This window comes from Streptomyces sp. NPDC028289 (assembly GCF_055565975.1).
On record NZ_JBVHTI010000003.1, the window covers coordinates 1,178,069 to 1,283,808 of the forward strand.

The following is a 105,740-nucleotide window of genomic DNA, read 5'->3' on the forward strand; positions in this document are numbered from 1 at the left end:
GCGCTCCGCAGCGAACGATTCTGCGTCGTTGCGCACCTGCTGGGCCGCCGACTCGGCGAGCTCGCGGTGCTGCTCGGCCGCGCGCCGGGCCTCCTCGCGCAGGTCCTTCGCCTCCTCCTCGGCGAGGCGGAGGATCTTCTCGACACGCGCGCCGAGGCCGGCGTACGACGGCTCCGCGTCGGTTACCTGAGCCTGGGCGTTCTGCGTCTCGAGGTGGAGCTCCTCGATGCGCTTTTCCAGAGCGGTGATGCGGGCGAGAGCGCTGTCACGGTCGGAGACGAGCTTGGAGATCCGTTCGTCCACCTGAGCGCGGTCGTACCCACGCCGCACTAGCTCGAAGCCGTAGGGGGAAGTGTCGCTCATGGGGTTCCTGTCGAAAGAGACCGGTGAGGTGATAGGGGGAATCCTAGGGGCCGAAGCGGTGTGTCATCGAGCGGATACGTGTTTGATCTGGAGAATGACACCCCTTTTGAGTGGCTAGCTGTGAGATCGCTTGCCAAAGCCTCTGCCGCAGATTTAATCAAAAGCCCCAGAACACTACAGAACCGGCCCCGGTCTCTAGCCTTCTGACGACTTGCCACCCGATCGTGGCGCGCCCACCGTACTGCCCGCCTTGACCCCGCCGTCCTTGCCGGCCGACGGAGCCTCGAAGGATTCCAACGCCTCCAGGACGTCCTGGACACGGGAGATCTCGCCGTTGATGTTCTCCCGCCGGCGCTCCAGGATCTCCAGTTCGCGCTTGCCCTCCTCGACCGTGCGGCGGGCCTCGCGGATCGCCTCGGCCTTGAGCTCCTCGGCCTCCCGGACCAGCGTGGCCTTCTTCTGCTCGGCCTCCTTGAGCAGCCCCTCGGCCTTCTTGACGGCGGCGATCCGGACCTTGCCCGCCTCCGAGTTGGCCTCCGAGACCAGGTCCTTGGCCTTGGCCTGGGCCTTGGCGAGCTGCTCCTCGGCGGCCTTGATGAGCGCGTCGCAGCGGTCGCCGGTGGACTTCATGGTCTCGGCGGCCTCGCGGCGGGCCCGCTCGTGCAGCTCCTCGATCTCGGCGGTGATGCGCTCGCGCAGCTCCTCCGCCCGCTCCCTTATGGCGGTGGCGTCCCGGCGGGCGCCGACGAGCAGCTCGTCCGCGTCGGTACGGGCCTTCTCCACCCGCGTGTTGCCCTCGACCGTGGCCTCGGACACCAGCCGGTCGGCCTCCTTGCGGGCCGCGCCCACCATGGTGTCGGCCTGCGACTCGGCGTCCGCGGTGGTCTTCATCGCCTGCTGCTGCGCCTCGGTGAGCAGCTTGTCGGCCTCGGCGGTCGTCTCGTTGATGAGCGTGTCGACCTGCTCGGCCACGTCCTGACGGCGCCTGTTGGCGTCCTTGCGGGCCTCGTCGAGGGTGCGGTCGGCCTCCTCGCGGGCCGCGTTCAGCATGCGCTCGGCCTCGGCCTCCGCGTCCGCCTTGAGCCGCTCGGCGTCGGCACGGGTCCGGTCGGCGTGCAGCTGGGCGGAGCCGACCGTCTCCGCAGCGTCGGCCCGCAGCCGCTCCGCGTCGCCGGTGGCGTCCGAGATCAGCTTCTCCGCCTTGGCGATGGCGTCGGCGCGGACCCGGTCGGCCTCGGTGATGGTCTCGCTCTGGAGCCGCTCGGCCTCGTTGCGCGCCTCGGTGATGAGGGTGTCGGCCTGGGTCGCCGCGTCCGAACGCATCCGGTTGGCGTCCTCGCGCGCCTCGGCACGCGTGCGCGTGGCGTCCTGGTCCGCCTGGGCGATGGTGTCGGAAGCCTCGGTGCGCACCCGCTGGGCGTGCGCCGACGCCTCGGCCCGCACCCGCTCCGACTCGGTCATCGCTTCGGCGACGGTCCGCTCGGCGAGCGCCTTCGCCGCCTCGGACGCCTCGTTGGCCTCGCGCCGGATCCGGGTCGCGTCCTCGCTGGCCCGCTCCCGCTCGGCGTAGGCGTCGGCGCGGACCCGGTCGGACTCCTCCTCGGCCTCCCGCCGGGTTCGGTCCGCGGCGTGCTCGGCGGCCGAGCGCAGCCCGGTGATCTCCTCCTGCGCCTGCTCGTGCAGCCCGGAGACCGAGTCCCGCACCTGCTGGGCGTGGAGTTCGGCGGCCGACACCATCTCGGTGGCCCGGCGGTCCGCCTCCTCGACCAGTCGTACGGCCTCGGCCTGCGCCTCCTCGACCCGGTTGCGCGCCTGAGCCAGCAGGTCCTCGCTCTGCTCGCGGGCCCGCTCGCGCTCCTGGTCGGCCTCCTGACGCGCGGAACCGAGGAGTTCTTCGGCCTCGCGACGCCGTCGAGCGGCCTCCTCCTGGGCGGCGGCCAGCGTCTCGGACGCCTCGGTGGACAGCCGCTCGGCGGCCGCCTGCGCCTCGGCACGGACCCGGTCGGCGGTGTCCTGGGCCTCCTGCTTGAGCCGCTCCGCCTCGGCGGCCGCCTCGGACCGCAGCCGTACGGCGACGGTCTCACCCTCCGCACGAGACGCCGACGCGTCGGCGGCGGCCTCGTCGCGCAGCCGCTCCGCCTCGGTCTCGGCCTGCTGCTGGAGCGCCCGGATCCGCTCGGCGGCCTCGCCGCGCAGCCGGTCGGTCTCCTCGGCGGCCTCCCGGCGGATCCGGCCGGCCTCCTCGCGCGCCTCGGTCAGCGCCTGGTCGGCGCCCGTGAGCCGGTCCTCGGCCTCGGTGTGCAGGCGGGTCAGCTCGGCGGCCGCCTCCGCGCGCCGGGCCTCGACGCCCCGCTCGGTCTCCTCGCGCAGCTCGCGCGCGGCCCGCTCGGCGTCCGCCTGCATCGCCTCGGCCTGCTCCTGGGCCTCCGCGCGGAGCCGTTCGGCCTCCTGGCGGGTGCGCTCCAGGGTCTCCTCGGCCTGCCGGCGCAGCGTGGTGGCGCGCTCGATGGCCTCGGTGCGGACCTTCTCGCTGTCCGTGGTCGCGGTCTGCCGCAGTTCGTCGGCGTCCGCCTTGGCCTTGGCGAGCAGTTCCTCGGCGGACTTGGCCGCCTCCTCGATCTGCTGCACGGCCTCGCGCCGGGCCTCGGCGCGGATCGACTCGCCCTCGGCGACCGCGTCGGACCGCAGCTGCTCGGCCTCGCCGCGCAGACGGCGGGCCTCCTCCTGCAGCTCGACGGTCTTGGCGCGGTACTCCTTGGTGTCGTCCTTCGCCGTGCCCTTGAGCTGTTCGGCGATGTCGTGCGCCTCGGCGCGCAGCCGGTCCGCCTCGGTCTCCGCCTCGGTGCGGATCCGCTCGGCCTCCTCGGCGGCGGCCTTCGTGGTCTGCTTGGCCTCCTCGGACGCCTTGTTCAGGACGTCCTCGGCGGTCTTGGCGGCCTTCGCCAGCTGGGAGGCGCTCTCCTCGGCGGTGAGGCTGCGGGCCTTCTCGGAGGCCTCCGCGATGATCTTCTCGGCCTCGGCGCGGGCGTCGGCGACGACCTGCTCGGCGCTCGCCTTGGTGGCCTCGGCCTCCTTGGTGGCCTCGCTGACCAGCCGGGCGACCTGCTCCTTGGCGGTGCGGGTGCGCTGCTCGTTGGTGGCCTCGGCACTGGAGAGCGCCTTCGTGGCGTTCGCCTCGGCCTCGCTGACCAGCTTCTCGGCCTCGGACTGCGCCTTGCGCAGCGCCTCCTCGGCCTCTGCCATCCGCTGCTCGGCGGCCCGGCTCAGCTCACCTGCCTGCCGGCGGGCGGTGTCCGACTCCGTCGCGGTGGAGCTGCGGAGCTGCTCCGCGTGGTCGGTGGCCTCCTGGGCCTGCGTGGACGCGGCGTTCAGCAGCCGCTCGGCGTCCCGGCGGGCACGCAGCAGGATCTGCTCGGCCTCGGTACGCGCCGCCTCGGCGTCGCTGGTCAGCCGCTGCCGGGCCTCGTCGGTCAGCCGCTGGGCCTCGGCCCGGGCGGCGGTCATGGCCTGCTCGGCCTCGGCCCGCGACTCGTCGAGCAGCCGCCGGGCCTGCGACTCGGTGCGGGCGCGCAGCTGCTCGGCCCACGACACGTTCTCGTTGACGTGCGACTCGACGGTCTGCCGGCGCTCGGCCAGCTCCTGGTCCAGCTGCTGGCGGCGGGTCACCGCCTCCTGGTGCAGCTCGGCCTGGAGCCGCGCGGCCTGCTCGGCGTGCTCCTGGAGGATGCGCTGGGTCTGCGCCCTGGCCTCCGCGGCCACCCGTTCCGCCTCCTGGCGGATCTGGTCGGCCTGCACCTGGGCGTTCCGCAGCAGCTGCTCGGCGTGGTAGCCGATGTCACCGCCGTCGAACGCGGGCCGGGACATGATGGTGCGCCGCGCCTCGTGCAGCTTGGCGCGCAGCACCTCGACCTGGTAGCCGAGGTCCTCGGCATGCTGGATCGCCTTTTCCCGCTCGGTCTTCAGCCGTTTCATCTCGGCCTCGAACCGAGAGAGGTGGTCGACGTCAGCCGCCGGCTCTCGCTCCTGGCTCTCGTAGCCCCGCACTGCGCGGTCCCATCCGTCCCCTGGTCGCAACCTTCTCCGAACGAGCTCCGTCCATCCGCCGAACGGGGCCCCCGGGGAATGGTGTCAGATCAACGGCGGAGCACGGGCTGCTGCCCCGACGCTCGTCCCCCGAAACCCGGACCCCGGCATGCGGCCGCCCCGGCCCTGCGAACGTGCGAAGGGACGACCGCCCCCAACCCTACCGGCCCATATGTACGAGGGTCAGTGCTCAGGTGACTCAACAGCCGCCGAAGTGACCAGTTCTGTCAGTACGCCGTGGCAGTCCTTCGGGTGCAGGAAGGTGATCCGCGACCCCATGGAGCCGATCCGTGGCTCGTCGTACAGAACGCGTACGCCCTTGGACCGGATGTCGGCCGCGTCCCCGTCCACATCCGCCGTACCGAAGGCGATGTGGTGGACCCCCTCGCCGTTCTTCGCGAGCCACTTGCCGACCGCCGAGTCCTCCCGGGTCGGTTCGAGAAGCTGCAGGTAGGAGGCACCGCCGTCGGACGTCTCGTTGATCTTGAGCATGGCCTCGCGCACGCCCTGTTCCTCGTTGACCTCGGTGTGGAACACCTCGAAGCCGTACGTGGCCCGGTAGAACTCGACGGTCGCGTCGAGGTCGTGGCAGGCGATCCCGATGTGGTCGATTCGCGTCAGCATGGATTCAGTGCAGCGCCACGGCGGTGGTTACGCAACGTGCCAGCGATCACACTGACGGCCCGATGACGGCACGGAGTGCCACGCAATACATTCGAAGTAAACCCTCGTTCACTCCTCGGCAGTGCAGCCGGTAAGGGGATCGCAGCTCATGTCTTCTGGAACCGCTGGAACCACCTCAGTGATCGTCGCGGGTGCGCGCACGCCCATGGGACGACTGCTGGGCTCGCTCAAGTCCTTCTCCGGAGCCGACCTCGGCGGCTTCGCGATCAAGGCCGCCCTCGACCGTGCGGGGATCGGTGGCGACCAGGTGCAGTACGTGATCATGGGGCAGGTGCTCCAGGCCGGCGCCGGGCAGATCGCGGCCCGCCAGGCCGCCGTGAAGGCCGGCATCCCGATGAGCGTCCCGGCGCTCGCGATCAACAAGGTCTGCCTCTCCGGCCTCGACGCCATCGCGCTCGCCGACCAGCTGATCCGCGCCGGCGAGTTCGACATCGTGGTCGCGGGCGGCCAGGAGTCCATGACCAACGCCCCGCACGCGCTCCCGAAGTCCCGCGAGGGCTTCAAGTACGGCGCCATCGAGATGCTCGACACGATGGCGTACGACGGCCTGACCGACCCCTGGGAGAACATCCCGATGGGCGAGTCGACCGAGAAGCACAACACCCGCCTCGGCCTCGGCCGCCAGGAGCAGGACGAGATCGCCGCCCTGTCCCACCAGCGGGCCGCCGCCGCCCAGAAGAACGGTCTCTTCGAGGCCGAGATCACCCCGGTCGAGATCCCGCAGCGCAAGGGTGAGCCGGTCGTCTTCAGCAAGGACGAGGGCATCCGCAGCGACACCACGGCGGAGTCGCTGGGCAAGCTCCGCCCGGCGTTCACGAAGGACGGCACGATCACCGCCGGCAGCGCCTCGCAGATCTCCGACGGCGCGGCGGCCGTGGTCGTGATGAGCAAGGCCAAGGCCGAGGAGCTGGGCCTGGAGTGGCTCGCCGAGATCGGCGCCCACGGCAACGTGGCCGGACCGGACAACTCCCTCCAGTCCCAGCCGTCGAACGCCATCAACCACGCCCTCGGGAAGGAGGGCCTGGAGGTCGGGGACCTGGACCTCATCGAGATCAACGAGGCCTTCGCGGCCGTCGCCATCCAGTCAATGAAGGACCTCGGGGTGTCCACCGAAAAGGTGAACGTGAACGGCGGGGCCATCGCCCTCGGTCACCCCATCGGCATGTCCGGCGCCCGGCTCGTCCTGCACCTGGCCCTGGAGCTCAAGCGCCGGGGTGGCGGGGTCGGCGCGGCCGCGCTGTGCGGTGGCGGCGGCCAGGGTGACGCGCTGATCGTGCGGGTACCGAAGGCCTGAGTACGTTTCGCTGAGCGAACGTAAGCGAACGGAGCGAACGGAGCTGTGATGCAGGACGTCTCCTCACTGGTGGCCCAGGCCAGGGAGGGCCGACCGCGTGCGGTGGCCCGCCTGATCTCCCTGGTGGAGGGGGCGTCCCCGCAGCTCAGGGAGGTTATGGCGGCACTCGCGCCGCTGACGGGCAATGCCTACGTCGTGGGTCTGACCGGCTCTCCGGGAGTCGGCAAGTCGACATCGACGTCGGCACTCGTGACCGCCTATCGCAAACAGGGCAAACGGGTCGGCGTGCTGGCCGTCGACCCGTCGTCCCCCTTCTCCGGGGGCGCCCTGCTCGGCGACCGCGTCCGCATGTCCGACCACGCGTCCGACCCCGGCGTCTACATCCGCTCGATGGCGACGCGGGGTCACCTGGGCGGCCTCGCCTGGGCGGCACCCCAGGCCATCCGCGTCCTGGACGCGGCGGGCTGCGAGGTGATCCTGGTGGAGACGGTCGGCGTCGGCCAGTCGGAGGTCGAGATCGCTTCCCAGGCGGACACCAGCGTGGTGCTGCTGGCCCCCGGCATGGGCGACGGCATCCAGGCCGCCAAGGCCGGGATCCTGGAGATCGGCGACGTGTACGTCGTCAACAAGGCGGACCGGGACGGCGCGGACGCCACGGCCCGCGAACTGAACCACATGCTGGGCCTCGGCGAGTCCCGCGGCCCGGGCGACTGGCGGCCCCCGATCGTCAAGACGGTCGCCGCGCGGGCGGAGGGCATCGACGAACTGGTGGAAGCCCTGGAGAAACACCGCGCCTGGATGGAGGAGCGGGGCGTCCTGGCGGAACGCCGCGTGGCCCGCGCCGCCCGCGAGGTCGAGACGATCGCGGTGACGGCCCTGCGCGCACGCATCGGCGACCTCCACGGCGACCGCCACATCGACGCCCTCGCGGACCGCATCGTGGCCGGTGAGCTCGATCCCTACCGGGCGGCGGACGAGCTCGTGGCGGGCCTGACGGAGGGCTGACGCGGGTCGGGCCGACGTCGCGCGGTGCGGGCCGTCCTCCCGCTGCGGGCCGGTGGGGGCTGGTCGCGCAGTTCCCCGCGCCTCTTTGGGGCGCTGCCGTACCGCTCTGGATTTCGGCGGCCTCGCTTGGCTGCGGGCCGGTGGGGGCTGGTCGCGCAGTTCCTCCCCCAGCCTTCGGCCGGGGGTACCCCCAGCGCCCCTGAAGGGGCGCTTCGCCCACCGCCCCTTCCCAGCCGCGGGCAGTCGTGCCGCTGGGGCGGCACGGGTGGGCGCGGGCGGTGCCCTGGAGGCGCCGGTAAGCGTCCACCGTCCACATACGGCGACCGGTGCTGCTACCTTGACCGGCATGTTCCTCTCCTTGGCGTAGAGCGCACCCGGCGCCGCCGCTGGCACGTGAGTACGCCGTGCCGTGGCGCGCACAGGTGTCCCCTCTTCCGCCTCTGACCGAGGAACTCACTCATGTCCGCGTTGACTTCGTCGCGCCCTTCGTCTGCCCGGCGGCCGTCGTACGCCGCCGTCCTGCGCCTTCCACACGCCCGCCGCACCTTCTTCGCCGCCCTGGCGGCCCGTCTCTCCTACGGCACGGTCTCGCTGTCCGTCCTGCTGTCGGTCACCCGGGCGACCGGCTCGTACGCCGTGTCCGGGGTGGTGATGGCCCTGTTCGGCGGTGCCACGGTCGTCCTGCTGCCGGTCCGGGCGACCTTGGTGGACCGCTTCGGTCCGCGGCGTGCCCTGCCGCCCATGGCGGCGGTCTACAGCGGCCTGCTCTGCGCCCTGGCCGCCCTGGCCTGGCGTCCCGGCACTCCTGCGGCGGCGCTCGCCGCGGCCGCCGCGCTCACGGGCTGCTGCGCCCCGCCCCTGGGCCCGACCATGCGGGCGGTGTGGGGCCGCATGGCCGACGACCCGGCGCTGCTGCGGCGGGCGTACAGCCTGGACGGGGTCGCCGAGGAACTGCTGTTCGTGTCAGGTCCTGTGCTGGTGGGTCTGCTGCTCCGGTTCGGGCCGCCGCCGGCGGGGGTGCTGCTGAGTGCGGTGCTGATGCTCGGCGGCACCTGGGTGTTCGTGGCATCGCCCGCGGTGCGGGGTGTGGTGTCGCCGAAGCGGGAGCCGGGTCGGCGGCCCGGCCGTTTCCCGGCGGCCCCGGTGATCGCGGCCGTGGGCCTCGGCCTTGCACTGAGCGCGGCCGACCTGCTGGTGATGGCGTTCGCCGTGCGACGGTCCTCCGGTGAGGCGGCGGTCCCCTGGGTACTGGCCGCGCTCTCGGCGGGCAGTGCGGTGGGCGGCCTGCTGAACGGTGCGGTGGACTGGCGCCGCCCGGCCGGGGAGCGGCTGGCGTGGCTGGCGGTGGGGCTGGGCGCGGTCCTGGCCGCGGCGGGTCTGGCACCAGGCGTCTGGACGCTGGCGGCGGCCATGGCGGTGACGGGGCTGTTCGTGGCACCGACGCTGACGACGGCTTATCTGCTGGCCGACGAGACGGCGGCGGAGGGGGAGCGGACGCGGGTCGGGGCGTGGGTGAACGCGGCCGTCAACGCGGGCAGCTCGGGAGGTTCGGTCGTGGCAGGGCTGTTGGTCGGAGGGCTGCCGGTGGCGGTCTGCTTTGCTCTGGCGGGAGGTGTCGCGGTCGTGTCCGCCGTGGGCGTGCGGGCCGTCGTCGGGCCGCGGGCGGGTGGGGGCTGGTCGCGCCCACGCGGCGGTAGCCGCACATCTGATACAGCCCCGCGCCTCTGACGGGGCGCTCCCGTCATGCAGCGAGCGGCGGACGGGACCTGAACCCCCGTCCGCCGCTTTCAGGTGCTGTCTGTCGTCACGGGCGCCCGCGCTGCCCCCGCAGGTGCTCGGCGATCGGCTTCAGGCCCTTGTCCAGCTCCATGAGTGCCTCCGGCGACAGCAGGTCGATGAAGTGCCGTCGCACGGAGGCGACATGATGTGGCGCCACCTTCTTCATCGTCTCCATGCCGTGCTCGGTGAGGACGGCGAACAGCCCGCGGCGGTCGGACTCGCAGTTCTCGCGGCGGACCAGGTTCGCGTTCTCCATACGGGTGATCTGGTGGGACAGCCGGCTCTTGGACTGGAGGGTGGCGGAGGCGAGGTCGCTCATCCGCATCCGGTAGTCCTCCGACTCGGACAGGTTCACCAGGATCTCGTAGTCGTTCATTGTCAGGCCGAACGGCTGCAGATCCTTTTCGAGCTGGTACGTCAACAGCCTGTTGACCTCCAGGTGGGTGCGCCAGGCGCACTGCTCCGCATCGGTCAGCCAGCGCGTGGCCGTCTCGGTCTCCATGAATGAAGTCTACCTAAAATGTTGAAAGGCGAACTAGTGAGGGTGGTGTGACTGTGCGCACGCGTTCGATGTCACACTCCGCAGACTACCGCTCACAGCCCGAAGCGACGCTGGAGGTCCCCCAGCTGTCCGGGAAGGCGCGGTGCGCCCGGTTGTTGTGAATGACCTGTGGAGGGGGCGCCTCCGCCGGGCACTCCGGGCTCGTGCGGAACCGCTCCCGTGGACTGCTCGGCCATCAGGGTCTCGGTGGACTGGAGCAGGACCGTGCCGGCCCCTACGAACTCGAACTGGTGCTCCTCTCCAGAGGCCCCGCCGAGGCCCGTCAGTGCACGTAGACCGCCCATTACGCCGGTCATGTACCCATGGTCGTAGTGATGGCACGGGGAGGGGCAGTCAGCCCATCCCACCAGTGCCTGCGGATCCACCCGGATGGGGGGTTCCATGAACACCACCGGACCGTTGGACGCGGCCACAAACTTTCCGGTTCCGATAAGGGTCAGAAAACCGGGAACGATTGATTGCTTCAGCGCGAGACTTGGCTGAAAAGCGAGCAGGTTGCCGGAGCGAATGGTCAGGTTGCCGTCGTCCAGGTCGTACGAGTTCACGTCGAACGCCCGGTCGGCGAGGAGCATCTTGCCCGAGCCCTCCGCCACCACCCAGTCGCTCGCGTGCAGAGGCGAATGGAAAGACGTACGGACAAGCCGGTCCAAACGGCCGTGCCCGATGCCGTTGAAGTCGATCGAGCCGTAGTAGGCGATCATCTTCCCCTTCTGCAGGAACCACTGGCCGCTCTTGAGCTCCACGCAGAAGGTGTACTTGTTGACGTTGTCGTCGACGGGGAGGGTCATCGGGTCGTACACGACAGGTCCGGCCGGCCCGGCTGCTCCGTATGAGCTCACAGCTTCTCCTCCGACGCCTGCACGTACACCATGCCGTTGCCGCTGAGCTCCAGCTGGAACGCCTCGCCGGAGCCGCGGCCCACCATCTCCCGCCAGCCGAGCGCGGACGACAGCTTGTTGCGTACGTCGCCGTGGTGGGCGACGTAGGCCTGCGGGTCGACGTGGACCGGGCGCTGCGGGGTGACCGGGATCTCGAAGACCCCGCCGTGGGCCATCACGGCGACCGCGCCGTGGCCCTTGAGGGTGGTGGTGAACAGGCCCTGGCCGGTGACCTGGCCGCGCACCATGCCCATCACGCCGCCCTGGGAGCCCATGAACATCGTCCCCTGCTGCAGCGTGCCCTCGAAGGCGAGCAGCCGGTCCGCCTCGACGTAGAGGGTGTCACCGGTGAGGGTGATGACGTGGACGTGGTGGCCGCCGTGCCCGAAGAAGACCGTGCCGCTGCCCTCGACGGTCATGAGGGGGGTCGCCTCACCGGCGACCCGGCGGCCGAGCATCGACATCAGCCCGCCCTGGCCGCCCTGGATGTTGGGCGTGAAGGACACCTCGCCCTTGTAGGCGAGCATCGCACCGCGCTGGCTGAACAGCCGCTGCCCGGGTACGACGGTCGCCTCGACCATCTTGGAGTTCACCTCGCGCAGGGCCATCTCAGACGTCCCCCGCGATCGTGTTGCGCTCGCTCGGCTGTACGTACACCAGGCCGTCCCCCTCGAACCGGATCTGGAAGGCCTCCCCGCCGCCCTCTCCGAAGAACGTGCGGAAGGTCACACCGGACTGGAAGGACTGGCGGAGGCTGCCCTGGTGGGCGATGTAGGCGCCCGGGTCGACGGTCAGCGGGTACTGCGGGCTGACTCTGAGCACCACCGCCGGGCCGTCCGACATGATCGCCGCCTGGCCGTGGCCCTCGACCGTGGTGGTGAACAGGCCGTTGCCCTGGGAGGCGCCGCGCAGGCCGGTGAACGTCGTGCCGGTGCGCAGGCCGGCGTCGGTCGCCAGCAGGTTGCTGGACTCGACGTACAGCTTGTCGCCCTGGAGGCCGACCAGGTTGATCTCGGACGCCCGGTCCGCGAACCAGCACGTCCCGTGCCCCCTCACCTCCATCACCGTCATCTGCTCGCCGGTGAGCCGCCGGGTCACCATCCCGCGCAGCCCCTCGCCGCCGCCGCTCAGCTTCTTGAACGCCATCTGCCCGTCGTACGCGACCATCGAGCCGTTCTTCGCCTTCACGGCGTCCCCGGTCATCTCGACGGCGAGCACCTTGCTGCCCTGGAGTCGGAACATCGCCACGCTGTGAAGGTAGCCGCAGGCAGACGGCGACGACAGGTCCCGTGGGTGGACATCACCCCGGATCCGTCCCCTAGGGGTGCGGCCGGCAGGGGTGTGCGGCCGTCACGGGTGCCGCCGCTCCCCGGGGAGGCGTATCACCGCCGTACCGGCCGTCAGGTCGACCGTGGACCTCGGCGGCGCGCCGTCCTCCTCGTCGTCGCGCAGCACCAGCGCGCTCTGCCGCTCCTTGAGCTCGTTCTGCTTGCCGGGGGAGACAGCCGCGTGCAGCTGCTCGAAGCCGGTCGCGGAGATCTGGCCCTGCCGGCCGGCGTTCCGCCACGGCAGCGCCCCCGCCCGCCCGGCCCGCAGCAGCAGCTGGTCCACGAAGGCCAGCACCGTGAGCAGCACCACCAGCCCCGGCAGGGTCAGGAAGAACACGAACCGCACACCCGCGCCCCCTTCGCCGCGCGGTCCAGCCTGCCACCCCCGCGCCGGGTCCGCGCCGTCCCTTTGCCACAATGGCTGAACGTTTGTGCTCGCGTTCACAAAGAGTGGACGTCTCTCCCACCGAAGGTGACTCGTGGACATCAAGACCGCCACCGCCATCCGCCGCCTGCGCCTGGTCTCCGCCCCGGAGGCCGTTTCCTTCCTGATCCTCCTCGTCTGCTCGGTGCTCAAGCGGACCACGGACTTCAACGCGGTGCCCGTGATGGGCGCGATCCACGGTGTCCTGTTCATCCTCTACGTGATCTTCTGGGCCGACGCCTGGAACCGCACCAAGTGGTCCCTGAGGACCGGCCTCTTCTACTTCGTCCTCTCCGTCCTGCCGACCGGCGGCTTCTTCGCCGAGCGCAGGCTCAAGCGCGCCGCCGAGGACGAGGTCATCGCCGCCCGCGCCCGCAAGGAAGGGGTCGTGAACGCATGATCGTCGCCTTCTCCGTGACGCCGCTGGGCGTCGGCGAGGACGTCGGGGAGTACGTCGCCGACGCCGTCCGGGTGGTCCGCGAGTCCGGGCTGCCCCACCGCACCGACGCCATGTTCACCTCGATCGAGGGCGAGTCGTGGGACGAGGTCATGGACGTCGTCAAGCGGGCCGTCGCCGCCGTGGAGAGGCGCGCCCCGCGCGTCTCCCTGGTCCTCAAGGCGGACATCCGGCCGGGTGTCACCGACGGACTCACCAGCAAGGTGGCGACGGTCGAGCGACACCTCGCCCAGTAGCCGACAGTGCACAAGGAGACCCCGGCCGCTCGCGGCCGGGGTTTTCTTCCGTCCGGTGATTGAGCGAACGCTCAAAACTCGGTACCGTCATCACCGGAGGGTTTGAGCGGTCGCTCAAAAGGACCTCCGAAGACCAGGTGACGGGGGTACAACACCGATGGGGCTCTACATAGAGGCGCACATCCGCGCCGACCTCGACGAACTGTGGGCCCGGACCCAGGACCCGGCCCGGCACCAGCGCTGGGACCTGAGGTTCACCGAGATCGATTACCTCCCGCGCACGGCGGACGAGCCGCAGCGCTTCCGCTACGCCACGCGCGTGCTCCCGTTCCTGACCATCGCCGGCACCGGCGTCTCGGCGGGGGAGAAGGAGCGCCCCGACGGCACCCGCACCTCGGCCCTGCGCTTCGGCTCCCCGCACCCGCTCTCGCTGCTCGCCGAGGGCAGCGGCTACTGGCGGTACATCCCGGTCGGCGACGGCGTCCGCTTCCTCACCGGGTACGACTACCGGCCCCGCTGGGGCGCCTTCGGCGCGCTCGCCGACCGGCTGGTCCTCCGCCCGCTCATGGGCTGGGCGACCGCCTGGTCCTTCGACCGGCTGCGGCTGTGGCTGGAGCACGGGATCACCCCGGAACGGGCCCGGCGGAACTGGCTGGCCGAGCTGACGGTCCGCGCGCTGACGATCGCCGGCTGCGCCGCCGGCCTGGGCCGGGGCCCGTTCCTCGGCGCGCTCTCGCCCACCGTCGCCTTCCTGGTGCCGCTCCTCCTCGTGGTCGCCCTCTCGCTGGCCCTTTTCGCGGCCCCGCTCGCGACCACCCCCGCCGCCCGCCGCTGCCTGCGCACCCCGCCGGCCAAGGCCACCGCCCCCCGCGTCCTGCACACCCTGGAGAAGCAGTCGTGACCTCGATGTTCCGCACGGTCATGGGTCCGGACTTCGACCGGCTGCACCCGCAGCTCCAACGGCGCTTCTCGGTCGGCCTGGCGAGCGGTGAGGCCTGCACCGGCCGGGGCGTGATGGAGCACATCTGGCACGGGCCGGCGTTCGTGAAGCCGTTCCTGGCGCTGGGCGCCACCCGCAACATCCTGGTCCCGGAGGCCGCCCGGAACGTGCCCTTCAAGATCGAGAATGTGCCCTACGCGGACACCTACGGCCGTGAGACGGTGACCTTCGTGCGCACCTTCGACCTGCCCGGCCGCTCCCGCCGCTTCGACGCCCAGATGGTGCTCAGCCCCAAGGGCGACCGCATCCTCGACTACCTCGGCACCCACCAGCACCTCGCCAGCGAGCTGCACCTCAGCGCCGAGGCCGACGGCTCCCTGCTGATCCGCTCCGGCGAACACCGGTTCCGGGAGGGCCCGGTGGACGTCCGCGTCCCCGAACTCGTCGGCGCCACCGCGGAGGTGCGCGAGTCCTTCGACGACCGCGCCGGCCGCTTCCGGGTCCGGGTGCGGGTCGTGAACCGGTACTTCGGGCCGCTCTTCGGCTACCAGGGTTCCTTCGAGGCGTCGTACACCGATGTCCGCCGCCGCGGGGTACGGCCGGGGCTGCGGCCGGTCCGTGAGGAGTCGCGCGCGTGAGCCCGGAGACCGCCAAGTCCCTGGAGACCAAGAACAAGCTGCTGGAGGGCGCGCTGCGGACCCTCACCGAGCAGGGGATCGCCAAGACCTCGGCCCGCACCGTGGCGGCGGCGGCCGGGGTCAACCAGGCGCTGGTCTTCTACCACTTCGGATCCGTGGACGAACTCCTCTCCGCCGCCTGCCGGTACGGAGCCGAGCAGGCCGTCGCCCGCTTCCGTCCCCGCCTCGCCGCGGTCGGCTCGCTCTCCGAACTCCTCACCGTGGGGCGGCAGATCCACGAGGAGGCGCGCGCGGGCGGCCATGTCGCCCTGCTCGGCCAGCTGCTGGCCGGCGCCCAGACCCACGAGGCGCTCGGCCCCGCCACGGCGGCCGGGCTCGACCTGTGGATCGCCGAGATAGAGGAGGTGCTCGTCCGCGTCCTCGCGGCGACCCCGTACGGCGAGTTCGCCGACCCGGCCGGGCTCGCCCGCGCGGTCGCCGCGTCCTTCGTCGGCATCGAGCTGTACGAGGGCGTCGACGCGGCCGGCGCCCACGCGGCCCTGGACGCCCTCGAACAACTCGGCGCACTGGTGGCCGCGTTGGAGGACCTCGGCCCGGTGGCCCAGCGCGCGGTCCGCCACCACCTGCGCCGGGTCGGCCGCAGGTAGGCGCTCTACCGGAACTCCGGCGATGTGCCGTCTGCCGTCTGCGGCGCCGTCGTGGCCGGTCGCGCAGTTCCTCCCCCAGCCTTCGGCCGGGGGTGCCCCCAGCGCCCCTTCGGGGGCGCTGCCGAACCGCAGCGGACTTCGTCGGGCCGCTCGGCGGCCGCCGCGACCGCATGCGCGGGAGCGGCACGGGTCAGCCGCCCGGTGCCCCCGACGCCAGTGCGATGCCCAGCGGAGTCCGCTCGTACAGCACCTGGTGGCCGTAGCGGCGCGAGGTCAGCAGGCCCGCGTCGCGCAGTGCCGCCAGGTGTGCGGAGACCGAGGAGGGGGCGAGACGCAGCCGGTGGGCGAGGGCGGTGGTGGTGGCCGGTTCGGCGAGGGCGGCCAGGACCGTGGCGCGGCCCCGGCCCAGCAGCCGTACCAGGGTGTCGGGCGTGGTCTCGGCCGGGTCGGTCCACAGGCCGCCGATGCCCCGGGCCGGGTAGACCAGCGTGGGCCGGGCCGGCGGCTCGAAGGTGCTGATCACGTCGGGCCAGGTGAAGACGCTCGGCATCAGCACCAGGCCCTGCCCGCCCAGGCGCCGCTCGTACGCGCCGCCGGGCGAGGCCACGGTCAGCGTGCCGGGCCGCCAGCCGAACCGGTGGTGGATCTCCGGCAGCAGCCCGCCCAGACCGACCTCCGCGAGCCGCCGCGAGTGGAAGGCGATGTCCGCCTCCAGCAGGGCGCGCAGCCGGTGCCAGTCCGGGGCCACCAGCACGCGCCAGGCCTCCTCCAGCGCGTCCGTCAGCTCCCGGACCATGCGCGGCGGGTCGGCCAGCCAGGCCCGGCCGGTCGCCGACCCCAGAGCGCCCGGCGTGTCCGCGAGCGAGCGCGCGGTGTCCGCCCGGGCCGTCTCCGGGTCCACCGCCCGCAGGGCCGCCAGTTCCTCCTCGACGGAGACCGCCGGACCGGTCGGCGGCGCGACCAGCCAGTCCGGCGAGTGGCCGCGCCGGGGCATCAGCAGCCACAGCGGCCTCAGGTCGAGACCGGCCGCCACCGCCCGGATCCGCCGCAGCCAGGGCGCGTGATAGCCGTGCCGGTCCGGCCGCCGCAGCGTGCGCACCGCCTCCTGCGTCTCCCACAGCGGCGACACGGCGAACCGGCACCGGAGGAAGTCGTCCTCGTCGAAGTAGAGGTGGGAGGGCATGGCGGAACCGTTCCGGGGTGAAGGCGAAGATTCGGCTGGCACCGAAACTCTAAACGGTGGGCCGGAGCACGGGCACGCTGCCGTCCATGTCCGCGCCCGCCCTTGAGCGACCCGCCGGCTACGGCCGGGTCCTCGCCGTGCCCGAGTTCCGTGCCGTCTTCGCCGCCCACGTCCTGTCCATGCTCGGCGTGATCGTCAGCGAGATCGCGCTGTCCGTGCTGGTGTACGACCTCACGGGATCGCCCCTGCTCAGCGCCCTGACCTTCGCGCTGGGCTTCCTGCCCTACCTGGTCGGCGGCACCCTCCTGGCCCCGGTCGCCGACCGGTTCCCGGCCCGCCGGGTGCTGGTGGTGTGCGACCTGGTGTGCGCGGGCTGCGTGGCCGTGATGACGGTCCCGGGAACCGGGATCGGGGTGCTGCTCGGGCTGCGCTGCGCGCTCGCCGTCGTCTCGCCGGTGTTCGCCGGCACCCGGATGGCGACCCTCTCCGACGTCCTCGGCGGCGGCGACCTGTTCGTGCTCGGCCGCTCCCTGCTGCGGATCGTCGCACAGAGCGCCCTGCTGGTCGGCTACGGCCTCGGCGGACTGCTCCTCGCCGTCCTCGCCCCGCGGCACGCCCTGCTGATCACCGTCGGCACCTTCCTCGCCTCGGCCGCGCTGCTGCGCCTCGGCACCCGGCGCCGCCCCGCCCGCGCGCGGGCCCGGGAGGGCGGCGGCACCCGGCAGCTGTTCGCCGACCGCCGCATCCGTCTCCTGCTCCTCCTCTTCTGGGTCCCGGCGATGTTCGCCGTCGTCCCCGAGGCGCTCGCCGCCCCCTACGCCGACGCGCTCGGCACCGGATCCCCCGGGCTCGGGCTGCTGATGTGTGCGCTGCCGGTCGGCACGGTCGCCGGGGAGCTGTACGCGGGCGCCCGGCTCGGCCCGGCCGCCCGGGAGCGGATCGCCCTCCCGCTGGTCTGCCTCACCCTGCTGCCGTACCTGGGGTACGCCCTGCACCCGTCCCTCGCCCTCTCGCTGCTGCTCCTGCTGACGGCCGGGGCCGGGTCGGCGTACACGCTGGGCCTGGACCAGTGGTTCGTGCGGGCCGTGCCCGAGGAGCTGCGCGGCCGGGCCATGACCGTGCTCAGTGCCGGGCTGATGACGGTGCAGGGTGTCGGCATGGCGCTGGCGGGACTGGCGGCGGAGGCCGTGGGTGTGCGGGCGACCGTGGCGGGTGCGGGGGTGGTGGGGGCGGTCTGCTGCTGCGCCCTGGCGGCGGTGGCCCGGCGGTCGTCCCGGCCCGCCCCGGCAGAGGTGACCGAAAGCCGAGACACGGCTGACCCCTATATGACCGGCCGGTAGGGTCGGTGACGTGCCCAAGCCTCTCAGTCTCCCCTTCGACCCCATCGCCCGTGCCGACGACCTCTGGAAGCAGCGCTGGGGAAACGTCCCGTCGATGGCCGCGATCACGTCGATCATGCGGGCCCAGCAGATCCTGCTGGCCGAGGTCGACGCAGTGGTCAAGCCGTACGGGCTGACGTTCGCGCGCTACGAGGCGCTGGTGCTGCTCACCTTCTCGAAGGCCGGCGAACTGCCGATGTCCAAGATCGGCGAGCGGCTGATGGTGCACCCGACCTCGGTGACGAACACCGTCGACCGGCTGGTGAAGTCCGGTCTGGTCGACAAGCGGCCGAACCCCAACGACGGGCGCGGCACGCTCGCCACGATCACCGAGAAGGGCCGCGAGGTCGTCGAGGCGGCCACCCGCGACCTGATGGCGATGGACTTCGGGCTCGGCGTGTACGACGCCGAGGAGTGCGGGGAGATCTTCGCCATGCTGCGGCCGCTGCGGGTCCACGCGAACGACTTCGACGAGGATTGAATCCTCCCCTCCCTGCAGGGAGGGGAGTACTGGCTCAGGCCGCCTTCTGGAGCAGCGCTCCAGGAGGTCTTGCGCCATCGGGGCACATGTGTTCGCCTTCGCTCGGCTCGGCCGGGCGGGCGGACGCGGTGGCGCTCCGCGTCCACGGGCCGGATGCGGTTCCTCCCCGGCGCGAACGCCGCGACCTTCGTGCCGGACACCAGGTGAACCTGGTGCCTGCCGAGCGGTGACCCGGGGCAAGATCTCCCGGAACGGGTGGTTACGCTCGTCCCCATGAAAAAGAGCGTGCTGACCCGCTACCGCGTCCTGGCCTATGTCACCGGTGTGCTGCTGGTGCTGCTGTGCCTGAGCATGATCGCCAAGTACGGGCTGGACATCGACGGTGCGGCCGACGTCACGCGCGTCGTCGCCATCGCGCACGGCTGGCTCTACGTCGTCTACCTGGTCTTCGCCTTCGACCTGGGCTCCAAGGCGAAGTGGCCGGTCGGCAAGCAGCTGTGGGTGCTGCTGGCGGGCACCATTCCGACCGCCGCGTTCTTCGTGGAGCGCAGGGTCACCCGCGAGCTGGACGCCCAGGTCACCGAGGGTTCTCCGGTGGCCGCGAAGGTCCGGGCCTAGGCCGCAGTCCCAGGGACTCACCGCCGTACGGACACCCGTGCGGCGGTTTCCCATCGACATTTACTAGGACGTCCTAGTAAATTCGAAGGTATGGACGCTGACGCCATCGAGGAGGGCCGCCGACGCTGGCAGGCCCGTTACGACGCGGCCCGCAAGCGGGACGCCGACTTCACCACGCTCTCCGGGGACCCCGTGGAGCCGGTGTACGGGCCCCGGCCGGGGGACACTTACGAGGGATTCGAGCGGATCGGCTGGCCGGGGGAGTACCCCTTCACGCGCGGGTTGTATCCGACCGGCTACCGCGGGCGGACCTGGACCATCCGCCAGTTCGCCGGCTTCGGCAACGCCGAGCAGACCAACGAGCGCTACAAGATGATCCTCGCCAACGGCGGCGGCGGCCTCTCCGTGGCCTTCGACATGCCGACCCTCATGGGGCGGGACTCGGACGACGGGCGCTCGCTCGGCGAGGTCGGGCACTGCGGGGTCGCCATCGACTCCGCCGCCGACATGGAGGTCCTGTTCAAGGACATCCCGCTGGGCGACGTCACGACGTCCATGACCATCAGCGGGCCCGCCGTGCCCGTCTTCTGCATGTACCTCGTCGCCGCCGAACGGCAGGGCGTCGACCCGTCGGTCCTCAACGGCACGCTCCAGACCGACATCTTCAAGGAGTACATCGCCCAGAAGGAGTGGCTGTTCCAGCCCGAACCCCATCTGCGGCTCATCGGCGACCTGATGGAGTACTGCGCCGCCGGCATCCCCGCGTACAAGCCGCTCTCCGTCTCCGGCTACCACATCCGCGAGGCGGGCGCGACGGCCGCGCAGGAGCTGGCCTACACGCTCGCGGACGGCTTCGGCTACGTCGAGCTGGGGCTCTCCCGAGGCCTCGACGTGGACGTCTTCGCGCCCGGCCTCTCCTTCTTCTTCGACGCGCACGTCGACTTCTTCGAGGAGATCGCCAAGTTCCGGGCCGCGCGCCGGATCTGGGCGCGGTGGATGCGGGACGTGTACGGCTCCCGGTCCGACAAGGCGCAGTGGCTGCGCTTCCACACCCAGACCGCCGGTGTCTCGCTGACCGCCCAGCAGCCGTACAACAACGTGGTGCGTACGGCGGTGGAGGCGCTGGCGGCGGTGCTCGGCGGGACCAACTCGCTGCACACCAACGCCCTCGACGAGACCCTCGCCCTGCCGAGCGAGCAGGCCGCCGAGATCGCGCTGCGCACGCAGCAGGTGCTCATGGAGGAGACCGGCGTCGCCAACGTGGCCGACCCGCTGGGCGGTTCCTGGTACGTCGAGCAGCTCACCGACCGGATCGAGGCCGACGCCGAGAAGATCTTCGACCAGATCAAGGAGCGGGGGCTGCGCGCCCATCCGGACGGGCGGCACCCGATCGGGCCGGTCACCTCGGGCATCCTGCGCGGGATCGAGGACGGCTGGTTCACCGGCGAGATCGCCGAGTCCGCCTTCCAGTACCAGCAGGCGCTGGAGAAGGGCGACAAGCGGGTCGTGGGCGTCAACGTCCACACCGGGTCCGTCACCGGGGACCTGGAGATCCTGCGGGTCTCGCACGAGGTGGAGCGGGAGCAGGTGCGGGTGCTCGGCGCCCGGCGGGCCGCGCGGGACGAGGGCGCGGTGCGCGCCGCCCTGGACGCGATGCTGGGCGCCGCGCGGTCCGGCGCCAACATGATCGAGCCGATGCTGGAGGCCGTACGGGCCGAGGCGACCCTGGGTGAGATCTGCGGGGTGCTGCGGGACGAGTGGGGGGTGTACACGGAGCCGGCGGGGTTCTAGTCCCGTAGCAGGGGGCTCCGCCCCCTGGACCCCCGAAACCCATGCCCACCCACCACCCGACTCGGTCGGCCGAGAAGTGGCCGCCCGGGTGGGCTCGGTGGGGTGAGGTGTGGCCGCCCGGGTGGGCTCGGTGGGGTGAGGTGTGGCTGCCCGGGTGGGCTCGGTGGGGTGAGGTGTGGCTGCCCGGGTGGGCTCGGTGGGGTGAGGTGTGGCTGCCCGGGTGGGCTCGGTCGGACGAGGAGTGGCCGCTCCGGCCGGCCAGGTGGGCCGGGCGGCGGTCGGGCTGGTCGGGGCGGTGGGGTGGGGAGCGGCTGCTCAGGGCTGCTCGGTCGTCGGTGGGGCCGCGAGGCCGAGCAGCAGGACTCGGGTGAAGTCGCGGACCCACTCCTCGTCCGCCGGCTTGCCGCTCATCAGGGTGCGGTGGACCACCGCACCCGCCACCATGTCGAAGATCAGGTCCACCGTGCGGGCGGCCTCCTCCGGGTCCGGCTCGGTGGGGAGTTCGCCCCGGCACTGCGCCCGGGCCCGGCCCTCCAGGACCAGCCGCTTCTGGCGGTCCACGATGGACGTGCGGATACGTTCCCGCAGCGCGTCGTCGCGGGTCGACTCGGCGACCGCCGCCATCAGGCCGCTCCGGGCCTCCGGGCGGTCCAGGATCGCCGCGAACTGCAGCACGACGCCCTCGATGTCGTTCGCCAGGCTGCCGCGGTCGGGGAGTTCGAGTTCGTCGAACAGTTCCGCCACCGCGTCGACGACGAGTTCGTTCTTGCCGGCCCAGCGGCGGTAGAGGGTCGTCTTTGCAACCCCGGCCCGCGTGGCCACGTCTCCCAGGGTGAGCTTGGACCAGCCCAGTTCGACCAGCGCCTGCCGCGTCGCCGCCAGGATCGCCGCGTCCGCGGCGGCGCTGCGCGGGCGGCCGGTACGTCCGGCGGGGGTGCGGCTCTGCATCCCACGACCATAACCGGCGGTTCATGTGATGCCGTGAGGGAGATCACCGGAAAGTGGTGTCGCGCGGGTCCCGGATGGCATTACGCTACGGGTCGTAGCGAAAGCTCGTGGGTGACCGCACGGGCGACGACCATGGCGTGGGGTGGGGACCCGGCGCCGTCGATGAACACAGGTTCGGCCCGGCTTTCACAACGCTTTTCACACACGCGCGGGAACGGGGGAGGATAGACGCATGCAGCCACGGAACATGTCCATGAGCGGCGTCGTCGACCTCGCCGCGGTCAAGGCGGCCCAAGAGGCCAAGACCAAGGCCGAGCAGGCGCGCGCCGAAGCGGCCCGGCAGGGTGGTGCCGGTGCCGTGTCCCCGGCCGATCTGGTCATCGACGTCGACGAAGCCGGCTTCGAGCGCGAAGTCCTCCAGCGGTCCGCCGAAGTCCCCGTCGTCATCGACTTCTGGGCCGAGTGGTGTCAGCCCTGCAAGCAGCTGAGCCCGGTCCTCGAGCGCCTCGCCGTCGAGTACAACGGCCGCTTCCTGCTGGCGAAGATCGACGTCGACGCCAACCAGATGCTGATGCAGCAGTTCGGGGTCCAGGGGATCCCGGCGGTGTTCGCCGTTGTCGCCGGGCAGGCGCTGCCCCTCTTCCAGGGTGCGGCCGGCGAGGAGCAGATCCGCGGGACGCTGGATCAGCTGGTCCAGGTCGCCGAGCAGCGATTCGGCCTGACCGGCCTCGTCGTCGACCCCGACGCGGAGCCGGGGGTCCAGGCCGGGCCCGCGGCGGCGCCCGCGGGGCCTTACGACGCGCTCCTGGAGGCCGCCGTCCAGGCGCTGGACGCGGGCGACTTCGGCGGTGCGGTCCAGGCGTACAAGAACGTGCTGAGCGACGACCCGGCCAACAGCGAGGCCAAGCTGGGGCTCGCGCAGGCCGAGTTGCTCCAGCGGGTACAGGGGATGGACCCCCAGCAGGTGCGCAGGGACGCGGCCGAGAAGCCGGCCGACGCCGGGGCGCAGATCGCTGCCGCCGACCTGGACCTGGTGGGCGGGCATGTCGAGGACGCCTTCGGGCGGCTGATCGAGACCGTCCAGCGGACCGCCGGGGACGACCGGGATGCCGTACGGCGGCGGCTTCTTGAGCTCTTCGAGGTCGTGGGCACCGACGACCCGCGGGTCGTGGGAGCACGCAGGGCGCTGGCGCGCGCGCTGTTCTAGGCAACGATCTGAACACGGGTCTGACCAGTCGCTAAACGTCACGTCCTGTGATGCCCGAGTGAAAGATTTGCCGAGGCGGGGCCACGGCGGCCGCTCTTTACCAAATCTTGGTAATCGCGGCCGCTGTTACTCGGAGTAAATCAGGGCCGTTGGTCTGTCTGGTTTCGTCCACTGATCAACTGTTTTGCTCTGCCTCTGAATGCCACCCAGAGTCGCGCTCCGAGACCGGTGGGTCGTCCTTCGGTTATCCGCCCGTTACTACCGAGTAACGAAGCCCCTTGTGCGGGCGGCGAGAATGCACCACGATCGGCGACGCTCGGTCCATTCCCGTACCCCGACAGCCGGTCGGGCCGCGGGTTCATCTGGGTCCCCACCGAGCAGAGTCGGCGGCAGTGACGCCGGCTCTTGGGCAGGGGGGTCTTCGCCTCACGGTGAAGCCTGTCCAGCAAGGTTGTGCGTGATGCGTGTCAGGCGCGACCAGTGGTTGTCGCTCGGGGGTGATCGCCGGTGATCGAGGTGCGTTCGTGCCTCCGAGTACGGGCGCTCCCCTTCCGAGGACGTAGCACTTCTCCCATCCCTGCCCGGCTGAGCCGCCGTTGGGGGCGATACCGGGCCAGGAGATGTACGTCCGAGAAGGAGGAAATATGGAGTCCCAGGTGCGTGGCGGGACCAGATGGAAGCGGTTCGCTGTGGTCATGGTGCCCAGCGTCGCCGCCACGGCGTGTATAGGTGTCGCCCTCGCGCAGGGCGCTCTCGCCGCGTCGTTCAGCGTGTCGGGCCAGCAGTTCAAGGTCACGGCCGACTCGCTCGAGGGTGACGGCTTCGAACAGTACGGTGCGGTCGACTCGGGCGTCACCCTCGCGGGTAAGAGCACGATCCACCCGGTGGCGGTCTCGGCGTTCAACACCGCGACCATCACCAACCTGTGCCAGTCCGTGGTCACGCCGAACGTCCCGATCTTCGGGAACGTCAGCCTGATCCTGCACGCGGGCACCAATGCGCAGAAGCCCGTCGAGGCCAGCAAGCTGTACATCGACCTCGACGACCTGACCGCCGACGCGACGTTCACCAACATCAACATCGGTGTCGCCGCCGGAAGCATGAGCAAGGGCCCTGGCGTCAAGCAGGGCGAGGTCGACAAGGGGCAGACCAACCCGAACGGGTTCGGGCAGGAGGCGGACCACGCCTCGCTGACCGGCGTGAAGCAGACGGCGTGGGCCACCACTGCCGGAACCTTCAAGCTGAGCAACCTGCACATGTCGATCTCGACTTCGGGCGCGGAGTGCTACTGAGCACTCCGTGACGGGCGGGGGAGCCGATGGCGCCCCCGCCCGTCCACCTTCCACCCTCGGTCTTCACACGTGGTGCACCGCACCACCCCTGCACCACCACAGCAACACCACCACAGCAACGCCGCACCAGGGAGCTGTTTTCCATGAGCGCCGAGACCCCTGCCGCCGCACCCGGCCAGTTCACCCGCCGGAGGCTGCAGTTCCGCGCCTGGCGGGGCACGCGGCCGTTCTGGGCCGGTCTGTACATCCTGCTCGCCGGCTTTCCGATCATGTACTTCCCGTACGCGCATCTCCAGCTCGGCAACCTGACGGTGGCGATGTCGACCACCGCGGGCGCCGGATCCCTGATCATCGGTGTGCTGCTCGTCGTCCTGGGCATCAGCCTCTGGTTCCAGAAGCACATCCGCACGTTCGCGGGAATCGCCGCGATCCTGCTGGCGCTGGTGTCCCTCCCCGTGTCCAACTTCGGCGGCTTCGTCATCGGCTTCCTGTTCGCCCTGATCGGCGGAGCGATGGCCGTGGCCTGGGGGCCGGGTGCGCCCAAGCAGCCGCAGCCGGAGGGCGACGTGCCGCCGGCCGGGGACGACGCTCCGGAGGGGGCCGCCTACTACACCGGTCCGGACGGCGTGGGCGACGGGGACACCTCTCAGGCCCACGGGGCACTGGGGGAGAACGACCTGTCAGGAACGAGCCCGGTGAACGGGGCGAACGGGAGGCACAGTGCCGGCTGACGAGGTGACCCACGGGACTGATGTGGACGAGTCCCGTGTGAGAACCGGGCCGCGGCATGCGGCGCCCAAGAAGCCGCTGTTCACCAGGTTCCACATGCCGGCGGGCAAGGCGATAGCCTCCGTGGCGATGCCGACGGCCGTGCTCATGGGCTTCGGGTTCACGTCCTCGCTGGCGATCGCCGACACCAACAGCACGTCGTCGGCGTCGTCGAAGAGCCTTGCCGAGGACTACAAGGACTGCGTCTCCGCCCTGGACTCCGCGTCGCCCTCCGCGTCGGCGAGCGACAAGGCCACGGACTCGGCCTCGCCGTCGGCCACGGCGTCGGCCGGCGCGAAGGACTCGACGTCGTCGTCGGACAAGTCGTCCTCGTCGGATTCGGGTTCCGGCGACACGGCCACGCCGACGCCGTCCGCGTCCAAGTCGTCCTCGTCCTCCGGTGATTCGGGTTCCTCGGACTCGTCGGGGTCCTCCGGTTCGTCGGACTCCGGCAGCACGGCGACGCCGTCGCCGTCCGCCTCCGCGAGCAGCAGCGGCGGCGGTCTGCTGGACTCGATCGGGGACGCGATCGGCAGCATCCTCAGCGGCGGCAGCACGACGAGCTCGTCCTCGTCGGACTCCACCGCGAGCGCGACCCCGTCGCCGTCGGCATCCGCGTCCTCCGACTCGTCGTCCTCGTCCTCGTCGGGCAAGGACAGCGGCACCGACACCGTGTCCAAGACCGTCAAGAAGGTCACGGACACCGTGAAGGACACCACCGACACGGCGACCGAGGCGGCCGGCGACGTCACCAAGGACGCCACCAAGGCGGCCCAGGACGCCACCTCCAGCGCCTCGCCGAGCCCGTCCGCGAGCTCCAGCACGTCGGCCGAAGACTGCGCGGCGGCCACCGACGACGTGAGCGGTGTCGACAACAAGGTCGCCGTCGCGGACGACCCCTGGTACCTGGGCGCCAGCTCGCTGACGCTGAAGGGTGCCGACTACCAGGGCATCGTCGAGGTGAAGACGGCCAGCGGCAAGACGAAGAAGGTGCTGAAGTACGTCATCTCGGGCGGCACCGACATCGGTGACCTGCACCAGACGGTGAAGGACACCAAGATCAACAAGACGTACCACGTGCAGGCCGCGTCCGGTTCGACGTCCAAGATCACCGGCGGCGCCACCACGATGTACACGGAGTCGATCTCGGGCAACCTGTTCGGCCTGATCCCGATCACGTTCGACCCGGACAACCCGCCGCCGCTGAACATCCCGCTGATCTACTTCACCAACGTGAAGGTCGTCCAGGCGGCCCAGTTCGGCGGCACGCTGCACGTGCCCGGGATGCACGTCTACACGACCGACGGCACCAGCTGAGCGCCACCACAGACCCGTTCGGGAGCCGCGCAGAAAACTGTGGCCCGGTCGTCCGCCTTGCGCGGCGACCGGGCCACAGTGCTGTGAGCGCCCCTTGCGGGTCGACCGGACCGCCTCCGAACCCTGGCCCCCGGACTTCCCCGTGGAGTCCGGCACCGTCGGCTGACGGACGAACCGCTGAGGGCGCCCCCTGTCGCAGGGAGCGCCCTCGGTGTCGTACAAGCCTGTACAAGGCCCTTCAGAGGACCGTCACTTGTTGATGCCGCCGATGTGGTGGACGCGGAGCATGTTGGTGGTGCCCGGGACGCCGGGGGGCGAGCCGGCCGTGATGATGACGGTGTCGCCCGGGTTGAAGCGGTTGATCTTGGCGATCTCCTGGTCGACCATGTCGACCATTTCGTCCGTGCTGTTCACGAACGGCACCACGTGCGACTCCACGCCCCAGCTGAGGGTGAGCTGGTTGCGGGTGTTCTCGTCGGTGGTGAAGGCGATGATCGGCTGCTGGGCGCGGTAGCGCGAGAGGCGGCGGGCGGTGTCGCCGGACTGGGTGAAGGCGACCAGGCCGCGGCCGCCGAGGAAGTCGGCGATCTCGCAGGCCGCGCGGGCCACCGAACCACCCTGCGTGCGCGGCTTCTTGCCCGGCACCAGCGGCTGCAGGCCCTTGCTGAGCAGCTCCTGCTCGGCCGCCTTGACGATCTTCGACATCGTCTTCACGGTCTCGACCGGGTACGCGCCGACGGAGGACTCCGCGGACAGCATCACCGCGTCCGCGCCGTCCAGGATCGCGTTGGCGACGTCGGAGGCCTCGGCGCGGGTCGGGCGGGAGTTGGTGATCATCGACTCCATCATCTGGGTCGCCACGATCACCGGCTTGGCGTTGCGCCGGCACAGCTCGATCAGGCGCTTCTGGACCATGGGGACCTTCTCGAGCGGGTACTCGACGGCCAGGTCGCCACGGGCCACCATGACGGCGTCGAACGCCATCACGACGCCCTCCATGTTCTCCACCGCCTGCGGCTTCTCCACCTTGGCGATGACGGGGACCCGGCGGCCCTCCTCGTCCATCACCTGGTGGACGTCGTCGACGTCCTTGGCGTCCCGCACGAAGGACAGCGCGACCATGTCGCAGCCCATGCGCAGCGCGAACCGGAGGTCCTCGACGTCCTTCTCCGAGAGCGCGGGCACGTTGACGGCCGCGCCGGGCAGGTTGATGCCCTTGTGGTCCGAGACGACACCGCCCTCGATGACGATCGTGGTCACCCGCGGGCCCTCGACGTCCGTGACCTTCAGTTCGACGTTGCCGTCGTTGATGAGGATCTGGTCGCCGCGCGAGACGTCGCCAGGCAGGCCCTTGTAGGTCGTACCGCAGATGGTCTTGTCGCCCGGGACGTCCTCGGTCGTGATGACGAACTCGTCACCGCGCTCCAGCTCCACCGGTCCCTCGGCGAAGGTCTCCAGACGGATCTTCGGGCCCTGCAGGTCGGCGAGGACGCCGATGGCACGACCGGTCTCCTTGGCTGCGGCCCGGACGCGGTCGTACCGCCCCTGGTGCTCGGCGTGGGAGCCGTGGCTGAAATTGAACCGGGCCACGTTCATGCCCGCCTCGATCATGGCGACGAGCTTCTCGTGGGTGTCGACCGCGGGGCCGAGAGTACAGACGATTTTCGAACGGCGCATGGGGGCGATCCTATCGGTTTGTTTCGCTACGGAATATTCCGTCTGGTGGAAGATACAAATGGGCGCTAATGTGCTCAGCTGTTATTTCCGGCCGACGTCGATCCGGTGCCCACCAGCGCGTACGTCTGGGTGGCGATCTCCAGCTCCTCGTCGGTCGGCACCACGGCGACCGCGACCCGCGCGGCCGCCGGCGATATCAGCCGCGGCTCGTCCGCCCGTACGGCGTTCAGCTCCGGGTCGACCGCGAGCCCCAGCCCCTCCAGGCCCGCCATGGCCGCCTCCCGCACCGGGGCCGCGTTCTCGCCGACGCCCGCGGTGAAGGCCACCGCGTCGACCCGGCCGAGGACGGCGCAGTACGCGCCGATGTACTTCTTCAGGCGGTGAATGTAGATGTCGAAGGCGAGTTGTGCCTCTTCCTCGCCCTCGTCGATCCGGCGCCGGATCTCCCGCATGTCGTTGTCACCGCACAGACCGAACAAACCACTCCTCTTGTTGAGAAGAGTGTCGATCTCGTCCATGGACATTCCGCCAACTCGCGCCAAATGGAAAATGACGGCCGGGTCCAGATCGCCGGAACGGGTTCCCATCACCAGCCCCTCCAAAGGCGTCAGGCCCATCGAGGTGTCCACGCACCGGCCGCCCCGGACGGCCGACGCGGACGCCCCGTTGCCGAGGTGCAGCACGATGACGTTCACCTCTTCCGGTGTCCTTCCCAGCAGCCTCGCGGTCGCCCGGGACACGTACGCGTGCGAGGTGCCGTGGAAGCCGTAACGGCGGATCCGGTACCGGTCGGCGAGCTTCGGGTCGATCGCGTACCGCGCCGCGGACTCCGGCATCGTGGTGTGGAACGCCGTGTCGAAGACGGCGACCTGCGGCAGGTCCGGTCGCAGCGCCTGTGCGGTGCGGATGCCGGTCAGGTTGGCCGGGTTGTGCAGCGGGGCGACCGGGATCAGCCGCTCGATCTCGGCGAGCACCGCGTCGTCGATCACCGTCGGCTCGGTGAAGAACATCCCGCCGTGCACCACCCGGTGCCCGATCGCGGCCAGTTCCGGCGAGTCGAGCCCGAGCCCGTCCCTCGTCAGCTCCTCCGCCACGGCCTTCAGGGCGGCCTCGTGGTCGGCGATCGGCGCGACGGCCTCGCGGGTGACACCGCTGTCCAGGCAGGTGTGCCTGAGCCGTGAGGTCTGCTCGCCGATCCGCTCGACGAGACCGACCGCCAGCCGGCTGCTGTCCCGCATGTCCAGCAGCTGGTACTTCACCGACGAGGAGCCGGAGTTGAGGACGAGGACACGGGTCGGACTGGGGCTCACTGGGCGGTTGCCTTCTCGCTCGGGGACGCGGCCGCGGGCTCGGCCGGGGACTCGTTCGGGTTCTGGGCCTGGATCGCCGTGATGGCGACGGTGTTGACGATGTCCTGGACGAGGGCGCCCCGGGACAGGTCGTTGACGGGCTTGCGCAGCCCCTGCAGCACCGGCCCGACGGCGATCGCGCCGGCCGACCGCTGCACGGCCTTGTAGGTGTTGTTGCCGGTGTTGAGGTCCGGGAAGATCAGCACGCTGGCCTGCCCGGCGACCTCGGAACCCGGCAGCTTGGTGGCGGCCACGGACGGCTCCACGGCCGCGTCGTACTGGATCGGCCCCTCGATCAGCAGATCGGGCCTGCGCGAGCGCGCCAGTCCGGTCGCCTCCCGCACCTTGTCCACGTCCGCCCCCGAACCCGAGGTGCCCGTCGAGTACGACAGCATCGCGATCCGCGGCTCCACACCGAACTGGGCGGCCGTACCCGCCGACTGGACGGCGATGTCGGCGAGCTGCTCGGCGTCCGGGTCCGGGTTCACCGCGCAGTCGCCGTAGACCAGCACCTTGTCGGCGAGGCACATGAAGAAGACGGACGAGACGATCGACGACCCCGGCCTGGTCTTGATGATCTCGAACGCCGGACGGATGGTCGCCGCCGTGGAGTGCACGGACCCCGAGACCATGCCGTCCGCGAGGCCCTCCTGCACCATCAGGGTGCCGAAGTAGTTGACGTCGGAGACCACGTCGTACGCCAGCTCCACCGTCACGCCCCTGTGGGCGCGCAGCAGGGCGTACTGCTCGGCGAAGGCGTCGCGCAGTTCGGAGGTGGCCGGGTCGATCAGCTGGGCGTCGCCGAGGTCGATGCCGAGGTCGGCGGCCTTCTTGCGGATCTGGTCGACGGGGCCGAGCAGGGTGATGTCACAAACCCCCCGGCGCAGCAGCACCTCCGCCGCGTGCAGCACCCGCGCCTCGGTCCCCTCCGGCAGCACCACCCGCCGCTTGTCGGAGCGCGCCTGCTCCAGGAGCTTGTGCTCGAACATCATCGGGGTGAGCCGGCCGGTGCTCGGCGCCGAGACCCGCTTGTTGAGGCCCGCGGTGTCGACGTACCGCTCGAACAGGCCGAGCGCGGTCTCCGCCTTGCGCGGGGTGGCCGCGTTCAGCTTGCCCTCCAGGGAGAACAGCTGGGCGGCGGTCGGGAAGCTGTTGCCGGGCACGGACATCACCGGGGTGCCGGGGGCCAGCCGGGCGGCCAGGGTGAGGATCTCGTCGGTGGGCCGCTCGCCGAGGGTGAGCAGCACGCCGGCTATCGGCGGGGTGCCGGCGCTGTGCGCGGCCAGCGAGCCGACGACCAGGTCCGCGCGGTCGCCCGGGGTGACCACCAGGCAGCCCGGGGTCAGGGCGGGCAGGAAGCTCGGCAGCATCGCACCGCCGAAGACGAAGTCCAGCGCGTCCCGGGCCAGCCCCGAGTCGTCGCCGAGCAGCACCTTCGCGTCGAGCGCGTGGGCGATCTGGGCGACCGTCGGCGCGGACAGCGCGGGCTCGTCCGGCAGCACGTACACCGGTACCGGCAGCCGCCCGTCGATGCGCCGGGATATCTCGTCCCGGTCCTCGCGGACCACCCGGTTGGCGATCATCGCGAGCACGTCGCAGCCGAGACCGTCGTACGCCCGGAACGCGTTGCGGGTCTCCGCCAGCACCGACTCCGCGTTCTGGTCACGCCCGCCGACCACCGGGATCACCGAGGCGCCGAACTCGTTGGCGAGCCGGGCGTTGAGGGACAGCTCGTCCGGGAACTGGGTGTCGGCGTAGTCGGTGCCGAGGACGAGGACGACGTCGTAGTCACGGGCGACCAGGTGGAAGCGGTCGACGAGGGTGGAGACCAGCTCGTCGGCGCCCCGCTCGGCCTGGAGGGCGGAGGCCTTGTGGTAGTCCATGCCGTAGACGGTCGCCGGGTCCTGGGAGAGGCGGTACCGCGCGCGCAGCAGCTCGAAGAGGCGGTCGGGACCGTCGTGGACGAGGGGGCGGAAGACACCGACCCGGTCGACCTGCCGGGTGAGCAGTTCCATCACGCCCAGTTCGACGACCTGACGGCCGTCGCCGCGGTCGATCCCGGTCACGTACACGCTGCGCGTCACGTGTGCACTCCGTCTCTCTAGCCGTCTCTGTGGCAGCCGTCTCTGTGGCCGCACGAAAATCGCCCACCGGGGTGAGCGGAACCCCCTTGACAGTACCCCCGGCGCCGGATAAGGCGCCCGTCAGGATTTCACCGCCCCGCGTGTCATGAAACAATCGGATCGGCTCACCGGTAACGACAGCGAGCAGGAGACACAGCACCATGCGCATCGGAGTTCTCACCGCAGGCGGCGACTGCCCCGGCCTGAACGCCGTCATCCGATCGGTGGTGCATCGGGCTGTCGCCCAGTACGACGACGAGGTCATCGGTTTCGAGGACGGCTTCCGGGGTCTGCTCGACAGCCACTACCGCACCCTCGACCTGGACGCGGTCGGCGGCATCCTGTCCCTCGGCGGCACGATCCTGGGTTCGTCGCGGCTGGAGCGGGACCGGCTGCGCGAGGCGTGCGACCGGGCCACCGACATGGTCGAGGAGTTCGGCATCGACGCGCTGATCCCGATCGGCGGCGAGGGCACGCTGACCGCGGCGCGCATGCTGTCCGACGCGGGCCTGCCGGTCGTCGGCGTCCCGAAGACCATCGACAACGACATCTCCTCCACCGACCGCACCTTCGGCTTCGACACCGCGGTGGGCGTCGCCACGGAGGCGATGGACCGGCTGAAGACCACCGCCGAGTCCCACCAGCGGGTGATGGTGGTCGAGGTCATGGGCCGGCACGCGGGCTGGATCGCCCTGGAGTCCGGGATGGCGGCCGGCGCCCATGGCATCTGCCTCCCCGAGCGGCCCTTCGACCCCGCCGACCTGGTCAAGATGGTCGAGGAGCGCTTCGCCCGCGGCAAGAAGTTCGCCGTGGTGTGCGTGGCGGAGGGCGCCCATCCCGCCGACGGCACGATGGACTACGGCAAGGGCGAGATCGACCAGTACGGCCACGAGCGCTTCCAGGGCATCGGCACGGCCCTGGCGTACGAGCTGGAGCGGCGGCTCGGCAAGGAGGCCAAGCCGGTCATCCTCGGACACGTCCAGCGGGGCGGCACGCCGACGGCCTACGACCGCGTCCTCGCGACGCGGTTCGGGTGGCATGCGGTGGAGGCGGCGCACCGGGGCGACTTCGGGAGGATGACGGCGCTGCGGGGGACGAACATCGAGATGGTGCCGTTGGCGGAGGCGGTGACCGAGTTGAAGAGGGTGCCGAAGGATCGGATGGACGAGGCCGAGTCCGTCTTCTAGGGCTGGGGTTTCGTTTCGGGCCGCGGGCCGGTGGGGGCTGGTCGCGCAGTTCCTCCCCCAGCCTTCGGCCGGGGGTACCCCCAGCGCCCCTTTCAGGGGCGCTTGTCCTCGACTCTGTTCCAGAAGTGGCCGACTATCCCCGCCAGCAAGTCCTTGCCCTCGTCCTCGGCTGACTCCGATGTCGGGATGTTGCCCCAGGCCAGGGTTGCCGTCATCCGGCCCTGGTAGTCCTCGTGCAGTTCGCGCAGTGTGTCCTCGATCAGGCGTTTGTCCAGGGGGAGCAGTCTGCTCACCTGGCGGACGTAGGCCTGCCAGCGCGTGGTGACCGCGTTGCGCAGCAGCTCCGCCAGTTTCTCCTCCTTGCCGGTGACGGTGACGAAGTCCGGCAGGGACAGGCGGAGGGTCTCGGCCAGGACGGTGGACTGCCGTTCCGTGCCCTGCCAGTCCTCGTCCTCCTCCATCGCGAGATAGGCGAGCAGGTCGAGGCCGACCGCCAGGGCCACGTCCTCGGGCGCCAGCCCGCGGGCGATCCGGTGTTCGCGCAGGGTGCGCGGGCGTCCGATCAGTTCACCCGGCGTGCACCACAACACGCCCGCCAGCGCGGTGAGTTCGGGACTGCTGGGGATCAGCGCCCCGCGCTCCCAGGCACGTACGAGATCGGGCGTGGCGTACGGCAGCCCGTACGAGGCCCGCAGATCGTGGGCCACGTGTTCGGGACCCATGCCGAGAGCGGCACGGAGTCTGCGGGCGGCGGGGGCGTTGAAGGGAGGACCTGGCTGGTTCGGCAGAGCTGGGGGTCGGCGCACAGCCGACAAGGTAGGGGTGCCCGGCAGCACTGACTACGGTCCGTTCGGCCAGGAACACGGATTGTGGGAACGTACGGATTCACGGGCGGCCCTTACCTGTTCATCCCTTGACGGCCCCGCCCAGTGCGAACCCGCCTCCCAGCCGGCGCGCGACCAGCACGTACAGCAGGATCACCGGCGTCGAGTAGATGACGGAGAAGGCGGCGAGCTGGCCGTAGGCCACCATGCCGCGGTTGCCGAAGAAGTCGTTGATGCTGACCGAGGCGGGCATCTGGTCCGGCGAGAGCAGCAGCATGAACGGGACGAAGAAGTTGCCCCACATCATCACGAAGGCGAAGACGGTGACGACGGCGAGACCGGGTCCCATCAGCGGCAGGACGATGCGCACCAGCGACTGCGCGGAGTTGGCCCCGTCCGTCCAGGCCGCCTCCTCCAGCTCTTTCGGGACGCCGTCCATGAAGTTCTTCATCAGCCAGATGGCGAAGGGGAGCTGGGAGGCGGCGAAGAACAGGATCGTGCCCTGCACGGTGTCGATGAGGTTGATCCGTACGAACAGCGCGTACACCGGCACCATGATCGCGGTGATCGGCAGGCTCGTCGCGAACAGGATGGACAGCAGGAACGGCCGGTTGAACCGGGAGCGGTAGCGGGAGAGCGGGTAGGCGGCGAGGGCGGCGCAGACGACGGTGAGCGCGGTGGCACCGCCGCACAGGATCAGGCTGTTGAGCAGCGGGGTGTAGGTGATCTCCGGGGTGAGGATGGCGTCGAAGTTCCCGAAGGTGAACCCGTCCGGGATCCTGACCCGCAGGCCGGCCTGCGGATCGACCGCGGAGAGGACCACCCAGGCGAGCGGGAGCACGAAGGCGGCGGCCACGATGAGCAGCCCGAGGTCGGCGGCGAGCCGGTGGGAACGGCGTTGACGGCGGGGCATGTTCTGGTTCACACCTCCGTGCGCAGCAGTCGCATGTAGACGACGGAGAAGAGCGAACCGACCAGGAGAAGGAGCAGGGCGACCGCGGTCCCGTACCCGATCATGCTGTTCTGGAAGGCCTGTTCGTACATGAAGAGGGGCAGCGTCTGGCTCTTGTCGCCGGGCCCGCCCCGGGTCATCACCCAGATCAGTCCGAAGACGGAGAGCGTCTGGAGGGTGTTGAGCATCAGATTCGTCCCGATGGACCGCCGGATCATGGGGAGCGTGATGTGCCACATGCGCCGCCAGCCGCCGGCGCCGTCCACCTCCGCCGACTCCTCGATCTCATTGGGTATCTCGTCGAGCGCGGCGGAGTAGACCAGCATCGAGAAGGCCGTGCCCCGCCACACGTTGGCGAACGACACCGCCAGGATCGGAAGCGTGAACAGCCAGTTCTGGGACGGCAGATGGAGGAGGTCGAGGATGGCGTTGAGCGTGCCCTCCCGCCGGAAGAACGCGTACAGCAGGAAACCGGCGACGACCTCCGGCAGCACCCACGCCGTGATCACGATCCCGCCGGTGAGCGTCCGCACCGGCTTCGACGCCCGCCGCATCAGCGCGGCGAGCGCAAGGCCCAGCGTGTTCTGCCCGACGAGCGAGGACAGCACGGTGAAGACGAGGGTCAGCCAGACGGCGTTCAGGAAGGATTCGTCGCGGAACGCCCTGCGGAAGTTGGCGAAACCGACGAACGAGGAGTGGGCCTGCCCGGTGAGCTGGAGGTCGGTGAAGGCGATCCAGGCGCAGTAGACGATCGGCCCGCCCAGGAACAGGAGGATCAGGACCAGGGCGGGGGTGAGTGGGAGAGAGCGGGCGATGCGACGGGTGGTCACCGGGTGACCACTTGGCCGTCGGTGACGTCCTTGAGGTTCGAGTCGTAGGTACTCGCCGCCTTGTCGACCGACGCGTCGCCGGTGGTCACGCTCTCCATGGCCTCCTGGATGGCGGTGGAGACCTTCGGGTAGGCCGTGTAGGCGGGCCGGTAGTGCGTCCTGGCGACGAGATCGGTGAAGAACTTGATGCCGGGCTGGGCGGACGCGTACGACGGGTCGCTCGCGACGTCCTTCCGCACCGCGATCCCGGAGTTGGCGATGTACCACTTCTGGGCGTTCGCCTTGGTCTGCATGGTCTTGATGAAGTCGAAGGCGAGGTCCGGGTTGCCGGCCTTGGCGGGGATGGCCCAGGTCCAGCCGCCGGACATGCTCACCTTGCCCGGGGCCTGCCCGTGCTGGGTGGGCATGTAGGCGAGCCCGAGCTCCTTCGACCAGTCGGGCCACTCGTGCCCGCTGCCCTGGAGCCAGTTCTGGGGCAGCCAGGACCCGTCGAGGTTGATGCCCAGCTTGCCCTGGGGCATGAGTTCACCCCAGACGGTGTTCCGGTAGTTGGGGTCGAGCGCGTCCGAGACGTCCGGTCCCAGCTTGTCCTTGTACACCGTCTCGACGAACGACAGCGCGTCCTTGAACCCCTGGCTCCCGGCGATCCACTTCTTGCTCGTCTTGTCGTAGAGCGGGTCACCGGTCCCGTCGTTGGTGCCGTACAGCAGCATCTCGAAGCCCTGCATGCTGGCGGTCTCACCGGCGGCCTTGCCGGTGTACACGTTGAGCGGCGTGACGCCGGGGACCTTCTTCTTTATCGTCCGGGCGGCGGCGAGCACGTCGTCCCAGTTCTTGGGCTGCCAGTCGGTGGGCAGCCCGGCCTTCGCGAACACCCGCTTGTCGAACCAGAGTCCGCGGGTGTCGGTCCCGTCCGGCACCCCGTACGTCTTCCCGTCCTCGCCCCGGGCCGCCGACTTCGCGGTGTCGATGAACTGCCCCCAGTCCTTCCACTTGGCGAGGTAGGAGTCGAGGGGCTTCAGGTACCCGCTGGTGATGTCGGAGTTGATGAGGAAGGTGTCCTCGTAGACGAGGTCGGGAGCGGTGCGCGGGGACCTGAGCATCTGCTGGAGCTTGGTGTAGTAGTCCGCGTCCGAGGCCTTGATGGGAACGAGCTCGACCTTCTTCCCCGGGTACTCCTTCTCGAACTGCTTCTTGATGTCCGCGAGATAGGTGTCCGTCACTTTGACGGAGTTGTCCATCGACTGCTTGAAGGAGACCTTCACGGTGTCCGGACTGCTTCCGGATCCGCCGCCGCACGCGGTGAGCGAGGCGGCGGCGGTGACGACGGCGAGGGCAACGATGCTGACGGCGGTGGGGCGCACGGGCACGACCTCCTCGGCGGCCACTGCACTGTGGCCTGGGGGTTCGTCTCTGTCTGCCCGGTGAAGGTAAGTGGAGTGGTCTAGTCAGGTCAATGAGTGTGCGGGGGTTACCCGGTCCGGACCCGCAACGATCTCGGGCTTCCTCGTTCTTGTCTCCGCCAACAACCCCTACACGGGCGTGACGACCTCGTGCGGGTTCTCCCACTCCTCGCGGAGCATTCCAAAGAGCACGCGGTCGTACCGCTCACCCTGCACCAGCACGGCCGACCGGCGGCGGCCTTCCTCGCGGAAGCCCAGCCTGGTGAAGGCGCGCACGGCGCGCTCGTTGCCGCTCCAGGTGTCCAGCTCAAGCCGGTTCAGGCAGTACGCGCCGAACAGGTGGTCCACGAGCAGCCGCAGCGCGTCGCTGCCGTGGCCGCGGCCCCAGAACTCCCGCTCGCCGATGGTGACTCCGAGCGTGGCCACTCCGGTGTAGGGGTCGAGATCCCGGTAGTCGACCATGCCTATCACCGTCCCGCCCGCCAGCTCCTCGACCGTGAGCACGGCTGACTCCCTGGGCACCAGCCGCAGCATGGTGTCGAAGCCGATCTGGATCGCTTCCGCCGTGACCGGGCCGAACAAGGGGTCTCCGCCTGCAGCCCAGCGCACCACCTCTGAGTCATTGCGCCACCGGAAATGGTGTTCGGAGTCTTCCGAGCGCAATGCGCGCAGTCGTACCAGTTTTCCTGTGAACATCGCGCAACCCTAATCGATCGGGGGCTCACCCAGGACTGGCGGCGAGGAGCGGCGCATTCCACGTCGGCCATGCCTCGGGGCGGACCAGGAATCCGGCCGGGGTCTGCTTACCGCCGTGAATGCCGTACACCTTCGTGCCGACCACGACGTCTCCGGTGCCGATGCCGGCTTTCCGGCTTCCCGCGACGCACGCGAACAGCATCGCCTCCGGCTTCAGCCAGTCGGTGCCGCCCAGTAGCGTGACAACCGGTGATCGGGAATGTGTGCGACGCTACGGGGCGATGACCGGGGCGTCGGGGGAGGGACTCGCATGCCGGAGCAAGGAATCACCGTCGGGCAGTTGCTGCTCGCCGAGTACCAGACGGTCAAGGACGAGCAGAAGGCGCGGATCGGGTTCCGGGACAACCTGCTGTACGTGACGCTCGGGGTGGTGGCCGCCGTCATCGCGGCTGCGGCGCAGGCGAAGCAGCCGTCGATGCTGCTCGCGTTGCCGCCGGTGTGTGTCGTGCTCGGGTGGACCTACCTGGTCAACGACGAGAAGATCTCGGCGATAGGGCTCTACGTGCGGGACGATTTGGGCCCGAGGCTCGCCCAACTGGCTTCCCAAGACGGGGATTTCAGTACCTTCGGCTGGGAGGCGTACCACCGGACCGACGTTCGGCGACGGACCCGCAAGACGATCCAGGCCGTGATCGACCTGACGGCGTTCTGCGCGGTGCCGCTGGCCGCGCTGGTGGTGTTCTGGGCGGGCGGGGACGGGGGCGGGGCGCTGGTCGGGTTGTCGGTGCTGGAGGCGATGGTCGTGGTGGGGCTCGGGGTGCAGGTCCTGCTGTACATGAGGCCGGCCAGACCGACGCGGACTCCCCTCTGATGACTCGGTGCCGTGGTGAAGGATGACTCGGTGCCGTGGTGAAGTCGAACCGCGCGACCGGCGGAGCGCTCAGACGGTCCCGAGGACCCGCCTTCGCAGCAGGGCGGCGCCGGATTCGGCGAGCCAGTCCGGGAGCGTACGCAGTCCGGGGTGGATGACGCGCAGCGCTTCGATGTCGGCGTGCCAGTGCGATCCGGCTGCCCAGTGCTCCCGGGCCCGGACGATCTCGGGGCCGAGTGCGGCGGCCTCGGCGTGGCTGATCTGTTCGTAGCGCACTGCGGCACCGGTGGCCTCGTTGATCGCGGCGACTGCCGCGGTCGGGGTGAGGGCGTCCCCGGCCAGCTCAAGGGTCCGTCCCGTGAACCGGTCCGGCTGGTCGAAGGCCAGCGCGGCGAATTCGGCGATGTCCTCCACCGCGATGCACTGGACGGGTTCGTCCGGCGGAAAGATGTGCCGGTGTACGCCGTGGACGATGCCGTCGAGACCGATGAGCGCCGAACCCAGATAGTTCGACATGAAGCGCACCGGGCGCAGCACGGTCACTGACCGGATGTGCTCGCGCAGGTAATCCTCGATGCGTCTCTTCCCCTCCGGACCGGCTGGGCGCCCGGGCGTGGAAGCAACACCCGTGAACACGACGTGCTCGACCCCCACGGCGGCCGCGGCGTCGGTCAGTGCCCGGCCCCGGGCGAACTCCCGGTCCGGGTCGGAGCCGGCCGGTCCGAATGCGACGGGCGGTACGGCGAACAGTGCCGTAGCTCCCTCCAGTGCCGCGGGCAGACTCGACGGGACGTCGAAGTCGCCGCGGACGAGCACGGCACCGGCGGTTTCGAGTGCCTTGGCGGCGGCTGTGGTCGTGTCCCGTACGAGCGCGCGCACCGGCCTGCCGGCTGCCAGGAGCCGGCGTGCGGTGGTGCCGCCCTGCCGGCCGGTGGCACCGGTCACGACGACCGATCGGTCAGTGGCCATGTCGTCCTCCAACCCCGGGATTGTCGGTGGGTACGGCGAGTTGGACCCCGGGTCGATGTGGAAGGCTGCACCCGGTTGAGTCCGACGGACAAGGAGTTACGTGACATGACCGCAGCTCCCGGGAGCGTCGGGCGCGCCGATGCCCGCCGTAACCGCACGAAGGTGCTCGCCGCCGCCTCGCGGGCCTTCGACGAGCACGGCACGGACGTCTCGCTCGGCGCGATCGCACGGCAGGCGGGGGTCGGCGCCGGCACTGTGTACCGGCACTTCCCCAGCAAGGAGATCCTGCTGGAGGCGGTACTCGTCCAGCAGATCGACGATCGGGTCGACGCCGCTCGGCGGTGGGCCGCCCGCACCGAACCTGTCGCGGCCTTCTTCGGCTTCCTCCTCGAGGTCGTGGACGCGTCCCACGGGCGCAAGCACGCGTGTAACGCCCTGACCACGGAAACGAGCTGGCCCCGCCCTGGCCTGGCCGCGTCGGCGCGACGGTTCCGCCGGGCACTCGACGATCTGCTCCGCGCGGCCCAGCAGGTCGGCGGGGTCCGCAACGACGTCAGCGTGGACGATGTCGCCGCGCTCATCGTCGGCTGCGTGACGATATGGGCCGCCCACCACGACCGGAACGGCGGTACCCGCATGGTGCGGCTGGCGCTGGAGAGCCTGCGGAGTTCCGCACCCGTCACGGAAGGGAGGGTGTTTCGTGACGTGCCCGGCACGCTTCACGCGGCGCCGCGGTGCGAGGAGTGCGGGACCCGGCTCGAGGTCCGTTCCACAGGCCGCCCCGCCCGCTACTGCGGAGCTGCGTGCCGACAGCGAGCATGTCGCCGCCGCCGCGGACCGGCGACGATGCGCGACCAGCGCCTCGGGGCCACCGAGGTCTTCACCCGCGCTGCCGCCCCCACCGGTAAACCAACTCCGGCCTCCCCACCTGCCCGTACAACGGACTCCGCCCCGCCCGCCCCGCCTCCACCAGGTGCTCCAGATACCGCCGGGCCGTGATCCGGGAGATCCCCACGCTCTCCGCCAGCGCCGCCGCGGTCAGCCCCTCCTCCGACTCGCGCAGCGCGACCGTCACCCGTTCCAGCGTCGGCGCGCTCAACCCCTTCGGGAGTGCCGCGGGCGAAGGCGCCCGTAGCGCCGCCAGGGCCCGGTCCACCTCGTCCTGGCCGCTGGCCTCGCCCGCCGCCGCCCGGAACTCCGCGTACCGGGTCAGCCGGTCGCGGAGGGTCGCGAAGGTGAACGGCTTCAGGACGTACTGGACCACGCCCAGCGAGACGCCCTCCCGGACCACCGCCAGGTCCCGGGCCGACGTCACCGCTATGACGTCCGCCTGATGCCCCGCCGCCCGCAGCGACCGCGCGAACTGCAGGCCGTGTACGTCCGGCAGGTGCAGGTCCAGCAGGAGCAGGTCCACCGGCGTACGGTCCAGGATCCGCCGCGCCTCCGCCCCCGTGTGCGCCTTGCCCACCGCCACGAACCCCGGCACCCGGCCCACGTACATGACATGCGCGTCCGCGGCCACCGGGTCGTCCTCGACGACCAGGACTCTGATCGGCTCCCCGGTCATCCGGCCCCGCCTCCCGTCACCGACGCCCGCAACGGCAGCCGTACCTCGAACACCGCTCCGCCCTCCGGGGCCTCCGTCACCGTCAGGGTGCCGTCCAGTCGTACGACCGCCTGCCGTACCAGGGCCAGCCCCAGCCCCCGTCCGCCCGGTCCCGCCGGCTTCGTCGAGAAGCCGCGTTGGAAGACCAGCTCGGCGTGGGCGGGGTCGACCCCCGCGCCCGTGTCCGTCACCCGCATCACCAACTCGGCGTCCTCCGCGTACGCGGTCACCGTCACGCGGGCCCGTACCGTCCCCTGGGCCGCGTCCACCGCGTTGTCGATCAGGTTGCCGAGGATGGTGACCAGATCGCGCGCCGACAGGCTCTCCGGTAGCAAACCGTCATCCAGCCGGCTCTCGTCCGAGACCACCAGCTCCACGCCCCGCTCGTTCGCCTGCGCGGTCTTGCCCAGCAGCAGGGCGGCGAGGACCGGTTCGCTGACCGCGGCCACCACCTGGTCGGTCAGCGCCTGAGCCAGCTCCAGCTCCGCCGTCGCGAAGTCCACCGCCTCCTCCGCCCGGCCCAGTTCGATGAGCGACACCACCGTGTGCAGGCGGTTCGCCGCCTCGTGCGCCTGCGAGCGCAGCGCCTGCGTGAAGCCTCGTTCCGAGTCCAACTCGCCCATCAGGGACTGGAGTTCGGTGACATCCCGGAGGGTGACCACGGTGCCGCGCCGCTCGCCCCCCGACACCGGGGACGTGTTCACCACCAGGACCCGGTCCGCCGTCAGGTGCACCTCGTCCACCCGGGGCTCGGAGGCCAGCAGTGCACCGGTCAGCGGTGCCGGCAGGCCCAGCTCCGCCACCGACCGCCCGACCACGTCCCCCTCGGCGCCCACCCCCAGCAGCTCCCGCCCCCCGTCGTTGATCAGCGCCACCCGGTACTGGCCGTCCAGCATCAGCAACCCCTCGCGCACCGCGTGCAGCGCCGCCTGGTGGTAGTCGTGCATGTGGCTCAGCTCGGCGGCGTTCATGCCGTGGGTGTGGCGGCGCAGGCGCGCGTTGATGACGTACGTGCCCAGCGCGCCCAGCAGCAGCGCGCTCGCAGCCACCCCGAGCAGCGCCGTCACCTGTTCCTGGACCCGCTGGCTGATCGCCTCCACCTTGATGCCGGCGCTCACCAGGCCGATCACCCGGCCGTTCTCCTCCACCGGGGTCACCGTGCGCACGGAGGCGCCGAGGGTGCCCTTGTAGGTCTCGCTGTAGGTGTGGCCCTGCTGTGCCGCCTCGATGTGGCCGAGGTAGTGCTTGCCGATCTGGTTCCGGTCGGGGTGGGTCCAGCGGATGCCGTCCGGCGTCATGATCGTGATGAAGTCGACCTCGGTGTCGCGCATCACCTGAAGGGCGTACGGCTGGAGCTCGGCCGTGGGGTTCGCGGTGTGGATCGCCGCGCGGACGGAAGGGGCGTCGGCGACCGACCGGGCCACCGCCGTCGCCTGCCGGGTCGCCGCCTCCTCCGCCTGGTGGCGGTCGCTGACGTACGTGAACAGCGCGTAACCGGCGACCACGACCGCTATCAGCACGGCCTGCATGGCGAACAGCTGGCCGGCCAGGCTGCGGGGGCGGGGAGCGGACGGAAAACGCATGTCAGCAGTGTGCCCCCCGGGTTACGTGCGAACTAAATGAACGGAAGGGTGACCGCCCTCACAGAACGGGAGATAGTCACGGCATCCCCCACATCGCCCGGACGTGAGCCGCACGCCGGTGGTACCGACGAAGACGTCAAGGAGGGCAGCCGTGGCCGCAGCCAGCACCCCCGATACGGCACCTGCCGCACCCGCTGTGAAGCGGGACCGCACCCATTACCTGTACATCGCCGTGATCGCCGCGGTGGCCCTCGGCATCGTCGTGGGGCTCGTCTGGCCCGACGCCGGCGTCGAGCTGAAGCCACTCGGGACCGGCTTCGTCAACCTGATCAAGATGATGATCTCGCCGATCATCTTCTGCACGATCGTGCTCGGGATCGGGTCCGTACGAAAGGCCGCGAAGGTCGGTGCCGTCGGTGGCATCGCGCTCGGCTACTTCCTGGTGATGTCGCTGGTCGCGCTCACCATCGGCCTCGTCGTCGGCAACATCCTGCACCCCGGTGACGGGCTGCACATCACCAACGCCCTCAAGGCCACCGGGCACGCCCAGGTGGACTCCGAGGCGCTCGGCGGTGTCGACTTCGTACTGTCGATCATCCCGACCACGTTCGTCTCCGCCTTCACCGAGGGCCAGGTGCTGCAGACGCTGCTGATCGCGCTGCTCGCCGGGTTCGCGCTGCAGGCCATGGGGTCGGCCGGACAGCCGGTGCTGCGTGGTGTCGAGCACATCCAGCGGCTCGTCTTCCGCATCCTCGGCATGATCATGTGGGCCGCGCCGATCGGTGCGTTCGGTGCCATCGCGGCCGTCGTCGGGTCCGCCGGGATCGACGCGCTCAAGAGCCTCGCCGTGCTGATGCTCGGCTTCTACGTCACCTGTGTGCTCTTCGTCTTCGTGGTGCTGGGCACGGTGCTGCGGCTCGTCTCCGGGCTCAACATCTTCCTGCTGTTCAAGTACCTCGCCCGCGAGTTCCTGCTGATCCTCTCCACCTCCTCCTCCGAGTCCGCGCTGCCGCGGCTCATCGCGAAGATGGAGCACCTGGGGATCAGCAAGCCGGTCGTCGGTATCACCGTCCCGACCGGGTACTCCTTCAACCTCGACGGCACCATGATCTACATGACCATGGCGTCGCTGTACATCGCGGACGCCCTCGGTACGCCGATGTCGGTCGGCGAGCAGATTCCGCTGCTGCTCTTCCTGCTGCTGGCCTCGAAGGGCGCGGCGGGTGTCAGCGGCGCCGGTCTCGCCACGCTGGCCGGCGGTCTGCAGTCGCACAAGCCCGCGCTGGTGGACGGGGTCGGTCTGATCGTCGGCATCGACCGGTTCATGAGCGAGGCCCGTGCGCTGACCAACTTCGCCGGCAACGCGGTCGCGACCGTCCTGATCGGCACCTGGACCAAGGAGATCGACAAGGCGCGGGTGCGGCAGGTGCTGGCGGGGGAGCTGCCGTTCGACGAGAAGACGCTGCTCGATGAGGGGGAGCCGGTGGTTACGCCCGACCTTCCCGAGCAGCGGGAGGAGCTGGCGAAGGCGTAGTCGCCATCGTCGTCGGGTGCGGGTGAGTGGGGGCTGGTCGCGCAGTTCCTCCCCCAGCCTTCTGCACCGCAGCATCCATGAAGCCGCCGGACGTCCGGCTCGGCCTGAACCCGGGCCGGCCGTCCGGCCATCGTTCTCCGGGCGGCCGGGAACTCCCCCCGTTGCCCAGCCGCCCGGTCCACCCCCTCGGTGCCGCCTGTCAGCCGTATCCACTAACGTGCCGTTCCTGCCCAACGGGAACGGCACGTCGGTATATGGAGGCACGGGGGATGGCGATCGACTGGGACCGTCGGCACTGCGCACGCAAGGGGCATGTGACCTACGCCCCGGACGATCCGAGGCTGCGGGTGCGGCTGCACGCGCAGACCGCGGTCGGGGAGACCTGGCGGTGTCTGCGGTGCGGCGACTTCGTGCTCGGCGAGCCGCACGGCTCGGGACCGGCGGCGGAAGCCCCGCTGGTGCCGCGCGGGAAGGTGCTGCGGGACCTGTTCATCCTGCGCTTCCTGGCGATCGAGCGGGCCGTGCGCGGGGTGTTCATCGTGCTGGTCGCGGTCGCGGTGTGGAAGTTCAGCAACAGCCAGGACGCGGTGCGCAGGCTCTTCAACGAGTACCTGGACACGTTCCGGCCGGTCTTCAGGCACTTCCACTACGACCTCGACCATTCGCCGGTCGTCGGGTCCATCCAGAAGGCCTTCGGTTACAAGCACTCCACGCTGCTGCTGGTGGCCGGACTGCTGCTGGCGTACGCGCTGATCGAACTCGTCGAGGCGGTCGGGCTCTGGTACGCCAAGCGGTGGGCCGAGTATCTGACGGTCGTCGCCACCGCCGCCTTCCTGCCGCTGGAGATCTGGGAACTCACCGAGAAGGTCAGCTACCTGAAGATCGCGACCCTGGTGCTGAACATCCTCGCCGTGCTCTACATCGCCCTCGCCAAGCGGCTGTTCGGGCTGCGCGGCGGGCGCAGGGCCTTCGACGAGGAGCGGCAGAGCGCCTCGCTGCTGGAGGTCGAGGAGTCCGCGGGGGTCGAGCCGAGCTTGCCTTGACGTCGGCGTCAGGTCCTACGGTCGTAGGCATGCGAATCGGCGAGCTGGCCGCACGGGCCGGGACCACCCCGCGGGCCCTGCGGTACTACGAGGCGCGCGGGCTGCTGCCCGCGCGGCGGGCCGGGAACGGGCATCGGACCTACGACGAGAACGATCTGCGGCTGCTCACGCAGATCCGGACGCTGCAGGACTTCGGGTTCGAGCTGGAGGAGACCCGGCCGTTCGTGGAGTGCCTGCGGGCCGGGCACCCGGAGGGCGACACCTGTCCGGCGTCGCTCGCGGTCTACCGGCGCAAGCTGGCGGAGCTGGACTCGCTGATCGGCGAGTTGCAGGCCGTACGGGCGACCGTCGGGGCCCAGCTGGAGCGGGCCGAGCGGGCACGGGACGAACTGGCCGTCGAGGCGCTGGTTCCGGGGGGTCCGGAGCCGACCTGTGAACTGGGAGGGACCGGACGATGATCAAGGCGGCTGGTGTGGCCGAGGTGACGGACGCGGACTTCGCGGCGGAGGTGATCGGGGCGGAGCTGCCGGTGCTGGTGGAGTTCACCGCCGACTGGTGCCCACCGTGCCGGCAGATGGGCCCGGTGCTCACGGCCCTCGCGGCGGAGGAGGGCGAGCGGCTGAAGGTGGTGCAGCTGGACGTGGACACCAATCCGGAGACGACGAACGCGTACAAGGTGCTGTCGATGCCGACGTTCATGGTGTTCCGGGACGGTGAGCCGGTGCGGTCGATGGTGGGCGCCCGGCCCAGGCGGCGGCTGATGGAGGAGCTGTCGGACGCACTGCCCGACGTGCTGCGCTGAACCGGCCGGTAATACGAAGAATCCCCCGGACAATTGCGTCCGGGGGATTTCCTTGCGTATATTCAAGAGTTCGCGACTTCAGGTCGAGGCGAAGTCGAGGAAGTTGCGGAGAAGTTCAGTGGGCACAGTATATCCGGGCTGGAGTGGAATTGTCAAACACCGAATTTCCGGACGATGAATTGCGCCAGGAGCAGGAATTCATCGACGGACTGTACGCGCGGGTGGACGCCCTGCGCGGCGACACCGAGGACTCGGTCGCGGACGCCCTCGCCCTCGGCGACAAGCCGATGCAGGCCCGCCTGGAGCGGGACATCCTGGTCGCCGAGCGCTCCGGGCTGCTCGCCGCGCTGAACGCCGTGGACGGCTCGCTGTGCTTCGGCCGCATCGACCTGACCTCCGGTACGAAGCACCACATCGGGCGGATCGGGCTGCGGCTGGACGACGCCGAGCGCACCCCGGTCCTCGTCGACTGGCGTGCCGAGGTCGCCCGCCCCTTCTACCTGGCCACCGGCCACACCCCGATGGGCCTGCGGCGCCGCCGGCACATCGCCACCGACGGCCGCCGGGTCGCCGCCCTGCACGACGAGATCCTGGACCTCGGCGACCGGGAGCGCACCGGCCACGAGGACCCGTCGGGCGACGCGGTGCTGCTCGCCGCGCTCAACTCGGCCCGCACCGGCCGGATGACCGACATCGTGCAGACCATCCAGGCCGAGCAGGACGAGATCATCCGGGCGCCCTACCGCGGGGTCCTGGTGGTCGAGGGCGGCCCGGGCACGGGAAAGACGGCGGTCGCGCTGCACCGCGCCGCCTTCCTCCTCTACGAGTACCGGGAACTGCTCGCCAAGCGGGCCGTCCTGATCGTCGGCCCGAACCCCGCCTTCCTCGGCTACATCGGCGAGGTGCTGCCCTCGCTGGGCGAGACGGGTGTGCTGCTGGCGACGGTCGGCGAGCTGTTCCCCGGCGTGAAGGCGACGGCCGCGGACACCCCCGAGGCGGCCGCCGTGAAGGGCCGCGCCGACATGGCCGACGTGCTCGCCGCCGTCGTACGCGACCGGCAGGCGCTGCCCGACCCCGTCCTCACCGTCGAGCACGACCGCGAGGTGCTGATGCTCGACGACGGCCTGGTGAACATGGCCCGCGAACGCACCCGCGCCGCCCGGCTCCCGCACAACGTGGCCCGTGAGCACTTCGAGGGCCACATCCTCAACACCCTCACCGACCTCTACGCCGAACGCGTGGGCACCGACCCCTTCGACGGCAGCAGCCTGCTCGACCCCTCCGACATCACCCAGATCCGCGACGATCTCGCCGAGAACCCCGAGGTCTGGTCGGCCATCGACCAGCTGTGGCCGCGGCTGACCCCGCAGCGTCTGGTCGCCGACTTCCTCGCCGGACCCGAGGGATACCTGAGCGACGAGGACGCGGCCGCGGTCCGCCGCCCGGTGACCCGGACCTGGACGGTCTCGGACGTGCCCCTCCTCGACGAGGCGGCGGAGCTCCTCGGCGTGGACGAGCGGGTCGCGCGGGCCCGCGCCGAGCGGGAGCGCGAGACCCAGATCGCCTACGCCCAGGGCGTCCTCGACGTCTCCTACGCCTCCCGCACCTACGAGTTCGACGACAAGGAGGACAGCGACCCCGAGGCCTCCGAGGTGCTGTCCGCGCACGACATCATCGACGCCGAGCGGTTCGCCGAGCGCCAGGAGGAGGAGGACTTCCGCAGCGCGGCCGAGCGGGCCGCGGCCGACCGCACCTGGGCGTTCGGGCACATCATCGTGGACGAGGCGCAGGAGCTGTCGCCGATGGCCTGGCGCCTGCTGATGCGCCGCAGCCCGACCCGGTCCATGACCCTGGTCGGCGACCCGGCCCAGACCGCGGAGGCGGCCGGCGTCGGCTCCTGGGCGGACATCCTCCAGCCCTACGTGGAGGACCGCTGGGAGCACACCCGCCTCGGCGTCAACTACCGCACCCCGTCCGAGATCATGGACCTCGCGGCGGCCGTGGTCCGCGCCGAGCACCCGGACTTCGAGCCCCCGAGCTCGGTCCGCTCGACGGGCGTACGGCCGTGGATCCGGCAGGCGTACGACGACCTCCCGGGCGCCGTCGGGAAGGCGGTCGCCGAACTCACCCCGGCGGAGGGCCGCCTGGCCGTGATCGCCCCGCGCGACCTGCACCGCACCCTCGCCGCCCGCCTGGACGGCGTCACGGCCGGCACCGACCCCGACCTGACGCGGACCGTCGTCCTGCTCGACCCGCGCCAGGCCAAGGGGCTCGAATTCGACTCCGTCCTGGTGGTGGAACCGGACCGCTACGGCACCAGCGACCTGTACGTGGCCCTGACCCGGGCCACCCAGCGGCTGGGGGTGCTGCACACCGGCGGCCTGCCGGAGGGGCTCAGGCAGGCCGCAGCCACACCGTAGCCAGCGGCGGCAGGGTCAGCCGGATGCTCGCGGGGCGGCCGTGGCTGCCCTGGGGCTCCGGTTTGACCGGGTCGGGGTTGGTGACGTCGCTGCCGCCGTAGCGGGCCAGGTCGGTGTTGAGGGTCTCGTGCCAGGCGGGGACCTCCTCCGGAACGCCCAGGCGGTAGTCGCGGACCACGGGGGAGAGGTTGGAGACGGCGAGGAGCGGCGTGCCCTCGGCGTCCAGGCGGAGGAACGCGAAGACGTTGTCCTCCGCCGCGTCCCCCACGATCCACTGGAAACCGGCGGGTGCCGTGTCCCGCTGCCACAGGGCCGGGGTCGCCCGGTACACCGAGTTGAGGTCGCGGACCAGGTCCCGTACGCCCCGGTGGTCGGCCGCCGCGCCGTACTCCGGGTCGAGCAGCCACCAGTCCGGGCCGTGCGCCTCCGACCACTCCGAGCCCTGCGCGAACTCCTGCCCCATGAAGAGCAACTGCTTGCCCGGGTGGGCCCACATGAAGGCCAGGTAGGCACGGTCGTCGGCGCGCTGCTGCCACCAGTCGCCGGGCATCTTGGAGACGAGCGAGCGCTTTCCGTGCACGACCTCGTCGTGGGAGATGGGCAGGACGTAGTTCTCGCTGTACGCGTACACCATCGAGAAGGTCATCTCGTGGTGGTGGTACCTGCGGTGGACGGGCTCGTGGGACATGTACTCCAGCGAGTCGTGCATCCAGCCCATGTTCCACTTCAGGCCGAAGCCGAGACCACCGCTGTCCGTGGGGCGGGTCACGCCCTCCCAGGCCGTCGACTCCTCGGCGATCGTGACCACGCCCGGGGACCGGCGGTAGACGGTCGCGTTCATCTCCTGGAGGAACGCCACCGCGTCCAGGTTCTCCCGGCCGCCGTGCTCGTTCGGCGTCCACTGGCCCGGCTCGCGCGAGTAGTCGAGGTAGAGCATCGAGGCGACCGCGTCCACGCGCAGGCCGTCGATGTGGAACTCCTCGCACCAGTACACGGCGTTCGCCACCAGGAAGTTGCGCACCTCGCGACGGCCGAAGTCGAACTCCAGGGTGCCCCAGTCGGGATGCGCGGCCCGCAGCGGATCCGCGTGCTCGTACAGCGGGCGGCCGTCGAACTCCGCGAGCGCCCAGTCGTCCCGCGGGAAGTGCGCCGGCACCCAGTCCATCAGGACGCCGATGCCCGCCCGGTGCAGGGCGTCGACCAGGAACTTGAAGTCGTCGGGGGTGCCGAGCCGGGAGGTCGGCGCGTAGAAGCCGGTGACCTGGTAGCCCCAGGAGCCGCCGAAGGGGTGCTCGGCGACCGGCATCAGCTCCACGTGCGTGAAGCCCAGGTCGCCGACGTAGGCGGGCAGTTCCTCGGCCAGCTGCCGGTAGCTCAGGCCGGGGCGCCAGGACGGCAGGTGCACCTCGTACACCGAGAACGGCGCCTCGTGCACGGGGGTGTCGCCGCGGTGCGCCATCCACTCCGCGTCGGACCACTCGTGGTGGGACGCGTGGACGATCGACGACGTGTTCGGCGGCACCTCGGTACGCCGGGCCATCGGATCCGCCCGCAGCGTCCGGGAGCCGTCCGGACGGGTGATCTCGAACTTGTACAGTTCGCCCTCGCCGATGCCCGGCAGGAACAGCTCCCAGATCCCCGAGGAGCCGAGCGAGCGCATCGGGAACCCGGTCCCGTCCCAGAAGTTGAAACCGCCGGCCACCCGCACACCCCGCGCGTTCGGCGCCCACACCGTGAACCGGGTGCCCGGCACGCCCTGGTGGACGGCCGGATGCGCGCCGAGCGCCTCCCACAGCCGCTCGTGCCGGCCCTCGCCGATCAGGTGCAGGTCCAGGTCGCCGAGGGCGGGCAGGAAGCGGTACGCGTCCTCCGTCTCCTGGACCGTCCCGTCGTACTCCACCAGCAGCCGGTAGACCGGCACGTCGGAGAGGGGGAGCAGGCCGGAGAAGAAGCCGTCGCCGTCGTCGTGCAGTTCGGCCCGCAGATCACTGCCCGCGACGGCCGTCACCGTGCGGGCGTACGGGCGGAACGCGCGGACGGCGATCCCGCCCGGGACCGGATGCGCGCCCAGCACCGAGTGCGGGTCGTGGTGGGTGCCGTGCAGCAGCCGCTCACGGTCGCCGGCGGCTACGGACACGGGGTTCTTGGAGGTCACGGACGCGTCTCCCGGGGATCAGGTCGGGTCGGGGGTGGCCAGGCGGTGCACGGCCGACAGCGGGACGGGCAGCCAGTCGGGGCGGTGCCGGGCCTCGTAGACGACCTCGTAGACGGCCTTGTCGGTCTCGTAGGCCCGCAGCAGGACGGGGTCGGTGCGCGGGTCGACGCCGGTGATCTCGGCGTAGCCGGCACAGTAGGCGGCCCGGCACCCGCGCGCCCAGTCGGGGGCCGCGGGGGTCACCGAGTGGGCCGCGTAGTCGAAGGAGCGCAGCATCCCGGCGATGTCCCGCACCGGCGGCTGCGGCATCCGGCGCTCGGCCAGCGGGCGGGCCGGCTCCCCCTCGAAGTCGATCAGCGACCACTGACCGGACGGCGCCCGCAGGCACTGCCCCAGGTGCAGGTCGCCGTGGACCCGCTGGGCGGTCCAGGTGTGGCCCTCGGCGGCCAGGTCGGCCAGCGCGGTGTAGGCGGACCGCAGCCCGTCCTCGTACGGCCGCAGCGCGGGCACCGCCTGCACGGCCGCGGCCAGCCGCTCGGTCATGCCCGCGACCTGCGACTCCAGCTGGCTGTGCCCGAGGGTGGCGGTCGGCAGCGCCCGGGCCAGCGCCGTGTGCACCTCGGCGGTGGCCCGCCCCAGCGCCCGCGCCTCGGCCGTGAAGTCCTCGCCCTTGGCCAGCTCCCGCAGCGCCAGCTCCCAGCCGTCGGTGGCGCCGCGCACGAAGGGCTGGAGGACGGCCAGGACATGGGGTTCCCCGCCCAGCTCCGCCCGCAGCCAGGCCGTCGGGGCGGGCACCCGGGCGCAGCCCTCGCGGGCCAGGGCCAGGGGTATCTCCAGGTCGGGGTTGACACCGGGCACGACCCGGCGCAACAGCTTCAGGATGAACGTATCTCCGTAGACGACCGAGGAGTTGGACTGCTCGGCGGTCAGCAGCCGGGCCACCAGGCCCTCGCGTATCTCCCGGCCCGGCTCGCGCTCGAAGCGCAGATCGCCGATGCGGGCCCGGCTGCGCAGGGCCTCCAGGAGGAGCTCCGCGGGCCGGGGGTCGTACAGGGCGTCGTAGACCGTGTGCCCGGCCAGCGGGCCGTCGGTCAGGTGTCCGATCAGCGCGGGCGCCAGCCGGGGTGGCAGCGCCTCGCGCACGCCTATGAGGAGCTGGTAGCAGTCGCCGGCCTCGGCGGGGGCGGGCGGCTGGTGGGCGCGGACCAGCAGGTGGTGCAGGCCCAGCCGGCCGTCCGAGGGCAGGAGTTCGGTCTCGGCCACCGGGGAGAAGCCCGTGACCGGGGATCCCTTGCCGGCGAACCAGCGCTGCCGGGGCAGCCACTCGCGCAGCAGGGGGTCGAGCGAGGCGAGGAGAGCGGGAGTGGAGGGGCTGACCGTTTCCGCCATGGCGGTACGTCCTTTCCCCGGTCGTCGGGGGCGTTAGTGATGCGTGCCCCGGGCGGGCCGGAGGAAACCAACCGCCGCCGCCCGGGGTGGACTGTGTCTGAGCGCTCCGCTGGGTGTGCGGTTCTTCGGCTGCGGGCCGGTGGGGGCCGGTCGCGCCCACGCGGCGGCAGCCGCATGTCCGATACCGCCTCGCGCCCCTTACGGGGCGCTCACCACCGGTCCGCCGGCTAGGCCGTCTCCGCGCGCAGCCGGAACCAGTAGAAGCCGTGCCCGGCCAGGGTGAGCAGGTACGGCAGTTCGCCGACCGCCGGGAAGCGCACCCCGCCGAACAGCTCCACCGGGTGCCGGCCGTTGAAGCGCCTGAGGTCCAGTTCCGTCGGCTGGGCGAAGCGGGAGAAGTTGTGCACGCAGAGGACCAGGTCGTCCTCGTACTCGCGCAGGAACGCGATCACCGCCGGGTTGGAGGACTGCAGTTCGGTGTAGGACCCCAGTCCGAAGGCAGGATTCTGCTTGCGGATCTCGATCATGCGCCGGGTCCAGTGCAGCAGGGACGACGGCGAGGACATCGACGCCTCGACGTTGGTGACCTGGTAGCCGTAGACCGGGTCCATGATCGTGGGCAGGTAGAGGCGTCCGGGGTCGCAGGAGGAGAAGCCGGCGTTGCGGTCCGGGGTCCATTGCATGGGGGTGCGCACCGCGTCGCGGTCGCCGAGCCAGATGTTGTCGCCCATGCCGATCTCGTCGCCGTAGTAGAGGATCGGTGAGCCGGGCAGGGACAGCAGCAGGGCGGTGAAGAGTTCGATCTGGTTGCGGTCGTTGTCGAGGAGGGTGGCCAGGCGGCGGCGGATGCCGATGTTGGCGCGCATACGCGGGTCCTTCGCGTATTCGGCCCACATGTAGTCGCGTTCCTCGTCGGTGACCATTTCCAGGGTCAGTTCGTCGTGGTTGCGCAGGAAGATGCCCCACTGGCAGCCGGAGGGAATGGCGGGGGTCTTGGCGAGGATTTCCGAGACGGGGTAGCGCGATTCCCGGCGTACCGCCATGAAGATCCGCGGCATGACCGGGAAATGGAACGCCATGTGGCACTCGTCCCCGCCGCTGCGGTAGTCGCCGAAGTAGTCGACGACGTCCTCCGGCCACTGGTTCGCCTCGGCCAGCAGCACGGTGTCCGGGTACTGGGTGTCGATCTCCTTGCGCACCCGCTTCAGGAAGTCGTGGGTCGCGGGGAGGTTCTCGCAGTTGGTGCCCTCGCGCTGGTAGAGGTACGGCACCGCGTCGAGGCGGAAGCCGTCGATGCCCAGGTCCAGCCAGAAGCGCAGCGCGGAGAGGATCTCCTCCTGGACGGCCGGGTTCTCGTAGTTGAGGTCGGGCTGGTGCGAGAAGAACCGGTGCCAGTAGTACTGCTTGCGGACCGGGTCGTAGGTCCAGTTGGAGACCTCGGTGTCCACGAAGATGATCCGCGCGTCCTGGTACTGCTTGTCGTCGTCGGCCCAGACGTAGTAGTCCCCGTACGGCCCGTCGGGATCCTTGCGCGACTCCTGGAACCACGGGTGCTGGTCGCTGGTGTGGTTCATGACGAAGTCGATGATGACGCGCATGCCGCGCTGGTGGGCGGCGTCGACGAACTCCACGAAGTCGGCGAGGTCGCCGAACTCGGGGAGTACGGCGGTGTAGTCGGAGACGTCGTAACCGCCGTCCCGCAGCGGGGACTTGAAGAAGGGCGGCAGCCAGAGGCAGTCGACGCCGAGCCACTGCAGGTAGTCGAGTTTGGCGGTGAGGCCCTTGAGGTCGCCGATGCCGTCGCCGTTGCTGTCCTGGAAGGAGCGGACCAGGACCTCGTAGAAGACGGCGCGTTTGAACCAGTCCGGGTCCCGGTCCTTCGCGGGAGTGTCCTCGAAGGTGTCCGGGACGGGTTCGTTGACGATCATTGTGTGGGTGACCCTCCGATCCGCGGGGACGGTCGCAGGACGGTGAGGATGTGCGCGGCCCGGTGCCCCGGTTCCAGGCGCACATAGTTGGCCCTGCCCCAGTTGTAGGTTTCGCCGGTGAGCTCGTCGCGCACCGGCACCGACTCGTGCCAGTTCAGGCCGAGTTGCGGCATGTCCAACGAGACCGTGGCCTCCTGGGTGTGGTGGGGGTCGAGGTTCACGACCACCAGAACCGTGTTCGATCCGCTCCGCTTGCTGTAGACGATCACCGCGTCCTGGTCGGCGTGGTGGAAGTGGAGGTCGCGCAGCTGCCGCAGGGCCGGGTTCGCCCGCCGGACGGTGTTGAGGCGGGTGATGAGGGGGGCGATGCCCTCGGTCTCGGCGCGGGCCCAGTCGCGGGCTTTGAGCTGGTACTTCTCCGAGTCGAGGTACTCCTCGCTGCCCTCCTTCAGCGGGGTGTTCTCGCAGAGTTCGTAGCCGCTGTAGATGCCCCAGGTGGGGGAGAGGGTGGCGGCGAGCACGGCACGGGCCTCGAAGGCGGGACGGCCGCCGTGCTGGAGGTAGGCGTGCAGGATGTCCGGGGTGTTGGCGAAGAAGTTCGGCCGCATGGAGGCAGCCGACTCGCCCGACAACTCGGTGAGGTACTCGGTGAGTTCCTGCTTGCTGTTGCGCCAGGTGAAGTACGTGTACGACTGCTGGAAACCGATCTGGGCCAGAGTGCGCATCATCGCGGGCCGGGTGAAGGCCTCGGCGAGGAAGATGACGTCCGGGTCGGCGCGGTTGACCTCGCCGATCACCCGCTCCCAGAACACCACCGGCTTGGTGTGCGGGTTGTCCACGCGGAAGATCCGCACCCCGCAGTCCATCCAGTGCCGCAGCACGCGGACCGTCTCGGTGATCAGGCCTGCCATGTCGGCGTCGAAGGCGATGGGGTAGATGTCCTGGTACTTCTTCGGCGGGTTCTCGGCGTAGGCGATGGTGCCGTCGGGCCGGTGGTGGAACCACTCCGGGTGCTTCTCCACCCAGGGATGGTCCGGCGAGCACTGCAGCGCGAAGTCCAGGGCGATCTCCAGGCCGTGCCGGCCGGCCTCCGCCACGAACCACCGGAAGTCCTCCAGGGTCCCCAGATCGGGGTGGACGGCGTCGTGGCCGCCCTCGGGCGATCCGATCGCCCACGGCACCCCCACATCCTCCGGGCCCGGGGTGAGGGTGTTGTTGCGGCCCTTGCGGAAGGTGGTGCCGATGGGATGGATCGGCGGGAGGTAGACGACGTCGAAGCCCATCTCCGCGATCTTCGGCAGCCGCCGGGCCGCGGTCCGGAACGTGCCGTGCGGCCGCTCCGGCGTTCCCTCCGAGCGCGGGAAGAACTCGTACCAGGAGCCGTACAGCGCCCGTTCACGCTCCACGAGCAGCGGCAGCTCCTCGGAGACGGTCACCAGCTCCCGCAGCGGATACCGCGCCAGGACCTTGTCGACCTCGGGCGTGAGGGCGGCGGCCAGCCGCCAGGGGGCGGGCCGTTCCTCGTCGCGGAGGGCGGCGGCCGCGGTCAGCAGGATTTCCCGTTTTTTTGCCTTCGGGACCCCGGCGGCGGCCCGTTCGTAGAGCCGGGCGCCCTCCTCCAGGACCAGATCGGTGTCCATGCCCGCCGGGATCTTGATCTGTGCGTGGTGGCGCCAGGTGGCGACCGGATCTCCCCATGCCTCGACCTGGTAGGTCCAGCGGCCCGGTTTCCCGTCGACGGTGACCTCGGCGCCCCAGCGGTCGGTACCGGGGGCCAGCTCCCGCATCGGCGTCCAGGGCCCCGGGCGGCCCTTCGGGTCCTTCAGTACGACGTTGGCGGCGACGGCGTCATGGCCCTCGCGGAAGACGGTGGCGGTGACCTCGAACGACTCCCCGGTGACCGCTTTGGCGGGCCGGCGCCCCTGCTGGATCAGCGGGCGGACGTCGAGGACGGGTATGCGGCCGACGGCGGTGGCCTCGTCCGCGCTGGGTGGCGCGCCGGGTGACGTGCGCCGGTTCGGAGGTGCTGACGGTTGGTGCGTGGCGGGCATGACCGCTCCTGTCCGCGGCAACGAGGGTGTGGGCGGATGGGTGGTGGGGAGGTGGGTCCTGCGGGGGTGTACCTGGTGTTGTACCGCTGCCTGGTGTCAGTGCTGTGTCTGTGGGGTGTACCGGAGGAGCCTTCCCACCCTATTCGGGTGGGCAATCCGGCACTTTGTTAACTACTCAGCCGTATGTCTACGCACAAGACCGGCCCCGTTCGCGGCGAACGGGGCCGGTGGCGTGATCGCGTGCCAGAAACCGCTTTACGACTCCGGCACCCGTAGCAGCCTGTCGGGTGACCCGCGCCCCGCATCCGACACCTTCCCGCTCGCCGCTCCCGCAATCAGGGCGTCGGCGACCCGGGCGGGGGTCGCCCCGCGGTGCCCGGCGAGATAGAGGGCGGCGGCGCCCGCGACGTGCGGTGCCGCCATCGACGTACCCGAGTAGGTCGCCCTGGCGGTGTCGCTCGCGTTCGAGTCCGAGGCGATCGCCACGCCCGGGGCGAACAGGTCGACGGCCGAGCCGTAGTCGGAGAAGCCCGCGCGGGTGTCGGTGCGGTCGGTGGCGCCGACGGTGAGGGCCTGCGGCACGTCGGCCGGCGAGTAGCGGGCGGCCGGGAGGCCGCCGTTGCCGGCGGCGACCGTGTAGGTCACGCCTGCCTTGATCGAGTTCCTTACGGCGGTGTCCAGTTGGGCGCTGTGGTAGCCGCCCAGGCTGAGGTTGGCGACCGCCGGTCTGCGGGCGTGCGCGGTGACCCAGTCGACACCGGCGATGACCTGGGCGGTGGTGCCCGCCCCGGTGTCGTCCAGGACCCGCACGGAGACGATCCGGGCCTTCTTGGCGACGCCGTACCGGGTACCGGCGATGATGCCGGCGACATGGGTGCCGTGCCCGTTGCCGTCGCCGGCGGACCTGTCGTTGCCCACGAAGTCCCAGCCGTAGCTCGCGCGTCCGCCGAAGTCGGTGTGCGCGATGCGGACACCGGTGTCGATCACGTACACGGTGACGCCCGCGCCCGCCGACCCCGGCGAGCGGTACGACCTGTCCAGCGGCAGCCCCGCCTGGTCGACGCGGTCCAGCCCCCAGGACGGCGGGTTCTTCTGGAGGTACGTCCGGGAGCGCGCCAGCCGCACCCGGCTGTCCTGGACGACGGAGGCGACCCGCGAGTCCGCGGCGAGCCGCCTGGCCTGTGCAGCGCTTGCTTCGACGGCGTAGCCGTTCAGCACGCTGCCGTAAGTATGGCTTATTTTCGCCCCATACCGGGCGGCGACGTCCCTCCCGGCCGCCGACGACCCCCTGATTCCCTCCTTGAGCGTCACCAGATAACTCCCGCCGACCGAACCGGCCCGGCCGGCGCCGACGACGGTCCCCTCCGGTACGGCGTGCGCGGGCAGGGTGGCCGTCGACAACACCGCGGCCGTGACGACCGCGGTCAAGCCCCCCACCAGACGCAGCCGCCGGCTGTACGTCCGTGCCATGGCTGTGAGTCCCCCTCCTCAGCTCAGGGAGGCAGGGTCTCGTACGGGGCGAAAGCCGACAAGAAGGCACCCGGGAGCGAACGCCGGCGGACACCACGTCCCAGCCCGTCCGGCGCCTGGGACGCAGGCCGGTCCACACCCCTCTGGGCCCACCCAGGACCTGAGCCCGAAAGCCGGACAGCACCCCTCTCAGCCCGTCCGGCGTTTGACGACGGGGCCGTTCAGGCCGAAGCGGGGGTCTGGGGGCGGCAGCCCCCAGCGGTACCCCGACACCGGTACTGTCGGACAGACGCCGAGCCGCACACCGCCGTACGGCTCTCACCGCGAACGCGAAACGCACGAGGTGGAATGTGAAGGCGATCCGTCGGTTCACCGTCCGTCCCGTTCTCCCCGAACCCCTCCGCCCCCTCAGCGACCTGGCCCGCAACCTGCGCTGGTCGTGGCACGCCGAGACCCGTGACCTGTTCCAGGCCGTCGACCCCGAGCGCTGGGCCGCCTCGGAGGGCGACCCGGTGCGACTGCTCGGCAGTGTGCCGCCGGCGCGCCTCGCCGAACTGGCCGGGGACCGCCGTTTCCTGCGCCGGCTGACCGCGGTCGCCGACGACCTGGGCGACTACGTGACCGGCGACCGCTGGTACCAGTCCCGCCCCGAGTCCGCCGAACTCCCGGCCGCCGTGGCCTACTTCTCACCCGAGTTCGGCATCACGGCCGCCCTGCCCCAGTACTCCGGCGGCCTCGGCATCCTGGCCGGCGACCACCTCAAGTCGGCCAGCGACCTCGGCGTGCCGCTGATCGGCGTCGGCCTGCTGTACCGGCACGGCTACTTCCGGCAGACCCTGTCCCGGGACGGCTGGCAGCAGGAGCACTATCCCGTCCTCGACCCCAACGAACTCCCCGTGGCCCTGCTGAAGGAGGCCGACGGCGCCCCGGCGCACGTCTCCCTCGCGCTGCCCGGCGGCAGACTGCTGCGGGCCCGTATCTGGCTGGCCCAGGTCGGCAGGGTGCCGCTGCTGATGCTGGACTCGGACGTCGAGGAGAACGACGTCGGCGAACGCGGGGTCACCGACCGGCTCTACGGCGGCGGCAGCGAGCACCGGCTGCTCCAGGAGATGCTGCTCGGGATAGGAGGTGTGCGGGCCGTACGGACGTACTGCCGGCTCACCGGCCACCCCGAGCCGGAGGTGTTCCACACCAACGAGGGGCACGCCGGCTTCCTGGGCCTGGAGCGGATCGCCGAACTGGTCGCCGCCGGGCTGGACTTCGACGCGGCGCTGGAGGCGGTGCGGGCCGGCACGGTCTTCACCACCCACACGCCCGTCCCGGCCGGCATCGACCGCTTCGACCGTGAGCTGGTCGCCCACCACTTCGGCGCGGACGCCGAACTCCCCGGGATCGGGGTCGAGCACATCCTGCGGCTCGGCATGGAGACGTACCCCGGCGGCGAGCCCAACCTGTTCAACATGGCCGTGATGGGGCTGCGGCTCGCCCAGCGCGCCAACGGGGTCTCGCTGCTGCACGGCAACGTCAGCCGGGAGATGTTCTCCGGGCTGTGGCCGGGGTTCGACCCCGACGAGGTGCCGATCACCTCGGTGACGAACGGGGTGCACGCCCCGACCTGGGTGGCCCCGGAGGTGGTCCGGCTGGGCGCCCGGCAGCTCGGTGACCGCCGCACCGAGGAGGCGCTGACGGTCGGCGGTCCGGAACGCTGGGACGCCGTCGCCGAGATCGCCGACCAGGAGATCTGGGAGCTGCGCCGCAGCCTGCGCGAGCAGCTGGTGCTGGAGGTGCGGGAGCGGCTGCGCGCGTCCTGGCGGCAACGCGGCGCCGGTACCGCCGAGCTGGGGTGGATCGACGGCGCCCTCGACCCCGACGTGCTCACCATCGGGTTCGCCCGGCGCGTCCCCTCGTACAAACGTCTCACGCTCATGCTGCGCGACCGCGACCGCCTGATGGATCTCCTGACCCATCCCGAGCGGCCGATCCAGATCGTGGTGGCGGGCAAGGCGCACCCGGCCGACGACGGCGGCAAGCGGCTGGTGCAGGAACTGGTCCGCTTCACCGACGACCCGCGGGTCCGCCACCGCGTCGTCTTCCTGCCCGACTACGGCATGGCGATGGCGCAGAAGCTCCTGCCCGGCTGCGACATCTGGCTGAACAACCCGCTGCGCCCCCTGGAGGCGTGCGGGACGAGCGGGATGAAGGCGGCGCTCAACGGCGGCCTCAACCTGTCCGTCCTGGACGGCTGGTGGGACGAATGGTTCCAGCCGGACTTCGGCTGGGCGATCCCGACGGCGGACGGCGCCGGAACCGATCCCGACCGCCGGGACGACATCGAGGCCGCCGCGCTGTACGACCTGCTGGAGCAGCGGGTGACCCCGCGCTTCTACGAGCGCGGCCGCAGCGGTCTGCCGGACCGCTGGATCGAGATGGTCCGCCAGACCCTTACCCTCCTCGGTCCCAAGGTGCTGGCGGGCCGCATGGTCCGGGAGTACGTGGAGCGCCTCTACACCCCGGCGGCGCACGCCCACCGGTCCATGACCCCGGACACGGCCCGCGAACTCTCCGCCTGGAAGGGCAGGGTGCGGGCGGCCTGGCACGGCGTCTCGGTGGACCACGTCGAGACGGCCACCGCCACGGCCACCGCCGAACTCGGCACCACCCTCGCCGTACGCGTCCGGGTCCGCCTCGGCGACCTCGTCCCCGACGACGTGGAGGTCCAGGCCGTCTCCGGCCGGGTCGACCCGGAGGACCGCATCACCGACGCGACCACGGTGCCGCTGAAACCGACCACCGGCCCCGACCTGGAGGGCCACTGGACCTACGAGGGCCCCCTCTCCCTGGACCGCACGGGCCCCTACGGCTACACGGTCCGCATCCTCCCCACCCACCGCCTGCTGGCGTCGGGCGCGGAGCTGGGACTGGTGGTGGTCCCCGCGGAGGGGGCGGTGACGGGGGCCGGGGTGCTGATGCGCTGACCGCGTGGAACCCGACACGCCAAGGGTGGGTTTTGCCTGCCCTTGGCGATCGGATTGCTCTCGGTGGCATCTGCCATGCCTGCCCCATGCGCACCGTCACTACGGTTGCGAGTGGGCATGTACACGAAGTGACGTACGGGGGCGGAGCTTCGATGAGCGATCTGAGAGCGGACACCAAGCGCATACGCGAGTGCTCGCGAGCGCTGCAGCGGATCTACGACAACTTCACCAGCCGCACCAATCCGGCCAAAGGACGCAGGTGAGGTCCTGGTGTCTGATCTCGCCTCCCTCGGCAACGCGATGCTGCACGACGCCGGCTCCACACTCTCCGTTCTCGGCGGACTCGCTCTGGTGGCGGGCGGCCTCGGGGAGGAGGCCGGAGGCGTGCTGCTGGACGCCACCGGCATCGGCGCCGCCCTCGGTATCCCGATCAATGTCGCGGCCGCCGCCCAGATCGCCGTGGGGGTGTCCATGGCGGGTGCCGGACTGGCCAACATCGTCAACGACGCGACCGGGCCCGACCGGGTCGACATGACGTCCGACGGTACCGGCGGCGGAGGCGGTGACTGGGATCCGGCGGCGGAGGCGGGCCGGACCAGGCCGTCGGGGCAGCCGGACCCTGCCGCGCAGCCGCGCGGGAAGCCGGAATCCCTGAGCAAGAATGACGACGCGGAGACGATCCGGGCCAAGGGCCGGGAGGTGCACTCTGCCGAGACGCTGGCAAAGCAGGGATACGACGTCGAACAGTCCCCGGGTACGATGCCGAACGGCACCAAGCCCGATTTCCGGATCGAAGGCGAAATCTTCGACAATTACGCCCCGACGTCCAGCAGTCCCCGCTCCATCTGGTCCGCTGTGGAGAAGAAGGTGGACAAGGGGCAGACAGAGCGCGTCGTTCTGAACCTCGGAGACAGCAACGCCGATCTCGGGGCACTCCGAAAGCAGTTCCACGACTGGCCCAAGTCAGGCCTCAAAGAGGTGCTGGTGATCGACCGCGCCGGAAACGTCGTTCCTCTCTATCCGTAGAAATCAAGAGAAAGTATCTCCATGGCAATCGAGTACGATCTCGACATCGCGACGGGATCGTCCGCCGCCGAGGTCGCTGCCCGGCTCTCCGAAGCGGGCAGGGAGAGTGGCGTGTTCGACACGTCGGTCGCGCCCGAAACGCTCATGGCGCGGGGGACGTTCGCGCTGAGCCGACTGGGGACTACCGTCAGCGTCCTCCCGCAACGGACGCCACACCCGTGGCACCCCGTCGTCGCCGGACTCGGATTCGTTCCGACAGTCGGTGTGGGATTTCGGATGGCCAAGGACGCCGACGTCCCGGACCAGCAGGACGACATGATCCGCCTGGTGGCCCCTCTGCTGGAGAACATCGACGGCGACGCGGTTCTGCACTTCCAGTACGAGGTGATCTGGCTGCTTCGCCGGAACGGCGAGCTCAGCCTCAACGAACGGGACGACATCTGGCCGCCACGGCGGCTGGCCCTGATGACGCAGCCCTACCGGCGGGAAACCCACAGCATGGACTCGGAGTGAGCCGGCACGTGCGATTCCGGTTTCACGCGACCGATATGCCCGGGCGCGACATCTGGTGCCCGAACGCCGAGGTCTCCCAGACATTCGTGGGGACTGCCGAGGTCTTCTCCCAGGTTTTCGGCCTCGCATCAGGCATCGGTGACCCCGTCGACGGAGTCTGCCTCATCGACTTCGCGGACTTCGGCGTGCTCTGTGCCGCGGCCGTCGGCCGGTTCAGCGGCACTCGTGAGGGAATCCTGCGCTCCCTGTCCCTCGGCTTCATCGCGACCGCGCTCGTCCTCATCGACCGCGCAGGACAGCCGGCGCCCGCCATGCCCGGCCCGGATCAGGAACGGGCGCGGGCGGTACTGCGGGACCAGCATGCCCGGGCCATGACTGTCTGACCGTCAGAACTCCGGCTCCGCATCCGCGCAGAGCCGCCGCAGTACCGCCCCGCATCTGCGTGCGTACGCGTGCTGCAGACCCCGGGCCGCGGCGCCGCCCGCGCGGGCGTACCACTTGGCGGGTTTGCTGAAGGCCGCGACCGTGAGCCAGACCGTGCCGTCGCCGGTGCGGTCGACCACGAAGGCCTCTTCGCCGCTTTCGGGGTGGCCGGTGAGGGTGCCGTAGGCCCAGCCGGCGCGGCGGGACTCCTCGGCCGTCCAGACGATCCGGCAGGGGGCCTTGATCAGACCGGCCAGGGTGACGGTGACGTCGACGCCGGGGGCCGCGCGGTCGGCGGTGGCGTCGATGCCCACGCCGAGGGCGCGGTGCAGCTCCCAGGTGAGGACCGCCTCGGCGGCCCGGCGGAAGACTTCCTGGCCCTCGCCTATGCGCGTGCGCACGTGCAGGGGGTGGAAGCCCGGTGGGCAGGCGGCGAGGTTGTCGCGGGTGGCGCCGACCGCCTCGTACGTGAAGGACATGGGAGAGAGCGTAGGGCGGGCCCCCGGGACGCCTGCTCCCCGGGGGCCCGCCCGTGACGCTCGGTGCGGGGTCAGCTGACGTTGACCGCCGTCCAGGCCGCCGCCACCGCGTTGTACTCGGTGGAGCCGGAGCCGTACAGCGCGGCCGCCGCGGACAGCGTGCCGGTGCGGGCCGACTTGTAGTTGGTGGTCGAGGTGAAGTACGTGGTCAGGGCCTTGTACCAGATCTGGAGGGCCTTGGCCCGGCCGATGCCGGTGACCGTGGAGCCGCTGTAGGTCGGGGAGTTGTAGGACACCCCGTTGATCGTCTTCGAGCCGCTGCCCTCGGACAGCAGGTAGAAGAAGTGGTTCGCGACACCGGACGAGTAGTGCACGTCCAGGTTCTTCACCGACGAGGACCAGTAGTCGGCCGAGCCGCCGTCCTTGCTGGGCTTGTCCATGTAGCGCAGCGGGGAGCCGTCGCCGTTGATGTCGATCTTCTCGCCGATGAGGTAGTCGCCGACGTCGGAGGAGTTGTTGGCGTAGAACTCGACGCCGGTGCCGAAGATGTCGGAGGTGGCCTCGTTCAGGCCGCCGGACTCGCCGCTGTAGTTGAGACCGGCGGTGTTGGCGGTGACGCCGTGGCTCATCTCGTGGCCGGCCACGTCCAGAGAGGTCAGCGGGTGGGTGTTGCTGTCACCGTCGCCGTAGGTCATGCAGAAGCAGCTGTCGTCCCAGAACGCGTTGACGTACGAGCTGCCGTAGTGGACGCGGGAGTAGGCGCCGACACCGTCGTTCTTGATGCCGCTGCGGCCGAAGGTGTCCTTGTAGAAGTCCCAGGTCTCCTGCGCGCCGTAGGCGGCGTCGGCGGCCGCGGTCACGTCGGTGGTGGAGCTGGAGGCGGTGCCGGTGCCCCACGTGTTGGTGGTGTTGGTGAACAGGGTGCCGGTGCCGGAGCTGGTGGTGTGCTTCAGGTTGTACGTCTTGTGCCCGCCGCGGGAGGCGTCGGTCAGCGAGTACGTCGAGCCCGACAGCGTGGTGGTGAGGCTGACCGTGCCGGAGTACAGGGTCTTGCCGGTGCCGGTGGCGTTCTCGATGCCCTGGTACTGGAAGAGCTTCTTGCCGGTGGCGGCGTCGGTGATGACGTGCAGCTGGTTGGGGGTGCCGTCGTCCTGGAAGCCGCCGACGATCGTCTCGTAGGCGAGGACGGGGGTGCCGGAGCCGGCCCAGATCACCTTGCGGGCGCCGTCGGCGGCCGACTTGGTGGAGCCCAGCGTCTTCGCGGCGGCGAGGGCCGTCTTCTCGGCCTTGGCCGCGGTGAGCTGCGGCTTCAGGGAGGCCACCTTGATGGTCGCCTTGGTCGCCTTGGTGACGCCCTCGGTCTTGCCGGCCTTGGAGGTGTGCACGACGATGTCGCCGCCGAGGACGGGCAGGCCCGCGTAGGTGCGCTCGTAGCGCGTGTGGACCGTGCCGTCGACGTCCTTCACGACGTCCTTGACGACCAGCTTCTCCTTGGTGCCGAGGCCTATCTGCTTGGCCGTCTCGGCGACGTGCGCGTCCGCCTTCTGGATCAGGGCGGTGCGGGCGGCGTTGGAGAGCAGCGTGGGGGCGGCGGCCAGCGGCTGCTTGGCGGCGGCCGTGGCGTTCGCGGTCATACCGGTGGTGAGGAGGGCGCCGGCGGCGACAGCGGTGGCGATGGCGAGCGTGGTGCGCTTGTGACGCGCGTAGAGGGGGCTCACTCAAGCTCCTTCAGGATGTGGGGAGTCCGGGCGGAGTGGGGTTACCGGCCCGGCTGTGGGGTTGTGAAGTTGCTGTGCTGTGCGACGGGTGAAGGAAGAGTGACATCAAGGTCGCGTACATGTCAGGACCCTGAAGTGATGTTGGCCGAAAAGCAGGTGTTGGGTGAACATTGCGGCCATGTAAAACGGGCGCCGCCCGAGGGGAGGTCCCCCGCGGACGGCGCCCGGTGCGCGCGGTTATTACCTGCGGTTACGGGAAGGTCAGCTTCCACCCGTTGATCGTGCCGACGTCCTGCGCGGCCTGGTCCTGGACCTTCAACTTCCAGGTGCCGTTGGCCGATTCCGACGAGGCGTTCACCGTGTAGGTGTCCGTCACGTCGTCCGCCGAGTCGGAGGAGCTGAAGTTCTTCAGCCGGTACGACGTACCGGACGGACCGACGAGGTCGATCACCAGGTCGCCGCGCCACGTGTGGCTGATATTCGGCGTTACCTGGAGGTTGCTCGGCGCGTTTCCGGTCCGGCCGGAGACCGTGATCGACGAGGTGACCGCCGGCCCGTTGTCCGGAATCGACACGGGCGTGGTGCTCTCGTACGACGTGCCCGTACCGCCGCCACCGCCGGACCGGGAGCCGACCGCCACGGCCGCCCAGGCGTCCTGCACCGCCTTGTACTCGGTGCTGGTGGTGCCGTACAGCTCACCCGCCGCCGCGAGGGTGCCGGTGCGGGCGGCCGCGTAGTTGGTGGTCGAGGTGAACTTGGTGGTGAGCGCCCGGTACCAGATCTGCAGTGCCTTGTCCCGGCCGATGCCGGTGACCGGGAGGCCGTCCTTCGTGGGCGAGTTGTAGCTGACGCCGTTGATGACCTTGGCGCCGCTGCCCTCGCTCAGCAGGTAGAAGAAGTGGTTCGCCACGCCCGACGAGTAGTGCACGTCGAGGCCGCCGACGGACGAGGACCAGTAGTCGGCCGAGCCGCCGTCCTTGCTGGGCTTGTCCATGTAGCGCAGCGGGGTGCCGTCGCCGTTGATGTCGATCTTCTCGCCGATGAGGTAGTCGCCGACGTCGGAGGAGTTGTTGGCGTAGAACTCGACGCCGGTGCCGAAGATGTCGGAGGTGGCCTCGTTCAGGCCGCCGGACTCGCCGCTGTAGTTGAGGCCGGCCGTGTTCGACGTGACGCCGTGGCTCATCTCGTGGCCGGCCACGTCGAGGGCGGTCAGCGGGTCCGCGTTGCCGGAGCCGTCGCCGTACGTCATGCAGAAGCAGCTGTCGTCCCAGAACGCGTTCACGTACGAGTTGCCGTAGTGGACGCGGGAGTAGGCGCCGACGCCGTTGTTCTTGATGCCGCTGCGGCCGAAGGTGTTCTTGTAGAAGTCCCAGGTCTCGGCGGCCCCGTAGTGCGCGTCGGCGCCCGCGGTGGCGGCGTTCGACGTGGTGCCGTTGCCCCAGGTGTTGCTCGACTGCGAGAACAGCGTGCCGGTGCCCGAGGTACCGTGGTTCAGGTTGTACGTCTTGTGGCCGCCGCGGTCGCCGTCGGTCAGGGTGTACGTCGAGCCCGACTGGGTCGTCGACAGCGAGACGGTCCCGCTGTACTGGGTGTTGCCGGTGCCGGTGACGTTCTCGATGCCCTGGTACTGGAAGAGCTTCTTGCCGGTGGCGGCGTCGGTGATGACGTGCAGCTGGTTGGGGGTGCCGTCGTCCTGGAAGCCGCCGACGATCGTCTCGTAGGCGAGGACGGGGGTGCCGGAGCCGGCCCAGATCACCTTGCGGGCGCCGTCGGCGGCCGACTTGGTGGAGCCCAGCGTCTTCGCGGCGGCGAGGGCGGTCTTCTCGGCGCTCGCCGCGCTCTTGGCCGGGGAGAGGTCGGCGACCTTGAGCGTGGCGTTGTTCGCCTTGATGACGCGCTCGGTGGCACCCGACTTCGCGGTGTCGACGATCAGGTCGCCGCCGAGGACGGGCAGGCCCGCGTAGGTGCGCTCGTAGCGGGTGTGCAGGGTGCCGTCGGCGTCCTTGACGACGTCCTTGACGACCAGCTTCTCCTGGGTGCCGAGGCCTATCGCCCTGGCGGTGGCGGCCCGTTCGGTGCTCGCGTCGCGGAGCAGTTCGGCGCGCTGCGAGGGCGAGAGCTTGACGGCCGCGTGGGCCGGGTTGGCCCTGCCGAGCTGCGGGGCGGCCGGGGCGGCGCTGGCGGCGCCCGACTGGACGGCGGCGGCGATCAGGGCGCCGACCCCGGCGAGGGCGACGGCAGCGGTGCGGCGGTACGTGCTGTGGGGGGTGCGTCTGCGAGAGGAACTGCTTCTCAACACTGACTCCTTCTGCGTGGCCGCGGGTCGCACGGCCAGGGGAGATCCGGACGGCGGGTGGGCCGGCCGGGCAGAACTGGGCGGAACGCGGAACCATGTGCGCGTGCAGTGCCGGGCCGACAGCGACGGTGGGGTGAAGCTGTGGGGTTGCTGTGAGTCGGCCGTGGGAAGAGTGGCACCAGAAAACGCAAACTGTCAGGACCGCGTCAGAAACTTGGCCGGAAATCGTCCGTTGTCCGGATGTTCATGTTCGGTATGCGGATGGTTGAGGGGATGTCAAGGGCCGCAGCCGCTACAGCCGCCATGGCCGCTACGGCGGCTCAGAGCGCCTTGTCGCCGTGCCAGGTCGCCCACAGGGCCGCGTACGCCCCGCCCGCCGCCACCAGCTCCTCGTGCGTGCCCAGTTCGGTGAGGAGGCCGTCCTCCATCACGGCCACCCGGTCGGCGTCGTGCGCGGTGTGCAGCCGGTGGGCGATGGCGATGACCGTACGGCCCTCGAGCACGGCCGCCAGGGCGCGCTCGGTGTGCCGGGCGGTCGCCGGGTCCAGCAGCGCGGTCGCCTCGTCCAGGATCAGCGTGTGCGGGTCGGCCAGCACCACCCGGGCCAGCGCGAGTTGCTGGGCCCGGGAGCCGTCGGCGGTCGTGCCGCCCGTGCCGCCCGCGCCGAGCAGGGTGTCGAGGCCGTCGGGCAGGCCGCGCACCCAGTCGTCGGCGCCGACGGCGGTCAGCGCCGTCCACAGGTCCGCGTCGCTCGCGGCCGGTTCGGCGATCAGCAGGTTGTCCCGGACCGTGCCGAGGAAGACGTGGTGCTCCTGGGTGACCAGGACGACCTGGCGCCGCAGCCGCTCCGGTTCCAGCCCGGCGATCGGCACCCCGCCCACGGTCACCGAGCCCGACCCGGGCGCCTCGACGCCGGCCAGCAGCCGGCTCAGCGTCGTCTTCCCGGCACCGGACGGCCCCACCACCGCGAGCCGCTCCCCGGGCCGCACCGTGAGGTCCACCCCACGCAGCACCTCACCGCCGCGCTCGTAGGCGTACCGCACCCCGCGCACGTCGATCCGGTCGTCCGCCGGAGCCGGCGCCGCGCCGTCCGCCGCCGCCCGCGGAGCCCGCGCCAGCCCCTCCACCCGGGCGAACGAGGCGCTGCTGGACTGGAGTTGCTCCACCCGCATCAGGATCTGGTCCAGCGGTTCCGTGAACTGCCGCAGATACAGCGCGGCCGACACCGTCACGCCGACGCCCGTGTGCAGCAGCCCGCCGACCAGCAGCACCCCGGCCACCGGCACCGTGTACGACACCTCGACGGCCGGAAAGAACACGGTCCGCAGCCACAGGGTGTAGAACCGGGCCTTCCGGTTGGTCTCCAGCGCGTCCCGGCTCGCCGTGATCCGCTGCTCCTGGAGCCGGAACGCCTCCACCGTGCGGGCGCCCGACACCGTCGCCGTGACGATCTCCGCGACCCCGGAGGTGGCCGCGCCCTCGGCGAGGTAGCCGTCCCGGGCCCGACGCAGGTACCAGCGCAGCGCGAACCAGACCGGGGTCAGCCCGAGCACCCCGAACCCGGCCAGCACCGGGTCCAGGACGAACACGGCGCCCATCACGAACGCCGCCTGCACCGTGGCGACCAGCAGCTCGGGACCGGCGTCCCGCAGGGTGGTGCCGACGGTGCTCACGTCGCCCGTGCCGCGTGCGGTGAGGTCGCCGGTGCCGGCCCGCTCCACCACCGACGCGGGCAGCGCGAGCGCCCGGTCCACGAACTCCTCGCGGACGCGGGCCAGCGTCCGCTCGCCGAAGCGGTGGCCGAGGTAGCGGGCGGAGCGGGCGAGCAGCAGCTGGGCGAGGGAGCAGAGCAGGATCCACCGGGCGAGGTGGTCCACGGCGCCGACCCCGCGGCCGGCCCGTACCTCGTCCACGATCCGGCCCACCAGCCAGGGGCCGGCGAGGCCGGCGCCGGCCGCCGCCGCGTTCAGCAGCAGCGCGGCGGCGAAGGGCCCGCGGTCCGCCCGCACCAGGCGGAGGGTGGCCCGGCGTACGTCGGCGCGTCCCGCGACGGGAAGTTGACTGGTCGTCACCTTGCGAACTCCTCGTCCTCCGTGTCCCGGGCCACGAGGGCCCGGTAGCCGGGTGCGTGGTCCAGCAGTCCCTCGTGCGTGCCGGTCGCGGCGACCTTGCCGTCGACCAGGAAGACCACCTCGTCGGCGTGGGCCAGCAGCAGCGGGGAGGTGGTGGTGAGGAGGGTGGTGCGGCCGTGGCGGGCGGTGCGGAGGCGCTCCGCCACGAGGGCCTCGGTGTGGGCGTCGAGGGCGGAGGTGGGTTCCACGGCGAGGAGGACCTCGGGATCGGTGAGCAACGCCCTGACGAGGCGGATGCGTTGGCGTTGCCCGCCGGAGAGGTTGCGGGCCTGGGCGGTGAGCTCGGAGTCGAGGCCGTGGGGGAGGGCGCGGACGATGTCGTCGGCCGCGGCGGCGTGGAGGGCTCGGGTGAGGTGCGCGTCAGGGGGTGAGGCTTGGGGTGCGTCGGCGGGTGCGGCGCCGCTGTGGCTGATCGCGCAGTTCCCCGCGCCCCTTTGGGGCGCGTTGTGGGCGCCCTTTTCATGCAGTCCCGCACCGATCGCATCGCGCAAGGTGCCGGCGAACAGGTCGGCATCGTTGTCGGCCACCAGGATGCGGGCGCGGACCTCCGGGAGCGGGACGGCGTCCAGTCGTACTCCTCCCCAGGTCACGTCCGAGCGGGTGTAGCGGCCCAGGCGGTCCACCACCGCTCCCGCCTCCGCCGGGCCGGCGCTCACCAGGGCCGTCAGGCGGCCGGGGCGGACTCGTACGCCCGATTCGGGGTCGTGCAGGACGGCCGGGTCGGCCGGGGGCCGGCGGGTGCCCTCGTCCGGTTGCGGCTCGTGGCGCAGGAGGCGTACGACCCTGCGGGCGGCCACCACCCCGCGGCTCAGCTGGTAGCCCATGTCGAGGAAGAACGCCACCGGGCCCACCAGGACCGCGACATAGCCGTACACCGACACCAGCTGGCCCACCGTGATGTCACCGCGCGCGGCCATCCGGGCGGCGATCCAGGTCACCACAGCCAGGAACACCGTCGGCAGGCCCATGCCGAGCGCCTGGACCCAGCTGGCGACCGCGCCCACCCGGTAGCCCTGGGCGCGCAGGTGCTGGGAGTCGCGGCGGAAGGCGTCCGCGAACAGGCCCTTGCCGCCCAGGCCGTTGAGGACGCGCAGGCCGCCCGCGAGGTCGCCGATGCGGGCTGTCAGGACGCTCTGGCGTTCCCGGTACTCGGTCTCCCTGCCCTGCAGCCGCCGGGCCAGCGGGCCCGCGACGAGGGCCACCACCGGCACTCCGAGCAGTACCACGCCGGTCAGCAGGGGCGAGATCGTCAGCAGGAGACCGGCCACCACCGCGTACACCACGACCGCGCCCACTCCGGGGCCGACGACGGTCAGCGCCTGGGCGATGGTGTGCACGTCGCCGACGCCGATCGTCACGACCTCCCCGGCATCGGACCGGCGCGACAGCTCGGCGCCGAGCCGTACCGTCTGCCCGACGAGCACCTTGATCGTGCGGAAGTAGGCGTCCATCCGCACCCGGGTCATCGTGCGGTGGCGCATGATGCTGATCCAGGCGTTGACCGCACCGAGGACGAAGATCGCCGCCGTCCACCCGGCGAGCACCGCCATGCGGCCCGGCACCAGGCCGTCGTCCACGGCCCGGGCCATCAGGTACGGCGTCGCGGCCATCAGCGTCAGCCAGACACTGGCCAGCAGCGCCCCGGCGAGCGAACGGCCCCGCTGGCGGGCCACCAGCCACCACAGGTAGGACCACCCGCCGCGCGTGTCGGGCGTGCCCGGATCCTCGTACGCGTCGATCACCCTGCGACCCCCGTTCTCCCGGCGTTCTCCCGACTAGGCCAGACTGTCCCGCCACGCCCGGTGCAGATCCGCGAACCGGCCCGTGCCCGCGATCAGTTCGGCCGGGCGGCCGTCCTCGACGATGCGGCCGTGCTCCATCACCAGCACCCGGTCGGCGATCTCCACGGTGGACAGCCGGTGCGCGATCACCACCGCCGTACGGCCCCTGAGGACGGTCGACATCGCGCGCTGCACGGCCCGTTCACCGGGGATGTCCAGGGAACTGGTCGCCTCGTCGAGGATCAGCACCGCCGGGTCGGCGAGCAGGGCGCGGGCGAACGCGACCAGTTGGCGCTGCCCGGCCGAGATGCGGCCGCCGCGCTTGCGGACGTCCGTGTCGTACCCGTCGGGAAGCGCGGCGATGAACTCGTGCGCACCGATCGCCTTGGCCGCCTGCTCGATCTCCTCGCGGGTGGCGTCCGGGCGGCCGATGGCGATGTTCTCGGCGACCGTGCCGGAGAACAGGAACGACTCCTGGGTGACCATCACCACCCCGCGGCGCAGTTCGGGCACGGTCAGTTCGCGCAGGTCCACGCCGTCCAGGAGGACCCGGCCGTCGGAGGGGTCGTAGAAGCGGGCGAGCAGTTTGGCGAGCGTCGACTTGCCGGCGCCGGTGGAGCCGACCACCGCGACCGTCTGTCCGGCCGGGAGGGTGAGGTCGAAGACGGGCAGCACCTCGCCACCGGTGCGGTAGGCGAAGCGGACACCGTCGAAGACGACCTCGCGTCCCGGGAGTTCGCCCGCCGTCGGGGGCAGTTCCTTCGGGACCGAGGGCTCCGGGACCGACGGGGTCTGGGCCAGCAGGCCCGCGATCTTCTCCAGGGAGGCGGCGGCCGACTGGTAGGAGTTGAGGAACATGCCCAGGCGGTCGATCGGGTCGTACAGCCGCCTCAGGTAGAGGACGGCCGCAGCCAGGACGCCCAGCTCCAGCGAGCCGGACGCCACCCGGTAGGCGCCCCACAGCACGATCACCGCGACCGAGGTGTTGGCGACCAGCCGGGAGCCGACCACGTACCGCGCCATTTCGAGGAGCGCGTCGCCGTTGGTCCGCTCGTGCCGGCGGTTCAGCACGGCGAACTCGGCGTCGTTGGCGGCCTCCCGGCGGAACGCGCGCACCGGGCGGATGCCGTTCATCGTCTCCACGAACTTCACGATCACCGCCGCGATCGCCGTGGACCGCGCCTTGTACACCCGTACCGCGCGCCGCTGGTACAGCCGCACGAGCAGGTACAGCGGCACGAAGCTGGCCACCGCGACCGCGCCGAGGCCCAGGTCCAGCCAGAGCAGCATCGCCGAGATGTAGAGGAAGGAGAGGATGACCGTGACCAGCTCCTGGAGGCCCTCGGCCAGCAGCTCGCGCAGCGACTCGACGTCCGTGGTGGAGCGGGAGATGAGCCGGCCGGACGTGTAGCGCTCGTGGAAGTCGATGCTCAGCGCCTGCGCGTGGCGGAAGATGCGGCCGCGCAGGTCGAGGAGGACGTCCTGGTTGACGCGGGCGGAGGCCTTGACGAACGCGTACTGGAGGCCGCCGGAGAGCAGGGCGCTCAGGCCGTACCCTGCCGCGACGGCGAACAGCGGGCCGTGGTCGTGGCGGCGGAAGGCCGGTACGGCCGTGTCGATGGCGTACGCCACCAGCAGCGGGCCCGCCTGGACCGCCGCCTGCTGGAGCAGCAGGAGGAGCGTGGTGACGGCGACCCGCGCCTTCATGGGGGCGAGGAGCGAGCGCAGCAGGGTGGCCGTGGCGCCGGGCGAGGTGGGCAGGACGTCGCGGTCGAAGGGGTCGCCGCCCGGGGTGCCGGCCGGGTCCGGGTAGGGGCGTTCGTCGTCCTCGTCGGGGGCGGGGAGGGAGGTGGCTGCGGTCATCGGCGGTGATCCTCCCCGGACATCAGGTGGGCGTACTCGGCGTTGGTGCGCAGGAGTTCGTGATGGGTGCCGACGGCGGTGACCCGCCCGCCGGAGAGCAGGGCGACGCGGTCGGCGAGCAGGACGGTGGAGGGGCGGTGGGCGACGATCAGCGCGGTGGTGTCGGCGAGTACGTCGCGCAGCGCCGCCTCCACGGCGGCCTCCGTGTGCACGTCCAGGGCGGAGAGCGGGTCGTCGAGCACGAGGAAGCGGGGCCGGCCGACTACCGCCCGCGCGAGCGCGAGGCGCTGGCGCTGGCCGCCGGAGAGGCTGAGGCCCTGTTCGCCGACCTGGGTCGCGGTGCCCTGGGGGAGGGCGTGCGCGAAGTCGGCCTGGGCGACGGCGAGGGCCCGTGCCAGCTCGGGTTCGCCGGCGCCGTCGCCGGCTCCCATGAGTACGTTCTCGCCGACGGAGGCGGAGAAGAGGGTGGGTTCCTCGAAGGCCACGGCGACGAGGGAGCGGAGTTCCTCGCGGGGCATGGCGGTGATGTCCACGCCGTCGAGGGTGATCCGCCCCGAGGTGGCCTCGTGCAGGCGGGGGATGAGGGCGGTGAGGGTGGTCTTGCCGCTGCCGGTGGCGCCGACGAGGGCCATGGACTCGCCGGGGCGGATGTGGAGGTCGACGCGTTCGAGGGTCGGGGCGGAATCGGGGGCGGCGTCGGGGTAACGGAACTGCACGTTCTCGAAGCGGATGCCGTCGGGTTCGGGGGCCGGTCCGTCGTCGGGTGCGGCGCCGTTGTGGCTGGTCGCGCAGTTCCCCGCGCCCCTTTGGGGCGCCTCGGCGCAGCGCCCCGTAAGGGGCGCGGGGAACTGCGCGCTCAGCCCCCACGCACCCGCGGCCGACAACGAATCGGTGTCCTCCGGGACCGCGTCCCGCACCTCGAAGTACCGTTCGGTGGCGGTGGCGGCCTCCTGGCTCATCGCCAGCAGGAAGCCGATCGACTCCACCGGCCACCGCAGCGCCAGCGCCGTCGACAGGAACGCCACCAGCGTCCCCGCGCTCAGGTCGCCCTCCGCGACCTGGATCGAGCCCCACAGCAGCGCCGCCCCGATCGCCACCTCCGGCAGGGTCACGATGACGCCCCAGATCATCGCCAGCATCCGCGCCTTGCGCAGCTCCGTGCCCCGCAGGGTCCGTACCAGTTCGCGGAACGCGTGCGCCTGGCTGCGGTGGCGGCCGAAGCCCTTGATGATGCGGATGCCGAGCACGCTCTCCTCGACCACCGTCGTCAGGTCGCCGACCTGGTCCTGGGCGAGCCGGGCCACGTCCGCGTACCGGTTCTCGAAGATCACGCACGTCCAGACCACCGGGATCGTGGGCCCGAGGATGACCAGGCCCAGCGTCCAGTCCTGGGCCAGCATGATCAGCACGCCGACGAGGATCGTCACCCCGTTGACCAGGAGGAAGGTCAGCGGGAAGGCGAGGAACATGCGGAGCAGCATCAAGTCGGTGGTGGCCCGGGAGAGCAGCTGGCCGGAGGCCCAGCGGTCGTGGAAGGCGACCGGCAGGCGCTGGAGATGGCCGTACAGGTCCGCCCGCATCCCCGCCTCGACACGGGACAGGGGCCGGGCGACCAGCCAGCGGCGCAGGCCGAAGAGCAGGGCTTCCGCGATGCCGAGCAGCAGCAGGTACAGCGCGCCGAGCCACACCCCGCCGGGGTCGCGGTCGGCGACCGGGCCGTCCACCATCCACTTGAGGACGAGGGGGATGACGAGCCCCGTACAGGAGGCGACTATCGCCACGAACGCGGCGATGGACAGCCGCACCCGCACCGGCCGTACGTACGGCCACAGGCGCAGCAGGGTGCGGACGGCGGAGCGGTCCTTGGTGGTTGCACGTGTCGGAGGCATCAGGGGCGAGCCTACGGATCGGCACTGACAACGCCCACCGAGTTTTGGCCGGACCGGAATCGGCCGCTGGTCCTACGACCTGGGCGTTCGAACGGTCGTACAGATGGATCCGCGGCATCAGCCGATCGGTTGATGGCGGTTCGAGCGGGGCGGCCGATGCGGCGGGCCGGGGCCGGCCGGGACCCTCGGAACATGCCAACCGTCATCGAAGTGACAGACCTGCGGAAGTCCTACGGCGGCCGGGCCGTCGTGGACGGGGTGAGTCTCGCCGTCGAGGAGGGCGAGATCTTCGGGATCCTCGGGCCGAACGGGGCCGGCAAGACCACCACCGTGGAGTGCGTGGAGGGGCTGCGGGTGCCCGACGCGGGGCGGGTCCGGGTCACCGGGCTCGATCCCGTCGCCGACCACGACAAGGTCGCCCGTGTCCTCGGCGCCCAGTTGCAGCAGAGCGAGCTGCAGCCCAAGCTCACCGTCCGCGAGGCCCTTGAGCTGTACGCCTCCTTCTATCCGAGCCCGCTCGACTGGACGCCGCTCACCGAGCGCCTCGGGCTCACCGACAAGCTCTCCACCCGGTTCGGCAAGCTCTCGGGCGGACAGCGGCAACGCCTCTTCATCGCACTGGCGTTGATCGGCAACCCGCGGGTCGTCGTCCTCGACGAGCTGACCACCGGGCTCGACCCGCGGGCCCGGCGGGACACCTGGGAGCTGATCGAGGACGTCCGGGACCGCGGGGTCACCGTCCTCCTCGTCACCCACTTCATGGAGGAGGCGCAGCGGCTCTGCGACCGGATCGCGGTGATCGACAAGGGGCGGGTCGCCGCCCTGGACACCCCGGCCGGGCTGATCCGCCGCAGCGCCGGCGCCACCGTCATCAGCTTCACCCCCTCCGCCCCCCTGGACGACCACGACCTCGCCGCCCTCCCCGCCCTCGCCTCGGTCGAGCGCAAGGACGGCCGGATCACGCTCTCCGGCACCGACGAGACCGTCAACGCCGTCATCACCCTGCTCGCCCGGCACCGCATCACCGCCCACCAGCTCCGGGTCGTGGACGCCACCCTCGACGACGCGTTCCTGGACCTCACGAAGGAGGCAGACGCAGCATGAACACCGCAGTCCTGCGCGCCGAGTTCCGCCTGTTCCGCCGCGAACCCGGCGCCGTCTTCTGGGTCTTCCTGTTCCCGACGCTGCTGCTGGTGATCCTCGGTTCGATCCCGTCGTTCCGGGAGGCCGACACGTCCCTGGGCGGGCTGCGCCCGGTCGACGCGTACGTGCCCGTCGCCGTGCTGATCGCCCTGATCATGTCCGGGGTGCAGACCCTGCCCCAGGCGCTCACCGGCCACCGGGAGCGGGGCATCCTGCGCCGGATGCGGCTCACCCCCGTACGGCCCTCCGCGCTGCTGTCCGCGCAGATGGCCGTGCAGGGCACGGTCGCCCTCGGCTCGGCGCTGCTGGCGCTCCTCGTCGGCCGGCTCGCCTTCGACGTGCGGCTGCCGAAGCAGCCCGGCGGATACCTGCTGGCCCTGCTGCTCGCGGCCGCGGCCGCCCTCGCCCTCGGCTCCGTCGTCTCGGCGCTGTCCCGCACCACGAAGATCGCGGGCGCGATCGGCTCGGCGGTGTTCTTCCCGATGATGTTCTGCGCGGGCGTGTGGATCCCGGTGCGCGAGATGCCGCACGCGATGGCCCGTGTCGTCCAGCTGACGCCGTTCGGCGCGGCGGCCCGCGCTTTGGACCGGGCCGCTGCCGGACAGTCGCCCGGCTGGGAGCACCTGGGCGTCCTCGCCCTCTGGACGATCCTGCTGACGGCCGGGGCCGCCCGCTGGTTCCGCTGGGAGTGAGCCGGTGCCGGAGACTGGTGCCATGACGAACGCCGACGAAGCGGCGACCAGGGTCTCCTTCGATCGCTGGGGGCCCTACGCGCTGCTCGCCGTGGGCGTGGTGACGGCGGTCGGCTCCGCCCACGTCGTCGGCATGACACGGGCCGCGATGTGGGCCTCCGGCGTGCTGGTGGTCCTGGCCCTGCTGCTCCAGGTGTACTGGGGGCGGGCCGCCCGGAAGCGGCCGGGGCCGAGCCGGACGAGCGTGACGCTGTACTTCGTGCGCTGGGCGCTCGGGTTCGCGCTCACGTGGCTCAACCCGTTCTTCGCCTTCTACGCCGTCACCGGCTACTACACCGCCCCCCGCCAGCTGACCCGCCGGCTGGTGCTGCCCGGTCTGTTCCTGACCGCCGTCACCATGGCGGGCAGCGAGATCGGCGGGATGCCGCCGCACGGCCTGCTGTGGTGGTTCGGCTTCGTCATCGTGTTCGGCGCCAACTGCGGACTGGTCGCCCTCTTCACCCGGGCCAACGCGCAGGAGCAGGAGCGTGCCCGCACCCAGGCCGAGACCATCGCCGCGCTCGGCCGCGCCAACACCGCGTTGCAGCAGGCCCTCGACGAGAACGCCGCCCTTCACGCCCAGCTCCTCCTCCAGGCCCGGGAGGCCGGCGTCGCCGACGAGCGCCGCCGCCTCGCCGCCGAGATCCACGACACCATCGCCCAGGGGCTGGCCGGGATCATCGCCCAGCTCCAGGTCGTCAGCAACACCCCCGATCCGCAGGTGGCCGAGGAGCACGTGGCCCGCGCCCTCGCGCTGGCCCGGCACAGCCTGGGCGAGGCCCGCCGTTCCGTGCACAACCTGGCCCCGGTCGCCCTGGAGCACGACGGGCTGCCCGAGGCGCTGCAGAAGACGGTCGCCGAATGGGGCGAACGGACGTCCATACGCGCCGAGTTCACCCTCACCGGCACCGTCGAGCAACTGCACGAGGAGGTCGCGGCCACCCTCCTGCGCATCGTCCAGGAGGCGCTCTCCAACGCTGCTCGGCACGCGCACGCCTCCCGGGTCGGCGTCACCCTCTCCTACCTGGGCGACGAGGTCATCCTCGACATCCGCGACGATGGCACCGGCTTCGACCTGCTCACCGTGCCCGCCCGCACCCGGGTCGGCGGCTTCGGCCTGGACGGCATGCGCGCCCGCGCCGAACGCATCGCGGGCTCCCTGACCGTGGAGTCCGAACCGGGGCTCGGCACCGCGCTGTCGGCGCGCGTACCGTTGGTCCGCCATGACGACTGAGCCCCCGATCTCGCTGCTGATCGTCGACGACCACCCCGTCGTCCGCGACGGCCTGCGCGGCATGTTCGAGTCCGCCCCCGGCTTCGCGGTCCTCGGCGAGGCGTCGAACGGCGCCGAAGCCGTCACGCTCGCCGGCACCCTCGACCCCGACGTGATCCTGATGGATCTCCGCATGCCGGGCGGCGGCGGAGTCGACGCCATCCGTGAGCTCACCCGGCGGGGCGCACGCGCCCAGGTCCTGGTCCTCACCACGTACGACACGGACTCCGACACCCTCCCCGCGATCGAGGCGGGCGCCACCGGCTACCTCCTCAAGGACGCCCCGCGCGAGGAGCTGTTCACCGCCGTCCGTGCCGCCGCCCAGGGCCGCACCGTCCTCTCCCCGGCCGTCGCCTCCCGCCTGGTCTCCGCCGTCCGCACCCCCGCCGCCCCCGGCAACGAACCGCTCTCCGCCCGCGAACGCGAGGTGCTGACCCTGGTCGCCCGCGGCACCTCGAACCGCGAGATCGCCCGCGAGCTCTTCATCAGCGAGGCCACGGTGAAGACCCACCTCACCCACCTCTACGCCAAACTGGGCGTCAACGACCGCGCGGCGGCGGTGGCGACGGGGTACCAGCGGGGGATTCTGGGCTAGCGCGGTGGCTTCTCGGGCGGTCGTACAGAAATGAGGTCGGATGATTTCCCTTGCTCATCTGATAGATCTGGCGCGGCGATTCGAGGGTGATCTCTCCTTACCCGTCGAACCACTTCGAGTGGGGGATCGGGAAATCGATGTCGACACCACCCCCGCCGTCATGGGATGCATCAACCTCTCTCCGGACTCCACCTATCGAGAGAGCGTCGCGACCTCGACCGAGTCCGCGGTCAGGAAAGGTCGCATCCTCGCGGCACAAGGTGCCGACATCGTCGACATCGGCGCCGAGTCGAGCAATCCCCGCACTCGCAAGGTCTCCGTGCAGGAACAGGTGGCCGCCTTGGTGCCGGTCGTGAAGGAGCTCGTCTCGGGAGGTATCACCGTCTCGATCGAGACCTACGAGCCTGCCGTCGCCCGGTCGTGCCTGGAGGCGGGGGCGCTCCTGCTCAATTACTCCGGCGGGTTGGCATCGGACGGTGAGATGTTCCCCATGCTGGCCGACCACGAAGCGACAGTTGTCCTGTGCCATGTCGAAGGAAAGAACTCCCGGGACGTGGGCGCCAAGGGCATCGACCAGGATCCCATCCCCGGGATGCTCGACTACTTCGAGAGGCGCGTGGATCACGCCCGTTCGGCCGGGGTCGGTCGAATCGTCATCGACCCCGGGATCGGCTTCTCCCATGACAGACACATATCCGCCGATGCCCGTGTTCACTATCAGGGCCGTGCCCTCTTGAACACGTTCCGGCTTCGACGGATGGGTCTTCCCATCTGCCACTCACTGCCGCATGCCTTCAGCCTCTTCGAGGACGAGTTCCGCACCGCCGAAGGCTTCTTCACGGTTCTGGCGCATCTAGGGGGAACAGGTGTCTACCGTACCCACGAAGTTCCGCGGATAAGGGCGGTACTGGCTGCTCTCCGAGCACTCGGCCCTCAATCCTTCGCTCCCAGAGCCTGATCAGGGTACGGGAGTACCCGGATGCCGCCCTCCGTCAGCCGACCACCCTGAGCAAGAGCACCGCCCGCCCCGGCACCGTGATCACCGTCCCCCCCTCGTGCACCACCCCCGGCTCCGTGCCCTGCTCCTCCAGTGAGGTGTCCACCAGTACCTCGTAGCGTTCCGCCCACGGCGGGCCCGGCAGGACGAACCGGGCGGGGCGGTCGCCGGCGTGCAGGACGGTCAGGAAGCTGTCGTCCAGGACCGGGGCGCCGCGGTCGTCGCGGCCGGGTATGTCCCGGCCGGAGAGGTACATGCCGAGGGTGGCGGCGGGCGCGTACCAGTCGCCCGCGGTCATCTCCTCGCCGCGGGCCGTGAACCAGGCCAGGTCGCGCAGGCCGTCCGCCGAGTGCGCGCGTCCGGAGAAGAAGGCGCGGCGGCGCAGTACCGGGTGGCGGTGGCGGAGCCGGATGAGGCGGGAGGTGAGGTCGAACAGGGGCCGCCAGGCGGGGTCGTCCAGCAGGCTCCAGTCCAGCCAGCTGATGTCGTTGTCCTGGCAGTAGGCGTTGTTGTTGCCGCGCTGGGTGCGGCCCAGTTCGTCGCCGGCGACCAGCATCGGGACACCCGTCGACAGGAGGAGGGTGGTGAGGAGGTTCCGCAACTGGCGCCTGCGCAGCGCCCGTACGCCCTCGTCGTCCGTCTCGCCCTCGGCCCCGCAGTTCCAGGAGCGGTTGTCGCCGGTGCCGTCCCGGTTGTGTTCGCCGTTGGCCTCGTTGTGCTTGTGCTCGTACGACACCAGGTCGCGCAGGGTGTAACCGTCGTGCGCGGTGACGAAGTTGACGGAGGCGTAGGGACGGCGGCCGCCCCACGCGTAGAGGTCGCTGGAGCCGGAGAGGCGGTAGCCGAGGTCGCGCACGTCCGGGAGGGCGCCGCGCCAGAAGTCGCGGACGGCGTCGCGGTAGCGGTCGTTCCACTCGGTCCAGAGGGGTGGGAAGGCGCCTACCTGGTAACCGCCCGAGCCCACGTCCCACGGTTCGGCGATCAGCTTCACCCGGCGCAGCACCGGGTCCTGGGCGATGACGGCGAGGAAGGGGGAGAGCATGTCGACGTCGTGCATCGAGCGGGCCAGCGCGGCGGCGAGGTCGAAGCGGAAGCCGTCCACGCCCATCTCCGTGACCCAGTAGCGGAGGGAGTCCGTGATCAGGCGCAGCACGTGCGGGCGGACCACGTGCAGGGTGTTGCCGCAGCCGGTGTAGTCGGCGAAGCGCCGGGCGTCGTGGTCCTGGAGCCGGTAGTAGCCCCGGTTGTCGATGCCCTTCAGGGACAGCGTCGGGCCCAGCTCGCCCGCCTCCGCGGTGTGGTTGTAGACCACGTCGAGGATGACCTCGATCCCGGCCGCGTGCAGCGCGCGCACCATCCGCTTGAACTCGCCGACCTGCTGTCCCGTCGTACCGGAGGCGGCGTAGGCCGCGTGCGGGGCGAAGTAGCCGATGGAGTTGTAGCCCCAGTAGTTCTTCAGGCCGCGCTCGAGCAGGTGGTCCTCGTGTGCGAACTGGTGGACGGGGAGCAGTTCCACCGCCGTGACGCCGAGGCCGACCAGGTGCTCGATCGCGGCCGGGTGGGCCAGTCCCGCGTACGTGCCGCGCAGCTCCTCGGGTATCCCGGGATGCAGTCTGGTGAAGCCGCGCACGTGCAGCTCGTAGATGACGGAGTCCGCCCACGGCGTCTTCGGGCGGTGGTCGTCCGACCAGTCGTCGTCATCGTGGACGACCACGCCCTTCGGGACGTACGGCGCCGAGTCGCGGTCGTCGCGGACGGTGTCGGCGACCTGCTGGTCCGGCCAGTCCCGGACGTGCCCGTACACCTCGGGCGGCAGCGCGAACTCGCCGTCCACCGCCCGCGCGTACGGGTCCAGGAGCAGCTTCGCCGGGTTCCAGCGGGCGCCGGTCCACGGGTCCCAGCGGCCGTCGACCCGGTAGCCGTACCGCTGCCCCGGCAGCACACCGGGGACGAACCCGTGCCAGATCTCGTGCGTGAGTTCGGTCAGCGGGATGCGGGTCTCCCGCCCCTGCTCGTCGAAGAGGCAGAGCCGGACCGCCTCCGCACCGGCCGCCCACAGCGCGAAGTTGGTGCCCGCCACCCCGTCCGGCCCGACCCGGAACCGGGCGCCGAGCGGTGTCGACGCCCCGGGCCACGCCGCCGGGACGGGGAGGGGCGTCCCGTTCACCGCGGGGGCGTGCGCCGCGGCGCCGTCCGCCCTCGGGGCCCGCGCCGGTGCCCCCTGCTGCTCGGCTGCGCTCGTCACCTGTCGGCCCCTTTTTGTGTCCCGCGGCTCGCCGACCGCCGGGGCGTGCCCCCCGCGTCCGAGCAGCCGACGGCGCCCGGACTCCCGGTCCCGGGCACGGTCGGCGGCTCGCTACGGACGTGCCCGCGACGGCTCGCGCACGGGCACGGCGGCTCCCCAGCTCGTCGTCCTTCCCTCTGTTCTGCCCAGTGCCGGCGTCGCACTCACGTTTCCCAGGGGCATGCCCGCTCGTTGAGCCGCATGTGAGTCATCCACAAGGGCGCGCACGGCGCGCGGGGGCCGCGCTGGCCGCGGTACTGACATGGGCGGGGCTGCTGGCGGGAGCCGCCGGCTGCTCCTCGGACGGCACGGACGGGCTCGGCGTCGACCACGTCCTCGGCGGCAAACCCGCGGCCCCCGAGGACGTCATCCGCATCTCCCCGGACGACGGCACCAAGGCCGTACGGCCCGACGGGCGGCTGACGGTACGGGTGCCGGCCGGCCGCCTGGAGTCCGTCAGCGTCGTCAGGTCCCAGGACGCCCAGGACTCCCCGGTCCCCGGGCACATCGCCGCGGACGGCAGGACCTGGCGGCCCGACGACCCGGGCCTCGCGCTCGCCGCCAGGTACACGGTCGACGCGGTCGCCGTCGACGGCGACGGCCACCGCTCGGCCCGCCACACCACCTTCACCACGCTCGTCCCCGACGAACGCTTCATCGGGTACGTCACCCCGGAGAACCGGGCCACCGTCGGCACCGGCATGATCGTCTCCCTCGCCTTCAGCCGCGACATCGACAACCGCGCCGCCGTCGAACGCGCCATCCAGGTGACCGCCAAGCCCGCGGTCGAGATCCGTCCGCACTGGTTCGGCAAGAACCGCCTCGACTTCCGCCCCGAGCGCTACTGGCAGCCCGGCACGGTCGTCACCGTCGGCCTGAACCTCCGTGACGTCGAGGGCGCCCGCGGCGTCTACGGCCTCCAGTCCAAGACGTTCACCTTCACCGTCGGCCGCAGCCAGGTCTCCCTCGTCGACGCGGCCGCCCACACCATGGAGGTCCGCCGGGACGGCGAGCTGCTCGCCACCGTGCCGATCACCGCGGGGGCGCCCGAGCACACCACCTACAACGGGAAGATGGTGGTGATGGAGATGCACGACGTGACCCGCATGAACAGCCGCACGGTCGGCTTCGGCGGCGAGTACGACATCCCCGACGTCCCGCACGCCCTCAAACTCACCGACTCCGGCACCTTCCTGCACGGCAACTACTGGGCGCCGGACGCCCCGGGCCACGTCAACGTCAGCCACGGCTGCGTGGGCCTGCGTGACGTGAAGGGCGGCAGCTCGGACACGCCCGCGGGCTGGTTCTACGACCGCAGCCTCATCGGTGACGTGGTCGAAGTCATCAACAGCAAGGACAAAACGGTCTCTCCCGACAATGGACTCGGTGGGTGGAACATGGGGTGGAAGGAGTGGAAGGCGGGCAGCGCGGTCAAGTAGCCAGGTGGGGGGCGGGTCGGTGGGGGCGGGAAGTTGCGACGCAACGGTGACATTCGCCCAACACCAAGCTCAAAACCCTGCGGTTACTATGCGCCAATGCGCGCGCCTGACGCGCTGGGGTGGGCCTGACCAGGCCCTGGGAGGGGAGAACGACTTTGAACGAGCGGCCGATATCGGGGGCGTCGGTTCGGGGGGCGCGGAGGAAGCAGGGGATGGCGGTCGTCGCCGGAGTCCTGCTCATGGCCGTCACCGCCTGCGGCGGGGGCGGCTCTTCCGACAAGGGGGCGGACCAGGGCAAGGCCAAGGAGTCCACCACCCAGGCGAGCAAGCAGTCCGTGGCCACGGTCAGCATCAGCCCCAAGTCCGGTGCGACCGGCGTGGACACCAGCGGCGCGCTCAAGGTCAGCGCGGCCAAGGGCAAGCTGACCGACGTCGAGGTCAAGGACGCCAAGGGCAAGGAGATATCCGGGGCGATCGCGGCGGACGGGGCCAGCTGGACGCCGTCGACGCACCTCGCCAACTCCACGAAGTACACCGTGCACGCGGTCGCGAAGGACGCCGACGGCCGTGAGTCGGCGGAGGACTCCAGCTTCACGACGCTGACCCCGAAGAACACGTTCGTCGGTTACTTCACGCCGGAGGACGGTTCCACGGTCGGCGTCGGTATGCCGTTCTCCATCCACTTCACCCGGGGCATCACCGATCCGGACGCGGTGGAGAAGGCGATCACCATCAAGACCGAGCCCGCGGTCGACGTCGAGGGCCACTGGTTCGGCAACGACCGGCTCGACTTCCGCCCCGAGAACTACTGGAAGTCCGGCACGAAGGTCTCCGTCTCCCTCAACCTCAACGGCGTCGAGGGCCGTGACGGGGTCTACGGCGAGCAGGCCAAGACCGTGAAGTTCACGATCGGCCGCAACCAGGTGTCGATCGTCGACGCCAAGAAGCACACGATGAAGGTCATGCAGGACGGCAAGGTCGTGAAGACCCTCGCGGTCACGACCGGCAAGCCGGGCTACGACACGTGGAACGGCCAGATGGTCATCAGCGAGAAGCTGCGCGTCACGCGCATGAACGGCGAGACGGTCGGTTACGGCGGCGAGTACGACATCAAGGACGTGCCGGACGCGATGCGGCTGACCACGTCCGGGACGTTCATCCACGGCAACTACTGGGGTGGCGACGCGTTCGGCAACTACAACGCGAGCCACGGGTGCGTGGGGCTGCGCGACATCCGGGGTGGGGGTGACCGTGCGCTGCCTGCTGCCTGGTTCTTCGATCACTCGATCGTCGGGGACGTGGTGACGGTGAAGCACTCCAACGACCAGACCGTGTCGCCCGACAACGGCCTCAACGGCTGGAACATGTCCTGGAAGGAATGGACCAAGTAGTTCCTTGGCTGCGGGCCGGTGGGGGTTGTTCGCGCAGTTCCCCGCGCCCCTGAAGGGGCGCTGATGAACCGGCGTTAACCTGCTCGGTATGACTGTGACCCTCGAAGTCGCCGAAGGCGTAGGTACGATCCGCCTCGACCGGCCGCCCATGAACGCGCTCGACGTCGCCACCCAGGACCGGATCAAGGAGCTGGCGGGAGAGGCCACCCGTCGCGAAGACGTACGTGCCGTCGTCATCTACGGCGGCGAGAAGGTCTTCGCGGCGGGAGCCGACATCAAGGAAATGCAGAACATGGACCACGCCGCCATGGTTCTGCGCTCCCGTGACCTCCAGGACTCCTTCAGCGCCGTCGCCCGCATTCCCAAGCCGGTCGTCGCCGCCGTCACCGGCTACGCGCTCGGCGGCGGTTGTGAGCTCGCCCTCTGCGCGGACTACCGCATCGCCGCCGACAACGCCAAGCTCGGGCAGCCCGAGATCCTGCTCGGGCTCGTCCCGGGGGCCGGCGGCACCCAGCGGCTGCCCCGGCTGGTCGGGCCGTCGAAGGCCAAGGACCTGATCTTCACGGGCCGTATGGTCAAGGCCGACGAGGCGCTCGCCATCGGGCTCGTCGACCGTGTCGTGCCCGCCGCCGACGTCTACACCGAGGCGCACGCCTGGGCGGCGAAGCTGACGCAGGGGCCGGCGATCGCGCTGCGGGCCGCCAAGGAGGCGATCGACACCGGCCTCGAGACCGACCTGGAGACCGGGCTCGCCGTCGAACGGAACTGGTTCGCCGGGCTGTTCGCGACCGAGGACCGGGAGCGCGGGATGCGGAGCTTCGTCGAGGAGGGGCCGGGCAAGGCCAAGTTCCTGTGATCTTCGCCCTGCTGTGAATGCCCCGAACCCCTTGCAATTGACGCGATGTCTGATTCAGGGTCCCCCGATGGGGCGGATTATGGGAGCCTTAAGGCAACCCTAAGCCCGCCTTGTCGAGGGGGTCTGGCGATTGCCCGGAGATGGTACGTCTTCGCAGGTCGGACCAGTTGCCGATGCCTCCGTAATGCCGACGGCATATGCCGGTCGCCCGGTATCGGGCGGAAGCTTTGCGGGGGCGTATTCCCCAGGAACGGCCACGGGGGGCGCTCCCGGCGGCCATGATGGGGGCATGGCGGGGCTGGAGGGCATCGAACAGCCGCGGGGACACAGCCGTGCGGCCGCGGCGCGCTGGTCGCCTGCGGTCGAGGACGAGCGGGCGCTCAAGGCGATCGAGCTGTTCGGCAACCCGACGGACGCGGAGGTTCCGCTGCCGTCCCGCCCCGAGTCCGCGGCGACCGCTCGCCGGCTCGCCCAGGTCGTCGTCCTCCGCCAGTGGCGGCTCAGCCCCAAGATGACGGAGGACGTGGTCTTACTCGTCTCCGAGCTGGTGGGCAACGCCGTGCGGCACACCGGCGCCCGGGTGTTCGGCCTGCGGATGCGCCGCCGTCCCGGATGGATCCGCGTGGAGGTCCGCGATCCGTCGCGCGGACTGCCCTGCCTGATGCCGGTTCAGGAGACGGACATCAGTGGGCGGGGACTGTTCCTGGTGGACAAACTGGCGGACCGCTGGGGCGTTGATCTGCTTCCCCGGGGCAAGACGACGTGGTTCGAGATGCGGGTGGCTGATAGATGAGGCCCGGTCGAGCGCGCCCCGTAGGGGCGCGGGGCCGCATCGACTTGCGGCTGCCGCCGCGTGGGCGCGACCAGCCCCCACCGGCCGCAACGTGCAAAAACAACCCTTTTCGGGTCAATAGCCAATTTTCTTACCTGTGCACCCTTAAATAGTGCGGGTGACCCCCACCAACCGACGCGACCTCCTCCGCGCAGGCGCAGCCTTCTCCGCCGGAGGCGCGCTCACCACCGGTTGCGCCACCACCGGTACGGCCACCGCGGCACCCTCCGCCACCACCCCCGCCTCACCGTCGCCGTCGGCTTCCCCCACCCGGCTCCCCTTCCAGGTCACCCGCGGCCCCCGTACCACCGCAGCTGTCGCCCTCACCTTCCACGGCCAGGGCGACCCCGCCCTCGCCGACCAGCTCCTCACCACCGCCGAGCAGCACGGCGCCCACCTCACCGTGCTGGCCGTCGGCAGCTGGCTGGACGCGTACCCCGCCATGGCCCGCCGCGTCCTCGACGGCGGCCACGACCTGGGCAACCACACCCAGCGGCACGTCTCCGTCAACGCCATGGCGGAGGCGGACGCCCGCAAGGAGATCACCGAGTGCGCGGACCGGCTGAAACGGCTCACCGGATCGATCGGGAGCTGGTTCCGCCCCTCCAGGGCGCCGACCGCCTCCCCGCTCGTCGCCCGGCTCGCGGCCGAAGCGGGCTACCCGCACGTGCTGTCGTACGACGTCGACTCGCTCGACTACACCCGGCCCGGCGCATCGGCCATCACCCGCAAGGTGCTCGCGGAGGTCACGGGCGGCTCGGTGGTGAGCATGCACTTCGGCTATCCGGACACGGTCGCCGCCCTCCCCGACGTCCTCCAAGAACTCCACCGCCGTGGACTGCGCGCGGTCACCACCACGGAGCTGCTCAGCTGATGCGAACCACGAACGCCGCCCGTCTGCTGTCCGCCGGTGCCGTCCTCGCCGTCCTGGCGCTGCTGCCCGCGTGCAGCGGCGGCTCCGAGAGCCCCGGCAGACCGGCCGCCGGCACCACCGCGGCCGTGCAGCCGCCGGCGAAGAAGGCGGAGCAGGCCGTCGACGGACTGCCGGGGATGCCCCCGGTCCTCGACCCGAAGGACGTGTACGCCGCCGACCGCCCCGGCAACCTCTCACCCGTCGTCAAGGGCTTCCCGTCCCTGGTCTACGTCCCGAACACGAACTCCGACACGGTCTCGGTCATCGACCCGAAGACGTACCGGGTGACCGGGACCATCCGGGTCGGCCGGCAGCCGCAGCACGTCGTGCCGTCCTGGGACCTGAAGACCCTGTGGGTCAACAACGACCTCGGCAACAGCCTCACCCCCATCGACCCGAGGACCGGCAAGGCCGGCAAACCGGTCGCCGTGCACGACCCGTACAACCTGTACTTCACGCCCAACGGCAAGTACGCGATCGTGATGGCCTCCAACGACCGCCAGCTGGTCTTCCGGGACGCGCACACCATGCAGACCGTCAAGGCCGTCCCGGTCAGCTGCTACGGCGTCAACCACGCCGACTTCTCCCTCGACGGCCGGTACTTCATCGTGTCCTGCGAGTTCAGCGGCGAAGTGCTCAAGGTGGACACGGAGCAGATGAAGGTGCTCCGGCAGGAGAAACTGCCGTACCACGGCGCCATGCCGCAGGACGTCAAGGTCTCGCCGGACGGCAAGCGGTTCTACATCGCCGACATGATGGCCGACGGGGTGTGGATCCTGGACGGCGACGCCTTCACCAGGCCGACCTTCCTGGCCACCGGCAAGGGCGCGCACGGGCTGTACGTCAGCCGGGACTCCCGCGTGATGTACATCTCCAACCGGGGCGAGGGGACCATCTCCCTCTTCGACTTCGCCCGGAACCGGCTGACCGGGAAGTGGCGGCTGCCGGGCGGCGGCAGCCCCGACATGGGCGGGGTCTCGGCGGACGGCAAGGTGCTGTGGCTGTCCGGCCGCTACAACTCCGAGGTGTACGCCATCGACACCCGCAACGGCGCCGAACTGGCCCGCATCCACGTCGGCAGCGGCCCGCACGGCCTCGCCGTCTACCCGCAGCCGGGCCGCTACTCGCTCGGGCACACGGGCATCTTCCGCTGACCGGTGCGGGGTCAGGCCTTGAGCAGCAGCGCCTCGGCGCCCACCGGCACGTAGCCGGCCGCCTGGAACGCCCGGACGCTGCGGGCGTTCCCCGGCGCGACCTGCGCCCACAGGGGTTCGTCCGCGAGCTGCCGGGCGGCGGCCACCAGGGCCCGGCCCAGCCCGCGCTGCCGTCCCCCCTCGTCCACCTCCACCGAGACCTCCAGGCGCCCAGCGACCCCGCGCCCCAGCGTCAGCACCCCGCCCGCCACCGTCCAGGCGCGCACCTCGTCCCGGCGGGCGCGGGCGTAGGCGACCCGGGAGTGGTCGGGGCCGGTGAGCTCGGTCAGGGGAAGGTCCGGGCGGCCGGGCAGCGGGCCCGCCACCAGCAGCGCGTCGATCGTCTCCTGCTCGCGGCCGGTGCGGTCCATCAGGGCGGTGAGGAAGCGCGCGTTCATCGTCGCGCACAGGGGATCGCAGGGGACCGCACGCAGGGTGTCGTACACCCACCCGGGGTCCTCGTCGACGAAGACGACCGAGTGGGCGGTGAAGGAGAGGACCCCGGCGTCCCGCGGGGAGGGCTGCGGTACGACCGTCGTACGGCCGTCGGGCGGCGGGAAGACACCCCGGGCCGCCGCGTCCAGAATGTCCCGCAGGGTCTCTGTCACCGTGCTCCTTGAGTCTCCACCCACTGGAAGGCCCACACTCGCAGACATGATCGAAGACGGCACCGGACTTTTCACCATCGGCGAGCTGGCGAAGGCCACGGGGCTGACCGTGCGCACCATCCGCTACTGGTCCGACGAGGGCGTGCTCACCCCGGTGACCCGCTCCGCGGGCGGCTACCGGCTCTACGACGCCGGGTCGTTCGCCCGGCTGGAGCTGATCCGCACCCTGCGCGAGCTGGGGCTCGGCCTGGGGCATGTGCGCCAGGTGCTCTCCGGCGAGCGGACCGTGGCGGAGGTCGCCGAGACGCACGTGGCGGCGCTGGACGCGCAGATCCGGGCGCTGAAGGTGACCCGTGCGGTGCTGTCGACCGTGGCGCGACGCGGTTCGACTGCGGAGGAGATGACCCTGATGAACAGACTGGCGCGACTGTCCGCCGCCGAACGGCAGCGGATCGTGGACGACTTCGTGGAGGAGATCTTCGAGGGGCTGGACACGGCCGACCCGTGGATCCGGGAGCGGACCCGGGCCCTCGGGGTGGCGCTGCCCGACGATCCCGGCCCCGAGCAGGTCGACGCCTGGGTGGAGCTGGCCGAGCTGCTGCCGAACCCGGACTTCCGGGCGGCGATGCGCAGGATGATCGAGTTCAACGCGTCCGACCGGGGACCGGACACCCCGGCCGGTGCCTCGCAGTGGTTCTTCCGCAAGCTGGTCGACGTCGTCGGCGCGGCCCGGGAGCGCGGGGTGGCGCCCGAGGCGCCGGAGGCGGACGCCGTGCTGGCCGAGGTGTTCGGGGCGGGCACCGACCGGGCGGCGGTGCTGCGCCGGATCGACCTGGGCAACGAGGTCGCCCGCTACCGGGAGTTGGTGAACGTCATCAAGGGTGCTCCGGCGCCGCCGCAGTACCAGGAGGAGTTCGGCTGGGTGGTCGCCGCGCTGAAGGCCTGGCCGGGCCGTTAACCTGACCTGCGGCACTACGCCGGTACGGCAATGGAAACACGGACATAAAGGGGCGGATCGGTGGCGGACATCGACGAGGCACGCGAGCACTTCCAGCGGATCGACGCGGACGGTGACGGTTTCATCACCGCCGCCGAGTTCAAGACCGCTCTCGCGCAGGGGGGCGACTGGAACGTCACCGAGGCGGTGGCCGAGGCCATCATCAAGACCCGCGACCTCAACGGCGACAAGGTCCTGTCGTTCGACGAGTACTGGGCCTACCTGAGCAAGTAGGTTCCACGAGCGGAGGGGCGCCCGGCTCCTGGAGTGCGGGCGCCCCTTTCTCGTGCCCGGTTCACCGCCGACGTTCTCATGCCCGGTTCACCGCCGACAGGACCGCCCCGACGGGCGCGGCCCACGAGGCGCTGGCGCGCGCGGTGTCCGAGGGCGATGCGCAGACGGCGGCGGAGGTGCTGCGGGTGGAGCTGGCGGATCCGTTCGCGGGTTAACCGGCGGGGCGGGCAGGGCGGGGGGTTTGGTTCGCGGGGCGGTCGGCGGTGCTGGCTGTGGGTCGGTCCGGGGGGTCGTCCGTGAAGCGGCCCGCGGTGCCGGCGGTGGGGCCGCCGGAGGCTCTGCGGTACTGGCCCGGTGCCGTGCCGTACTCCCGTTTGAAGGCCTTGGCGAAGGCGAACTCCGATGTGTAGCCGGTGCGTTCGGCGATCTGGCGCAGGGTGAGGGTGTGGTCGCGCAGCAGTCGGCCGGCGCTGGTCATCCGCCACCAGGTCAGGTAGGCCAGGGGCGGTTCACCCACGAGCGCGGTGAAGCGGCGGGCGAAGGCCGCCCGGGACAGGCCGCCCCGGGCGGCGAGCTCGGCCACCGTCCAGGGGTGGGCCGGGTCGCCGTGGACGGCACGCAGCGCCGCCGAGACCGCGGGGTCGGACAGCGCGGCGGACCAGCCCCTGCCCTTCTCGTCGCCCCGTTCCCGCTGCCACCAGGCGCGCAGGATGTAGAGCAGCAGGGTGTCGAGCAGCGAGGTGACGATGGCGTCCGCGCCCGGCTGCCGCTCCTCCAGCTCCATTCCGAGCAGTTCCACCGCGGCCCGCAGCGAGCGCTGGGCGCCCACCCGGGCGGGCAGATGGACCACCTCCGGCAGCTCGGAGAGCAGCCGGTGGGCACGGGAGCGGTCCAACTGGTAGGCGCCGCACAGCAGTACCGTGTCCGGCTCCGCCTCCCGTGCCGTACGCGGCGGTTCGGGCCAGCGGCCGTCCGGTCCCGGGCGCACGTCCTGCAGCGGCACGTCCGGTCCGCTGGCCAGCGCGTGTCCGTGACCGTGGGCAAGGAACACCACGTCCCCGGGCCCCAGCGCCAGCGGCTCGCCGGCCGCCGGCAGGAGCCACGCCGACCCGCGCAGCACCACATGGAACCCGGCGCCCGCCGAGGCCGCGAACCGCATCCCCCAGGGCGCGTGCTTGTCCCGGCGGGAGGAGTGCGGTCGCCCGGTGCGCATCGCAGCCACCGCGTCGCTCAGTACGTCCATGTCCACACCGTAGCCCGGCGAGACGCTGAGACAGGAAAGCGAGACAGCAGGGCATGGATCGTCTCGCGGGCGCCGCCTAGCGTCGATCGCATGTCGAACACCGCACGCACCGTGCTCTTCCACGAGACCGGCGGACCCGACGTCCTGACCGTCGAGGACGTGCCGCTCCCCGACCCCGGCCCCGGTCACGTCGTCGTACGCGTCGAGGCGCTGGGCCTCAACCGGGCCGAAGCCCTGTTCCGCTCGGGCACCTACTACTACCAGCCGACCCTGCCCGCCTCCCGGCTCGGCTACGAGGCCGCCGGGATCGTCGAGGCCGTCGGCGAGGGCGTCACCGAACCGGCCGTCGGCGACCCGGTGACCACCGGCCCCGGCATCGAGATGAGCGCGCGGGGCGTGTACGCGGAGCGCGTGGTGCTGCCCGCGGCCTCGGTCGTCCCGCGCCCCGACGGCGTGGACGCGGTCACCGGCGCCGCGGCCTGGCTGACGTACACGACGGCGTACGGCGGGCTGCTGGAGACCGCGGGGCTGCGGCCCGGAGACCACGTCCTGATCACCGGGGCGTCCAGCGGCGTCGGCACCGCGGCGATCCAGGTCGCCCGCCGCGTCGGCGCGGTCCCGCTCGCCACCACCCGCACCGAGGCCAAGCGGAAGCGGCTGCTGGAACTGGGCGCGGCGGAGGTGATCGTCACCGGGGAGTCGACGGCAGAGGCCGTGGCGAAGGAGGTCAGGCGGCTTACCGGGGGCAGCGGCGCCGAGGTGATGTTCGACGCGATCGGCGGCCCGGGCTTCCGCCCGCTGGCGGAGGGACTGGCCGCGGGCGGCTCGGTGGTGGTCTACGGCTGGCTGGACCGCCGCCCCGCCGAGATCCCCTGGAACTGGCCCTTCACCATCCACACCTACGCCAACCAGGCCCTCACCTCGACCCCGGAGGGCCGGCGCCGTTCCACCGCCTTCCTCAACGCGGGCCTGGCCGACGGCGGTTTCCGCCCGGTCGTCGGTGAGGTGCTGGACGGCCTGGACCGCATCCGGGAAGCGCACCGCCTGATGGAGTCCAACACGCACATCGGCAAGATCGTCGTACGGATCTGAGCGGCTGGACCCGGGGGCCGGAACCGGGCCTCACCCGTTCGGCCCAGCCGTGGAATAGGCCGCGCACGCCCGAGGTTGTCGCCGCACAGCAGCGTATGTATGCAAGTGCATGGACCTTCGAAAGGCGTGTCATGAAGATCGGCATCATCGGCGCGGGGAACATCGGCGGCAACCTCACCCGGCGGCTGACCGCCCTCGGGCACGACGTGTCCGTGGCGAACTCGCGGGGCCCCGAGACGCTCGCCGCCCTGGCCGAGGAGACGGGGGCGACGGCGGTACGGGCCGAGGAGGCCGCGCGGGGCGCGGAGGTCGTGGTGGTCACGGTCCCGGTGAAGGCGGTCCCGGACCTGCCGTCCGGGCTCCTGGAAGGCGCCGCGGACGACGTCGCCGTGATCGACACCGGCAACTACTACCCGCGGGAGCGGGACGGCCGGATCGCCGGCATCGAGGACGAGGGCATCACGGAGAGCCGCTGGACCGAGCGGCAGATCGGCCACCCCGTGATCAAGGTCTTCAACGGCACCTTCGCCCAGGACATCCTGGACCGAGGCCGCCCCGCCGGAGACCCCGAGCGCCAGGCCGTCCCGGTCTCCGGCGACGACGAGGCCGCCAAGCGGGTCGTCCGCGCCCTGATCGACGAGCTCGGCTTCGACACGGTCGACAACGGCGGCATCGACGACTCCTGGCGCCAGCAGCCGGGCACCCCGGTGTACGGCCTGCGCGCGGGTGTGGAGGGCGTACGCAAGGCCCTGGCGGAGGCGTCCCCGGAGCGCCAGGAGAACTTCCGGGGCTGACGGCTCCGCGGGCCTGCGGGCCCGCGGAGCGGCCGGCGGTGGGATCGAATCGGGGAGCCCGGTCCCGCCGCCCCGGACGGGCGCCGCCGCTCAGTCCTCCTTCGACGCCCAGGCCTTGAGGGCGGCCTTGCTGGCGAAGTCCGCCACGTCCTTGTCGTGGGGGTCGCTGGTGTACTGGTGGAAGCGCCAGTCGGCCTTGATGCGGGGGTGGCCGGCGCTGACGTAGTCGGCGATCCAGAGGCCGTCGCCGGCGTACGACGTGGTGTCGATGGTCAGCCAGAAATTCCGGTTGGTGTAGAGCACGACCCGGTGGCTGGGCCTGAGGGCCTTCACCTTGCGGATGAAGGAGTCCTTCTCGGCGTTGCTGGCATGCGTGCCGTCGCCGGTGGTCTCCCAGTCGACGGCGAGGATCTCGCCCGCCTTCTCGGGGGCGTGCTGGACGAAGTACTCGGCCTGGGCGGTGAGGTTGCCGGGCCAGAGGAAGTGGTAGTAGCCGACGACCAGTCCGGCGTCGCGGCCGGTCTTGGTCTGGGCGGCGAGCTTGGGGTTGACGTACGAACGCCCCTCCGTCGCCTTGATGAAGACGAAGGAGAGGCCGTCCGTGTCGTAGGCAGATGACTGGTACGCGCTCACGTCGATTCCGTGCAGCATGTGCGGTGGCTCCCTGAGTGCCAGTGGGGTGACACGAATTGCAACTGCGTATGTCGTATGCCCCGACACGCCGAGAGGGATCCGCGAGGGCGCGTGAATTGTCAGCCGCGGGCCGCCACTTCGCCGAGCACGGCCGCCGACTTCGTCGACCAGTCGGAGGTGATGATGCTGGCGTGGTCGGCGGCGAGCAGCGCCAGCCGGGCGGCCACTTCGGCGTCCGTCGGAGCGGTCGAGGAGATCGCCGGTGAGACGTTGTAGGCGTCCGTCATGATCAGGATGTAGTGGTTCGTGGCGTAGAACGACGTGTCGTAGCCGTTGTTCACGTACGTCGCCGCGTCGCCGTCGAAGAAGACGAACCAGGGCTGGATCGAGGCGTCGTACCTGCTGGTCCGGGGATCCCCGTTCGCGGCGCCCAGTACGGCGGGGAAGGCCTGGGCCTGGGAGATGTTCCCGGCCGCGTACAGGTCCCGCAGGTGGTCGCCGTACTCCTCGTCCGTCCAGTAGTGGTCGAACGGGTTGGCCTCCTCCACCGTGCCCGGGATCAGTTCGAAGATGAACTTGCCCTTGAGCTGGTCACGGGTGGGCCAGGCGTTGGCCTTGGCGGCGGCGTCGAGGGTGGAGTACGAGGAGCCGAGCAGGTCGGCCGGCTTGTACACGCTGCTGCCGAGCTTCTGCGAGACGAGGGTGTCGAACGCGCCGGGGCCGAGGCCGATGGTCTGGTTGAACCCGACCTTCATCTCGACCTTGACGACGACGGGCGCGTGGTCCGGGTGCAACTGCTCCCAGGCCGCCATGTTGTCGAGGCAGCTGCCGAGGTCCTGGCTGGTGCTCTGGCTGTACAACTGGCTCGGTGTGTTGGCGTGTTCGCAGTTGTTGTCGTTGCCCCACGGGTTGCTGTGACTGACCCGCCACCGCTTGCTGATGCTGTCGACGTACACGTCCAGCTCCAGCAGCGAGGCCCCGGAGTCCATGGCCTGCGCCCAGTAGGTGTACTTGTCCTTCTCGTACGCGTTGTGCGTGCCGATGGAGGTGGTCTCGGAGAACTTCGCCGCGTTCAGGTCCGTGTCCGCGTGCGCGGCGGAGCCCGCCATCACGAACAGGGCCCCGGCACCCACGACCGCCGCCAGCCGTCTCAGTACACGCATGACCCAACTCCCTTGGGTTGGTGATGAGTTGGCGGCAGCGTAGAAGGAAGTGGTTACTGAGCGGTAGCCCCTGGGGGAACATCGGCCTCCGGAACTCCCGCAACTCCCTCAGGACCCGGGAGGCCGCACGTACGCTGACCGCATGCCGAGGCCGGAGGAGGCGCTGGTGGGGACGGGTCCGGTGGGGCGGCGGCCTGCGGGCCTCTTCGTGGGGCTGTGCACCCTGGACGTCATCCAGCTGGTGGACCATGTGCCGGGGCCGGACGAGAAGCTGACGGCCCGTGACCAGGTGGTGGCCGCGGGCGGTCCGGCCACGGGCGCGGCGGTGGCCTTCGGCCGGCTGGGCGGCCTGCCCCGCCTGCTCACGGGCCTCGGCTCCCATCCGCTGGCACTCGGCGTCCGGGCGGACCTCGACGCGCTCGGCGTGCGTGTCGCGGACCTCGCCGCCGGCCGCGTGGAGCCGCCCGCGGTGTCCTCGGTCCTGGTGACCGCGTCGACAGGGGAGCGCGCGGTCGCATCCACCAACGCGACCGGCCACCGGCTGCGGGCCCCGGCCGACCCGGAGTGGCTGGTGGAACTGGTGGAGTCGTGCGACATCGCCGAGTTCGACGGGCATCACATGGAACTGGCCGTCGACGTCGCGCACGCCGCCCGCTCGGTCGGCCGCCGCACCCTCCTCGACGCGGGCAGCTGGAAGGACGGCACCGAGAGGCTGCTGGCGTCGACCGACGTCGCCGTGTGCTCGGCGGACTTCCACCCGCCCGGTACCGCCACGCCCGCCGAGACCCTGGAGTTCCTCCGGGACCACGGCGTGACCTGGGCGGCGGTCACCGGCGGCGGGGCGCCGATCGTGTGGGCGGGCCCCGGTGCCGGGGGCCTCGTCGGCGTTCCCGAGACCCGCGTGGTGGACACGCTGGGCGCGGGTGACGTCCTGCACGGTGCCCTCGCCTACCACCTGAGCGCCCACGACCGCCTCGACGGGCCGGCCTTCGCCGACGCCCTGGCGCGCGCCGCGGCGGTGGCCTCCCGCGCCTGCGCCTCGTTCGGCACGCGCGCGTGGCTGACGGCGGACTGACCGACGGCCACGAGCGACCGCGTAACGCCTCGACCCTCCTCATCGGTCCCATGGGCCGCTTGCGTATCCGCTCGCGGCGATTCGGCCATGCTTCGCGGCCCGGGAAGCGTGCCCGCAGGCGGTCGGTGAGCCCCGGTCCCCGAAAACACGCGGGTGGGGATCCGGCTCAAAGACGCGTGTTCGATCGACCAGCGCGACGATGCCGGTGGCACCCTGGACGCAGGCGGCCGCCAACTGGCCAGTACCGGGGCCGTCGAGCAGCCAGTACAGCGGCGTCGAGACGATCTCCAGCCCGCCGGCCACCATGATCTCGAATTCCACCCCCGGCGACACCGTCACGTGTCCCCCTCCCGCAGGAACCGGCAGCCTGCCCCAGAGCCTTGACCACCGACGGGGGACGTATCCCGCCACCGGGGCAGGAACCCCGGCAGCGCAGAAGAGAGCGCGAACCCGTCGGCCGGCCCCAGCACCTCAGCACTCGATGACGTTCACCCCCGGCCCGCCCCGCGCCGTCTCCTTGTACTTGACGGACCTGTCTGCCGTCTTTGGTCACTGTGTTGACCTGCGGATTTGTCATGTTCGGAATCGATCTGTGGCAGGCCGTGGACTTTTCGCGGACCGGATGCCGAGTATCCCCACGGGCCTGTGGCTTCCCTGCGCGACGGATTCGGCAATGCCTGTCGCCTCGGTGGCCGGAAGCGTCCAACAGCGCTGATCAGTGTGTATAGCTCGGACGTAGTGGTTGTCTCGACACTCGCCTGAGACGGGGCGCGTCAGGCATTGCCCGCGCGTCGTCCCTCGGTTTCCCAGGGAGAGGAAGAACAGTGTTCGCACGAAAGTCCGGTCAGGCGAGGCGTATCCGAGCCCGGCTCCGCGGGGCATCCGTCGTTCTGGCGGCGATCGGCGTGGTCATCGGCTTCGCGGAGGGTCCCGCAGCGGCGGCAGACAACTGGACGGCGGTTGCCGACCCGGACAGCAGCCGCTGGTTCGACGCCTTCCTCGCGAACGGTGGCGACACCGTGTTCGCCCGCAGCGGCTCCTATCCAGGCGGCGACGCCGGCAGCGGCGAGGTCGCCCGGTACTGGCAGCGCAACGGCACGACCTGGACGTTACTGCCGGCCATCTCCAGCCAGACCGTGGAGACGAACGACGACGACGTCTGGACGGCCACCTCCGCGAACGACTTCTGGGTGGTCGGCCAGACCGCGGCCGCGGCCACCGTGGGCAACCACTGGAACGGCACCGCCTGGGAGCAGCGCTCGCCCACCGACACGACGGTGCGGTTCTTGGACATCAAGGCCGTCTCCGCCAACGACGTCTGGGCAGTCGGCACCACCCGCTCGTCGTCCGCCTCCTCGCTCCCGGGCACGATCGGCCATTGGACCGGAAGCGGCTGGCAGGTCACCAAGGTCACCCCGACCACCGGCAGCCAGACCGAACTCACCTCCGTGTACGTCAAGTCGGCGAGCGACATCTGGGCCGCCGGTGAGACGTGCACGGCCGTGGGCGGGAGCAACTGCCGCGGCTATGTCACCCACTACGACGGCACGTCGTGGAAGGAGGTGGCCGTTCCGACCGGCACCGTCGGGATCGAGGAGATCACGGCCGGCCCCTCCGGCGAGGTCTGGGCCGCGGCGGGCACCAAGGTGTTGCGCTGGACCGGCTCCGCCTGGACCGGCGGAGCCGACGTGTCGGTGTCGGGTGCCTACGCGATCCGTGAACTGACCTGGGCCGGCGGGAAGCTGTACGCCGGGCTCGGGCTGGGCAGCGCCAACAGCCACTCGGGCATCCTGCGCTGGACGGGTACCGCCTGGGAACAGGTGACCCGTGTGCCCGAAACCACCGGCTACTACGTCACGAACGTGTACGAACTCTCCGGCGCCCCCGATGGCACTCTGTGGGCCGCGGGTTCGTACGCGCAGCTCTTCGCCACGCCGACGTTCGCCGCGACGCTGGCGCCGGGTTCCTGAGCAGCCCGAGCACAACGCAAACACAGGGAGCCTGTGAAGGGGAAGTGCGAACTTCTCCTTCACAGGCTCCTTCCTTCTGCGAGAACGCCTCCCACGCGGAGGCCGGCCTGAGGTTCTGTGCGATCCCCGTCGCTGACTGCCATGCTGCCAAAGCCAGTTGAGCTGCGGCTACTAGCGCTGTCCGGGTGCCGTCCCGGCAACTGCTCCCGTCGGAAGGACCCGACGAGGAGTGTTTCTCCCATATGGGGACGGCCCGTGCGACCTTCTTCCTGATCATTTGACAACCGCAAAGATCGTAGGCAAGTCTCCTCATGTTTCGGCCAGACAGGGGTGAGCCATGGACAGCGAGGAGCTTCTGGCGTTACTTGCTGCTTTGGGTCATCCGCAGCGCCTGAGGGTGATGGCCGAGCTTGCCGAAGGCAGAGTGTACGTGAGCGAGCTGGCCCGCCGTCTGGGCATGTCCCGGCCGCTGCTGTACATGCACCTGGAACGGCTGGAGAAGGCGGGCCTGGTGGTGGGCGCTCTGGAGCTGGGCGAGGACGGGACACCGCTGAAATACTGGGAACTGGTGCCTTTCGGCCTCTATCTGAACGCCGACATCATCCGTGCGGCAGTGCAGGACGACAACCCGACGGGGGATGAGGCGGACGGGTAGGGCTCATGCCCGGTCGCTTTGAGCGGCCGCGTCCTGCCGGAGCGCCGGTTCGGGAAGGAGGCCGGACGCGTCGTCGCGCCGACGCAGCCGATTCAGGGCCGGTGTGGTGAGCGCCGTCGTGACCAGAGCCATCAGGACCAGCATGGTGAACAAGTCCCGCCCGATCACACCGAGTTCAAGGCCGACGTTCAGAATGACCAGTTCGGTCAGGCCACGGCAGTTCATCAGCGCGCCCAGCGACAGGGCCTCCCGCCAATTCTGCCCGCAGACGCGGGCCGCCAGGGTGCTGCCGCCCCACTTTCCCAGAATGGCGACGGCGAGGACGACGACGGCCCAGAGCCACAGGGCCGGGTCGTCGTCGAGCATACCGATGTCCGTGCTCAGGCCGGTGTTGGCGAAGAAGAGCGGCAGCAGCAACGGGACGACGACCGTGCGCAGCCGCGTGGCGACGCGTTTGATTGCGAGGGACCGGCGGGGCACCACCAGGCCGAAGAGGAACGCGCCGAACAGCGCGTGCAGCCCGATGCGGTCGGTGGTGAAGGAGGACAGGCAGATGCCGCTGAACACGGCGAGGAGGACCAGCCAGTCCTGCCCGGTGTCCGGTGCGTTCGGGACGGGACGGCTCGCATCGTTTTTCGCCACCGGCCCCCCACCCGGCGTCCAGCGGGCGAGAGCGGGCCGCACCAAGTAGAGCATGGCCGCGAGGAACAGGCCCGATGCCGCTACGGTCCGGGCCGGGTCGAGGGCGGAACCGCTGTGCGAGGCGGTGACGACGATCGCGAGCAGGCACCAGGCCAAGGCGTCGTTGACAGCCGCGGAGGCCATCGCCAGGGCGCCGAGCGAGGTGTGGTACATCCCGCGGTCGGTGAGTATGCGGGCCAGTACGGGGAACGCGGTGATGCTCAGCGCCACGGCGATGAACAGCACGAAGGGCAGTCGTTCGACGCCGTCGGGAGCCAGGTACGCGTACATGCCGCACGCGAGGGCCATCCCGAGAAGCAGCGGCAGGACGATGCCGGCCTGGCTCACGACGAGCGCCGTACGCCCCAGACCGCGCACGAGCCCCAGATCCATTTCCAGGCCGATGAGGAACATGAAGACCAGCAGTCCCAGTTGACCGAGTGCTCCCAGGTACGGGACCGAGGCCGGCGGTATCAGCCAGGTCTGTCCCGCGGGCCACACCATGCCGAGCAGGGACGGGCCGAGCAGGATGCCGGCGGCGATCTCGCCGACCACCGGTGGCTGACCGATCCGGCGGGCCAGGGCGGATCCGGCCAGACAGGCGACGATCACTGTGGGGACGGCGATCAGAAGGCCGGTCACCGGATCGGGTGCGGACACGAGCAGCTCCTCGGCTCTGTGGCGGGCCTCCTCAGGGTTCGAGGGGAGGCTATACAGCCCCTATACGGCGGCCGGATATGCGGCCCGTATAGGGGGCGCCGCGAGTATCGGAGCTTGTTGGCCCGGCCCGTGAGCAAGGAGATCCCCGGAATGACCGAGACCAGTGGACGCTTCCGTGAGACAGGGGCCATCCACGTCTGGCACGGCCGGGTGGGGGACCAGACCCTGCCGTCCGACCTCCTCGTCCTCGGCGACGACGAACTGCGCCTGGCCGGCCGGGCATCCGATCTCCGTGCGACGCACTACGCGGGCGTGCACGCGGCCGTCCGGCGCGTGCTCGGTTCCCGCTATCTCGGGGTGTCGCCCGCGGACGTCCGGTTCGGCCGGCACGCCTGTCCCCGCTGCGCCGATCCCGGGCACGGCCGCCCCCGGATCGAACACCCGGTTACCGCGCTCGACTTCAGCCTTTCCAGATCGGGGCCGCACTGGCTGCTCGCCGTGACGGCGGGGGAGCAGGTGGGGGTCGACATCGAGCGGTGCGCCCCCGACCAGGTGGCCGAGGTGGCGTTGACCGACGACGAACTCGACCTCATGCGGCGCGCGGACCTGCCCGAGCGGCGTCAGGAGCTGTTCTACCGGGCCTGGACCCGCAAGGAGGCGGTGCTCAAGGCCTGCGGTGTCGGCATGGTCGCGGAGCTCCGGGATCTGGAGACCCGGCCGGCCGATGCCGGGCCCGTGACCGTCGAGTACGGCGAACCGGGCCTCGCCGGGCGTTGGTACGTGCGGGACCTGGCCCTGGGGCCCGGGCTGGTCGGGGCACTGGCCCAGGATGCCGGGCGCGTCCGGCCCGTGGTGATCAGGCAGGCTGAGTCTCTGCCTGGCATGTGGCAACTCTGATTGGTACCTGCTAACGTTTCTTGGCATGTGCTGGGTGTTGCTATGAAGGCGCCTCTGCCAAGCGGAGACGAGTTGGTGCTGACGCTGGCGACGCTGGCCAACCCACACCGTCTGCGGGTGGTGGCGATGCTGGCCGGCGGGCGAAAGTACGTGAGCCAGTTGGCTCGGGACATGGGGATCAGCCGCGCGCTTCTCCAGGTCCACCTGAAGAAGCTGGAGGCCGCGGGATTGGTGTCGGCGCAGCTGGAGATCTCACCTGATGGGAAAGCGATGAAGTTCTACGAGGTGACACGGTTCTCGGTGCACCTGACGCCGGAGGCGATCGCGGCCGTGGTACCGGAGCTGACCGGTGTCGAGACGACCCGTGGGGACGGGGAGGGGACTGTCTGATGAAGGCCACCGACTACCACACCGGTACCGACTGGCAGGAAGTGTTCGGCGTCATCGGCGTCTTCCTGCTGATCACCGTGGTGCTCACGGTGATCATCTGGCAGTTCGGCGCCAACTGGCGCGCGAAGGCCGTGCTGGCCCGCGAAGAGGAGTACCGCAAGCTGGCCGAGCAGTCGCTCGCCGCCCAGCAGGAGACGGAACGCCGTCTGGCCGACATGGACGGCCGCATGGCGTCGCTGGAGCGGATCCTCAAAGAAGTCGAGTAGACGCCGACTGGGCCGCCGAGGTGCAACTCGGCGGCCCAGTGTTCGGAAGGCATGTCCCTCGCCACTGGGCGAGTTTTCCCTGGATACGCTCCTCCACGTTTAAGGAGAGCAGCTCATGCTGCGCAAAGGCAAGTCAGACCGCGGGCTGCCCGCAGAAGAAGAGAGGCCGGACGCACCGCGGGCCCTGGACCCGGTGGGCCCCGCCCGCGGGGTCGTGGAGTCCGTCGCCGGATGGTCGGTCCGGCACAAGGGCCTCGCCATTGCGGGCTGGCTCGCGCTGGTGATCGTCGCCATCCTCTCCAGCGCGCTGCTCAGCGGCTCCGACGCCCGGTCCACCGATCCCGGTGAGGCGGGCCGGGCCCAGCAGATCGTGCGCACCGAGGACAGCGGTGACTCGATCCGCGAGAACGTGCTGTTCCAGTCGCGCGAGGCCGACGGTCCCAAGTTCACCGAGAGCAGCCGGCTGCAGGGCGCTGCCAAGGACCTGGTGTCCAAGCTGCGCGGCGCGGACGCCGGGGTGCGGGACATCGGCTCGCCGCTCGGCGCCCACGGCGAGCGATGGCTGTCCGACGACGGCCGGTCGGGCCTGGTGACCTTCGAACTCGGCGGACCACTGGAGAAGCAGAAGGCGTACTACGCCAAGGTCGTCAGCCTGCTGAAGGAAGTGCAGGACAGCAACCCGGACCTGCGGATCGTGCCGGCCGGCGACCGCAGCCTGAACGCCGTGGTCGACGACGCGATCAAGGACGACTTCAAGAAGTCCGAGGTCACCTCGCTGCCCCTCACCCTGGTGATCCTGCTCGTCGTGTTCGGCTCGCTGATCGCCGCCGGTATTCCCCTTCTGCTCTCCGCGACCGCGGTGATCGGCACCTTCGGACTGCTGCAGACCGTCGGGCACTTCGTGCCGGTCAACAGCGCCGCCTCCTCCATCGTGCTGCTCATCGGCATGGCGGTCGGCATCGACTACTCGCTGTTCTACCTGCGCAGGGAGCGGGAGGAACGGCTGGCGGGACGTGACACCCGGGACGCGCTCGCGATCACGGCCCGCACCTCGGGCCGCGCCGTGGTGGTCTCCGGCCTCACCGTGATGGTGTGCGTGCTCGGCCTGCTGTTCTCCGGACTCGACGTCTTCAAGGGCCTGACCGCCGGCACCGTGATCGTCGTGGGCATGACGGTGCTCGGCTCCGTCACCGTGCTGCCCGCGACGCTCGCCGCCCTGGGGCACCGGATCGACAGGGCCCGCATCCCCTGGCTCGGCCGGCGCAGGACCGTGGCGCGCGAGTCGCGCATCTGGTCCTCGGTGGCCCGCACCGTGGTGCGGCGCCCCGCGCTGACAGGGGGCATCGCCGCCCTGGTCCTGCTGCTCGTGGCGCTGCCCGCCTTCGGGATGCGGCTCCAGGACCCGGCCACGACCGACAGTCTGCCGCGCAGCGTCGCCCAGGTGGACGCCGCGGTACGCATGAACGACGCGTTCCCGGGTGCCGCGAGCCCGGCCCGGGTGGCGATCGCCGCCGACGACGGCTCGAGCGCCGACACCCCCGCCCTGCGTACGGCCATCGACGCCCTGCACGAGGAGGCCGCCACGCCGGGCAACGGGATCGCGGAGCCGATCACCTGGGTTTCCGTCGGCGACGTGGCGGTGGTGCGCGTACCCCTCGTCGGCAAGGGCACCGACGACACCTCCAACGCGTCCCTGGAGAAGCTGAGGGACAAGGTGCTGCCCGCTACTCTCGGCAAGGTGCAGGGCATCGACTACGCGGTCGGCGGCAAGACGGCGACGCCGTACGACTTCGCCCACCAGCTCAACGGCCGCGCTCCGGTGATCTTCGTCTTCATTCTCGCCCTCGCCTTCGTCCTGATGGTGATGGCCTTCCGCTCCTGGGCGATCCCGCTGGTGTCGATCCTGCTCAACCTGCTCTCGATCGGCGCGGCCTACGGCGTCCTCACCTGGGTGTTCCAGGACGGGCATCTGGGGTCGCTGCTCGGCTTCACCTCCTATGGCGGTGTGGTCGCCTGGCTGCCGTTGTTCATGTTCGTCATCCTCTTCGGGCTGAGCATGGACTACCACATCTTCATCCTCAGCCGGATCAAGGAGCGCTGGGTGGGCGGTGCCGACGCGCGTGCCGCGGTCATCGGCGGAATCAGCAGCAGCGCGGGTGTGGTGAGCAGCGCGGCCGTGATCATGATCGGTGTGTTCACGGTCTTCGTCAGTCTCTCCGCCATCGAGTACAAGATGATGGGCGTCGGCATGGCGGTCGCCATCCTCGTGGACGCCACCGTCGTCCGCGGTGTGCTCCTGCCCGCCGCCATGACCCTGCTCGGCGACCGCGCCTGGTCGCCCCGGCCCGGCAAGAACGGCAGCCGCGAAGGCTCCGCGGCGACATCCGCCGAGGCGCAGACCCCCGAACCAGTACGTCCTGTCTAGCCAATCCCCCGTGGCAGACGGGACGTACTGCCCCACCTCACCCCTGAACGGGGGGTGAACCAAGCGCTCCGGCCCGGGAGTTCGGCAACAGCCGGCTCCCGGGCCGGAGCGCTCGCATAGCTTGGCTATAGCCGAAGTATCGGGTCCGCGACGAGGCTCGGGACGTTGATCGCAGCGCATTCGAGGAATGCGGCATCTCCGTCTCTCACGTGAGGATCTCCGATGGCCGATGAGCGGGACGACGACCAGACCTACCACGTCGTGATCAACGACGAGGAGCAGTACTCCATCTGGTGGGCCGACCGGGAACTGCCGGCCGGCTGGCGCGCCGAGGGCACCACAGGATCGCGCGCCGCATGCCTGGCGCACATCGACGAGGTGTGGACCGACATGCGTCCGCTCAGCCTGCGTCGGCGCATGGAGGAGCGGGCCGCGCACTGAACTCCCGGACGCGAACATGCCGGTCGAGCTGAAGTGATCAATTTTCCACATCGGGTTTTGCTGTGCCAGCGGTGGCAGGAGGAGCAACACAGATGAGCGCCGGAAATGACGAGCGAAGCGCTGCCGTCGATGTTCTTCGGGAGAGGCTCCTCCGCCGGCGGCTCGGTGGGAACTCCCGCAGTGGCCGTCCCGGCATCAGCCCCGTGGACCGGAACACCCCGCTGCGGCTGTCCCACGGGCAGCAGCAGATGTGGTTCCTCAACCGGCTCGAACCCGGCAGCCCCGAGTACCTGGTTCCGTTCGCGTTCCGGATCCGCGGCGCACTGGACACCGAGGCGCTGCGCCGCGCCTGGACGCAGCTGACGGCCCGCCACGAGATCCTGCGCACCCGCTACGCGCTGGACGCCGCCGAGCCGGTGCAGATCGTCGACGACGCCGTCGCCGACCTGGATCTTCCACTCACCGATCACCCCCGGGACAGGGTGCCCGGTGTGGTGGCCCAGGAGGCGGTCACCTCCTTCGACCTGGAGCAGGAGTGGCCCGCGCGGGCGCGGCTGCTCAGGCTGGCGCCGGACGACCACATCCTCACCGTGGTCTTCCACCACATAGCCTTCGACGCCTGGTCCACCCGAGTGTTCGGCAGCGAACTGGCCGCCCTCTACAAGGCGTTCCGCGACGGACGCTCCCCGGCGTTGCCGGAACTCCCCGTCCAGTACGCCGACTACGCGGCCTGGCAGCGTGCGGAGGTCGCCGGCGAGGCCCTGGAAGGGCATCTGGACTACTGGCGGACCCAGCTCGACGGCACCGCCCCCGTCGACCTGCCCGCGGACCGGCCGCGGCCCGCCCTGCGCGGCCACGACGGAGCGGAGGTCGCCTTCGAGCTCTCCGCGGAGCTGACCGCCGCGGTCCGGGACCTCGCGCGGCGCCACGACACCACCCCCTTCGTCGTGCTGCTCTCGGCCTTCCAGGCACTCGTCGGCCGCTACACCGGACAGCGCGACGTGGCCGTGGGCACCACCGTGTCGGGACGCACCCACCCGCAGTCACAGGCACTCATCGGCTATGGCATCAACACCCTGGTCCTGCGCGGGCGCTGGGAGTCCGACACCGGTTTCACCGAACTGGTCTCGCGGGCCCGCAGCACGCTCATCGACGCCTACGACCACCAGGCCGTGCCGTTCGCCCGACTGGTCGACGAACTGAGGCCGGAACGCGACATGTCCCGCACGCCCCTCTACCAGGTGGCGCTCACCATGCACCAGCGTGGGGACGGCGGACTCACTCTGCCCGGCCTGGACGTGGAGGCGTACCCCATGACGAGCCGGATCGCCAAGTGCGATCTCGAGCTCCAGATCAACGACGTCTCGCAGGACTCGTTCCAGGGGCAACTGGTCTACGCCACCTCGCTCTTCGACCGGGCCACCGTCAAGCGTACGGCCCGGCACTTCGTACGCCTGCTGGAGTCCGCCCTGGCCGCACCCGAGCGACCGCTCTCCCGGCTCGACATGCTCGACGAGGGTGAGCGTGAGTTGTTGCTCGGGTGGGGTGGGCCTGGGGGGTCGGTCGGGGAGGTGTCGCGGTGTGTGCAGGAGGTGTTCGAGGAGCGGGTT

The 105,740-nt window shown here is 70.9% G+C and carries 92 protein-coding genes (1 of these 92 cut by a window edge); 52 read left to right on the forward strand and 40 right to left on the reverse strand.

Translation table 11 applies throughout. From position 1 onward, the window contains the following. The 3 genes from ACZ4UV_RS19455 to mce all read right to left on the reverse strand — a co-directional run. On the reverse strand, nucleotides 1–363 hold the 5' portion of the coding sequence (locus ACZ4UV_RS19455; protein ID WP_390048256.1) for a coiled-coil domain-containing protein. It extends 573 nt beyond the left edge of the window; the window shows 363 of its 936 coding nt (coding positions 1–363); the start codon lies at nucleotides 361–363; its stop codon lies off the left edge, out of view. Nucleotides 364–558: 195 nt separating this feature from the next. Then, a complete protein-coding gene (gene scy, locus ACZ4UV_RS19460; protein WP_451022262.1) occupies nucleotides 559–4,407 on the reverse strand; it encodes a polarized growth protein Scy in 3,849 nt (1,282 codons plus the stop codon). Nucleotides 4,408–4,629: 222 nt separating this feature from the next. Then, the gene (gene mce / locus ACZ4UV_RS19465; protein WP_123974084.1) at nucleotides 4,630–5,070 is read right to left on the reverse strand and encodes a methylmalonyl-CoA epimerase; all 441 of its coding nucleotides are present in this window, start codon (nucleotides 5,068–5,070) and stop codon (nucleotides 4,630–4,632) included. A gap of 148 nt (nucleotides 5,071–5,218) precedes the next feature. Here mce and ACZ4UV_RS19470 point away from each other — a divergent pair, with 148 nt between their 5' ends. From ACZ4UV_RS19470 to ACZ4UV_RS19480, 3 genes are all read left to right on the forward strand, one after another. Next, nucleotides 5,219–6,424, forward strand: a complete 1,206-nt coding sequence (locus ACZ4UV_RS19470) for an acetyl-CoA C-acetyltransferase (protein WP_467839228.1) — start codon at nucleotides 5,219–5,221, stop codon at nucleotides 6,422–6,424. Nucleotides 6,425–6,472: 48 nt separating this feature from the next. Further along, complete coding sequence (gene meaB / locus ACZ4UV_RS19475) at nucleotides 6,473–7,429, forward strand: methylmalonyl Co-A mutase-associated GTPase MeaB (RefSeq protein WP_351494359.1); 957 nt, start codon at nucleotides 6,473–6,475, stop codon at nucleotides 7,427–7,429. Between the two features lie 459 nt (nucleotides 7,430–7,888). Further along, complete coding sequence (locus ACZ4UV_RS19480; protein ID WP_451022325.1) at nucleotides 7,889–9,157, forward strand: MFS transporter; 1,269 nt, start codon at nucleotides 7,889–7,891, stop codon at nucleotides 9,155–9,157. A gap of 76 nt (nucleotides 9,158–9,233) precedes the next feature. On the opposite strand, the gene ACZ4UV_RS19485 is transcribed toward ACZ4UV_RS19480, so the two are convergent. The 5 genes from ACZ4UV_RS19485 to ACZ4UV_RS19505 form a co-directional block, all read right to left on the reverse strand. After that, nucleotides 9,234–9,710 carry a MarR family winged helix-turn-helix transcriptional regulator gene (locus ACZ4UV_RS19485; protein WP_316782318.1) on the reverse strand — a complete coding sequence of 159 codons (477 nt, stop codon included), beginning with the start codon at nucleotides 9,708–9,710 and terminating at the stop codon, nucleotides 9,234–9,236. A 92-nt stretch (nucleotides 9,711–9,802) separates the two neighbouring features. Next, entirely contained in the window at nucleotides 9,803–10,558 is a 756-nt protein-coding gene (locus ACZ4UV_RS19490) for an AIM24 family protein (RefSeq protein WP_390048351.1), read from the reverse strand. 47 nt (nucleotides 10,559–10,605) lie between these two features. Continuing rightward, a complete protein-coding gene (locus ACZ4UV_RS19495) occupies nucleotides 10,606–11,256 on the reverse strand; it encodes an AIM24 family protein (protein ID WP_351494366.1) in 651 nt (216 codons plus the stop codon). 1 nt (nucleotide 11,257) lies between these two features. After that, nucleotides 11,258–11,890: an AIM24 family protein gene (locus ACZ4UV_RS19500; RefSeq protein ID WP_451022326.1), complete on the reverse strand. Its 633-nt coding sequence runs from the start codon at nucleotides 11,888–11,890 to the stop codon at nucleotides 11,258–11,260. Between the two features lie 108 nt (nucleotides 11,891–11,998). After that, nucleotides 11,999–12,322, reverse strand: coding sequence for a DUF6191 domain-containing protein (locus ACZ4UV_RS19505; protein ID WP_467839234.1), 324 nt, complete (start codon nucleotides 12,320–12,322; stop codon nucleotides 11,999–12,001). Between the two features lie 133 nt (nucleotides 12,323–12,455). Between ACZ4UV_RS19505 and ACZ4UV_RS19510 the strand changes: the two genes are divergently transcribed. The 5 genes from ACZ4UV_RS19510 (at nucleotide 12,456) to ACZ4UV_RS19530 (ending at nucleotide 15,318) form a co-directional block, all read left to right on the forward strand. After that, nucleotides 12,456–12,800, forward strand: coding sequence for a DUF3817 domain-containing protein (locus ACZ4UV_RS19510; RefSeq protein ID WP_390048267.1), 345 nt, complete (start codon nucleotides 12,456–12,458; stop codon nucleotides 12,798–12,800). Continuing rightward, nucleotides 12,797–13,093, forward strand: coding sequence for an MTH1187 family thiamine-binding protein (locus tag ACZ4UV_RS19515; protein WP_451022323.1), 297 nt, complete (start codon nucleotides 12,797–12,799; stop codon nucleotides 13,091–13,093). Before ACZ4UV_RS19510 ends, ACZ4UV_RS19515 begins: the two co-directional genes overlap by 4 nt. A 157-nt stretch (nucleotides 13,094–13,250) precedes the next feature. Beyond that, entirely contained in the window at nucleotides 13,251–13,994 is a 744-nt protein-coding gene (locus ACZ4UV_RS19520) for a hypothetical protein (protein ID WP_467839236.1), read from the forward strand. Beyond that, on the forward strand, nucleotides 13,991–14,671 hold the full coding sequence (locus tag ACZ4UV_RS19525) for a DUF4166 domain-containing protein (RefSeq protein WP_451022321.1): 681 nt from the start codon (nucleotides 13,991–13,993) through the stop codon (nucleotides 14,669–14,671). The genes ACZ4UV_RS19520 and ACZ4UV_RS19525 overlap by 4 nt, the downstream gene beginning before the upstream one ends. Further along, the gene (locus ACZ4UV_RS19530; protein WP_451022320.1) at nucleotides 14,668–15,318 is read left to right on the forward strand and encodes a TetR/AcrR family transcriptional regulator; all 651 of its coding nucleotides are present in this window, start codon (nucleotides 14,668–14,670) and stop codon (nucleotides 15,316–15,318) included. Before ACZ4UV_RS19525 ends, ACZ4UV_RS19530 begins: the two co-directional genes overlap by 4 nt. Nucleotides 15,319–15,508: 190 nt before the next feature. Here ACZ4UV_RS19530 and ACZ4UV_RS19535 read toward each other — a convergent pair whose 3' ends face one another. Then, nucleotides 15,509–16,501, reverse strand: a complete 993-nt coding sequence (locus tag ACZ4UV_RS19535) for an ArsR/SmtB family transcription factor (protein WP_451022793.1) — start codon at nucleotides 16,499–16,501, stop codon at nucleotides 15,509–15,511. Nucleotides 16,502–16,587: 86 nt separating this feature from the next. Between ACZ4UV_RS19535 and ACZ4UV_RS19540 the strand changes: the two genes are divergently transcribed. The 4 genes from ACZ4UV_RS19540 to ACZ4UV_RS19555 all read left to right on the forward strand — a co-directional run bounded on the left by ACZ4UV_RS19540 (nucleotide 16,588) and on the right by ACZ4UV_RS19555 (nucleotide 20,770). Continuing rightward, entirely contained in the window at nucleotides 16,588–17,841 is a 1,254-nt protein-coding gene (locus ACZ4UV_RS19540) for an MFS transporter (RefSeq protein WP_451022794.1), read from the forward strand. Between the two features lie 10 nt (nucleotides 17,842–17,851). Beyond that, nucleotides 17,852–18,361 (forward strand): MarR family winged helix-turn-helix transcriptional regulator, encoded by a 510-nt coding sequence (locus tag ACZ4UV_RS19545; RefSeq protein ID WP_390048281.1) that lies wholly within the window; start codon nucleotides 17,852–17,854, stop codon nucleotides 18,359–18,361. 273 nt (nucleotides 18,362–18,634) lie between these two features. Further along, nucleotides 18,635–18,979, forward strand: coding sequence for a DUF3817 domain-containing protein (locus tag ACZ4UV_RS19550; RefSeq protein ID WP_451022795.1), 345 nt, complete (start codon nucleotides 18,635–18,637; stop codon nucleotides 18,977–18,979). Nucleotides 18,980–19,069: 90 nt separating this feature from the next. Beyond that, nucleotides 19,070–20,770, forward strand: coding sequence for an acyl-CoA mutase large subunit family protein (locus tag ACZ4UV_RS19555; protein WP_390048284.1), 1,701 nt, complete (start codon nucleotides 19,070–19,072; stop codon nucleotides 20,768–20,770). Nucleotides 20,771–21,085: 315 nt separating this feature from the next. On the opposite strand, the gene ACZ4UV_RS19560 is transcribed toward ACZ4UV_RS19555, so the two are convergent. Continuing rightward, a complete protein-coding gene (locus tag ACZ4UV_RS19560; RefSeq protein WP_351494389.1) occupies nucleotides 21,086–21,718 on the reverse strand; it encodes a TetR/AcrR family transcriptional regulator in 633 nt (210 codons plus the stop codon). 232 nt (nucleotides 21,719–21,950) lie between these two features. Between ACZ4UV_RS19560 and ACZ4UV_RS19565 the strand changes: the two genes are divergently transcribed. The 4 genes from ACZ4UV_RS19565 (at nucleotide 21,951) to ACZ4UV_RS19580 (ending at nucleotide 26,302) form a co-directional block, all read left to right on the forward strand. Further along, on the forward strand, nucleotides 21,951–22,925 hold the full coding sequence (locus ACZ4UV_RS19565) for a tetratricopeptide repeat protein (protein ID WP_390048288.1): 975 nt from the start codon (nucleotides 21,951–21,953) through the stop codon (nucleotides 22,923–22,925). 644 nt (nucleotides 22,926–23,569) lie between these two features. Then, nucleotides 23,570–24,217 (forward strand): DUF6230 family protein, encoded by a 648-nt coding sequence (locus ACZ4UV_RS19570; RefSeq protein ID WP_451022901.1) that lies wholly within the window; start codon nucleotides 23,570–23,572, stop codon nucleotides 24,215–24,217. Between the two features lie 143 nt (nucleotides 24,218–24,360). Then, nucleotides 24,361–24,948 carry a DUF6114 domain-containing protein gene (locus tag ACZ4UV_RS19575; RefSeq protein ID WP_451022900.1) on the forward strand — a complete coding sequence of 196 codons (588 nt, stop codon included), beginning with the start codon at nucleotides 24,361–24,363 and terminating at the stop codon, nucleotides 24,946–24,948. Continuing rightward, nucleotides 24,938–26,302 (forward strand): hypothetical protein, encoded by a 1,365-nt coding sequence (locus ACZ4UV_RS19580; RefSeq protein ID WP_451022899.1) that lies wholly within the window; start codon nucleotides 24,938–24,940, stop codon nucleotides 26,300–26,302. The genes ACZ4UV_RS19575 and ACZ4UV_RS19580 overlap by 11 nt, the downstream gene beginning before the upstream one ends. A gap of 249 nt (nucleotides 26,303–26,551) precedes the next feature. Here the strand turns inward: ACZ4UV_RS19580 and pyk are convergent, their stop codons facing one another. From pyk to pta, 3 genes are all read right to left on the reverse strand, one after another. Then, on the reverse strand, nucleotides 26,552–27,979 hold the full coding sequence (gene pyk / locus ACZ4UV_RS19585; protein ID WP_467839245.1) for a pyruvate kinase: 1,428 nt from the start codon (nucleotides 27,977–27,979) through the stop codon (nucleotides 26,552–26,554). 74 nt (nucleotides 27,980–28,053) lie between these two features. Beyond that, the gene (locus ACZ4UV_RS19590; protein WP_390048317.1) at nucleotides 28,054–29,289 is read right to left on the reverse strand and encodes an acetate kinase; all 1,236 of its coding nucleotides are present in this window, start codon (nucleotides 29,287–29,289) and stop codon (nucleotides 28,054–28,056) included. After that, nucleotides 29,286–31,412, reverse strand: a complete 2,127-nt coding sequence (gene pta / locus ACZ4UV_RS19595) for a phosphate acetyltransferase (RefSeq protein WP_467839247.1) — start codon at nucleotides 31,410–31,412, stop codon at nucleotides 29,286–29,288. Before pta ends, ACZ4UV_RS19590 begins: the two co-directional genes overlap by 4 nt. Nucleotides 31,413–31,612: 200 nt before the next feature. Here pta and ACZ4UV_RS19600 point away from each other — a divergent pair, with 200 nt between their 5' ends. Continuing rightward, entirely contained in the window at nucleotides 31,613–32,638 is a 1,026-nt protein-coding gene (locus ACZ4UV_RS19600; RefSeq protein WP_467839250.1) for an ATP-dependent 6-phosphofructokinase, read from the forward strand. 92 nt (nucleotides 32,639–32,730) lie between these two features. On the opposite strand, the gene ACZ4UV_RS19605 is transcribed toward ACZ4UV_RS19600, so the two are convergent. From ACZ4UV_RS19605 to ACZ4UV_RS19625, 5 genes are all read right to left on the reverse strand, one after another. Further along, a complete protein-coding gene (locus ACZ4UV_RS19605; RefSeq protein WP_467839253.1) occupies nucleotides 32,731–33,453 on the reverse strand; it encodes an XRE family transcriptional regulator in 723 nt (240 codons plus the stop codon). Nucleotides 33,454–33,544: 91 nt separating this feature from the next. Next, nucleotides 33,545–34,375 (reverse strand): carbohydrate ABC transporter permease, encoded by an 831-nt coding sequence (locus ACZ4UV_RS19610; RefSeq protein ID WP_467839256.1) that lies wholly within the window; start codon nucleotides 34,373–34,375, stop codon nucleotides 33,545–33,547. Nucleotides 34,376–34,383: 8 nt separating this feature from the next. Further along, a complete protein-coding gene (locus ACZ4UV_RS19615; RefSeq protein WP_451023211.1) occupies nucleotides 34,384–35,244 on the reverse strand; it encodes a carbohydrate ABC transporter permease in 861 nt (286 codons plus the stop codon). Next, a complete protein-coding gene (locus ACZ4UV_RS19620) occupies nucleotides 35,241–36,608 on the reverse strand; it encodes an extracellular solute-binding protein (RefSeq protein WP_467839260.1) in 1,368 nt (455 codons plus the stop codon). Before ACZ4UV_RS19620 ends, ACZ4UV_RS19615 begins: the two co-directional genes overlap by 4 nt. A 168-nt stretch (nucleotides 36,609–36,776) precedes the next feature. Beyond that, complete coding sequence (locus tag ACZ4UV_RS19625; protein WP_467839263.1) at nucleotides 36,777–37,343, reverse strand: GNAT family N-acetyltransferase; 567 nt, start codon at nucleotides 37,341–37,343, stop codon at nucleotides 36,777–36,779. A gap of 310 nt (nucleotides 37,344–37,653) precedes the next feature. Here ACZ4UV_RS19625 and ACZ4UV_RS19630 point away from each other — a divergent pair, with 310 nt between their 5' ends. Further along, nucleotides 37,654–38,214, forward strand: coding sequence for a hypothetical protein (locus ACZ4UV_RS19630; protein WP_467839266.1), 561 nt, complete (start codon nucleotides 37,654–37,656; stop codon nucleotides 38,212–38,214). Between the two features lie 69 nt (nucleotides 38,215–38,283). On the opposite strand, the gene ACZ4UV_RS19635 is transcribed toward ACZ4UV_RS19630, so the two are convergent. Continuing rightward, complete coding sequence (locus ACZ4UV_RS19635) at nucleotides 38,284–39,183, reverse strand: NmrA family NAD(P)-binding protein (protein WP_467839269.1); 900 nt, start codon at nucleotides 39,181–39,183, stop codon at nucleotides 38,284–38,286. A gap of 105 nt (nucleotides 39,184–39,288) precedes the next feature. On the opposite strand from ACZ4UV_RS19635, the gene ACZ4UV_RS19640 reads away from it, so the two are divergent. Next, nucleotides 39,289–40,182 (forward strand): TetR/AcrR family transcriptional regulator, encoded by an 894-nt coding sequence (locus ACZ4UV_RS19640; protein WP_467839272.1) that lies wholly within the window; start codon nucleotides 39,289–39,291, stop codon nucleotides 40,180–40,182. Here the strand turns inward: ACZ4UV_RS19640 and ACZ4UV_RS19645 are convergent. Further along, on the reverse strand, nucleotides 40,064–40,750 hold the full coding sequence (locus tag ACZ4UV_RS19645) for a response regulator (protein WP_467839275.1): 687 nt from the start codon (nucleotides 40,748–40,750) through the stop codon (nucleotides 40,064–40,066). The genes ACZ4UV_RS19640 and ACZ4UV_RS19645 overlap by 119 nt on opposite strands. Further along, a complete protein-coding gene (locus ACZ4UV_RS19650) occupies nucleotides 40,747–42,372 on the reverse strand; it encodes a sensor histidine kinase (protein WP_390048336.1) in 1,626 nt (541 codons plus the stop codon). Before ACZ4UV_RS19650 ends, ACZ4UV_RS19645 begins: the two co-directional genes overlap by 4 nt. Nucleotides 42,373–42,523: 151 nt before the next feature. On the opposite strand from ACZ4UV_RS19650, the gene ACZ4UV_RS19655 reads away from it, so the two are divergent. From ACZ4UV_RS19655 to ACZ4UV_RS19675, 5 genes are all read left to right on the forward strand, one after another. Beyond that, nucleotides 42,524–43,906, forward strand: coding sequence for a cation:dicarboxylate symporter family transporter (locus ACZ4UV_RS19655; protein ID WP_351494433.1), 1,383 nt, complete (start codon nucleotides 42,524–42,526; stop codon nucleotides 43,904–43,906). Between the two features lie 269 nt (nucleotides 43,907–44,175). After that, on the forward strand, nucleotides 44,176–44,949 hold the full coding sequence (locus tag ACZ4UV_RS19660) for a DUF2127 domain-containing protein (RefSeq protein WP_351494436.1): 774 nt from the start codon (nucleotides 44,176–44,178) through the stop codon (nucleotides 44,947–44,949). Between the two features lie 29 nt (nucleotides 44,950–44,978). Continuing rightward, complete coding sequence (locus ACZ4UV_RS19665) at nucleotides 44,979–45,407, forward strand: MerR family transcriptional regulator (protein ID WP_467839281.1); 429 nt, start codon at nucleotides 44,979–44,981, stop codon at nucleotides 45,405–45,407. After that, a complete protein-coding gene (locus ACZ4UV_RS19670; RefSeq protein ID WP_390048342.1) occupies nucleotides 45,404–45,751 on the forward strand; it encodes a thioredoxin family protein in 348 nt (115 codons plus the stop codon). The genes ACZ4UV_RS19665 and ACZ4UV_RS19670 overlap by 4 nt, the downstream gene beginning before the upstream one ends. Before the next feature lie 149 nt (nucleotides 45,752–45,900). Further along, nucleotides 45,901–48,171: a HelD family protein gene (locus ACZ4UV_RS19675; RefSeq protein WP_467839284.1), complete on the forward strand. Its 2,271-nt coding sequence runs from the start codon at nucleotides 45,901–45,903 to the stop codon at nucleotides 48,169–48,171. Here the strand turns inward: ACZ4UV_RS19675 and glgB are convergent. The 5 genes from glgB to ACZ4UV_RS19700 form a co-directional block, all read right to left on the reverse strand. Continuing rightward, nucleotides 48,146–50,326: a 1,4-alpha-glucan branching enzyme gene (gene glgB, locus ACZ4UV_RS19680; RefSeq protein WP_467839287.1), complete on the reverse strand. Its 2,181-nt coding sequence runs from the start codon at nucleotides 50,324–50,326 to the stop codon at nucleotides 48,146–48,148. The two genes, ACZ4UV_RS19675 and glgB, sit on opposite strands and share 26 nt — an antisense overlap. A gap of 18 nt (nucleotides 50,327–50,344) precedes the next feature. Beyond that, the gene (locus ACZ4UV_RS19685; protein WP_467839290.1) at nucleotides 50,345–51,715 is read right to left on the reverse strand and encodes a maltokinase N-terminal cap-like domain-containing protein; all 1,371 of its coding nucleotides are present in this window, start codon (nucleotides 51,713–51,715) and stop codon (nucleotides 50,345–50,347) included. Between the two features lie 227 nt (nucleotides 51,716–51,942). Beyond that, the gene (gene treS / locus ACZ4UV_RS19690) at nucleotides 51,943–53,643 is read right to left on the reverse strand and encodes a maltose alpha-D-glucosyltransferase (protein ID WP_467839293.1); all 1,701 of its coding nucleotides are present in this window, start codon (nucleotides 53,641–53,643) and stop codon (nucleotides 51,943–51,945) included. Continuing rightward, nucleotides 53,640–55,694: an alpha-1,4-glucan--maltose-1-phosphate maltosyltransferase gene (locus ACZ4UV_RS19695; protein ID WP_467839296.1), complete on the reverse strand. Its 2,055-nt coding sequence runs from the start codon at nucleotides 55,692–55,694 to the stop codon at nucleotides 53,640–53,642. The genes treS and ACZ4UV_RS19695 overlap by 4 nt, the downstream gene beginning before the upstream one ends. A 255-nt stretch (nucleotides 55,695–55,949) precedes the next feature. Further along, on the reverse strand, nucleotides 55,950–57,164 hold the full coding sequence (locus tag ACZ4UV_RS19700) for a S8 family peptidase (RefSeq protein ID WP_467839299.1): 1,215 nt from the start codon (nucleotides 57,162–57,164) through the stop codon (nucleotides 55,950–55,952). Nucleotides 57,165–57,514: 350 nt separating this feature from the next. Between ACZ4UV_RS19700 and ACZ4UV_RS19705 the strand changes: the two genes are divergently transcribed. The 4 genes from ACZ4UV_RS19705 to ACZ4UV_RS19720 all read left to right on the forward strand — a co-directional run bounded on the left by ACZ4UV_RS19705 (nucleotide 57,515) and on the right by ACZ4UV_RS19720 (nucleotide 62,061). Then, a complete protein-coding gene (locus ACZ4UV_RS19705; protein WP_451022957.1) occupies nucleotides 57,515–60,139 on the forward strand; it encodes a glycosyltransferase family 1 protein in 2,625 nt (874 codons plus the stop codon). 384 nt (nucleotides 60,140–60,523) lie between these two features. Beyond that, complete coding sequence (locus tag ACZ4UV_RS19710) at nucleotides 60,524–61,165, forward strand: CdiA C-terminal domain-containing protein (protein WP_467839302.1); 642 nt, start codon at nucleotides 60,524–60,526, stop codon at nucleotides 61,163–61,165. 21 nt (nucleotides 61,166–61,186) lie between these two features. Then, nucleotides 61,187–61,678, forward strand: coding sequence for a SitI3 family protein (locus tag ACZ4UV_RS19715; RefSeq protein WP_467839305.1), 492 nt, complete (start codon nucleotides 61,187–61,189; stop codon nucleotides 61,676–61,678). A gap of 35 nt (nucleotides 61,679–61,713) precedes the next feature. Next, nucleotides 61,714–62,061, forward strand: coding sequence for a DUF6086 family protein (locus ACZ4UV_RS19720; protein ID WP_467839307.1), 348 nt, complete (start codon nucleotides 61,714–61,716; stop codon nucleotides 62,059–62,061). A 3-nt stretch (nucleotides 62,062–62,064) separates the two neighbouring features. On the opposite strand, the gene ACZ4UV_RS19725 is transcribed toward ACZ4UV_RS19720, so the two are convergent. From ACZ4UV_RS19725 to ACZ4UV_RS19755, 7 genes are all read right to left on the reverse strand, one after another. Continuing rightward, the gene (locus tag ACZ4UV_RS19725) at nucleotides 62,065–62,580 is read right to left on the reverse strand and encodes a DUF1990 family protein (protein ID WP_451021231.1); all 516 of its coding nucleotides are present in this window, start codon (nucleotides 62,578–62,580) and stop codon (nucleotides 62,065–62,067) included. 71 nt (nucleotides 62,581–62,651) lie between these two features. Further along, complete coding sequence (locus tag ACZ4UV_RS19730; RefSeq protein WP_467839310.1) at nucleotides 62,652–64,298, reverse strand: M4 family metallopeptidase; 1,647 nt, start codon at nucleotides 64,296–64,298, stop codon at nucleotides 62,652–62,654. Nucleotides 64,299–64,548: 250 nt separating this feature from the next. Beyond that, nucleotides 64,549–66,594 (reverse strand): M4 family metallopeptidase, encoded by a 2,046-nt coding sequence (locus ACZ4UV_RS19735; protein ID WP_451021233.1) that lies wholly within the window; start codon nucleotides 66,592–66,594, stop codon nucleotides 64,549–64,551. A gap of 320 nt (nucleotides 66,595–66,914) precedes the next feature. Continuing rightward, nucleotides 66,915–68,666, reverse strand: a complete 1,752-nt coding sequence (locus tag ACZ4UV_RS19740; RefSeq protein WP_451021234.1) for an ABC transporter ATP-binding protein — start codon at nucleotides 68,664–68,666, stop codon at nucleotides 66,915–66,917. Continuing rightward, the gene (locus ACZ4UV_RS19745; RefSeq protein ID WP_451021235.1) at nucleotides 68,663–70,468 is read right to left on the reverse strand and encodes an ABC transporter transmembrane domain-containing protein; all 1,806 of its coding nucleotides are present in this window, start codon (nucleotides 70,466–70,468) and stop codon (nucleotides 68,663–68,665) included. The genes ACZ4UV_RS19740 and ACZ4UV_RS19745 overlap by 4 nt, the downstream gene beginning before the upstream one ends. 33 nt (nucleotides 70,469–70,501) lie before the next feature. Next, on the reverse strand, nucleotides 70,502–72,370 hold the full coding sequence (locus ACZ4UV_RS19750) for an ABC transporter ATP-binding protein (RefSeq protein WP_451021236.1): 1,869 nt from the start codon (nucleotides 72,368–72,370) through the stop codon (nucleotides 70,502–70,504). Continuing rightward, nucleotides 72,367–74,259, reverse strand: coding sequence for an ABC transporter ATP-binding protein (locus tag ACZ4UV_RS19755; protein ID WP_467839315.1), 1,893 nt, complete (start codon nucleotides 74,257–74,259; stop codon nucleotides 72,367–72,369). Before ACZ4UV_RS19755 ends, ACZ4UV_RS19750 begins: the two co-directional genes overlap by 4 nt. A 192-nt stretch (nucleotides 74,260–74,451) precedes the next feature. On the opposite strand from ACZ4UV_RS19755, the gene ACZ4UV_RS19760 reads away from it, so the two are divergent. The 5 genes from ACZ4UV_RS19760 to ACZ4UV_RS19780 are packed head-to-tail and all read left to right on the forward strand — an operon-like array spanning nucleotide 74,452 to nucleotide 78,959. Then, the gene (locus tag ACZ4UV_RS19760; RefSeq protein ID WP_451018357.1) at nucleotides 74,452–75,363 is read left to right on the forward strand and encodes an ABC transporter ATP-binding protein; all 912 of its coding nucleotides are present in this window, start codon (nucleotides 74,452–74,454) and stop codon (nucleotides 75,361–75,363) included. Continuing rightward, the gene (locus ACZ4UV_RS19765; protein ID WP_467839318.1) at nucleotides 75,360–76,094 is read left to right on the forward strand and encodes an ABC transporter permease; all 735 of its coding nucleotides are present in this window, start codon (nucleotides 75,360–75,362) and stop codon (nucleotides 76,092–76,094) included. Before ACZ4UV_RS19760 ends, ACZ4UV_RS19765 begins: the two co-directional genes overlap by 4 nt. A gap of 22 nt (nucleotides 76,095–76,116) precedes the next feature. After that, nucleotides 76,117–77,367 (forward strand): sensor histidine kinase, encoded by a 1,251-nt coding sequence (locus ACZ4UV_RS19770; RefSeq protein ID WP_467839321.1) that lies wholly within the window; start codon nucleotides 76,117–76,119, stop codon nucleotides 77,365–77,367. After that, nucleotides 77,357–78,001 (forward strand): response regulator, encoded by a 645-nt coding sequence (locus ACZ4UV_RS19775; RefSeq protein ID WP_451018354.1) that lies wholly within the window; start codon nucleotides 77,357–77,359, stop codon nucleotides 77,999–78,001. Before ACZ4UV_RS19770 ends, ACZ4UV_RS19775 begins: the two co-directional genes overlap by 11 nt. A 40-nt stretch (nucleotides 78,002–78,041) precedes the next feature. Further along, complete coding sequence (locus ACZ4UV_RS19780) at nucleotides 78,042–78,959, forward strand: dihydropteroate synthase (RefSeq protein WP_467839324.1); 918 nt, start codon at nucleotides 78,042–78,044, stop codon at nucleotides 78,957–78,959. A gap of 34 nt (nucleotides 78,960–78,993) precedes the next feature. Here ACZ4UV_RS19780 and glgX read toward each other — a convergent pair whose 3' ends face one another. Then, complete coding sequence (gene glgX, locus ACZ4UV_RS19785) at nucleotides 78,994–81,243, reverse strand: glycogen debranching protein GlgX (RefSeq protein ID WP_467839327.1); 2,250 nt, start codon at nucleotides 81,241–81,243, stop codon at nucleotides 78,994–78,996. A 242-nt stretch (nucleotides 81,244–81,485) separates the two neighbouring features. Here glgX and ACZ4UV_RS19790 point away from each other — a divergent pair, with 242 nt between their 5' ends. The 6 genes from ACZ4UV_RS19790 to ACZ4UV_RS19815 all read left to right on the forward strand — a co-directional run bounded on the left by ACZ4UV_RS19790 (nucleotide 81,486) and on the right by ACZ4UV_RS19815 (nucleotide 87,867). Beyond that, a complete protein-coding gene (locus ACZ4UV_RS19790) occupies nucleotides 81,486–82,721 on the forward strand; it encodes a L,D-transpeptidase (RefSeq protein WP_390040513.1) in 1,236 nt (411 codons plus the stop codon). Nucleotides 82,722–82,876: 155 nt separating this feature from the next. After that, nucleotides 82,877–84,112, forward strand: coding sequence for a L,D-transpeptidase (locus tag ACZ4UV_RS19795; RefSeq protein WP_451018347.1), 1,236 nt, complete (start codon nucleotides 82,877–82,879; stop codon nucleotides 84,110–84,112). An 88-nt stretch (nucleotides 84,113–84,200) separates the two neighbouring features. After that, entirely contained in the window at nucleotides 84,201–84,968 is a 768-nt protein-coding gene (locus tag ACZ4UV_RS19800) for an enoyl-CoA hydratase/isomerase family protein (protein ID WP_451018346.1), read from the forward strand. A gap of 184 nt (nucleotides 84,969–85,152) precedes the next feature. After that, nucleotides 85,153–85,761 (forward strand): ATP-binding protein, encoded by a 609-nt coding sequence (locus tag ACZ4UV_RS19805; RefSeq protein WP_451018345.1) that lies wholly within the window; start codon nucleotides 85,153–85,155, stop codon nucleotides 85,759–85,761. A 157-nt stretch (nucleotides 85,762–85,918) separates the two neighbouring features. Then, complete coding sequence (locus tag ACZ4UV_RS19810; RefSeq protein WP_390040519.1) at nucleotides 85,919–86,674, forward strand: polysaccharide deacetylase family protein; 756 nt, start codon at nucleotides 85,919–85,921, stop codon at nucleotides 86,672–86,674. Further along, on the forward strand, nucleotides 86,674–87,867 hold the full coding sequence (locus tag ACZ4UV_RS19815) for a YncE family protein (protein ID WP_451018344.1): 1,194 nt from the start codon (nucleotides 86,674–86,676) through the stop codon (nucleotides 87,865–87,867). Before ACZ4UV_RS19810 ends, ACZ4UV_RS19815 begins: the two co-directional genes overlap by 1 nt. 11 nt (nucleotides 87,868–87,878) lie before the next feature. Here the strand turns inward: ACZ4UV_RS19815 and ACZ4UV_RS19820 are convergent, their stop codons facing one another. Then, nucleotides 87,879–88,562, reverse strand: coding sequence for a GNAT family N-acetyltransferase (locus tag ACZ4UV_RS19820; RefSeq protein ID WP_351491149.1), 684 nt, complete (start codon nucleotides 88,560–88,562; stop codon nucleotides 87,879–87,881). Between ACZ4UV_RS19820 and ACZ4UV_RS19825 the strand changes: the two genes are divergently transcribed. Together ACZ4UV_RS19825 and ACZ4UV_RS19830 are read left to right on the forward strand one after the other, a co-directional pair. Then, nucleotides 88,561–89,472: a helix-turn-helix domain-containing protein gene (locus tag ACZ4UV_RS19825; RefSeq protein ID WP_451018343.1), complete on the forward strand. Its 912-nt coding sequence runs from the start codon at nucleotides 88,561–88,563 to the stop codon at nucleotides 89,470–89,472. The genes ACZ4UV_RS19820 and ACZ4UV_RS19825 overlap by 2 nt on opposite strands. Before the next feature lie 60 nt (nucleotides 89,473–89,532). After that, a complete protein-coding gene (locus tag ACZ4UV_RS19830) occupies nucleotides 89,533–89,745 on the forward strand; it encodes an EF-hand domain-containing protein (RefSeq protein ID WP_351491145.1) in 213 nt (70 codons plus the stop codon). Nucleotides 89,746–89,956: 211 nt separating this feature from the next. Here ACZ4UV_RS19830 and ACZ4UV_RS19835 read toward each other — a convergent pair whose 3' ends face one another. Next, complete coding sequence (locus ACZ4UV_RS19835; protein WP_451018342.1) at nucleotides 89,957–90,988, reverse strand: AraC family transcriptional regulator; 1,032 nt, start codon at nucleotides 90,986–90,988, stop codon at nucleotides 89,957–89,959. A gap of 90 nt (nucleotides 90,989–91,078) precedes the next feature. On the opposite strand from ACZ4UV_RS19835, the gene ACZ4UV_RS19840 reads away from it, so the two are divergent. Beyond that, a complete protein-coding gene (locus tag ACZ4UV_RS19840; RefSeq protein ID WP_451018341.1) occupies nucleotides 91,079–92,080 on the forward strand; it encodes a zinc-dependent alcohol dehydrogenase family protein in 1,002 nt (333 codons plus the stop codon). A 95-nt stretch (nucleotides 92,081–92,175) separates the two neighbouring features. Continuing rightward, nucleotides 92,176–92,874, forward strand: a complete 699-nt coding sequence (locus tag ACZ4UV_RS19845) for an NADPH-dependent F420 reductase (protein ID WP_451018340.1) — start codon at nucleotides 92,176–92,178, stop codon at nucleotides 92,872–92,874. 90 nt (nucleotides 92,875–92,964) lie between these two features. Here the strand turns inward: ACZ4UV_RS19845 and ACZ4UV_RS19850 are convergent, their stop codons facing one another. Both ACZ4UV_RS19850 and ACZ4UV_RS19855 read right to left on the reverse strand, forming a co-directional pair. Then, nucleotides 92,965–93,525 carry a glycoside hydrolase family 25 protein gene (locus ACZ4UV_RS19850; RefSeq protein ID WP_388924545.1) on the reverse strand — a complete coding sequence of 187 codons (561 nt, stop codon included), beginning with the start codon at nucleotides 93,523–93,525 and terminating at the stop codon, nucleotides 92,965–92,967. A gap of 101 nt (nucleotides 93,526–93,626) precedes the next feature. Next, nucleotides 93,627–94,670, reverse strand: coding sequence for a phosphatidylinositol-specific phospholipase C domain-containing protein (locus ACZ4UV_RS19855; RefSeq protein WP_467839338.1), 1,044 nt, complete (start codon nucleotides 94,668–94,670; stop codon nucleotides 93,627–93,629). Nucleotides 94,671–94,812: 142 nt separating this feature from the next. Between ACZ4UV_RS19855 and ACZ4UV_RS19860 the strand changes: the two genes are divergently transcribed. Continuing rightward, nucleotides 94,813–95,745, forward strand: a complete 933-nt coding sequence (locus tag ACZ4UV_RS19860; protein WP_467839341.1) for a PfkB family carbohydrate kinase — start codon at nucleotides 94,813–94,815, stop codon at nucleotides 95,743–95,745. A 39-nt stretch (nucleotides 95,746–95,784) separates the two neighbouring features. Here the strand turns inward: ACZ4UV_RS19860 and ACZ4UV_RS19865 are convergent, their stop codons facing one another. Further along, nucleotides 95,785–96,084 carry a hypothetical protein gene (locus ACZ4UV_RS19865; RefSeq protein ID WP_451018337.1) on the reverse strand — a complete coding sequence of 100 codons (300 nt, stop codon included), beginning with the start codon at nucleotides 96,082–96,084 and terminating at the stop codon, nucleotides 95,785–95,787. A 485-nt stretch (nucleotides 96,085–96,569) separates the two neighbouring features. Between ACZ4UV_RS19865 and ACZ4UV_RS19870 the strand changes: the two genes are divergently transcribed. Together ACZ4UV_RS19870 and ACZ4UV_RS19875 are read left to right on the forward strand one after the other, a co-directional pair. Beyond that, nucleotides 96,570–97,715, forward strand: a complete 1,146-nt coding sequence (locus tag ACZ4UV_RS19870; RefSeq protein WP_467839344.1) for a hypothetical protein — start codon at nucleotides 96,570–96,572, stop codon at nucleotides 97,713–97,715. A 337-nt stretch (nucleotides 97,716–98,052) separates the two neighbouring features. After that, nucleotides 98,053–98,370, forward strand: a complete 318-nt coding sequence (locus ACZ4UV_RS19875) for an ArsR/SmtB family transcription factor (RefSeq protein ID WP_390040543.1) — start codon at nucleotides 98,053–98,055, stop codon at nucleotides 98,368–98,370. Between the two features lie 3 nt (nucleotides 98,371–98,373). Here the strand turns inward: ACZ4UV_RS19875 and ACZ4UV_RS19880 are convergent, their stop codons facing one another. Beyond that, a complete protein-coding gene (locus tag ACZ4UV_RS19880) occupies nucleotides 98,374–99,711 on the reverse strand; it encodes a cation:proton antiporter domain-containing protein (RefSeq protein WP_467839347.1) in 1,338 nt (445 codons plus the stop codon). 150 nt (nucleotides 99,712–99,861) lie between these two features. On the opposite strand from ACZ4UV_RS19880, the gene ACZ4UV_RS19885 reads away from it, so the two are divergent. The 6 genes from ACZ4UV_RS19885 to ACZ4UV_RS19910 form a co-directional block, all read left to right on the forward strand. Next, on the forward strand, nucleotides 99,862–100,608 hold the full coding sequence (locus tag ACZ4UV_RS19885) for a 4'-phosphopantetheinyl transferase family protein (protein WP_451022125.1): 747 nt from the start codon (nucleotides 99,862–99,864) through the stop codon (nucleotides 100,606–100,608). A 75-nt stretch (nucleotides 100,609–100,683) separates the two neighbouring features. After that, nucleotides 100,684–100,998, forward strand: a complete 315-nt coding sequence (locus tag ACZ4UV_RS19890) for an ArsR/SmtB family transcription factor (RefSeq protein WP_390041112.1) — start codon at nucleotides 100,684–100,686, stop codon at nucleotides 100,996–100,998. Next, a complete protein-coding gene (locus ACZ4UV_RS19895; RefSeq protein ID WP_390040549.1) occupies nucleotides 100,998–101,264 on the forward strand; it encodes a hypothetical protein in 267 nt (88 codons plus the stop codon). Before ACZ4UV_RS19890 ends, ACZ4UV_RS19895 begins: the two co-directional genes overlap by 1 nt. A 115-nt stretch (nucleotides 101,265–101,379) precedes the next feature. Continuing rightward, a complete protein-coding gene (locus ACZ4UV_RS19900; RefSeq protein ID WP_451022124.1) occupies nucleotides 101,380–103,689 on the forward strand; it encodes an MMPL family transporter in 2,310 nt (769 codons plus the stop codon). A 222-nt stretch (nucleotides 103,690–103,911) separates the two neighbouring features. Then, nucleotides 103,912–104,130 carry an MbtH family protein gene (locus ACZ4UV_RS19905; RefSeq protein WP_390040553.1) on the forward strand — a complete coding sequence of 73 codons (219 nt, stop codon included), beginning with the start codon at nucleotides 103,912–103,914 and terminating at the stop codon, nucleotides 104,128–104,130. 203 nt (nucleotides 104,131–104,333) lie between these two features. Then, nucleotides 104,334–105,740 (forward strand): condensation domain-containing protein (locus ACZ4UV_RS19910; protein ID WP_451022123.1); only part of this gene is annotated, 1,407 nt, incomplete at its 3' end.

Excerpts from the sequence above, each read along its gene's own strand:
- mce (WP_123974084.1), bottom strand. The coding sequence starts at position 5,070 with ATGCTGACGCGAATCGACCACATCGGGATCGCCTGCCACGACCTCGAC.
- ACZ4UV_RS19470 (WP_467839228.1), top strand. The coding sequence starts at position 5,219 with ATGTCTTCTGGAACCGCTGGAACCACCTCAGTGATCGTCGCGGGTGCG.
- meaB (WP_351494359.1), top strand. The coding sequence starts at position 6,473 with ATGCAGGACGTCTCCTCACTGGTGGCCCAGGCCAGGGAGGGCCGACCG.
- ACZ4UV_RS19480 (WP_451022325.1), top strand. The coding sequence starts at position 7,889 with ATGTCCGCGTTGACTTCGTCGCGCCCTTCGTCTGCCCGGCGGCCGTCG.
- ACZ4UV_RS19485 (WP_316782318.1), bottom strand. The coding sequence starts at position 9,710 with ATGGAGACCGAGACGGCCACGCGCTGGCTGACCGATGCGGAGCAGTGC.
- ACZ4UV_RS19490 (WP_390048351.1), bottom strand. The coding sequence starts at position 10,558 with ATGACCCTCCCCGTCGACGACAACGTCAACAAGTACACCTTCTGCGTG.
- ACZ4UV_RS19495 (WP_351494366.1), bottom strand. The coding sequence starts at position 11,256 with ATGGCCCTGCGCGAGGTGAACTCCAAGATGGTCGAGGCGACCGTCGTA.
- ACZ4UV_RS19500 (WP_451022326.1), bottom strand. The coding sequence starts at position 11,890 with ATGTTCCGACTCCAGGGCAGCAAGGTGCTCGCCGTCGAGATGACCGGG.
- ACZ4UV_RS19515 (WP_451022323.1), top strand. The coding sequence starts at position 12,797 with ATGATCGTCGCCTTCTCCGTGACGCCGCTGGGCGTCGGCGAGGACGTC.
- ACZ4UV_RS19520 (WP_467839236.1), top strand. The coding sequence starts at position 13,251 with ATGGGGCTCTACATAGAGGCGCACATCCGCGCCGACCTCGACGAACTG.
- ACZ4UV_RS19535 (WP_451022793.1), bottom strand. The coding sequence starts at position 16,501 with ATGCCCTCCCACCTCTACTTCGACGAGGACGACTTCCTCCGGTGCCGG.
- ACZ4UV_RS19540 (WP_451022794.1), top strand. The coding sequence starts at position 16,588 with ATGTCCGCGCCCGCCCTTGAGCGACCCGCCGGCTACGGCCGGGTCCTC.
- ACZ4UV_RS19550 (WP_451022795.1), top strand. The coding sequence starts at position 18,635 with ATGAAAAAGAGCGTGCTGACCCGCTACCGCGTCCTGGCCTATGTCACC.
- ACZ4UV_RS19555 (WP_390048284.1), top strand. The coding sequence starts at position 19,070 with ATGGACGCTGACGCCATCGAGGAGGGCCGCCGACGCTGGCAGGCCCGT.
- ACZ4UV_RS19560 (WP_351494389.1), bottom strand. The coding sequence starts at position 21,718 with ATGCAGAGCCGCACCCCCGCCGGACGTACCGGCCGCCCGCGCAGCGCC.
- ACZ4UV_RS19565 (WP_390048288.1), top strand. The coding sequence starts at position 21,951 with ATGCAGCCACGGAACATGTCCATGAGCGGCGTCGTCGACCTCGCCGCG.
- ACZ4UV_RS19570 (WP_451022901.1), top strand. The coding sequence starts at position 23,570 with ATGGAGTCCCAGGTGCGTGGCGGGACCAGATGGAAGCGGTTCGCTGTG.
- ACZ4UV_RS19575 (WP_451022900.1), top strand. The coding sequence starts at position 24,361 with ATGAGCGCCGAGACCCCTGCCGCCGCACCCGGCCAGTTCACCCGCCGG.
- pyk (WP_467839245.1), bottom strand. The coding sequence starts at position 27,979 with ATGCGCCGTTCGAAAATCGTCTGTACTCTCGGCCCCGCGGTCGACACC.
- ACZ4UV_RS19600 (WP_467839250.1), top strand. The coding sequence starts at position 31,613 with ATGCGCATCGGAGTTCTCACCGCAGGCGGCGACTGCCCCGGCCTGAAC.
- ACZ4UV_RS19610 (WP_467839256.1), bottom strand. The coding sequence starts at position 34,375 with ATGCCCCGCCGTCAACGCCGTTCCCACCGGCTCGCCGCCGACCTCGGG.
- ACZ4UV_RS19625 (WP_467839263.1), bottom strand. The coding sequence starts at position 37,343 with ATGTTCACAGGAAAACTGGTACGACTGCGCGCATTGCGCTCGGAAGAC.
- ACZ4UV_RS19630 (WP_467839266.1), top strand. The coding sequence starts at position 37,654 with ATGCCGGAGCAAGGAATCACCGTCGGGCAGTTGCTGCTCGCCGAGTAC.
- ACZ4UV_RS19635 (WP_467839269.1), bottom strand. The coding sequence starts at position 39,183 with ATGGCCACTGACCGATCGGTCGTCGTGACCGGTGCCACCGGCCGGCAG.
- ACZ4UV_RS19640 (WP_467839272.1), top strand. The coding sequence starts at position 39,289 with ATGACCGCAGCTCCCGGGAGCGTCGGGCGCGCCGATGCCCGCCGTAAC.
- ACZ4UV_RS19645 (WP_467839275.1), bottom strand. The coding sequence starts at position 40,750 with ATGACCGGGGAGCCGATCAGAGTCCTGGTCGTCGAGGACGACCCGGTG.
- ACZ4UV_RS19650 (WP_390048336.1), bottom strand. The coding sequence starts at position 42,372 with ATGCGTTTTCCGTCCGCTCCCCGCCCCCGCAGCCTGGCCGGCCAGCTG.
- ACZ4UV_RS19660 (WP_351494436.1), top strand. The coding sequence starts at position 44,176 with ATGGCGATCGACTGGGACCGTCGGCACTGCGCACGCAAGGGGCATGTG.
- ACZ4UV_RS19665 (WP_467839281.1), top strand. The coding sequence starts at position 44,979 with ATGCGAATCGGCGAGCTGGCCGCACGGGCCGGGACCACCCCGCGGGCC.
- ACZ4UV_RS19670 (WP_390048342.1), top strand. The coding sequence starts at position 45,404 with ATGATCAAGGCGGCTGGTGTGGCCGAGGTGACGGACGCGGACTTCGCG.
- ACZ4UV_RS19685 (WP_467839290.1), bottom strand. The coding sequence starts at position 51,715 with ATGGCGGAAACGGTCAGCCCCTCCACTCCCGCTCTCCTCGCCTCGCTC.
- treS (WP_467839293.1), bottom strand. The coding sequence starts at position 53,643 with ATGATCGTCAACGAACCCGTCCCGGACACCTTCGAGGACACTCCCGCG.
- ACZ4UV_RS19695 (WP_467839296.1), bottom strand. The coding sequence starts at position 55,694 with ATGCCCGCCACGCACCAACCGTCAGCACCTCCGAACCGGCGCACGTCA.
- ACZ4UV_RS19700 (WP_467839299.1), bottom strand. The coding sequence starts at position 57,164 with ATGGCACGGACGTACAGCCGGCGGCTGCGTCTGGTGGGGGGCTTGACC.
- ACZ4UV_RS19715 (WP_467839305.1), top strand. The coding sequence starts at position 61,187 with ATGGCAATCGAGTACGATCTCGACATCGCGACGGGATCGTCCGCCGCC.
- ACZ4UV_RS19720 (WP_467839307.1), top strand. The coding sequence starts at position 61,714 with ATGCCCGGGCGCGACATCTGGTGCCCGAACGCCGAGGTCTCCCAGACA.
- ACZ4UV_RS19725 (WP_451021231.1), bottom strand. The coding sequence starts at position 62,580 with ATGTCCTTCACGTACGAGGCGGTCGGCGCCACCCGCGACAACCTCGCC.
- ACZ4UV_RS19750 (WP_451021236.1), bottom strand. The coding sequence starts at position 72,370 with ATGACCGCAGCCACCTCCCTCCCCGCCCCCGACGAGGACGACGAACGC.
- ACZ4UV_RS19755 (WP_467839315.1), bottom strand. The coding sequence starts at position 74,259 with ATGCCTCCGACACGTGCAACCACCAAGGACCGCTCCGCCGTCCGCACC.
- ACZ4UV_RS19760 (WP_451018357.1), top strand. The coding sequence starts at position 74,452 with ATGCCAACCGTCATCGAAGTGACAGACCTGCGGAAGTCCTACGGCGGC.
- ACZ4UV_RS19765 (WP_467839318.1), top strand. The coding sequence starts at position 75,360 with ATGAACACCGCAGTCCTGCGCGCCGAGTTCCGCCTGTTCCGCCGCGAA.
- ACZ4UV_RS19770 (WP_467839321.1), top strand. The coding sequence starts at position 76,117 with ATGACGAACGCCGACGAAGCGGCGACCAGGGTCTCCTTCGATCGCTGG.
- ACZ4UV_RS19775 (WP_451018354.1), top strand. The coding sequence starts at position 77,357 with ATGACGACTGAGCCCCCGATCTCGCTGCTGATCGTCGACGACCACCCC.
- ACZ4UV_RS19780 (WP_467839324.1), top strand. The coding sequence starts at position 78,042 with ATGATTTCCCTTGCTCATCTGATAGATCTGGCGCGGCGATTCGAGGGT.
- ACZ4UV_RS19800 (WP_451018346.1), top strand. The coding sequence starts at position 84,201 with ATGACTGTGACCCTCGAAGTCGCCGAAGGCGTAGGTACGATCCGCCTC.
- ACZ4UV_RS19805 (WP_451018345.1), top strand. The coding sequence starts at position 85,153 with ATGCCGACGGCATATGCCGGTCGCCCGGTATCGGGCGGAAGCTTTGCG.
- ACZ4UV_RS19815 (WP_451018344.1), top strand. The coding sequence starts at position 86,674 with ATGCGAACCACGAACGCCGCCCGTCTGCTGTCCGCCGGTGCCGTCCTC.
- ACZ4UV_RS19825 (WP_451018343.1), top strand. The coding sequence starts at position 88,561 with ATGATCGAAGACGGCACCGGACTTTTCACCATCGGCGAGCTGGCGAAG.
- ACZ4UV_RS19820 (WP_351491149.1), bottom strand. The coding sequence starts at position 88,562 with ATGTCTGCGAGTGTGGGCCTTCCAGTGGGTGGAGACTCAAGGAGCACG.
- ACZ4UV_RS19835 (WP_451018342.1), bottom strand. The coding sequence starts at position 90,988 with ATGGACGTACTGAGCGACGCGGTGGCTGCGATGCGCACCGGGCGACCG.
- ACZ4UV_RS19840 (WP_451018341.1), top strand. The coding sequence starts at position 91,079 with ATGTCGAACACCGCACGCACCGTGCTCTTCCACGAGACCGGCGGACCC.
- ACZ4UV_RS19845 (WP_451018340.1), top strand. The coding sequence starts at position 92,176 with ATGTATGCAAGTGCATGGACCTTCGAAAGGCGTGTCATGAAGATCGGC.
- ACZ4UV_RS19850 (WP_388924545.1), bottom strand. The coding sequence starts at position 93,525 with ATGCTGCACGGAATCGACGTGAGCGCGTACCAGTCATCTGCCTACGAC.
- ACZ4UV_RS19855 (WP_467839338.1), bottom strand. The coding sequence starts at position 94,670 with ATGCGTGTACTGAGACGGCTGGCGGCGGTCGTGGGTGCCGGGGCCCTG.
- ACZ4UV_RS19860 (WP_467839341.1), top strand. The coding sequence starts at position 94,813 with ATGCCGAGGCCGGAGGAGGCGCTGGTGGGGACGGGTCCGGTGGGGCGG.
- ACZ4UV_RS19875 (WP_390040543.1), top strand. The coding sequence starts at position 98,053 with ATGGACAGCGAGGAGCTTCTGGCGTTACTTGCTGCTTTGGGTCATCCG.
- ACZ4UV_RS19885 (WP_451022125.1), top strand. The coding sequence starts at position 99,862 with ATGACCGAGACCAGTGGACGCTTCCGTGAGACAGGGGCCATCCACGTC.
- ACZ4UV_RS19895 (WP_390040549.1), top strand. The coding sequence starts at position 100,998 with ATGAAGGCCACCGACTACCACACCGGTACCGACTGGCAGGAAGTGTTC.
- ACZ4UV_RS19900 (WP_451022124.1), top strand. The coding sequence starts at position 101,380 with ATGCTGCGCAAAGGCAAGTCAGACCGCGGGCTGCCCGCAGAAGAAGAG.
- ACZ4UV_RS19905 (WP_390040553.1), top strand. The coding sequence starts at position 103,912 with ATGGCCGATGAGCGGGACGACGACCAGACCTACCACGTCGTGATCAAC.